General features: G+C 66.9%; 102 protein-coding genes and 1 other RNA gene (1 of these 103 running past the window's edge). 30 read left to right on the forward strand and 73 right to left on the reverse strand.

Annotation, left to right across the window (positions count from 1 at the left end; genetic code table 11):
* Positions 1-251 precede the first annotated feature (251 nt).
* The 11 genes from pdeM to XarbCFBP7408_RS03430 form a co-directional block, all read right to left on the reverse strand.
* Positions 252-896 carry a ligase-associated DNA damage response endonuclease PdeM gene (gene pdeM, locus XarbCFBP7408_RS03375; RefSeq protein ID WP_104561393.1) on the reverse strand — a complete coding sequence of 215 codons (645 nt, stop codon included), beginning with the start codon at positions 894-896 and terminating at the stop codon, positions 252-254.
* On the reverse strand, positions 886-3,387 hold the full coding sequence (locus tag XarbCFBP7408_RS03380; protein WP_104561395.1) for a ligase-associated DNA damage response DEXH box helicase: 2,502 nt from the start codon (positions 3,385-3,387) through the stop codon (positions 886-888). The genes pdeM and XarbCFBP7408_RS03380 overlap by 11 nt, the downstream gene beginning before the upstream one ends.
* A complete protein-coding gene (locus XarbCFBP7408_RS03385) occupies positions 3,384-4,988 on the reverse strand; it encodes an ATP-dependent DNA ligase (protein ID WP_104561397.1) in 1,605 nt (534 codons plus the stop codon). The genes XarbCFBP7408_RS03380 and XarbCFBP7408_RS03385 overlap by 4 nt, the downstream gene beginning before the upstream one ends.
* Positions 4,985-5,218: a hypothetical protein gene (locus XarbCFBP7408_RS03390; protein ID WP_104561399.1), complete on the reverse strand. Its 234-nt coding sequence runs from the start codon at positions 5,216-5,218 to the stop codon at positions 4,985-4,987. The genes XarbCFBP7408_RS03385 and XarbCFBP7408_RS03390 overlap by 4 nt, the downstream gene beginning before the upstream one ends.
* A complete protein-coding gene (locus XarbCFBP7408_RS03395) occupies positions 5,215-6,225 on the reverse strand; it encodes a ligase-associated DNA damage response exonuclease (RefSeq protein ID WP_104561401.1) in 1,011 nt (336 codons plus the stop codon). The genes XarbCFBP7408_RS03390 and XarbCFBP7408_RS03395 overlap by 4 nt, the downstream gene beginning before the upstream one ends.
* A gap of 319 nt (positions 6,226-6,544) precedes the next feature.
* Positions 6,545-6,910, reverse strand: a complete 366-nt coding sequence (locus XarbCFBP7408_RS03400; protein ID WP_104561403.1) for a hypothetical protein — start codon at positions 6,908-6,910, stop codon at positions 6,545-6,547.
* A complete protein-coding gene (locus XarbCFBP7408_RS03405; protein ID WP_104561405.1) occupies positions 6,907-7,437 on the reverse strand; it encodes a bactofilin family protein in 531 nt (176 codons plus the stop codon). The genes XarbCFBP7408_RS03400 and XarbCFBP7408_RS03405 overlap by 4 nt, the downstream gene beginning before the upstream one ends.
* 96 nt (positions 7,438-7,533) lie before the next feature.
* A complete protein-coding gene (locus XarbCFBP7408_RS03410) occupies positions 7,534-9,243 on the reverse strand; it encodes a diguanylate cyclase (RefSeq protein ID WP_104561407.1) in 1,710 nt (569 codons plus the stop codon).
* A gap of 118 nt (positions 9,244-9,361) precedes the next feature.
* Positions 9,362-9,688 carry a hypothetical protein gene (locus XarbCFBP7408_RS03415; RefSeq protein ID WP_104561409.1) on the reverse strand — a complete coding sequence of 109 codons (327 nt, stop codon included), beginning with the start codon at positions 9,686-9,688 and terminating at the stop codon, positions 9,362-9,364.
* Between the two features lie 239 nt (positions 9,689-9,927).
* Entirely contained in the window at positions 9,928-10,269 is a 342-nt protein-coding gene (locus tag XarbCFBP7408_RS03425; protein ID WP_016904096.1) for a hypothetical protein, read from the reverse strand.
* Between the two features lie 122 nt (positions 10,270-10,391).
* Positions 10,392-11,567 carry a thiolase family protein gene (locus tag XarbCFBP7408_RS03430; protein ID WP_104561413.1) on the reverse strand — a complete coding sequence of 392 codons (1,176 nt, stop codon included), beginning with the start codon at positions 11,565-11,567 and terminating at the stop codon, positions 10,392-10,394.
* Positions 11,568-11,752: 185 nt separating this feature from the next.
* On the opposite strand from XarbCFBP7408_RS03430, the gene XarbCFBP7408_RS03435 reads away from it, so the two are divergent.
* Complete coding sequence (locus XarbCFBP7408_RS03435; protein ID WP_104561415.1) at positions 11,753-14,602, forward strand: autotransporter serine protease; 2,850 nt, start codon at positions 11,753-11,755, stop codon at positions 14,600-14,602.
* A gap of 74 nt (positions 14,603-14,676) precedes the next feature.
* On the opposite strand, the gene XarbCFBP7408_RS03440 is transcribed toward XarbCFBP7408_RS03435, so the two are convergent.
* From XarbCFBP7408_RS03440 to XarbCFBP7408_RS03450, 3 genes are all read right to left on the reverse strand, one after another.
* Complete coding sequence (locus tag XarbCFBP7408_RS03440) at positions 14,677-15,777, reverse strand: Glu/Leu/Phe/Val dehydrogenase dimerization domain-containing protein (RefSeq protein ID WP_104561417.1); 1,101 nt, start codon at positions 15,775-15,777, stop codon at positions 14,677-14,679.
* A 155-nt stretch (positions 15,778-15,932) separates the two neighbouring features.
* On the reverse strand, positions 15,933-17,183 hold the full coding sequence (locus XarbCFBP7408_RS22660) for a 2OG-Fe(II) oxygenase (RefSeq protein ID WP_181106185.1): 1,251 nt from the start codon (positions 17,181-17,183) through the stop codon (positions 15,933-15,935).
* A gap of 182 nt (positions 17,184-17,365) precedes the next feature.
* Positions 17,366-17,893, reverse strand: a complete 528-nt coding sequence (locus tag XarbCFBP7408_RS03450) for a M48 family metallopeptidase (protein WP_046342123.1) — start codon at positions 17,891-17,893, stop codon at positions 17,366-17,368.
* Positions 17,894-18,068: 175 nt separating this feature from the next.
* Between XarbCFBP7408_RS03450 and XarbCFBP7408_RS03455 the strand changes: the two genes are divergently transcribed.
* A complete protein-coding gene (locus XarbCFBP7408_RS03455) occupies positions 18,069-18,242 on the forward strand; it encodes a DUF1328 domain-containing protein (protein ID WP_003489471.1) in 174 nt (57 codons plus the stop codon).
* A gap of 173 nt (positions 18,243-18,415) precedes the next feature.
* Here the strand turns inward: XarbCFBP7408_RS03455 and XarbCFBP7408_RS03460 are convergent, their stop codons facing one another.
* Complete coding sequence (locus tag XarbCFBP7408_RS03460) at positions 18,416-18,670, reverse strand: DUF2789 domain-containing protein (RefSeq protein WP_104561419.1); 255 nt, start codon at positions 18,668-18,670, stop codon at positions 18,416-18,418.
* Between the two features lie 130 nt (positions 18,671-18,800).
* Here XarbCFBP7408_RS03460 and XarbCFBP7408_RS03465 point away from each other — a divergent pair, with 130 nt between their 5' ends.
* A complete protein-coding gene (locus tag XarbCFBP7408_RS03465) occupies positions 18,801-19,067 on the forward strand; it encodes a DksA/TraR family C4-type zinc finger protein (protein WP_104561420.1) in 267 nt (88 codons plus the stop codon).
* A gap of 156 nt (positions 19,068-19,223) precedes the next feature.
* On the opposite strand, the gene XarbCFBP7408_RS03470 is transcribed toward XarbCFBP7408_RS03465, so the two are convergent.
* Positions 19,224-19,817 (reverse strand): mechanosensitive ion channel family protein, encoded by a 594-nt coding sequence (locus tag XarbCFBP7408_RS03470; protein WP_054591675.1) that lies wholly within the window; start codon positions 19,815-19,817, stop codon positions 19,224-19,226.
* Between the two features lie 440 nt (positions 19,818-20,257).
* On the opposite strand from XarbCFBP7408_RS03470, the gene XarbCFBP7408_RS03475 reads away from it, so the two are divergent.
* The 3 genes from XarbCFBP7408_RS03475 to XarbCFBP7408_RS03485 are packed head-to-tail and all read left to right on the forward strand — an operon-like array spanning position 20,258 to position 22,271.
* Positions 20,258-20,845: an RNA polymerase sigma factor gene (locus tag XarbCFBP7408_RS03475; RefSeq protein WP_104561422.1), complete on the forward strand. Its 588-nt coding sequence runs from the start codon at positions 20,258-20,260 to the stop codon at positions 20,843-20,845.
* Positions 20,842-21,375: a hypothetical protein gene (locus tag XarbCFBP7408_RS03480; RefSeq protein ID WP_104561424.1), complete on the forward strand. Its 534-nt coding sequence runs from the start codon at positions 20,842-20,844 to the stop codon at positions 21,373-21,375. The genes XarbCFBP7408_RS03475 and XarbCFBP7408_RS03480 overlap by 4 nt, the downstream gene beginning before the upstream one ends.
* A gap of 11 nt (positions 21,376-21,386) precedes the next feature.
* Positions 21,387-22,271: a DUF4097 family beta strand repeat-containing protein gene (locus tag XarbCFBP7408_RS03485; protein ID WP_104561426.1), complete on the forward strand. Its 885-nt coding sequence runs from the start codon at positions 21,387-21,389 to the stop codon at positions 22,269-22,271.
* Positions 22,272-22,354: 83 nt separating this feature from the next.
* Here the strand turns inward: XarbCFBP7408_RS03485 and XarbCFBP7408_RS03490 are convergent, their stop codons facing one another.
* The 4 genes from XarbCFBP7408_RS03490 to XarbCFBP7408_RS03505 form a co-directional block, all read right to left on the reverse strand.
* The gene (locus XarbCFBP7408_RS03490; protein ID WP_010366034.1) at positions 22,355-22,540 is read right to left on the reverse strand and encodes a hypothetical protein; all 186 of its coding nucleotides are present in this window, start codon (positions 22,538-22,540) and stop codon (positions 22,355-22,357) included.
* A 189-nt stretch (positions 22,541-22,729) separates the two neighbouring features.
* Positions 22,730-24,106 carry an Hsp70 family protein gene (locus tag XarbCFBP7408_RS03495; RefSeq protein WP_104561428.1) on the reverse strand — a complete coding sequence of 459 codons (1,377 nt, stop codon included), beginning with the start codon at positions 24,104-24,106 and terminating at the stop codon, positions 22,730-22,732.
* A 124-nt stretch (positions 24,107-24,230) separates the two neighbouring features.
* A complete protein-coding gene (locus XarbCFBP7408_RS03500; protein ID WP_104555771.1) occupies positions 24,231-24,704 on the reverse strand; it encodes an FKBP-type peptidyl-prolyl cis-trans isomerase in 474 nt (157 codons plus the stop codon).
* Positions 24,705-24,980: 276 nt separating this feature from the next.
* Entirely contained in the window at positions 24,981-26,033 is a 1,053-nt protein-coding gene (locus XarbCFBP7408_RS03505; RefSeq protein WP_181106187.1) for a cation diffusion facilitator family transporter, read from the reverse strand.
* Between the two features lie 97 nt (positions 26,034-26,130).
* On the opposite strand from XarbCFBP7408_RS03505, the gene XarbCFBP7408_RS03510 reads away from it, so the two are divergent.
* The gene (locus tag XarbCFBP7408_RS03510; RefSeq protein WP_039520205.1) at positions 26,131-26,466 is read left to right on the forward strand and encodes a zinc ribbon domain-containing protein YjdM; all 336 of its coding nucleotides are present in this window, start codon (positions 26,131-26,133) and stop codon (positions 26,464-26,466) included.
* A 115-nt stretch (positions 26,467-26,581) separates the two neighbouring features.
* Here the strand turns inward: XarbCFBP7408_RS03510 and XarbCFBP7408_RS03515 are convergent, their stop codons facing one another.
* From XarbCFBP7408_RS03515 to XarbCFBP7408_RS03530, 4 genes are all read right to left on the reverse strand, one after another.
* A complete protein-coding gene (locus XarbCFBP7408_RS03515) occupies positions 26,582-27,379 on the reverse strand; it encodes a hypothetical protein (protein WP_104561430.1) in 798 nt (265 codons plus the stop codon).
* 223 nt (positions 27,380-27,602) lie between these two features.
* Positions 27,603-28,658 carry a L,D-transpeptidase gene (locus tag XarbCFBP7408_RS03520; protein WP_104561432.1) on the reverse strand — a complete coding sequence of 352 codons (1,056 nt, stop codon included), beginning with the start codon at positions 28,656-28,658 and terminating at the stop codon, positions 27,603-27,605.
* 157 nt (positions 28,659-28,815) lie between these two features.
* A non-coding RNA gene (locus tag XarbCFBP7408_RS03525) (sX9 sRNA) lies at positions 28,816-28,891 on the reverse strand.
* Between the two features lie 61 nt (positions 28,892-28,952).
* Positions 28,953-30,047, reverse strand: coding sequence for an alkene reductase (locus XarbCFBP7408_RS03530; protein ID WP_104561654.1), 1,095 nt, complete (start codon positions 30,045-30,047; stop codon positions 28,953-28,955).
* A gap of 246 nt (positions 30,048-30,293) precedes the next feature.
* Here XarbCFBP7408_RS03530 and XarbCFBP7408_RS03535 point away from each other — a divergent pair, with 246 nt between their 5' ends.
* From XarbCFBP7408_RS03535 to XarbCFBP7408_RS03565, 7 genes are all read left to right on the forward strand, one after another.
* Positions 30,294-31,502, forward strand: a complete 1,209-nt coding sequence (locus XarbCFBP7408_RS03535) for an MFS transporter (protein ID WP_104561434.1) — start codon at positions 30,294-30,296, stop codon at positions 31,500-31,502.
* A gap of 171 nt (positions 31,503-31,673) precedes the next feature.
* On the forward strand, positions 31,674-31,850 hold the full coding sequence (locus XarbCFBP7408_RS03540) for a hypothetical protein (RefSeq protein WP_104561436.1): 177 nt from the start codon (positions 31,674-31,676) through the stop codon (positions 31,848-31,850).
* Positions 31,851-32,068: 218 nt separating this feature from the next.
* Positions 32,069-32,524: a PA2169 family four-helix-bundle protein gene (locus XarbCFBP7408_RS03545; RefSeq protein WP_104561438.1), complete on the forward strand. Its 456-nt coding sequence runs from the start codon at positions 32,069-32,071 to the stop codon at positions 32,522-32,524.
* A 255-nt stretch (positions 32,525-32,779) separates the two neighbouring features.
* Complete coding sequence (locus XarbCFBP7408_RS03550; protein WP_104561440.1) at positions 32,780-33,382, forward strand: 2'-5' RNA ligase family protein; 603 nt, start codon at positions 32,780-32,782, stop codon at positions 33,380-33,382.
* Between the two features lie 35 nt (positions 33,383-33,417).
* Positions 33,418-34,032 carry an HD domain-containing protein gene (locus XarbCFBP7408_RS03555; RefSeq protein WP_104561442.1) on the forward strand — a complete coding sequence of 205 codons (615 nt, stop codon included), beginning with the start codon at positions 33,418-33,420 and terminating at the stop codon, positions 34,030-34,032.
* Positions 34,033-34,094: 62 nt separating this feature from the next.
* Complete coding sequence (locus tag XarbCFBP7408_RS03560; protein WP_104561444.1) at positions 34,095-34,277, forward strand: oxidoreductase-like domain-containing protein; 183 nt, start codon at positions 34,095-34,097, stop codon at positions 34,275-34,277.
* Positions 34,278-34,346: 69 nt separating this feature from the next.
* A complete protein-coding gene (locus XarbCFBP7408_RS03565; protein WP_104561446.1) occupies positions 34,347-35,720 on the forward strand; it encodes a virulence factor in 1,374 nt (457 codons plus the stop codon).
* 291 nt (positions 35,721-36,011) lie between these two features.
* Here XarbCFBP7408_RS03565 and mprF read toward each other — a convergent pair whose 3' ends face one another.
* Positions 36,012-38,576 (reverse strand): bifunctional lysylphosphatidylglycerol flippase/synthetase MprF, encoded by a 2,565-nt coding sequence (gene mprF / locus XarbCFBP7408_RS03570; RefSeq protein WP_104561448.1) that lies wholly within the window; start codon positions 38,574-38,576, stop codon positions 36,012-36,014.
* Between the two features lie 261 nt (positions 38,577-38,837).
* On the opposite strand from mprF, the gene XarbCFBP7408_RS03575 reads away from it, so the two are divergent.
* Together XarbCFBP7408_RS03575 and XarbCFBP7408_RS03580 are read left to right on the forward strand one after the other, a co-directional pair.
* A complete protein-coding gene (locus XarbCFBP7408_RS03575; protein ID WP_104561450.1) occupies positions 38,838-39,545 on the forward strand; it encodes a DUF998 domain-containing protein in 708 nt (235 codons plus the stop codon).
* Positions 39,546-39,555: 10 nt separating this feature from the next.
* The gene (locus XarbCFBP7408_RS03580; RefSeq protein ID WP_104561452.1) at positions 39,556-39,903 is read left to right on the forward strand and encodes a RidA family protein; all 348 of its coding nucleotides are present in this window, start codon (positions 39,556-39,558) and stop codon (positions 39,901-39,903) included.
* 237 nt (positions 39,904-40,140) lie between these two features.
* Here the strand turns inward: XarbCFBP7408_RS03580 and XarbCFBP7408_RS03585 are convergent, their stop codons facing one another.
* From XarbCFBP7408_RS03585 to gloA2, 18 genes are all read right to left on the reverse strand, one after another.
* Positions 40,141-41,211 (reverse strand): SAM-dependent methyltransferase, encoded by a 1,071-nt coding sequence (locus XarbCFBP7408_RS03585; protein WP_104561454.1) that lies wholly within the window; start codon positions 41,209-41,211, stop codon positions 40,141-40,143.
* A 17-nt stretch (positions 41,212-41,228) separates the two neighbouring features.
* Positions 41,229-42,011, reverse strand: a complete 783-nt coding sequence (locus XarbCFBP7408_RS03590) for a DUF1295 domain-containing protein (protein WP_024940522.1) — start codon at positions 42,009-42,011, stop codon at positions 41,229-41,231.
* Positions 42,008-42,553, reverse strand: a complete 546-nt coding sequence (locus tag XarbCFBP7408_RS03595) for a DUF2878 domain-containing protein (RefSeq protein ID WP_104561456.1) — start codon at positions 42,551-42,553, stop codon at positions 42,008-42,010. Before XarbCFBP7408_RS03595 ends, XarbCFBP7408_RS03590 begins: the two co-directional genes overlap by 4 nt.
* Positions 42,550-43,845 (reverse strand): SAM-dependent methyltransferase, encoded by a 1,296-nt coding sequence (locus tag XarbCFBP7408_RS03600; protein WP_104561458.1) that lies wholly within the window; start codon positions 43,843-43,845, stop codon positions 42,550-42,552. The genes XarbCFBP7408_RS03595 and XarbCFBP7408_RS03600 overlap by 4 nt, the downstream gene beginning before the upstream one ends.
* Positions 43,842-44,747, reverse strand: coding sequence for a DUF1365 domain-containing protein (locus XarbCFBP7408_RS03605; RefSeq protein ID WP_104561656.1), 906 nt, complete (start codon positions 44,745-44,747; stop codon positions 43,842-43,844). The genes XarbCFBP7408_RS03600 and XarbCFBP7408_RS03605 overlap by 4 nt, the downstream gene beginning before the upstream one ends.
* Positions 44,747-45,997 carry an NAD(P)/FAD-dependent oxidoreductase gene (locus XarbCFBP7408_RS03610; protein WP_104561460.1) on the reverse strand — a complete coding sequence of 417 codons (1,251 nt, stop codon included), beginning with the start codon at positions 45,995-45,997 and terminating at the stop codon, positions 44,747-44,749. Before XarbCFBP7408_RS03610 ends, XarbCFBP7408_RS03605 begins: the two co-directional genes overlap by 1 nt.
* Positions 45,994-46,989 carry an acyl-CoA desaturase gene (locus tag XarbCFBP7408_RS03615; protein ID WP_104561462.1) on the reverse strand — a complete coding sequence of 332 codons (996 nt, stop codon included), beginning with the start codon at positions 46,987-46,989 and terminating at the stop codon, positions 45,994-45,996. The genes XarbCFBP7408_RS03610 and XarbCFBP7408_RS03615 overlap by 4 nt, the downstream gene beginning before the upstream one ends.
* A gap of 226 nt (positions 46,990-47,215) precedes the next feature.
* Positions 47,216-48,058: an anti-sigma factor gene (locus XarbCFBP7408_RS03620; RefSeq protein ID WP_181106189.1), complete on the reverse strand. Its 843-nt coding sequence runs from the start codon at positions 48,056-48,058 to the stop codon at positions 47,216-47,218.
* Positions 48,055-48,618: a sigma-70 family RNA polymerase sigma factor gene (locus XarbCFBP7408_RS03625; protein WP_024940529.1), complete on the reverse strand. Its 564-nt coding sequence runs from the start codon at positions 48,616-48,618 to the stop codon at positions 48,055-48,057. The genes XarbCFBP7408_RS03620 and XarbCFBP7408_RS03625 overlap by 4 nt, the downstream gene beginning before the upstream one ends.
* A 58-nt stretch (positions 48,619-48,676) precedes the next feature.
* On the reverse strand, positions 48,677-49,045 hold the full coding sequence (locus tag XarbCFBP7408_RS03630) for a DUF4345 domain-containing protein (RefSeq protein ID WP_104561466.1): 369 nt from the start codon (positions 49,043-49,045) through the stop codon (positions 48,677-48,679).
* Positions 49,046-49,130: 85 nt separating this feature from the next.
* Positions 49,131-49,919, reverse strand: coding sequence for a hypothetical protein (locus tag XarbCFBP7408_RS03635; RefSeq protein ID WP_104561468.1), 789 nt, complete (start codon positions 49,917-49,919; stop codon positions 49,131-49,133).
* Between the two features lie 386 nt (positions 49,920-50,305).
* Complete coding sequence (gene rnfB / locus XarbCFBP7408_RS03640; RefSeq protein WP_104561470.1) at positions 50,306-50,737, reverse strand: Rnf electron transport complex subunit RnfB; 432 nt, start codon at positions 50,735-50,737, stop codon at positions 50,306-50,308.
* A 1-nt stretch (position 50,738) separates the two neighbouring features.
* Positions 50,739-51,329 (reverse strand): HAD family hydrolase, encoded by a 591-nt coding sequence (locus XarbCFBP7408_RS03645; protein WP_104561472.1) that lies wholly within the window; start codon positions 51,327-51,329, stop codon positions 50,739-50,741.
* Between the two features lie 189 nt (positions 51,330-51,518).
* On the reverse strand, positions 51,519-53,603 hold the full coding sequence (metG, locus tag XarbCFBP7408_RS03650) for a methionine--tRNA ligase (RefSeq protein WP_104561474.1): 2,085 nt from the start codon (positions 53,601-53,603) through the stop codon (positions 51,519-51,521).
* A 239-nt stretch (positions 53,604-53,842) separates the two neighbouring features.
* Positions 53,843-54,292 carry a DUF2147 domain-containing protein gene (locus tag XarbCFBP7408_RS03655; protein ID WP_104561476.1) on the reverse strand — a complete coding sequence of 150 codons (450 nt, stop codon included), beginning with the start codon at positions 54,290-54,292 and terminating at the stop codon, positions 53,843-53,845.
* A gap of 226 nt (positions 54,293-54,518) precedes the next feature.
* Positions 54,519-58,115 carry an ABC transporter permease/M1 family aminopeptidase gene (locus tag XarbCFBP7408_RS03660; RefSeq protein ID WP_104561478.1) on the reverse strand — a complete coding sequence of 1,199 codons (3,597 nt, stop codon included), beginning with the start codon at positions 58,113-58,115 and terminating at the stop codon, positions 54,519-54,521.
* Positions 58,116-58,127: 12 nt separating this feature from the next.
* The gene (locus tag XarbCFBP7408_RS03665) at positions 58,128-59,021 is read right to left on the reverse strand and encodes an ABC transporter ATP-binding protein (protein ID WP_104561480.1); all 894 of its coding nucleotides are present in this window, start codon (positions 59,019-59,021) and stop codon (positions 58,128-58,130) included.
* A 158-nt stretch (positions 59,022-59,179) separates the two neighbouring features.
* Positions 59,180-59,569, reverse strand: coding sequence for an SMU1112c/YaeR family gloxylase I-like metalloprotein (gloA2, locus tag XarbCFBP7408_RS03670; RefSeq protein WP_104561482.1), 390 nt, complete (start codon positions 59,567-59,569; stop codon positions 59,180-59,182).
* Between the two features lie 305 nt (positions 59,570-59,874).
* On the opposite strand from gloA2, the gene mmuP reads away from it, so the two are divergent.
* Positions 59,875-61,272, forward strand: a complete 1,398-nt coding sequence (mmuP, locus tag XarbCFBP7408_RS03680; RefSeq protein ID WP_104561486.1) for an S-methylmethionine permease — start codon at positions 59,875-59,877, stop codon at positions 61,270-61,272.
* Positions 61,269-62,231 (forward strand): homocysteine S-methyltransferase, encoded by a 963-nt coding sequence (mmuM, locus tag XarbCFBP7408_RS03685; RefSeq protein WP_104561488.1) that lies wholly within the window; start codon positions 61,269-61,271, stop codon positions 62,229-62,231. The genes mmuP and mmuM overlap by 4 nt, the downstream gene beginning before the upstream one ends.
* A 6-nt stretch (positions 62,232-62,237) precedes the next feature.
* On the opposite strand, the gene XarbCFBP7408_RS03690 is transcribed toward mmuM, so the two are convergent.
* The 3 genes from XarbCFBP7408_RS03690 to XarbCFBP7408_RS03705 all read right to left on the reverse strand — a co-directional run bounded on the left by XarbCFBP7408_RS03690 (position 62,238) and on the right by XarbCFBP7408_RS03705 (position 66,271).
* Positions 62,238-64,178 (reverse strand): DUF885 domain-containing protein, encoded by a 1,941-nt coding sequence (locus XarbCFBP7408_RS03690; RefSeq protein WP_104561490.1) that lies wholly within the window; start codon positions 64,176-64,178, stop codon positions 62,238-62,240.
* 637 nt (positions 64,179-64,815) lie between these two features.
* On the reverse strand, positions 64,816-65,592 hold the full coding sequence (locus XarbCFBP7408_RS03700; protein WP_104561492.1) for a queuosine precursor transporter: 777 nt from the start codon (positions 65,590-65,592) through the stop codon (positions 64,816-64,818).
* Positions 65,593-65,596: 4 nt separating this feature from the next.
* Complete coding sequence (locus tag XarbCFBP7408_RS03705) at positions 65,597-66,271, reverse strand: DUF502 domain-containing protein (protein ID WP_104561494.1); 675 nt, start codon at positions 66,269-66,271, stop codon at positions 65,597-65,599.
* A gap of 154 nt (positions 66,272-66,425) precedes the next feature.
* Here XarbCFBP7408_RS03705 and XarbCFBP7408_RS03710 point away from each other — a divergent pair, with 154 nt between their 5' ends.
* Entirely contained in the window at positions 66,426-67,802 is a 1,377-nt protein-coding gene (locus tag XarbCFBP7408_RS03710; RefSeq protein ID WP_104561496.1) for a hypothetical protein, read from the forward strand.
* A gap of 249 nt (positions 67,803-68,051) precedes the next feature.
* Here the strand turns inward: XarbCFBP7408_RS03710 and XarbCFBP7408_RS03715 are convergent, their stop codons facing one another.
* Positions 68,052-69,611, reverse strand: coding sequence for an alginate export family protein (locus XarbCFBP7408_RS03715; RefSeq protein WP_181106191.1), 1,560 nt, complete (start codon positions 69,609-69,611; stop codon positions 68,052-68,054).
* Positions 69,612-69,947: 336 nt separating this feature from the next.
* On the opposite strand from XarbCFBP7408_RS03715, the gene XarbCFBP7408_RS03720 reads away from it, so the two are divergent.
* Both XarbCFBP7408_RS03720 and XarbCFBP7408_RS03725 read left to right on the forward strand, forming a co-directional pair.
* Positions 69,948-70,310: a PadR family transcriptional regulator gene (locus XarbCFBP7408_RS03720; RefSeq protein WP_104561500.1), complete on the forward strand. Its 363-nt coding sequence runs from the start codon at positions 69,948-69,950 to the stop codon at positions 70,308-70,310.
* Positions 70,307-71,218 carry a sensor domain-containing protein gene (locus tag XarbCFBP7408_RS03725; protein ID WP_104561502.1) on the forward strand — a complete coding sequence of 304 codons (912 nt, stop codon included), beginning with the start codon at positions 70,307-70,309 and terminating at the stop codon, positions 71,216-71,218. Before XarbCFBP7408_RS03720 ends, XarbCFBP7408_RS03725 begins: the two co-directional genes overlap by 4 nt.
* Before the next feature lie 869 nt (positions 71,219-72,087).
* Here the strand turns inward: XarbCFBP7408_RS03725 and XarbCFBP7408_RS03735 are convergent.
* Both XarbCFBP7408_RS03735 and XarbCFBP7408_RS03740 read right to left on the reverse strand, forming a co-directional pair.
* Complete coding sequence (locus XarbCFBP7408_RS03735; RefSeq protein ID WP_181106193.1) at positions 72,088-73,395, reverse strand: polyhydroxyalkanoate depolymerase; 1,308 nt, start codon at positions 73,393-73,395, stop codon at positions 72,088-72,090.
* A gap of 352 nt (positions 73,396-73,747) precedes the next feature.
* Entirely contained in the window at positions 73,748-74,350 is a 603-nt protein-coding gene (locus XarbCFBP7408_RS03740) for a class I SAM-dependent methyltransferase (protein ID WP_181106195.1), read from the reverse strand.
* A 74-nt stretch (positions 74,351-74,424) separates the two neighbouring features.
* Here XarbCFBP7408_RS03740 and XarbCFBP7408_RS03745 point away from each other — a divergent pair, with 74 nt between their 5' ends.
* Positions 74,425-74,871, forward strand: a complete 447-nt coding sequence (locus XarbCFBP7408_RS03745) for a CopD family protein (RefSeq protein WP_104561508.1) — start codon at positions 74,425-74,427, stop codon at positions 74,869-74,871.
* Between the two features lie 287 nt (positions 74,872-75,158).
* Here the strand turns inward: XarbCFBP7408_RS03745 and XarbCFBP7408_RS03750 are convergent, their stop codons facing one another.
* From XarbCFBP7408_RS03750 to lpxD, 8 genes are all read right to left on the reverse strand, one after another.
* Positions 75,159-75,914: a tetratricopeptide repeat protein gene (locus tag XarbCFBP7408_RS03750; RefSeq protein WP_104561510.1), complete on the reverse strand. Its 756-nt coding sequence runs from the start codon at positions 75,912-75,914 to the stop codon at positions 75,159-75,161.
* A gap of 85 nt (positions 75,915-75,999) precedes the next feature.
* Complete coding sequence (locus XarbCFBP7408_RS03755; RefSeq protein ID WP_016902405.1) at positions 76,000-76,959, reverse strand: acetyl-CoA carboxylase carboxyltransferase subunit alpha; 960 nt, start codon at positions 76,957-76,959, stop codon at positions 76,000-76,002.
* 156 nt (positions 76,960-77,115) lie between these two features.
* A complete protein-coding gene (gene dnaE / locus XarbCFBP7408_RS03760) occupies positions 77,116-80,703 on the reverse strand; it encodes a DNA polymerase III subunit alpha (protein WP_104561512.1) in 3,588 nt (1,195 codons plus the stop codon).
* Between the two features lie 286 nt (positions 80,704-80,989).
* On the reverse strand, positions 80,990-81,715 hold the full coding sequence (locus XarbCFBP7408_RS03765; protein ID WP_104561514.1) for a ribonuclease HII: 726 nt from the start codon (positions 81,713-81,715) through the stop codon (positions 80,990-80,992).
* Positions 81,712-83,031: a lipid-A-disaccharide synthase gene (gene lpxB, locus XarbCFBP7408_RS03770; RefSeq protein WP_258072000.1), complete on the reverse strand. Its 1,320-nt coding sequence runs from the start codon at positions 83,029-83,031 to the stop codon at positions 81,712-81,714. The genes XarbCFBP7408_RS03765 and lpxB overlap by 4 nt, the downstream gene beginning before the upstream one ends.
* The gene (lpxA, locus tag XarbCFBP7408_RS03775; protein ID WP_104561516.1) at positions 83,028-83,819 is read right to left on the reverse strand and encodes an acyl-ACP--UDP-N-acetylglucosamine O-acyltransferase; all 792 of its coding nucleotides are present in this window, start codon (positions 83,817-83,819) and stop codon (positions 83,028-83,030) included. Before lpxA ends, lpxB begins: the two co-directional genes overlap by 4 nt.
* Positions 83,820-83,844: 25 nt before the next feature.
* Complete coding sequence (fabZ, locus tag XarbCFBP7408_RS03780) at positions 83,845-84,303, reverse strand: 3-hydroxyacyl-ACP dehydratase FabZ (RefSeq protein ID WP_104561518.1); 459 nt, start codon at positions 84,301-84,303, stop codon at positions 83,845-83,847.
* Complete coding sequence (gene lpxD, locus XarbCFBP7408_RS03785) at positions 84,300-85,313, reverse strand: UDP-3-O-(3-hydroxymyristoyl)glucosamine N-acyltransferase (protein WP_104561520.1); 1,014 nt, start codon at positions 85,311-85,313, stop codon at positions 84,300-84,302. Before lpxD ends, fabZ begins: the two co-directional genes overlap by 4 nt.
* Positions 85,314-85,439: 126 nt before the next feature.
* On the opposite strand from lpxD, the gene XarbCFBP7408_RS03790 reads away from it, so the two are divergent.
* Positions 85,440-85,631, forward strand: coding sequence for a hypothetical protein (locus XarbCFBP7408_RS03790; protein WP_104561522.1), 192 nt, complete (start codon positions 85,440-85,442; stop codon positions 85,629-85,631).
* A gap of 77 nt (positions 85,632-85,708) precedes the next feature.
* On the opposite strand, the gene bamA is transcribed toward XarbCFBP7408_RS03790, so the two are convergent.
* The 16 genes from bamA to XarbCFBP7408_RS03870 all read right to left on the reverse strand — a co-directional run bounded on the left by bamA (position 85,709) and on the right by XarbCFBP7408_RS03870 (position 103,791).
* Entirely contained in the window at positions 85,709-88,075 is a 2,367-nt protein-coding gene (gene bamA, locus XarbCFBP7408_RS03795) for an outer membrane protein assembly factor BamA (protein WP_181106197.1), read from the reverse strand.
* Positions 88,076-88,158: 83 nt separating this feature from the next.
* Positions 88,159-89,505, reverse strand: coding sequence for an RIP metalloprotease RseP (gene rseP, locus XarbCFBP7408_RS03800; RefSeq protein ID WP_104561526.1), 1,347 nt, complete (start codon positions 89,503-89,505; stop codon positions 88,159-88,161).
* Between the two features lie 26 nt (positions 89,506-89,531).
* Positions 89,532-90,722, reverse strand: a complete 1,191-nt coding sequence (locus XarbCFBP7408_RS03805) for a 1-deoxy-D-xylulose-5-phosphate reductoisomerase (RefSeq protein ID WP_104561528.1) — start codon at positions 90,720-90,722, stop codon at positions 89,532-89,534.
* Between the two features lie 2 nt (positions 90,723-90,724).
* Positions 90,725-91,552: a phosphatidate cytidylyltransferase gene (locus XarbCFBP7408_RS03810; RefSeq protein ID WP_104561530.1), complete on the reverse strand. Its 828-nt coding sequence runs from the start codon at positions 91,550-91,552 to the stop codon at positions 90,725-90,727.
* Positions 91,549-92,310 carry a polyprenyl diphosphate synthase gene (gene uppS / locus XarbCFBP7408_RS03815; RefSeq protein WP_181106199.1) on the reverse strand — a complete coding sequence of 254 codons (762 nt, stop codon included), beginning with the start codon at positions 92,308-92,310 and terminating at the stop codon, positions 91,549-91,551. Before uppS ends, XarbCFBP7408_RS03810 begins: the two co-directional genes overlap by 4 nt.
* Positions 92,311-92,327: 17 nt before the next feature.
* The gene (gene frr / locus XarbCFBP7408_RS03820) at positions 92,328-92,885 is read right to left on the reverse strand and encodes a ribosome recycling factor (RefSeq protein ID WP_104561534.1); all 558 of its coding nucleotides are present in this window, start codon (positions 92,883-92,885) and stop codon (positions 92,328-92,330) included.
* Positions 92,886-93,090: 205 nt separating this feature from the next.
* Positions 93,091-93,813: a UMP kinase gene (gene pyrH / locus XarbCFBP7408_RS03825; protein ID WP_104561536.1), complete on the reverse strand. Its 723-nt coding sequence runs from the start codon at positions 93,811-93,813 to the stop codon at positions 93,091-93,093.
* 106 nt (positions 93,814-93,919) lie between these two features.
* Positions 93,920-95,443 (reverse strand): sensor domain-containing diguanylate cyclase, encoded by a 1,524-nt coding sequence (locus XarbCFBP7408_RS03830; protein WP_104561538.1) that lies wholly within the window; start codon positions 95,441-95,443, stop codon positions 93,920-93,922.
* Between the two features lie 282 nt (positions 95,444-95,725).
* Positions 95,726-96,604, reverse strand: a complete 879-nt coding sequence (gene tsf, locus XarbCFBP7408_RS03835; RefSeq protein ID WP_016902389.1) for a translation elongation factor Ts — start codon at positions 96,602-96,604, stop codon at positions 95,726-95,728.
* A 169-nt stretch (positions 96,605-96,773) separates the two neighbouring features.
* Positions 96,774-97,595: a 30S ribosomal protein S2 gene (gene rpsB, locus XarbCFBP7408_RS03840; RefSeq protein WP_104561540.1), complete on the reverse strand. Its 822-nt coding sequence runs from the start codon at positions 97,593-97,595 to the stop codon at positions 96,774-96,776.
* A 402-nt stretch (positions 97,596-97,997) separates the two neighbouring features.
* Positions 97,998-98,705 (reverse strand): fimbrial biogenesis chaperone, encoded by a 708-nt coding sequence (locus tag XarbCFBP7408_RS03845; protein WP_104561542.1) that lies wholly within the window; start codon positions 98,703-98,705, stop codon positions 97,998-98,000.
* Positions 98,706-98,707: 2 nt separating this feature from the next.
* Positions 98,708-99,040, reverse strand: coding sequence for a hypothetical protein (locus tag XarbCFBP7408_RS03850; protein ID WP_104561544.1), 333 nt, complete (start codon positions 99,038-99,040; stop codon positions 98,708-98,710).
* Positions 99,041-99,088: 48 nt separating this feature from the next.
* A complete protein-coding gene (locus XarbCFBP7408_RS03855) occupies positions 99,089-100,123 on the reverse strand; it encodes a Csu type fimbrial protein (protein ID WP_104561546.1) in 1,035 nt (344 codons plus the stop codon).
* Positions 100,120-102,471: a fimbria/pilus outer membrane usher protein gene (locus tag XarbCFBP7408_RS03860; RefSeq protein ID WP_104561548.1), complete on the reverse strand. Its 2,352-nt coding sequence runs from the start codon at positions 102,469-102,471 to the stop codon at positions 100,120-100,122. Before XarbCFBP7408_RS03860 ends, XarbCFBP7408_RS03855 begins: the two co-directional genes overlap by 4 nt.
* Positions 102,472-102,487: 16 nt before the next feature.
* On the reverse strand, positions 102,488-103,258 hold the full coding sequence (locus XarbCFBP7408_RS03865; RefSeq protein ID WP_104561550.1) for a fimbrial biogenesis chaperone: 771 nt from the start codon (positions 103,256-103,258) through the stop codon (positions 102,488-102,490).
* A gap of 8 nt (positions 103,259-103,266) precedes the next feature.
* Positions 103,267-103,791 carry a Csu type fimbrial protein gene (locus XarbCFBP7408_RS03870; protein ID WP_429001369.1) on the reverse strand — a complete coding sequence of 175 codons (525 nt, stop codon included), beginning with the start codon at positions 103,789-103,791 and terminating at the stop codon, positions 103,267-103,269.
* 330 nt (positions 103,792-104,121) lie between these two features.
* On the opposite strand from XarbCFBP7408_RS03870, the gene map reads away from it, so the two are divergent.
* The 7 genes from map to asnB all read left to right on the forward strand — a co-directional run.
* Positions 104,122-104,898, forward strand: coding sequence for a type I methionyl aminopeptidase (gene map, locus XarbCFBP7408_RS03875; RefSeq protein ID WP_104561554.1), 777 nt, complete (start codon positions 104,122-104,124; stop codon positions 104,896-104,898).
* A complete protein-coding gene (locus tag XarbCFBP7408_RS03880) occupies positions 104,895-107,507 on the forward strand; it encodes a [protein-PII] uridylyltransferase (RefSeq protein ID WP_104561556.1) in 2,613 nt (870 codons plus the stop codon). Before map ends, XarbCFBP7408_RS03880 begins: the two co-directional genes overlap by 4 nt.
* Before the next feature lie 17 nt (positions 107,508-107,524).
* Complete coding sequence (gene dapD / locus XarbCFBP7408_RS03885; protein WP_181106201.1) at positions 107,525-108,691, forward strand: 2,3,4,5-tetrahydropyridine-2,6-dicarboxylate N-succinyltransferase; 1,167 nt, start codon at positions 107,525-107,527, stop codon at positions 108,689-108,691.
* Positions 108,688-109,161, forward strand: a complete 474-nt coding sequence (locus XarbCFBP7408_RS03890) for a hypothetical protein (protein ID WP_104561558.1) — start codon at positions 108,688-108,690, stop codon at positions 109,159-109,161. The genes dapD and XarbCFBP7408_RS03890 overlap by 4 nt, the downstream gene beginning before the upstream one ends.
* Entirely contained in the window at positions 109,158-109,514 is a 357-nt protein-coding gene (locus tag XarbCFBP7408_RS03895) for an arsenate reductase (RefSeq protein ID WP_039528236.1), read from the forward strand. The genes XarbCFBP7408_RS03890 and XarbCFBP7408_RS03895 overlap by 4 nt, the downstream gene beginning before the upstream one ends.
* Before the next feature lie 109 nt (positions 109,515-109,623).
* Positions 109,624-110,757: a succinyl-diaminopimelate desuccinylase gene (dapE, locus tag XarbCFBP7408_RS03900; RefSeq protein WP_104561560.1), complete on the forward strand. Its 1,134-nt coding sequence runs from the start codon at positions 109,624-109,626 to the stop codon at positions 110,755-110,757.
* A gap of 294 nt (positions 110,758-111,051) precedes the next feature.
* A protein-coding gene (gene asnB / locus XarbCFBP7408_RS03905) for an asparagine synthase B (RefSeq protein ID WP_104561562.1) crosses the window boundary here: on the forward strand, positions 111,052-111,866 show its 5' portion. 880 nt of this gene lie beyond the right edge of the window; only the first 815 of its 1,695 coding nucleotides appear in the window; the start codon lies at positions 111,052-111,054; its stop codon lies beyond the right edge, outside the window.

Consider the following 111,866-nt stretch of genomic DNA (forward strand, 5'->3'; position numbering starts at 1 on the left):
CGTCGCATCGATCTCCACTTGGCGTTGCTTTCGCTCGCATCCTCCATCATCTGCTTACGCCTTCTTCCTGGGTTTTGTTAGCCGCTCTAAAACGAGGTGCAGCCGTTAGGCGGGCGCAGCCGGTGCCGGCTGCGGCATGCACCCCTCGGACAGTGCGGTTTTCAGCGCTCGGTTTGCACCTGCCCGACGGCTGCTTGCCACGCTTTTAGCCGTGTTAGGCGCGGCGTCGGCCGGCACGTTCGCGGCGCTGGCTAACGCACCGGCAATGCCATCGCATCGCCTTCCACGCAGGCGACCAGGCGCTCGCCTTCGCTCAGTGTCGGCACGATGCCTGCGGTGAACCGCGAGAACGCAGGCAGGATGGTGACGCGTTCGCGCAACCAGAACGCCGGCCAGCGCCGCGACAGCCCCGGCAGCTTGGCCAGTGGATGCAGGTGCCCGCACAGCACGTGGCCCGTTGGATGCGGCAACGGGTCGTGACGCAGCACGAAGGGGCCGTCTTCGACTTGTTCGCCGGCCGCTTCGATGTGCAGATCCGCGCCTGCGAGTGCGCGGTCGTGATTGCCGCGGATGGCGATCACGCGTAACGCGCAATGCTGCTCGCGCCATGCGCTCCAGCGCCGGTGCCAGGCCGCGCGCGGTGCCGGGCCGTGCAGCAGGTCGCCCAGGATCCAGAGCGCCTGGACATCGCGTCGGGCGAGCAACGCATCCAGCCGCTTCAGATCGTGCGCGGTGCCGCCAGCAGGCAGGCCGATGCCGGCGCGACGGAACACATCGGCCTTGCCCAGGTGCAGATCGGCGATCAACAGCGCACGTTGCGCCGGCCGATACAACGCGCGTTCGCCGAGCAATTCCACCGTTTCGCCGGCCAGCTGCAGCTGCACGCTATCGCCCATGTTTACGCTCCAGTTGTTCGGCAGCGCGCAATACGCGCGCCTTCCAGTCTTCGGTACTCAGTTGCCCGCGCACGCGTTCGGCCCATAACGGAAACGACAACGGGGTGAGGCTGCGCGGTTTGCACAGGCGCAACGCGCGGCGCGCGCAATCTTCCAGCGCATGCGCAAGCCGCGCCAGTTCGAGCTGGCCTTCGAACACTTCGCGCTCGGCTTGCGCAAGCAGCAGGTGATCGGGGTCGAAGCGCTGCAACACGTCGTACAGCAAGCCACTGGAGGCCTGCAGCTGGCGCAGGCTGCGCGGCGCCCGCCCAGGCAACGAGGGCGACAACAGTCCGGCCACACGCGCGATCTCGCGAAATTGCCGGCGCGCCAACTCGCCCAGGTTGAGGCTGTCGCGCAGATCCTCGAACAGGTTCACCGGCGACAACAAGGTCTGCAGCACATCGGCATCGATCTCGACGTCCTGCGCCGGCGACAGCACAAAGCCATAGTCGTTGGCAGCGAAGCTGAAGGTATTGCGTTGGCGTCGGCCCCAACGTGCCGCTAGCAGCGCCGCCAGGCCTTCGTTGACCTGCCGGCCGGCGAACGGATACACGAAGACATGCCGGCCATCGCGCGCCTTGATGCTTTCCACCAGCAGATGGTCCGGCCCCGGCAACGATGAGAGCGACGCCTGCAGCTGCAGCAACGGCGCCAGCGCCTGCATTTCCGGCGCATCGCCAGGGTCGGCGAACACCGCCTCCACCTCGCGGCCCAGGGCCGACGACAACGGCATGCGCCCGCCCATCCATTTCGGCACCACGCCGCTGCCACCCTTGGCCACGCGCACGTAGGCGGTCATGTCTTCCAGGCGCACCAGCTCCAGCAAGCGGCCGGCGAACTGGAAGCGATCTCCGCGGCGCAGGCGGCCGACGAATTGTTCTTCCACCGCGCCCAGCCGCCCGCCGCGCAGGAACTGCACGCGCACGCTGCCGTCGCTGGTGATCGTGCCGATGGACAGCCGATGCCGGAGCGCGACGCGCCGGTCGATCACGCGGTACATGCCGTCGTCGTCGCGAACCACCTTGTGGAAATCCGGGTAATGCGCCAGCGCGCTACCCCCTTGCACGATGAAATCCAGCACCGCGTTCCAGGTGGTTTTTTCCAGCGCAGCGAAGGCATCGGTGCCGCGCACTTCGTCGAACAACGCATCGGCGTGAAAGCCGCCGCCGAGGGCGAGCGTGACGCAGTGCTGCGCCAGCACGTCCAGCGATAGCCGCGGCGGAGGACGCGCTTCGATATGGCCATGCACCAGCGCGCGGCGTGCCGCAGCGTATTCCACCAGTTCCAGCGCATGCGAAGGCACGCACACCACGTGCCCGGATTCGCCGGGGCGGTGGCGCGCGCGCCCGGCGCGTTGCAGCAGCCGCGCGATGCCTTTCGGGCTGCCGACCTGCAACACCTGATCCACGGCCGGGAAATCCACGCCCAGATCCAGGCTGGAGGTGGCCACCACGCAGCGCAGGCTGCCGTCGGCCAGCCCGCGTTCGGCGGCCGCGCGTAACGCTGGATCCAGCGAGCCGTGATGCAGCGCCAGCGTGGCCAGATCCTCCGGCCACACCGCACTCAAGCCTTGATGCCACAACTCGGCCTGCGCACGCGTGTTGGTGAACACCAGGCTGGTGCGCTGCTGCATGATCTTCTGCAGCACGCGCGCCAGTTGCGCCAGGCCAAGATGGCCCGCCCACGGAAACCGCTCGCCACTTTGCGGCAGCAGGGTTTCCAGGGTCATCGTGCGCGGTTTGACGCCGGAGACCAGCGCCGCCTCGGGGCGATGCGGCAACAGCACATCGCGTGCCTGCGACAAATTGCCCAGCGTTGCCGACAGCCCCCAGATGCGCAGTTGCGGCGTCCATCCGCGCAGGCGCGCAAGACACAGCTGCAGCAGCACGCCACGCTTGTTGCCGAGCAACTCGTGCCACTCGTCGACGATCACGCAGCGCAGCGCCGACAGCTGCGGCGCGGTATCCGGATACGACAACAGCAACGCCAGCGATTCGGGCGTGGTGACCAGCACATCGAGCTTGCCGCTGCGTGCCAGGCGCTTGTCACGTGCGCTGGCATCGCCGGTACGCAAGCCCACCTGCCAATCCAGCCCCAGCGCATCCACCGGCTCGCGCAGTGCGCGCGCGGTGTCGGCGGCCAGTGCGCGCAATGGCGTGATCCACAGCACCTGCAGATTGCGTTGTTGCTGGCGGCGCGCAGGCGAAGCGGGCTTGCCCGGCTTGATCGGTGATTTGCGCCCGCGCGCGGCCAATGCGTCCAGCAACGGTCCGCCGAAGGCTGCCAGTGTCTTGCCGCTGCCAGTGGGGGTATGCAGCAAGCCGGACTCGCCCGCGAGATAGCGCTTCCACACATCGCGTTGAAACGGCAATGGCGCCCAGCCGCGCTGCGCGAACCAGGCACGCCATTGTTGCAAGGGCGTGCCGCGTGTCTGCGCCGCAGCACTCACCGTGCCAGCGCCTGCAGGCTGCTCAGGTGATCGGCCTCGCGCATCGGCTTGTCCTGCCGCCAGCGCAGGATGCGCGGGAAGCGCACCGCAATGCCGGACTTGTGCCGCGCGCTGCGGTTCACCGCTTCGAACCCCAGTTCGAACACATGCTGCGCGGTGACTGCACGCACCGGGCCGAAGCGTTCGGTGGTGTTGGCGCGGATCCAGCGATCCAGTTGCATGATCTCCTTGTCGTCCAGCCCCGAGTAGGCCTTGGCGACCGGCACCAGCTGGCCCTCGTGCCACAGCCCGAAGGTGTAGTCGGTGTACAGCGTGCTGCGGCGGCCATGGCCGGCCTGCGCGTACAGCAGCACCGCATCGATGGTGAGCGGGTCGATCTTCCATTTCCACCAGTCGCCGCGGCGGCGGCCGGATTGGTAGCTCGAACTGGCGCGCTTGAGCATCAGCCCTTCCACGCCGCGCTCGCGCGCATCCAGCCGCAGCTGCGCTGCCGTCTGCCAGCCGCCGACCTGCACCAGCGGCGAGGCGACGATGCGCGGATCGGCAAGCGTGCTCAGCACGCCTTCCAGCAGTGCGCGCCGTTTCTGCAACGGGCGCTCGCGCAAGTCTTCGCCCTCCAACTCGAGCAGATCGTAGGCGACCACGCGCGCCGGCGCCGCCGCCAATGTCTTGGGCCCGGGCTTGAGCCGCTGGATGCGCGTCTGCAAGGCGGTGAACGGCATCGGCAGGGGCTGTTCCGGTTGCCAGGCCAGCAATTCGCCATCGATGACCGTGCCGTCGGGCAACTGCAGCGCGGCCTGTTCGATCTCCGGGAAACGGCCATCCAGGCGCTCCTCGCCACGCGACCACAACGCCGCCTCGCCAGCGCGCCGGATCAGCTGCAGGCGAATGCCGTCCCATTTCCATTCCAGCAACCAGTCATCGACCGCGCCCAACGTCGCCACCTCGGCCTCGAGCGGCGATGCGAGAAAGAACGGGTAGGGCTGCTGGCGATCGCCGGGCAGTTCCTCGGCGGTCAGCAGGGTGGCCAGATAGCCCGGATGCGGCCGCCAGCTGCCGAGCATGCGCTGTGCAATGCGCGCGATCTCGATCCCGGACATCTCCGCCAGCGCCTGCTGCACCAGTCGCTGCGACACTCCCACGCGCAGGGCGCCGGTGAGCAGCTTGTTGAACACCAGGCGCTCGTCGAAGGCCAGGCTGCGCCACGCCTGCACGATGCAGGCCTTGCGCACTTCCACGTCCTGGTTGGCGATCGGCAGCAACCGCTGTTCGATCCACTCGGCCAACGGCAGATCGGTCGCTTCGGTGATCGGGTCGTCCAGCAACAAGGCCAGGGTCTCGGCCAGATCGCCGACATGGTCGTAGCTGTCGGCCACCAGCCAGTCGGCGATGCCGGCGGTGTCGGTGATCCATTCGCGCAGTTCGCCGCTGCTGGCGATGCGCATGCGCGTGCTGGCCACCTTGCCGCCGGCCAGCAGGTACAGCGCCCACGCCGCATCGAACGATGGCGCACTGCGGAAGTACGCGACCAAGGCCGCCCGCTTGTCGAGCGTGCCGGTGCTGCGATCCAGGGTGCGGTACAACGCTGCGAAACGCTTCACGGCAGCGCCTGCGGCATCGTGCGCCGGTCGGCTGCACGCAGCTCCAATGCGCATCGGGTAAACGCAGCGAACGCGCGTGTGCGCCGCTGCGGCTGCGGTGGCCCGATGATGGCTGCGGGCGCGTTGCGATGCACGCAAAACGCCAGCGCGTGCCGACGGAACACGAGTGCACCGCTCAAGCGAATGCGCGGACGTGCGCGAACATACCGACGTGCGGGCAGTGGATTCATTCCTCGGCTCCAAAATCGGTGCGGAAGGCTTCCGCTGCGACGCCGCGTTCCCGTAGGTGCTGGATCAATGCATCGGTGTTGCCATGCGTGGCGATCACACGCCGTGCGCCGGTGTCTTCGATGGTGCGCAGCAGGTCCGGCCAGTCGGCATGATCGGACACCACAAAACCGCGGTCGTAGTTGCGCCGGCGACGATTGCCGCGGATGCGCATCCAGCCCGACGCGAAGCCCTGTTGCGCATGCCGGAAGCGACGGATCCAGGCGCTGCCGGCCGCCGATGGCGGCGCCAGGACCAATTGCCCGGCATAGTCGGCGCCGCGCGCATGCTCGCTGACCGGTTGGGTCTCCAGCATCGGGATGCCGGCCTGGCGATACACCTCCACGCCTACCGCAACCGCGCCATGCAGCAGTGCCGGCTGGGTTTCCCAGGCGCGCAATTCGGCAAGCACGCGTTGCGCCTTGCCCAAGGCATAGCAATACAGAATGGCGGCCTCGCCGCGCTCGGCGCATTCGTGGCGCCAGGCGACGATATCGGCCGCGACATCGGCGGTATCCGGCCAGCGATACACCGGCAGGCCGAAGGTCGCCTCGGTGATGAAGGTGTCGCAGGGCACCACTTCGAACGGCTTGCAGGTGGGGTCGGGCTGGCGCTTGTAATCGCCGGAGGCGACCCAGACTTCGCCATCCACCTCGATGCGCACCTGCGCCGAGCCGAGCACATGCCCGGCCGGATGCAGCGACACCCGCGCGCGTCCCAGCTCGAAGGCTTCACCGTCGGCATGCGTGTGATAGACCTGCTCGCCCAGGCGCCACTGCAGGATCGGCAAGCTCTCGTGCGTGCAGTGGTATTCGCCCATGCCGCTGCGTGCGTGGTCGCCATGCCCATGCGTGATCACCGCACGTGGCACCGGTCGCCAGGGATCGATATGGAAGTCGCCCTGCGGGCAATACAGGCCTTCGGGGCCAAGCACCACCAGATCGCCAAGTTGTCCGTTGCCGTTGCGCATGCGGCAACTCTGGCCAAGCCGGTGTGCAGATCCTGAGAATGGGAATGGCACGCATCGACGCACCACTGCGGCAAGGCCTGCAGATCGCAATCGCCAATCGGGCCATGCGCGATCAAGGCAAGGCCGATGAATCGATCAAGCGCCTGGCGTGGCAGCGAGCTGGCCTTCAATGCAGCACGCATGCCACCAGCTCGCGCCATTGCTCACCGGAATAACCAGTCAGAACTCGGAAATCGAACACCCACGCAGGCGCTGGCCCGCATCATCCGCCGCGATTCCCGATTCCCGATTCCCGATTCCCGATTCCCCGCCCCAACCCCTAATGCCGCGCCCGCCGCCCAGGCGAACGCACCGCAGTCGCCTCCACCGCCAGCGTAAAGCCGCGCGCTTCGCCGCCCTGCATCGCGCCGACGTCCACGACCTGGCGCCGGATCTCCTCGCCCTTGCCGTTACGCACCACCACCACCACGGTGTATTCCCATGGATCGCCATCGGCGGGATGGCGAATGGTGCCGTCGACCTTGAGCGGCACGATCGGTGCCGGCTGTGCGTGCTGCAACGCCGCCGAGTCGAAGCGCAGGTGGTGCTTGCACGCAGGGCAGACGCTGGCGCTTTCCAGGATCGTCGCCTTGCAGTGCGGGCAGCTGCGCGTGGCACCGGGCGTGCCCGGGCGGGGCGCACTCATGTGGCGTCGCTGTCTCCGCTGACCACCGGCTTGGCCGCACCGGCCGGTTTGCCGGTGTCCTCGCCCCAGCCGAAATCGGCCTGGCCGCGCATGCGCGCACCCGAGGCCACGGTCAGGCTGCCGGCCTTGACGTCGCCAACCAGCACGCCGGAGGTCTGCAACTCCACCTGCGCGGCCGATTCGATATTGCCCTCCAGCTCCCCGGCGATGATCACCTTGTTGGCGCGTACGCCGCCATTGAGCTTGGCGCCGCGCTCGATGGTGAGATCGCCCTTGACGTTGACATCGCCCTTGAAGCGCCCGGCCAGGCGCACGTGACCGGCGCCCTCGATCTTGCCTTCGATGCTGATGTCGGCGGCGATCAGCGATTCCTTGGCCTCGCTCTGGCGCTGCGGTGTGGCCGCGGCGGGGACCGGCGGTGCCGGGCTGGCCTCGGCAGTGAACAGCCGCCCATCGGCAGCCGGGACCTCAGGGGCGGCGGGAACGCCGTCTTTCTTGTTGGGACCTTGATCGCGCCACATCGACATCGGACTGCCTCGCTCGGGGGTCAACACCGACTATCGCCGCGCCGACCGATCTTTTGTGTGACGAATTACGCAAACCAACATCGATGGCGCGCGTGCTCAGTCCACCGCGGGCGTGGTGGCGCCATGCCGCTCGACCCGGTTGCGGCCACCGTGCTTGGCGATATACAGGGCCGCATCGGCCTTGTGGATCAGGCTCGCTCCCAGCTCGCCATCGACCGGGAAGCTGGCCACGCCGATCGAGGCCGTCACCCGCGGCAACGAGCGCGGGCCGTCGCTCACCGCCAGGGCCGCGATATGGCCGCGGATGCCCTCGGCCACACGCAGCGCCTCGACGCCATCGGTCTCGGGAAGAATGACCGTGAACTCTTCGCCGCCGTAGCGGCAGGCGACGTCTTCGGCACGCAGCCGGGTCAGCAGCAACTCGCCCAGCGCCGCCAGCAACAGATCGCCGCCGGCGTGGCCCTGGCTGTTGTTGAATTGCTTGAAGTGGTCCACGTCCAGCATCAGCACCGACAAAGGCAGGCCGCGGCGTGCGCAGCGCGCCAATTCGTGGCTGAGCGATTCTTCCAGATAGCGGCGGTTGTACAGCCCGGTCAGCGGGTCGCGAATCGACTGCCGGCGCAGCGATTCGCGCAGGCGCAGATTGCTCAGCGCCAGTGACAGCTGTTCGGCGGCCGCCGCGGCGACTTCCAGGCGCGGCATCGGTCCCGGACCCGGCGAAGACAGGAACAGGAAGCCGAGCTGGGTGCCTTGCGCGGACATCGGCAGGCAGGCGGTGGTGACGGCGCTGCCGTGCTCGGGCGCGCCGATGTGCGCGCACGGCGCATCCCGGCCCAGGTCGTCGACGACGTGCGGTTGTCCACGACGCAGCGCCCAGCATTCTTCGGGCAGCAGATGCGGCGCGCTGTGCACCAGCGGCTCGCCCCAGTGGCTGATCGCCTCGGCGCGATCCTGCGAGGCACGCAACAGGTAGACGCTTCCGGCAACGCCCGGCAGCAGGCTGGCCAGGGTACGGCTGCTGACCACCAATGCTTCCTCAGCACTGATGCAGCTCTGCAGCAGGCCGGTATAACGGCCGAGCAGATTGAGATCGGCGGTACTGCGTTGCAGCGCAACGACGCTGTCGCCCAACTCGCGATTGGCCTGCGCTGCGCGTTTCTCGGCCTGCGAGCGATGCCGCAGTTCGCGCATCAGCAAGGCATAGACGGTGCCGACCACCGCCAGCCCGAACGGGATGCCGGCCAGTGCCAGCACAAGCAGCAAGGCCGCACTCTGCCGGCTGCTTTCGGCGCGTTGGGTCAACAGTTCCTGCTCGCGTTGCACCATGGTCAGCACCTGCTCGCGGATCGCGCTGGTGGTACGGAAGGCGGTCTGCCGGATGTCGGCGCGGGCCGGCTCCAGGCCGTCCTGCGCGTACACGTCGAGCACGTGCTGGATCTGCTGCAGACGCGTTTCCACCAGTCGCCGCAAGGTGTCCAGGTGCTGCAGCTGGGCAGGATTGTCGGCAATCAGGCGACGCAGGTTGCCGAGCAGGATCGGCAGGCGCTCGACGCTGGTCTGGTAGTCGAGCAGATAGGCATCGTTACCGGTCAGCAAAAAGCCGCGCTGCGCCGATTCGGCGTCCAGCACGCGCGCCTGGATCTCGTCGACCCGGCCGATCACCTCATGCGTGTGCGAGACCAGCGCCGCATCGGCCAGCGAGCGGCGCGCACCGACAAAGATGCCGATACCGATGGCGATGAAGATCAGCGCGGAGAACGCCAGCGCCAGCTGGTTGCGGTGGCGCGCAGTGAAGGAAGAGGGCATGGACGGATGCTAGCCTGCCAGCCTCGACAACACGAGGCCACCGTTGGCAGGAAACAGACGCGCCGGCGCAATCGGGCCGGCGCGTGGTCTGCAACTGCCGATGCAGTCACACGGTCGATCAGTGCTGTGGATGTTCGGCGTCGTGCCTGTCGGCGTTCTGCTCGGCCTTGTTGGCCATCTCGCGGGTCTTGTCGGCAGTGGCGTCTGCGGCATTGGCGGTCGCGCGGCTCGCATCGGCGGCCAGTTCGCGTGCTGCCACGCGGGCATCGGCGGTGGCCGCCTTGGCCTGCACGGCGGCGCGATCGGCAGCTTGTTCGGTCGCGGCCGCGGCGTGCTTGGCAGCGGAGGCGGCATCGCGTTGCGCCTGCTCGGCGTCTGGGCCCTGGCAAGCGGCGAGGGTGAGAGCGGCGATGGCGCTCAACGACAGCATGCGGATCGTCTTCATGTGTGGTCCTGTTCCTGTTCCGGTGTTGGAACGCGGAGCATATGCACGGGCCGATGCAGCCGGCGTCAATGTGCGGATGGCCATTCAGCCAGTGGGTGGCGTGCACCGCAGACGTCGCGACAGGGCACCGGTTGGATCCGGTGACGGCAATGCTGGCCAGGCGCCGCTAAATCGCAGGCAAAGAAAAAGCCGCTGGAAACCAGCGGCTTTCTCAGAACGCGCTTGGAGCTAAGAAGTGATTACTTCTTGGCTTCTTCGGCGGTGTCCTTGGCAGCTTCGGCGGTGTTTTCAGCCGTCTTGGCAGCGTCGGCAGCCTGCTCGGCAGCAGCATCGGTGGCGGCGCCGGAAGCAGCCTGGGCAGCGTCAGCAGCGGTGTCAGCCGAAGCAGCGGCGGTGTTGGCAGCAGCCTGAGCGGCGTCGGCCGACTGCGAGCCCGAGGCAGCAGCCTGGTCAGCAGCGGTCTGAGCGTCGGCAGCAGCTTCGTTAGCCGAAGCAGCAGCGTCCTGAGCCTGTTCCGGCTTCGAGCAAGCGGTCAGGGCCAGGCCCAGAGCCATTGCGATCAGCAGCTTGTTAATGGTCATTGTTTCAATCCTCGTCGTTAGATTAGGCAACGCGCTATTGCGCGCCCCCGACATGATGACGGTCCAAAGACCAGTGTCAAGCGTGCGCGCATTCAGTTTTGCAAAATCGCCGTTAAAAACAATTAAATCAATTCGATAGCGATGGCAGTCGCCTCGCCGCCGCCGATGCACAGGGTTGAGATTCCGCGCTTGCCACCGCGCGTGCGCAACGCATTCACCAATGTCACCACCAGGCGGGCACCGGAGGCGCCGATTGGATGCCCCAAAGCGCAGGCGCCGCCGTTGACGTTGACCTTGTCGTGCGAAATGCCCAGCTCGGCGATCGGCGTCATCGCCACCACCGCGAAGGCTTCGTTGATTTCGAACAGATCCACCTCGTCCAGTTGCCAGCCGATCTTGCCGATCAACTTCTGGATGGCAGCGACCGGCGCGGTGGTGAACCACTCAGGTTCCTGCGAGTGGGTGACATGCCCCACGATGCGCGCCAACGCTGCGATGCCGCGACGTTGCGCCTCGTCTGCGCGCATCAGCACGGTGATCGCCGCGCCATCGGAGATGCTCGACGAGCTGGCGGCGGTGACGCTGCCGTCCTTCTTGAAGGCCGGCTTCAGGGTCGGGATCCTGGCGATGTCGGATTTGCCCGGTTGCTCGTCGCTGTCGACGACCACCTCGCCCTTGCGCGTGGCCACGGTGACCGGAACGATTTCATCGGCGAACGCACCGCTGCGCTGGGCAGCCTGCGCGCGTTCGACCGAGGCGATCGCAAACGCATCCTGATCGGCGCGGCTGAAACCGAACTTTTCGGCGGTGGCCTCGCCGAACACGCCCATCGCCTGGCCGTCGTAGGGGTTGGTCAGACCATCCCAGGCCATGTGGTCGACCGCCTGGAAATTGCCGTAGCGGTTGCCGGTGCGCGAATTGGGCAGCAGATGCGGTGCATTGCTCATCGACTCCATGCCGCCGGCGACCACGATGCTGGCCGAGCCGGCCTTGATCAGATCGTGTCCGAACATGATCGCCTTCATGCCCGAGCCGCACACCTTGTTGATGGTGGTGGCGCCGGTGGCGGTGGGGATGCCTGCGGCAATCGCCGCCTGACGCGCGGGCGCCTGGCCCAGGTTGGCCGGCAGCACGCAGCCGACGATGACTTCTGAAATGTCGGCCGGCGCGAGGCCGGATTGCGCCAGCGCGCCGCGGATCGCAGTGGCGGCGAGCGTCGGCGCCGGCACACCGTTGAATTGACCAAGGAACGAGCCGATGGCAGTGCGTTTGGCAGCAACGATGACGATGTCGGACATGAAGGAGATACCGTTTAAAGTGAAACGATTATCTGCCTCATGCGCGGTTCGCGCCAGCACGCTCCCGGCGCTGCGACATTCGCTACGCAACCGGCTGCGACAGCCGTGTGAGGATGCAGTATAAAGATGGCGTTCGGGCCCGGGTTTGGGGCCTCTCCATGGAATGGGTTCGGGGAAACATCCAAATGAACAAGACAGACGTCGCCAGGACTGTCCTGGCCTCGGCGTTGGCCGTGGCATTGACCGCGTGTGGCGGCGGTGGTGGGGGCGGTGGTATTCGTCCGAGCACACCGACGGCACCGCCACCGACGTCGCCACCGCCACCACCGCCGCCGACTTCACCGCCGCCGCCTCCGCCGCCGGTGGTCGCACCGCCGACGACGCCGGAACCGGCATTCGACGCACATCTGGCACTGACCAACGCACGCGCTGCGCAGGCATTGGGATTCACCGGTGCGGGCTATCGCATCGGCGTGATCGATACCGGCATCAATCCCACTCATCCGGCCTTGCAGGGACGGGTCAGCGACAGCTTCATCTATGTGGATCCGCGCACCAACAATGTTGCTGTGGGCGACGTGGTGGGCCACGGCACGGTGGTCGCACAGCTGGCAGCCGGGCGCGCAGTGGGCCTGTGGCCGGGCGGCATCGCCAGCAGCGCCGGCCTGGTGTCGGCACGCATCATCAGCGACCAGGCGCCGGACGATGACGGCAGCGGTCAAGGCAACGAGGTCGACGGCCCGCTTGGCCTGGGTCCGGTGCATGCGGATCTGATCAGCGCAGGCGTGCGCATCATGAACAATTCCTGGGGCGGGCTGTATTGGAACGACCCGGCGGTGACCAACCAGATTGCGCAGGAATACCGGCCGTTCGTCATCGGCAACGATGGGCTGGTGGTGTTCGCGTCGGGTAACGAATCCCGATCGCAACCCTCCGATACCGCCGCGCTGCCCAGCCAGCCGGGCCCGAACGTCACGCTGCCGGCCGCCGATCTGGAGCGCGGCTGGCTGGTCGTCGCTGCGCTGGATACCGCCAATCCCACGCAGCTGGCCTCGTACTCCAATGCCTGTGGCGTGGCGATGCGCTATTGCCTGGTGGCGCCGGGCACCTCGATGTTCCTCGACCCCGATGCGACCGCCAGCAATATTCGCTACTTCTACGGCAGCGGCACCTCGTTTGCGGCGCCGTTGGTCTCCGGTGCGGCTGCGCTGGTGTGGCAGGCGTTTCCGTACTTCAGCAACGACCTGGTGCGGCAGACGCTATTGGGAACGGCCACCGATCTGGGCGCGACCGGCGTCGACCCGACCTTCGGCTACGGCCTGCTCAATGTCGGCAAGGCGGTGCTGGGGCCGGCGCGCTTCGATTGGGGCACGGTGAATGTCACCGTCGATGAGTTGCGCTCGACATGGGCAAACGACATCAGCGGTAGTGGCGGTTTGAGCAAGAGCGGTTCCGGGACGCTGATACTGAGCAGCACCAACAACACATTCACCGGCGATACCCAGGTGCTGGACGGCACCTTGCAGACGGCCAGTCTGCAGAGCGCGCGCGTCGACATCTTCAATGGTGCGACGTTGATCGGTGCGGGCAGGATCGGCGGACGCGTCGATAACGCCGGCACCCTGCAGGTCAACAGTGCGACGCTGTCGATCGCGGGCAATTACACGCAGGCCAGCAACGGTCGCCTCGCCTTGAACGTGGGCGACCGGGTGAACGTGACCGGGACCGCGACGATTGCAGGTGATCTGCAAGTGCTCGGCCGCCGCGATTACGTGGTCGACAACGCGACCTACACGCTGTTGCAAGCCAGCAGCGGGTTGCAGGGCACGTTCGACACGCTCAGCCGCGGCGCGGCCGTGACCTTCCTGGATGCCTCGCTGACGTACGACAGCAATACGGCTTACCTTGCCTTGCGCAGCTTGAATGCCACCGCCGTCGCCGCCACGCTGGGTATGACCGGCACGGCAGCGATGGATTCGGCAATCCGCGTCGAGCAGGCGTTCCAGCAGGTGGATGCGCAGCAACTGCAGGGCACTGCCGGCATCAGCAGCGGGTTTATCCGCGCCGCAGCGGCGTTGCAGCAGTCGCCGGATGCCAAGGCTGCCGCCGATTCGCTGCGCAGTCTGTCCGGGCGTGCGCATGCCGCGTCGGCAGCGATGACCTTCGACACCATCGATCTGGGCAGGCGTGCGTTGGCCGCGCATTTCGATGGGGTGTCGCAGCAGCCGCGCATGCTGGGCGTCTGGCAACGCGCGCTCGGTGGGCCGGGTGAGGGTGGCGTGACTACCGCAGGATTCGCCACCTCCGGCTGGATGATGGGCAACGACCTGCGCCTGGCGTCGGGCGCAGTCACCGGCTTTGCCTTCGGCGAAACGCGCTCCAACAGCCTGGGCGATCTGGACGGCGCACGCGGGCGCGATCGGCAGGTGCAGGGGCAGCTGTACTGGGGCACCACACTCGGCTCGGCGTACACGCTGAGCCAGTTGGGTTTCGGCAACGTCAACCGGCAGATCGAGCGCAGCCTGCAGTTGGGCGAAGACCGCAGCAGTGCCTTCAGCGACTACAGCGGCAGTTACCTCAGCGGCAACCTGGAAACCGGGTACCGCCTGGGTGGCTGGCGCGCCAGCCTGACGCCCTACATGGGACTGGATTACGTGCGTCTGCGCAGCGAGGGATTCCGCGAAAGCGGTGGCGACGGCTTCGGCTTCCGTGCCGATGCCAGCACCTCCTCGCGCACCCAGGTGCTGGCCGGCCTGCGTTCGGCCTATCGGTGGCGCGGCGTGCAGCTCGGCGGTTATGCCGAATGGCAGCAGGCATTGAGCAGCGAAGGCCTGACGCTGGATGCCAGCTTCGTCGGCGTGGATGCGTGGGCGCCGTTGCGCGGCATGCAGCCGGCGCGCTCGGGTGGTCTGTTCGGCATCACCGCGGCCGCGCCGTTGGGGCCGCAGAGCCAGTTGCGCTTCGGTTACGACCAGCGGGTGGGCGAGCGCGGCGACGATCGCGCGCTGAGCCTGCGCTACAGCGCCGATTTCTGATCGGCGTTGCAGGTCTGATCGGTCGCGTTTGATCGGTGCGTCGCCTGTCCAGGCAACGTGCCTGGACAGATGGGTCACTCGCCGCGCAGCTTGTGCAAAAAGCGCGGCGCGGTGCGGCCCAGCGGCAGTTTGAGCTTGCTGATGGCCTCGATGCGCGCCTCGGCAATCTGGTCGGCCGCCTGCTGCGGCGCCACGCCCAACCGGGAGGACAGGTCGAACACCTTTTCCAGGTTGTGATAGATGCTGCGGATCAGGCGCATCGCGCGTTCGCGGTTGTAGCCGTCGATCTCCAGCGACACGTTCATCACGCCGCCGGCATTGACCACGTAATCGGGCGCATACAGGATGCCGCGCCTGTGCAGCTCTTCGCCGATGGCGGCACTGGCGAGCTGGTTGTTGGCGGTGCCGCAGATGATCTTGGCCTTCAGCCGCGGCAGCGTGTCTTCGTTGATCGCCCCTTCCAGCGCGCAGGGTGCGAATACATCGGCCGGCACCTGGTAGATCTCCTCGATGCTGACCGCTTCGGCACCGTATTCGGCCACCGCTCGATCCACCAGCGCCGGGTTCAGATCGGCCACATAGAGTTTGGCGCCGCGTTCCTTGAGCAGCTTCACCAGCTCCATGCCGATATGGCCCAGGCCCTGGATCGCGATGCTGGTCTTGCCGACTTCCTCGTGGCCGAGCCTGCGATTGAGCGAGGCCATCAACGCCTGCAAGGCACCATAGGCGGTGAACGGGGCCGGATCGCCGGAGCCGCGATGCACCTGGTGCACGCCGGTGACGTACTCGCTCTCCAGGTAGATCTGTTCCATGTCGTTGACGTCGGTGCCGACGTCTTCGGAGGTGATGTAGCGCCCGCCCAGGGTATCGACAAAACGGCCGAAGGCGCGGAACAGCGCCTCGCTCTTGTCGCTCCTGGGGTCGCCGATGATCACCGCCTTGCCGCCGCCGACATTCAATCCCGCCAGCGCGTTCTTGTAGGTCATGGTGCGGCTGAGCCGCAGTGCATCGTCCAGCGCCGCCTCGCTATTGGAGTAGGGGCGCATGCGCACGCCACCCAGCGCAGGCCCGAGACGGGTGCTGTGCAACGCGATGATCGCCTTCAGGCCGGCGTCGCGGTTGTGACAGAAAATCACCTGCTCGTGGCCGGTGGTGTCGAGGGTTTCGAAAAGCATCGAAGGCTCCGCGGGGCTGCGTGATGTGCCTTCCCTGAGGCCGGGCCGGAACCCGTGCAATGGGAAACAAAAACGCGACGTCTGCAGACCCTGTCCGATCACGTCGCGCTGCAACATTTTAAACCACGTCGGCGGGGGCTAGTGTATGAATCTGTTCACCAATGCCGATAGCGCTGCTGCCGGAACCACAGCGTTCCCAGCCATTTGCTCCCTGCGCTGACCGGCAGGCCGGCGTGCAGCGAGTCGGGGTCGGGGCGGCCATCGGCATGCAGATTGTCGAAGCACACCACCGACCCGGCACGTGGGCGCACGCGTACGCCCACGACCGGGAAGTCGGTGTCGCCACCCGCGTCGACGTCGTTGAGGTAGACACAGGCGGTGCGCAGGCGATTGCCGGCAGTGGGGCGGTCGGCCGCGATCGTGCCGGGCGGCAGGTAGTCGCGATGCGCGCGGTACTGCTCACCCGGCGCGTAGCACAGCACCGATAGCGCTTCGGCATGGGTCAGCGGCAGCTGCGCACAGGCCGCCACGCGCGCCTGCGCCGCACGCGCGGCAAAGTCTTCGAGGATGGGGTCCAGGGTGGCGCCGCGGCTGGTGCGGATCGGCGCGCGGCGCGTGCTCGCATCGTCGGGGTCGACCACCTCGGAGGCGCGCAGGTGCGGCCGCGCCAGCAACATCAACAGGCGGCACTCGTCAGCAGACAGCACGCCGCAGACTTCTTCGATCATGGGCGCGTCGTGGCGGCGCGTTGCGACATGTCGGGCAGCGAAACGGATGCGGGGATCGTCGCCGAGCGGATCCGGCGGCGTGATCCGCACGGCAGGCGCCGCGGCGATACCCAGCGGCTGCAATTGCCGCGGCAGCTGCGCCGCAGCGTCGGGTTGCGGCGGGACGCCTTCGCCACGCAGCAGACGCTCGGCCAATAGCGCGGCAGCCAGTGCGTCACCGGCTGCGGCGGCGCGCTCCAGCAAGGCAACGCAGCTGCGTTGCTGCGCGGGGTGATCGATCCGGCCGTGCTGGATGGCCAGCGCGCGCAGCGCAGGCGGGTAGTTGGCTGCGGCCGCTGCATGCAAGCGGGATTGCGCCTGCGTGTCGAGCATCAACGGGGCGTCGGTGATGGCCACGGTCGCCAACAGGTAGCGCGCTGCCGCAACATCCTGGCGCTCGGCGTGTTGCCAGTGCTCCTGCGCACGGGCCAGGTCCACCTCGCAACCCACACCGTAGGCCAGCATGCGGCCGGCTTCGATTTGCGCGCCGGCATCGCCTGCGGCCGCACTGCGCGTGTACCACGCCAGCGCCTGCTCGGGCTGCCCGGTACGCACCAATGCATGTGCCAGCGCCGTCATTGCCGCGGGTTGGGCGGTCTGTGCGGCCTGGGTGAGCTGCTGGAGGGACGGTGCCTGCATGGAGGCATTCTAGGAGAGGCCGGCAACCCTGTCGTGCCTGATCCCAGGCGGGCGCCGCTGCGGTCCGCGTAGGCCGACGGCAGCCTCGCCGAGATCAATGCAGGTCGTGCGTCCCCGGCGACCACCGGTCGCCCTGGACCGGTGGTCGCAGCGATGGGCTGCCTCGTCTAGCCGGTGCGCGATCAAGCATCGGCGGACAGCGCAAGGTGGGTCAGATACAGGCGCAGGTCGAACTCCAGTTGGTGGTAGTCCGGGCTCATGTGGTTGCACAGCTGGTAGAAGGCCTTGTTGTGATCGGCCTCTTTCAGATGCGCCAGCTCGTGGGCGACGATCATCTGCAGGAACGGTTCGGGCGCATCGCGGAAGATCGAGGCGATGCGGATCTCGCGGCTGGCCTTGAGCCGGCTGCCGTGGACGCGCGAGATCGCCGTATGCGTACCCAGCGCATGCTTCACCACCTGCAGATGGTTGTCGTAGAGCGCCTTGTGCAGGGTGGGCGAGGAGCGCATGTAGCGCTCCTTCATGGCCTTGACGTAGTCGTACAACTGCCGGTCGGTGCGGATGCTGTGGCGATCCGGGTAGCGGCGTGCCAGCACCAGGGCAAGTTTGTCCTGCGCGATCAGCTCGCGCACCTGATCCAGGACGGCGGGCGGGTAACCGGCGAGATAGCGAAGAGTGTCCATGCCAATCGATTGCTGCGAGCTGCGCATGATCGCCGATGCAGGCGCTGCTGGCGAATCTGCACGCGCGAATGTGGCGTCATGTGTCAGGCGTATTCACGAATGCGGCACATCCGGGTGCGTAGCGTGCAGCGCATGTTTTGCGGCACGACCGCGCAAGCACACGGCTGAACACGGCATCGTGCCGGATGAGGAGACAACAAACATGATCAAGTGGGCCATTATTTTCGCCATCATCGGACTGATTGCCGGTGCGCTCGGGTTTGGCGGCATGGCGGGCGCTGCAATGGGGATTGCCAAGTTCCTGTTCTGGGCCGGCATCATCATCGCCATCGTGCTGTTCGTGCTCGGCATGACGATCGCCAAAAAGGTGACCTGACGCCCGAGGCGTACGTCGGTATGCGGTTCGCCTGCCGGCTACAGCGGCCGGAGTGCAAAGGAGCGGCCAGTGGCCGCTCCTTTTTTGTTCCTGCAAGCTGATCAACCGACGCAACGACAAGCAAGGCCGCAAGCGAGGTCTAGCGCAGGGCGACTGACGCGCTCCTGCGCGGCTCAGACGCCGGTGTCTTCGGCAGTGGTGTGCAGGGCGATATTGAGTTGATCGATGGTCACGATCCAGTCGGCATCGTCGAGGCGCTCTTCACGCAGCAGCTGGGCCTGCGCCGGCGTCCAGAATGGCGCTTCCTCCAGGCGCATGTCGCCCGGCAGCGAAGAATGTTCATCGATGAAGCTGCGGATGCTGGCCTCATCCGACGGCAGGCCCAACTGGGCGAATAATTCGGAGAACGGGTGGACGGGTTGTTCCATTGCGACTTCCTCGAAGAGTGCGAATGGGAGCATGCTAAAGCACCTGGTTTGAGCACGCCGTGCACGTGCGGCCTGGATTTGCCAAGCGCATTCCCATATTTCAGTTGCGAGCAGACAAGCCGAGGCGAACATGGCGACCGGATGGGCAGGTGATGGGGCGGTGCAGGACCAGATCGATGCGACTGTCGAGGATGCGATCAAGCGCGCGCGGAGCCAGCTGCATCGGGGCCCGAGCCTGACACGCTGCGAAGAGTGCGATGCGCCCATTCCCGAGGCGCGCCGCAAGGCCGTGCCGGGCGTGCACCTGTGCGTGAACTGTCAGCAGGCGCACGACCAGGAGCAGGCGGCGCAAGGGGGCTACAACCGTCGGGGCAGCAAGGACAGCCAGCTGCGTTGATTGCCACGCGGCTTCAGGCCAACCGGCAAACGACTGCGCTTGCCGCCAGGCGGCTGCGGGCATCGCTCGGGTCTACATGCGACATTCGCACGCCGTGTCCTTGCGACGCCCGACCGAGTCACCCGATAACGGCTCACTACGTTTTCTCAGACGCCCTCAGTTGGCGTTGAAGTGGCTGGTCTCGCGCCAACGGCGCGTGGTGCGCTGGAAGAACAGGCTGTTGGGAACCTGCAGCACGCTGCCGGCGTGGTCGCCGGTTTCTTCCAGGGTCGTGTAAATCACGTTGATGTCGATCACCCGGCCCTTCAGGCCGGGCTTGTCGCCGCCTTCCAGCAGTTCGATGTGGTCGTGCAGACGGAACGGGCGCGTGGTGATGATCAGGAAGGTGCAGAAGATATTGGACAGCACGCTCCACGCCGCGAAGAACGCCACCGCACCGACTGCCGCGAATCCGGTGAACGCGGTCCACAAGGTGCCGCTGGAGACGCCCAGCACGTTCAGCACCGTCAGCACCGCAGTGACAGAGATGACGAAGCTGCCCACGCGACGGATACCGATCATCATTTCCGCCGGCAGGCTGTAGCGCGTACACAGGCGGCGCAGCACTTGCCGCAGCAGTAACCGAACCAGCGCGGCAACGGCGAGGATCAGCACGATCTGGACCGTCAACACTGCCACGGTCAGCCACTGCGGATTCCAGTGCGGCAGCAGGCTACGGATCATGGTGGGCAAAGCGTCGGACGCGGACATCGGATCGTGCAGGTTCACAGTGACGCCCATTGTAACGGGGGCGTCATTGCGCGGCCGGTGCGCGGGGTGAACGCGCGCCCGGCGGCGGCAGCGAGATTGAGTCAAGGGTGCTGCGATGGATTGCGGCATTGCAGCTGTGCGTGGCCGGAGGCGCTCGCCGCTTTTCCACCCACATCGATGGAGGCCGACACAGCGATACGGCAGCGACCCAGTCCTGCGATGACGCTGCAACCGGTCAACGCGTTGAACTGCTGCCATGCGCGGACAACGCGACAACGCGCCGCCACAGCTGCCCGGCGCGGCGGACCGGCAACTTCCCAGCACCGGCGAGGCCCGTCGGGCGGCGGCGCAATAGGTTTGTCGGCCGCTCCTGAAACCCTGCTCGAAAAATACCTGGGTCCGGTTTAAACCTTTGCGCTGCCTGGCGCATCCAAGTGGATATGCTCGACACCTCCATGCCCATCGATGCCTCGGCTTGTGACGGTCCGGCCGGCCGCGACGACGCGGCGCTGGCGCGTGCCGCCGCCGGCGGCGATCGCACCGCCTACGAGGCCATCTACCGCCGGCATGCGCCGCGCCTGTATGCGGTGGTGTGGCGTCTGTGCGGCGGCAATGCGGCGCGTGCCGACGATGTGCTGCAGGAGACCTTCATTGCCGCGTGGAAGGCGTTGCCGCAATTCCGCTTCCAGAGCGCGCTGGGCACCTGGCTGCACCGGCTGGCCGTCAATACGGCCTTGATGGAGCTGCGGGCGCGCCCGGTTGCGGGCGATCAGATGGTGGACGATGCCGATGGCGAGATCCTCGCTGCCGTTCCAGGCGCCGCAGCCTGCCACGCCACCCGGATGGATCTGGAGCGCGCGCTGGAGACGCTGCCGCCGCGCGCACGCGCGGTGCTGGTGCTGCACGATATCGAAGGCTGGAAACACCAGGAAATTGCCGACCAACTGCAGATGGCGGTCGGCAGTTCCAAGGCGCAACTGCATCGCGCGCGCGGCCTGCTGCGCGTGCGGCTGGGAGATATTGCATGAACCACGATCCGCTCGATCCGTCCGCAACCGATGACGCTGCGTTGTCCGCGCGTCTGCGTGCGTTGCCGCAACAACGTCAGCCACCGGCGCAGCTCTGGGAGCGCATCGCGCCCGCACTGACGCCGCACACCAACGTGGTTGCGCTGCAGCCGCGCCGCCGGCGTGCCTGGGCCTGGCCCGCGTTCGGCGTGGCGCTTGCCGCCGCGCTGGTGGTGGTGGCGATCGTGCCAGGGCTCGATCGCTCGACCAAGACGCCAGCGCCAGCGTCGGCGCGCCCTGGCCTGGTGGCGCAGGCACAGGCAATGGCCGGGCAGTACCGGCAGGCCATCGATGCAGTGCCGGTGCAGCAGGTGCCGGCCGATCTGCGCCCGGCGCTGGCCGAGCTGGACCAGAGTACGCAGGCCATCCACGCCGCCATCGCGCAGAGTCCGCGCTCTGCATTCCTGTTGTCGCAGCTGCAACGCACCTATGCCAAGCGCCTGCAACTGACCCGTCTTGCCGCGCAGGGCGAGACGTCCCTTCCAAGCTGAGGAGCATGCCCATGCGTTACGCCCATCTATCCGTGTTGTTGCTGCTTGCGTTTTGCGCACTGCCGGCGGCAGCGCAGACCACCGTGAAGCAGAGCCATCCGCTGACGCGCGGCGGGCGCGTGGAACTGGACAACCTCGCCGGGCAGATCCGCGTGCGCGGCTGGGACCGCAACGACGTGGCGCTGACCGGCACCCTGGGCGAGGGGCAGCGCCTGGAGGTGGATGAGAGCCCGGACCGGCTGCAGTTCGAGGTGATCTACCCGCGTAACAACCGCAACAGCAGGGGTGCCCAACTGGAGCTGCGGGTTCCGCGCGCGGCGCTGCTGGAGGTGGAGGCGGTGAGTGCCTCGGTGGATGTCGATCAGGTCGATCTGGCGCGGTTGCAGCTCAAGTCGGTCAGCGGCAACGTGGTCGCAGCCGGACGCGCCAGGGAAGCGCACCTGGAAACCGTCAGCGGCGCGCTGCGCAGCACGGTGGCCAGCGCACGGCTGAGCCTGGGCACGGTCAGTGGGCAGATCGATGCGCCGGCCGGCGCCAGCGGCGTAGTGTCGGTCGAGTCCGTCTCCGGCCAGATCCGCATCGGCGCGGGACAAGTGTCGCAGCTGCGCGCCGAGAGCGTGTCCGGCGCAACGGCGCTGACGGTGGCCGGTCTGGCGCCGGGCGGCAGCATCGCTGCAGAGAGCGTCAGTGGCACGATCAGCCTGGGCGTGCCGCGCAACGTGTCGGCAGCGCTGCGGGTGGAGGTGTTCAGCGGCGACATCCGTTCGGTGGCCGGGCAGGTGGAGCGGCCGGAGTACGGCCCGGGCAAGCGCCTGAGAACCCGGCTGGGGGCCGGCAATGGCGACATCAAACTGGAATCGCATTCCGGCTCGGTGCGCATCGATTACGGCAACTGAGCGGCTGCGCCAACTGTGGCCGGAAACGAACGTGCCACCTTGCGGTGGCACGTCGGTACAACGCTGCGGCTTGCGGGTGACGCTTAGGCGATCTTGTCGCCGTCGTTACGCGCGGGGCCGAAGTTGGTGGTGAGCACTTCGATCCGGCCGCCGGTCTTGCGGAACGCGGCGATGTCGGCAGCGATGCGCTCACGACTGAGCGGCTGCGACTTGCCTTCGCTGCGAGCGATGCTGGGCTGGGATTTCTGCTTGGTCGCGGGACGTGCCATGTGGCCTCCTGTAGCGGGGAAGTGCGGTGACACCGCGTGCGGCTAGGGTGGCGCGCGCGGAAGCGGTGTCGAGAGGTGCGGTCGCGTTCGGTGCGCAATCGCGGCGGCACGGCAAGCGTGCCTTGCTGACAAGCCGGCTAAGCGGTATGCAGCAACCGCGCATTGTAAGGGATGCGGACGCGCGTTGCCTTAACCGTCCGACGGACGGGCCTGGCGTGCCGCCGCCCAGGCCAGGCCCTGCACCACGCCGAAGGACGGATCGCCCTGCACCAGGCGCGATTGCGGGAACGCGGCTGCCACCGTGTCGCGGATATAGCCGGCACGCGACATGCCGCCGGTCAGGAACAGCGTGGCCGGCGGCGCGTCCAGGTCGGCACGGACCTGCGCAAGCAAGCCTTCCAGTTCGCCCAGGTAGCTGGAAGCGGACGCAACCAGCGCGCTGGCCTGCACCTCCACCTCCAGCCCGCGTTCGATGAAGTCCAGCCCGGCCTGGTGCCGGTCGCGCTCGCTGAGCGCGATCTTGCAGGCTTCCACGCCGCGGTACAGGCGCGCAGTGTTGCCGGTGTCCTGCAGCGCCTGCAGGCGCTTGTCGAACGGGGCGGGGACGTCCTGGTATTTGTGCAGGCGGAATTCGCGCTGGCGGGTCATGTCCTGCACCATCGCCGCTTCCACGTAATGGTGGGAGGGCACGCGGGTGATGCCGCGGCCGAACAGCGGCATGTAGGCGGCCAGGCTTAGCGCCAGATCGATATCGGTACCGCCGCGCGCGATGCCCCAGGCGCGGTGCACCTGCGGCGCGGCGCTGCCGCCGACGCTGGCATGGGCGATGTCGGTGGTGCCGCCGCCGATGTCCACCACCACGGTGTCGTGACGGCTGTCGTGGCTGACGTGGTAATGCATTGCGGCCGCTGCCGGTTCTTCGAGGAAATCCACGCTGTCGAAGCCGGCCGCGATGGCGGCGGTCTGCAGAATCTCCAGCGCCTGGGCGTTGCCGGCCTCGCCGATGGAACTGCGGAACTGCACCGGGCGGCCCAGCGTGGCACTGCGGATATTGATGTCGAACTGGCGCGAGGCGGTGAGCCGGATGTGTTCCAGCACGTGCGTGGCGATGCCGGTGATGGTCTGGCGCGCACGCGGATGCAGGTTGTAGCCCAGCATCGACTTGGGGCTCTGCACCAGGCTGCCTTCGCCTTCCAGGAAATACGCATCCAGCGCGTCGTCGCCGTAGACCGCGTTCTGCAGCAGGGCGGCGGAGCTGCGCGGTTCGCGCACCTGCTCTTCCATCCACTGGCGGCGCACGATGCGGATCGCGTCGCGGCGCAGGCTGTCGGTGCTGGACGTGCGGCCGGCCGCGGCGGCGTCGCGACGGCCGGAGTCGATCAGCCGCTCGACCTCGTATTCCAGCGCCGGGGTCAGGCTGAAATCGTCCGGGTCGCGCATGGTCTCGGGGAAATACACCGTGGTGCGGAACTGCAGGGCCTCGCCGAAGCGCACCGGTACCACCTGGCCATCGACGATCGCCGCAGCGGCGGAGTTGCTGGTACCGAAGTCGATGCCGAGTTTCATGCAGGCGGGCCTGTGAGCGGGCCGCGCACTTTACACCTTCTGCCGCCGGCGACGGCCGTCGCGCTGGGTTCGGACGTCGCAGCGGCCGAACTGCCGCATGCCCGCAGGCACGCGGCACACCCGATCAGGCCGCGACGCTGGCGACCTGGCCTTCGTTCAGTTCTTCGGTGGTGGCTTCGCGCACCTCGATGACTTCGACCGCGAAATGCAGGGTCTGCCCGGCCAGCGGATGGTTGCCGTCGACAGTGACCTGCTCGGGACCGACCTCGGTGACGGTGACCAGCACCGGGCCCTGCTGGGTGCGCGCCTCGAACTGCACACCCGGCACGACCTCGACATCGGTCGGGAACGCCTCGCGCGGCACCTGCTGGATCAACTGCTCGTGGCGCGGGCCATAGCCCTGTTCGGGCACGACATCGGCAGTGAGTGTCTCGCCGACGCGCTTGCCGTCCAGTGCCTGTTCCAGGCCGGGCACGATGTTGCCGGCGCCGTGCAGGTAGCTCAATGGCGTGTCCGGCGTCGAACGGTCCAGGACCTGGCCGCTGTCGTCGGAAAGGGTGTAATGAATGGTCGCAACGCGACCCTGGCTGATTTCCATTGGAAACCTCCATGATGGTGATCGAGTGGGATGCGTCGGCTGACTCACGACGCCAAGAGGTGGTGCCCGCCTACCGTAGGCAATCGACGCGGATGATGCAACCGCAGCCGGGGCTGCGGTTAGGGCGAGGATCAGCTTGGTGGTGACGATGTCACCTTTGCGATGCAACTGCTTCCTGCGCGATGCCGTTGGTCCTCGAAGGTGAGCCGGTCGATGCGCGTTACGTTGCGGCGTCTGGCTGTATCGCGATGCACGCCTTGCACGGCCTGCCGTGCGCTAATCCTTCTCGGCCCCACGTTCGATCTGGGCGCGGCGCATGTGCCAGGTTTCCGGCGTCTGCGGCTTGATGAACAGCGCGGTGAGCTCGGGATGCTGACGCTTGGCGGCCGCTTCGATGCGCCCGACGCAGGCTTCGATCTGTGGTGTGGTACGGCTGTCTTCGAACTCGGCGCTCAGCGCGGCGACCACCTGGTTCGGACCCATCTGCATGGTCAATACACCGTTGGCGGCACGCACATCCGGATCGCTGGTGGCAATGCGCAGCAGCGATTCGGTGACGTGCGCATGCGCGGGTTCGCCGATCAGCAGGCCCTTGGTTTCGCGCGCCAACAGGAATGCGGTGAAGGCCAGCACGCAGGCGATGCCGATCGAGGCGATGCCATCGAGTTCGGGCATGTCCAGCAATTGCGCGCCGGCCAGGCCCAGCAGCGCCATGAACAAGCCAATGAGGGCGGCGCTGTCTTCCAGCAGCACGGTGAACGTGCTGGGGTCCTTGCTCTGCCGGAATGCCTGGAAATAGCCCATGCGGCCCTTCTTGGCGCGGAATTCGCGCAGCGCCACCACCCAGGAAATGCCTTCGAACACGATCGATACGCCGAGCACGATGTAGGCGAGCAGATGGCTCTTGGCCGGCTCGGGATTGCGCAGATGCACGATGCCCTCGTACAGCGACACGCCTGCGCCCATGGCGAACACCAGCAGCGCGACGATGAAACTCCAGAAGTACAGCTCACGCCCGTAGCCGAACGGATGGGTCGGCGAGGGGGCCTGCGCGGCGCGGCGCAGGCCGTACAGCAGCAGCACTTCGTTGACGGTGTCCACCAGCGAGTGCACGCCTTCGCTGAGCATCGCCGAACTGCCCGAAATCGCTGCGGCGATGAATTTTGCGATCGCGATGGCAAGATTGCCGGCCAGCGCGACGTAGACGACCAGATGCGAGCCGGTTTTCTGTGCCGCGCCCGGTTTGCCGGCCGTAGGCGCGGTGGATCCTGGCGCAGCGCCGGGGGCTTGGGGAACCGATGGGTTGGGCACGTGCGACCTGCAGGGCATTCGACAAGCGCTGCACTATCGCGCCGGCGCCGTGCCGGAGACGTGATCGCGCGGCCGGGGCGCTACAATCCACGCCCGTTTTGAAGCTAGGAATCGCATGTCTTCCGTTCCCGCCTGCCCGCAATGTGGCCTGGACAATACCTATGCCGATGGCGCGTTGCTGATTTGCGCAGACTGCGGCTTCGAATGGAGCGCGGGCGAGTCCGCCGCGACTGCGACGGTGGTGCGCGACAGCAACGGCAACCTGTTGCAGGCCGGCGACACGGTGACGGTGATCAAGGACCTGAAGGTCAAGGGCTCGTCGATTCCGCTCAAGCAGGGCACGCTGATCCGCAATATCCGCCTGGTCGAGGACGATGCCGAGCACATCGAAGGCAATTCGGAAAAGATCAAGGGCCTGGTGCTGAAGACCTGTTTCCTGCGCAAGGCCTGAGGCTGTTGCGGAGGCAGCAGCATAGCCTGCAGCGTGTGTAGGAGCGCGCTTGCGCGCGATGTAGCGTTATCGATACCGCCTCATCGCGCGCAAGCGCGCTCCTGCGTTGCAACGCTCAATCGCGCGGATACACCGCCGCCACCGTACAACTCTGGCGCATCCGCGCGGCCAGGCCGCCGCGCGTGGTGCTCAGGTCGCCCTGCTGGCCGGATCCGGCAGCCGCGCCGGCAAGCGCCATTTCGTCGAGCACATCGACCTTGTCGCCGGGATTGCCGCAGATCGCATTCAGGCCCATGCCGGAGACGAAACGGATCGGCGGCGCGCCGCTGAGTTCGCGGCAGCTGTCCATCAGTTCGACGCGGTAGTGGCGATGCGTGCCGGGGTGACGTGGCGAGACTTCCACCACCAGTCCCTGGCCGTCTTCCGACCACGAGCGCAGCATGCTGGGATTGAAGCAGTAGCTGGACGAGCCGGCGAAATTGCGCCGGCGCGCTTCGCGCACGCTGACCCCGTCCAGGGTCGGGATGCCGCTGTCGCGTTGCCGTGCCGCACTGGCGTATTCGCGCGCACTCAGCGTGGCGATCTGGCTGATCGCGCAGTGCTGCTGGCCCGAGCGCACGTAGGCCGGCGCACCGTTGCAGACCCAGCCGTGCGCCGCCAGCAGGCTCGCATCGGCTTGTGCGGCCAGTTGCGGGCAGTCCTGCGCCAGGCTGATGCGGAACAGCCGCCCGCCGTGTTCGGCCACTGCCAGCGTGCGCGGATCGGCTTGATGCAGCTCCGTCACCTTGCGCGCGTCCAGGCACTCGGCGTTCGGTGCGGCAGGGCGCAGCGGCTCGGCCGCTGCGGTGGAGGACGCGTAACCGAATAGCGTGCTGCCGAGCAGAACCGCCGTGAGTAAACGCATCATGCACATCCTTGGCGATGAGGGATGCGCGCATCGTCTGCCAGGCAGGTCGCGCTGACAATCGCAGCAACGCGTGTTACGTCACGCACTCACCCACACCGGGCGGGCCACCAGCGCTCGCCGCCGCCAGCGCATACGAGTGCATGCCGACGCCGGGCTGCAGGCATGTGCGCGCACAACCTCACCGCGCGCCTTTCACCTTGCTGCCGCGATAGCGCGGCGCAGTTCGTGCTCAGGGTGCTTCGGGCGGATCCGAATCCAGCACCTGCAGCTTGCCGCCGGTGGTTTCGGGAAGGATGCGTTGGTCGGTGGCCACCAGCACCACGCCAGGCGTCAGCAGCGGCAGCAGGCCGGCCAGGAATGCCGGCGGCACCTGCAGTCGCGCGATGGTGTCGGCATCCAGCGGCTGCCCTGCCGCCGCGCTGCTGCCGGGGATGCCGATGCGCATCCAGTTGGGCATGCGTTGACCGGGCAAGCCGGGCACTTCGCCAGGCAGGAAGCCCTGGCCGACGATGAAGGCCTGCGTGCCCAGCGGCGCGGCGCCGATCTGCGCGCGCAATGCCACTTGCGCGCGTCCGATCTCCACGCCGTTGCGATACACCACCAACTGCTGATCGCTGCTGCTGAACAGCATCGAGATCGGACCGGTCGGCGCCAGCTCCGGTTGCCATGCGAAGGCCTGGCCGTTGGGCAACGGCAGCAGTGCGCGCTCGGCGCCGGTGATGGGGTCGATCGGGCTGAGCGCGCGCGGGTGCACCACATCGTCTGCATTGACGCCGGCCTGCGCGACCACCACCACCATGCCCATATTGGAATTGTCGAACAGCAGCCGCGCGAATTCCGACGGCAGATGCACGCAGCCATGCGATTCCGGATAGCCGGGCAGGCCGCCTGCGTGCAGGGCCACGCCGTCCCAGGTCAGGCGTTGCTGATACGGCATGGGCGCGGCGTTGTAGAGGCTGGAGCGGTGGTCCTTGTCCTTCTGCAGGATGGTGAATACACCGGTGGGCGTCTCGTGCCCGGGCTTGCCGGAACTGATGGTGGAAACGCCGATCAGGATGCCGTTGCGATACGCATACGCGCGTTGCTCGGTCAGGCTGACGATCACCGCCATCGGCCCCCAGCCCTTGCTGACGCCGCCCCAGATCCATTCGCCCGGCTTGAGGTCGGCCGGCGCCGTTTCGGCAGGGCTGGACTGGCGCGCGCCCCAGAACGGCACCGCAAGCGCTGGCCCGCAGACCAGCAGCGTGCAGAAAACAACAGCAATGAGCAGGGTCCGCATCGGCATTCCAGAGAGCAGTGTCGGCACGATCCTAGCGGGGCCGGGTGCACGCGTCATGTGGTTGCTACCGGAATGGCTACGTTGCGAAGGTGCCGGCATTGCGAGCGGCGTGCTGTGTACGCGTTATGCCGAGCGCAGCCGCTGTGTCGGCCAGACCTGGTGCGGCTGACAAAACGGAGCGGGCAGGCGTCAGCTGGGTGCGGACGGTGCGCAGGAACCGGAATGTACGCGTGGTACATCCCGATTCCGGACATCGGCCGCGCTTGCCTGGCGGTGAGCGCAGGCGTTTTGCAGCCGCGCTCAGTTCGGCAGGGCGGGGTAGTCGGTGTAGCCCTTGGCACCGCCGCCGTACAGGGTGGCCTGGTCGAGCTCGGCCAACGGGGCGTTCTCGCGCAGGCGACGCACCAGATCCGGGTTGGCGATGAACGGCCGGCCGAAGGCGATCGCATCGGCGTAACCGCTGTGGATGGCGTGGTCGGACAGCGCCTTGTCGTAGCTGTTGTTGGCGATCCAGGCGCCATCGAACTTTGCGCGCAGCGCGGCATAGTCGAAGCCGACGTTGTCGCGCGCACCGCCGGTTGCGCCTTCGATCACGTGCACGAAGGCCAGCCCGCCGATCAGGTTCAGGCGCTCCACCGCGCGTTCGAACAGCGGCTGCGGATCGGAGTCGTGCATGCCGTACACCGGTGTGACCGGCGACAGCCGCACGCCGGTGCGCTCGGCGCCGATCTCGTCGGCGATCGCCTGCACCACCTCGGTCAGCAGGCGGGTGCGGTTTTCGATGTCGCCGCCGTACGCGTCGGTGCGCTGGTTGGAGCCATCCCGCAGGAACTGGTCGAGCAGGTAGCCGTTGGCCGCATGCACTTCCACGCCGTCGAAGCCGGCATCGATGGCGTTGCGCGCGGCGATGCGGTAGTCCTCGATCAGGGCGGGGATTTCGTCCAGCGCCAGCGCACGCGGCTCGGAGACATCCTGGAAGCCGTCCTGGGTGTAGGTCTTGCCTTCGGCGCGGATGGCGCTGGGCGCCACCGGCGATTCGCCCGGCGGCAGCACGCTGGTGTGCGAGACGCGGCCCACATGCCACAGCTGCAGCACGATCTTGCCGCCACGGCGATGCACTTCATCGGTGACCGCACGCCAGCCCTGGACCTGCTCGGCGGTGTGGATGCCGGGCGTATCCAGGTAGCCCTGACCCAGCGGGCTGATCTGCGTGCCTTCGGCCACGATCAGGCCGGCGCTGGCGCGTTGGCCGTAGTATTGGGCGGCGAGCGGCGAGGGCACCTGCCCGGCAGCGGCGCGATTGCGCGTCAGCGGCGCCATGATCACGCGGTTGGCAAGATCCAGTGCGCCCAGGCGCACGGGGGAGAACAACGGGGACTCGGTGGATTTGGGCATCAGCAACCAATTGGGTGTGGATCACGCGCCAGGCGCGACACCGCGCCGATCGCGAGTGCCCCCTAGCGATGGTGGCGGAGCAGCGCCGATTCGAGCGATAGCGATAGGACACAGCGTCTCCTGGCACATCCAAAGCCGCCAGACCGTGATATGCCGGGGCCTGGCGCTGAATCGCGGCAGGCGGCGCGCTTTCGTTGATTGCTGCGTTGCACAATAATAAGCCGCCCCGTCATCCTGGAGTCGGGCATGTCCGATACCGATCTTTCGACGCCGCGCGTATCACGGCGCGACTACGTGCTGATCCTGTTTGCGTTGGCGATGGGCGGCTTTGCGATCGGCATCAGCGAATTCTCCACCATGGGCCTGATGACCCAGATCGCGCAGGGCCTGCAGATCAGCGAGCCGCAGGTCGGCCACGTGATCAGCGCCTATGCGCTGGGTGTGGTGGTCGGTGCGCCGTTGCTGGCGATCATTGGCGCGCGCTGGCCGCGGCGCACCTTGTTGCTGCTGCTGATGGTGTTCTACGCGCTGGGCAATCTGGCCAGTGCACTGGCGCCGGGCTATCACACGATGTTGCTGTGCCGTTTCATTGCCGGCTTGCCGCATGGCGCGTACTTCGGCGTTGCTTCACTGGTGGCCGCGTCGATCAGCCCGCCCAACCAACGCGCCACTGCGGTGGGCCGGGTGTTGCTGGGCCTGAGCATCGCCTTGCTGGTCGGTAATCCGTTGGCGACCTGGCTGGGCCAGATCGTGAGCTGGCGTTGGGCCTACGCGGCGGTGTCGGTGCTTGCGCTGTGCACGGTTGGGGCAGTGGCGGCGCGCCTGCCGCCTGCGCCGGACGAGCCGCGGCAACAGCCGTTGCGTGAGCTGCGCGCGTTCAACCAGCCGCAGGTATGGCTGGCCCTGGCGATCGGCGCGGTGGGTTTTTCCGGCATGTTCTGCGTCTTCAGTTATCTGGCGCCCACCCTGACCGCGGTGACAGGCGTGGCGCCGGCGCAGATCCCGCTGGCGATGGCGGCATTCGGGGGCGGCGGCGTGCTCGGCAGCATCCTGGGCGGCTGGCTGTTCGACCGCATGCAGTTCCGCGCGGTGCCGGTGTTGCTGGTGTGGTCGGTGGCGGTGATGCTGACCTTTCCGTTGGCTGCGCAGTCGGGCCTGTGGGTATTCGTGTCCATCGTGGCGGTCGGCACCATGGGCGCACTGGCGCCCGCACTGCAGACGCGTCTGATGGATGTGGCCGCGGAGGCGCAGACCCTGGCAGCGGCGTCCAACCATGCCGCATTCAATACCGCCAATGCGTTGGGCCCGTGGCTGGGCGGTATGGCGATCACCGCCGGGTGGGGCTGGACCTCGACCGGCTACGTGGGCGCGGCCACTGCGCTGGGCGGCCTGCTGGTGTACGCGCTGGCGGTCTGGCAGGAGCGCCGCCAGCGCGCGTCGCTGGCGAGCTGCTGAGGCGCTGCCGGCCTGCACTGCCTGCTGCAGTTGGAGTGATGAGTGGCAGGGCTGGCAGATGGCGTGCTGGTTGCGACATTGGTCCATGCAGGACGCAAGGCCATATCCACGGCCAACTCACGAGCGCACGTCGAGACTGCATGCTCCACTGCAAGCGGACCTTACAGCGCCATGACCGAACACACGCCACCGCCTTGGAAGCGCGGCAAACCCAAGGGAAAATCCGCCTCCACGCCGCTGACCGCAAGCCAAAAGGCCGCTGCCAGGCAGCGCGCCGAGGAGGCCGGTCGTCCCTATCCCAACCTGGTCGACAATATGTGGGCGAGCCGGCAGCCGAAGCAGGTTTGACCTGCTCTTGGCATCGATGAATCGCCATTCATTGCCTGCATGATCGCGTGAGGACAATCACCCCATCACTCACATGTCGATTATGTGTGTCCCGCCAAGCTAAGGCCGTACACAACGCCAAGGCATGCAATCAGCACATCGATTGCCTCATCCCGAAAGCCAGCGCAAACGCATCCACAACTTGCGCAGCGCTGGCCCATTGCAACCAGGAGCGACACATGAGCATTCAGAGCAAGACCGAGCACAGCCTCAACGACCTCATCGCCATTTCCCGCGACGGCAAGGACTTCTACGAAGAAGCGGCGGCCAAGGTAGGTGATGCCGAACTTGCAACGTTGTTCCGCCGCATCGCCGGCGTGAAGTCCGACATCGTCAGCAATCTGAGCAGTGTGGTCGCGTCGGTCGGTGGCAAGCCTGAAACCAGTGGCACCATGGTCGGCAGCATGCAGCAGTTCTACGGCAAGGTGCGCGCCACGTTGGGCGATACCAAGTACGGCTACGTCGCCGAGCTGGAAGAGTCCGAAGACCGTCTGTTGAAGGCGTTCGACGAAACCATCGCCGACCAGGACATCCCGGCCGCCGCACGCGAGGCCGCACTGCGTCTGCTGCCGGAAGTACGCGCATGTCACGACGTGATGCGTAACCGCAAGCATGCGATGAAGAACGCCGCGTAAGCTGCGCGCGTGACCTGGGCGCATCCAGGTGATGCAGCTTGCGGAGTGAACCGATAAAGGCGGAAACGGGCAGCGCAAGCTGCCCGTTTCTCTTTGTGTCGCGCGTGGTCAGTGCTGCGCGATTGTTGTTCCACTCACTGTGCGCGTTCCACGTTTGCGCATCGATGTCGAATGCGTGTCACGCATGCATTTGGTCTGCTAGTATCCGCCGCCCTTCTTCCGGCAGATCCGCGTACGCGGTCGTGGAATCAGCCCATGCAACAGCAGTTCCTGTACCTGTCTTCGGCCGAGGCGCAGCTGTCGCTCGGCCTAGGTGAGGAAAAGACCACCGAGCGCCTGTTCTTTGCGGTCATGGCCGATGCAAGCACCGCCCAACGCGCTGCGGCGATCGCCGACGGGCTGCTGCACAGTGGTCATGTCGACGGCAAGCCGCTGGCGCGCGAGCGCCTGCATGTGACCCTGCATCATCTGGGCGATTACGCGGGCGGCTTGCCGCCGTCGCTGGTGAGCCGCGCCAGTCAGGCGGCCGAGCGCGTGGTGCTGGATGCGTTCGAGGTGGAGTTCGATCGGGTCGGCACCTTCGGTGGCCGGCGCTCGCAGCTGCCCTGCGTGCTGCGTGGCGAAGACAAGGTGCGCGGGCTGTACGAATTGCAGGGCGCGCTGGGCCGGCAGCTGGCGCATGCGGGCATTGCCGGCGATGCGCAGTACACGCCGCATATGACGCTGCTGTACTGCAACCAGTCGTTGCCGCAACGGCGCTGCGACGCACTGGCGTGGACGGTGCGCGAGTTCGCGCTGGGGCGCAGCTTCCTGGGCCAGTCGCGTTACCAGATCGAAGGGCAGTGGGCGCTGCGCTGATGTGCAGGCAGCTGCGTACGCGGTAGCCTGCGTACATGGACGCCACCGCCACCGCCACACCACTGCCCCTGCAGCCCGAGCACCTGGCCGCGCTCGAACAGGCCTATGCCACGCCGCCGCGCGCCTATCACCACTTCGGCCATGTGTGTGCGCTGCTGCAGCACTACGCCGAGGTCGCCGCCGGGCCGGGTTGGCAGCAGCCGGTCGAGGTCTGGCTGGCGCTGCTGTTTCACGATGCGGTGTATCAACCCGGACGCAGCGACAACGAGGCGGAATCCGCCAGCTGGGCGCTGGACTGCATCCCGCGCTGGTGGCCGCAGGCATCGGTGGATCTGCAGCGCGTGCAGCGCCTGATTCTGCTCACCGCACGCCATGGACAACTGCAGCCAGCGGACGTGGATGCGGAAGCGGCGTTGTTCCTGGATTGCGACATGGCGATCCTGGCCGCACCGGCAGCGGTGTTCGATGCCTATGACGAGGGCATTGCCGCCGAATACCGTGGGCATGTCCCCGGCTTGCTGTTCCGGCTCAACCGCAGGCGCTTTCTGGCCGGCCTGCTCGAGCGTCCGCGCATCTTCCTGAGCGACTACTTCCATGCGCGCTGCGACGCTGCGGCGCGGGCCAATCTGCGCCGGCGACTGGGGCGCTGACCTGGCACGCTGCGCGCCGTGGTTCATCCAGGCGCAGGCATGGCGCACGCTACAATGCGCGCATGCACGACCGCGCAGCTTCCGATCACGATCCACGCCCGCAACCGCCTGAGCCGCCTGCGCCCAACGCGTGCTGCGAAAGCGGGTGCCCGTTGTGCGTGCACGATCTGTACGCGGACGACCTGGCGCGCTACCGGCAGGCCTTGGCCGCCTGGGAAGCGCGTCAGCGAGCACATGCGCGATAAGCGAAGCGTCGCGCTTCGCGTAGCCGCCTGGAACGATTATCTTTGAACCACTTTTCCCGATGGTGCGACATGCGACGACTTGAGATGTGGAGCGCGCTCTGCGGCGCGGCGGTGTTGACGCTATCGGGCATGGCGGCTGCGCAGACCACGCAGCCAGTCAGCCACGGCCGCTTCGAGCAGGTACCGGTGCTGATGCCCAAGGGCGAGCCGCAGCGCGTGGTGATCTGGCTGACCGGCACCGGCAACGACGTCAAGCGCCAGACCCAGGCGGAAAGCCTGCGCGCCGACGGCGCGATGGTGGCGATGGTGGATACCGCGCATCTGTACGCGGTGCTGCGCAAGGCCGGCGGTACCTGTGCGTTCTCGGTCGGCGATGTGGAAAATTTCTCGCGCTACGTGCAGGCCTTCTACCACATCCCCACCTACCGCCTGCCGCTGCTGGTCGGCGACGGCGAGGGGGCTGCGCTGGCCTATGCGATCGCGGCGCAAGCCAAGCCGCACGTGCTGGCCGGCGTGCTGACCGACGGGCTCTGCCCGGCGACGGTGTCCGACCAGGCGATCTGCCAGCCGGGCGTGCGTCCGGGCAGCAACACGCTGCTGCCGGTGCCGCTGCAGATTCCCTGGGTGCTTGCCGGCAGCCAGGACAAGCGTTGCCCGGCCGCGGCCGAAGACGGCTTCCTCAAGCAGGTGCCGCAGGCGCGCACGTTCACGCGTTCGGCGCAGGGCGACATCCTGCCGGGCCTGCGCGCGGCGGCACGCTCGCTGGGCGAGCAGAAGGGCGTGGCCCTGCCGCCGCCACCGGGCGGGCTGGAAGACCTGCCGGTGGTGGAGCTGCCGGCCAAGCCCGATGGCGACAGCGACGACGACACCTTCGTGATCTTCGTCTCCGGCGACGGTGGCTGGGCGGGTCTGGACGAAGAGGTGGCCGATGCGCTGGCCGCGCAAGGCATTCCGGTGGTCGGCCTGGATTCGCTGCGTTACTTCTGGACCGAGCGCACACCGCAGGGCTTTGCCACCGATCTGGATCGCATCGCGCGGTTCTATGCGCAGCGCTGGCAACGCCAGCGGGTGGTGCTGATCGGCTTCTCGCAGGGCGCGGACGTGTTGCCGGCCGCGATCAACAAGCTGCCGGCGCAGACCAAGCAGAACCTGCGCATGACTGCGCTGTTGTCGGTGGGCAAGCTGGCCGATTACGAATTCCACGTCAGCAACTGGCTGGGCTCGGACGACGAAGGCCTGCCGATCGCGCCGGAAGTGCAGCGGCTGCCGGCCGGCACCACCGTGTGCATCTACGGCCAGGACGACCAGGACGCGCTCTGCCCGAGCCTGCCGGCGCAGGCCGCCAAGCGGGTCGCGCTGCCGGGTGACCACCACTTCAAGGGCGATTACGCGACCCTGGCCAAGGTGATCATGGAGCAGCTGCACGCGCTGTCGAAGCCGTAAGCGAGCGGAGCATGTTTGACCTGCGTCGGCCTGACCCAAGGCCGACGCAGGTCAATAACCCGGTTGTCATCGTTCGGTTCGGCCCCTGGAGCCAAGCAGGCCCCGGCATTTCTTTCCGCAACCGACGGCAACCGGTGGTGCTTGCGCGGGTGCCGGTGTGGGACCTTGAGCGGCATGGATGCCGCGCCCGAGCCTACATGGACGTACTTGCGGCGTGTCCCACGCCGGCACACGTGCAAGCGCACGCAGCAGAGCGAGGCATTCGCTTAAAACCGCAGGTATCGAGCGGCCTTACTCCTGCCGGCCCGGATCCACTGAGATCAATCGGGTGACATCCAGCAGCGCCGCCGGCAGATGCATGCCGCCGGGCGCGACCAGATAGCGCGGGCGCCAGGTCGGGGCGAACTTCGACTTGAAGCGACGCAGCCCGCTGAAGCCATAGAAGCGCTCGCCGTGACGTGAGACCAGGCTGGCGAAGCGATTCCAGCGGCCGGCCAGGCGATGCTCGGCCAGGCCCGACAGTGGCGCCATGCCCAGCGAGAAGCGCGTATAGCCGTTGGCTTGCCCCCACAGGAACAGCTCGATGAACAGGAAATCCATCGTGCCCTTGGGTGCCTGCGCGCTGTGCCGCATCAGGTCCACCGACAGCTCGCCGCCGGCCGGTGCCCGCCACACATTGGCGAAGGCCACGATCTGGCCTTCCGCCTCGGCCACCGCCACCGGTAAGCGGCGCAGGTAGTCCGCCTCGAAGCTGCCCAGCGAGAAGCCTTTTTCCTCGCCGGACTTTTCTTCCAGCCATTGCTCGGACACTTCGGACAGCCGCGGCAGTACCGCATCCACCTGTTCGGGCTGCAGCATGCGGAAGCTCAGGCCGCCGCGCTTGCCGCGGTTCCAGGCCTGGCGCAGATCGGCGCGGTCGCGGCCCTCGAGGGTGAAGCCTTCCAGCGGCACGATCGCCTCTTCGCCCAGTTTGACCAGGGTCAGGCCCATGTCGAGATAGGTCTGCCAGTATTTTTCGCCGACCTGGTAGAACACCGGGCGCAGGCCCATATGGTCGGCCTCTTCGCGGAAGCGCCAGATCAGTGCGCGCGCGACTTCCGGCGGGCCGACCGGGTCGCCCATCGAGATCAGCGAGCCGCCGTAACGCTGCAGCATCACGAACCCGCGGCGCTGCTCGTCTAGCAGGAAGGCCTTGTCGCCGGTCAGCGCCAGGCAGGCCTGGGTGTCGGTGCTGATGGCCAGGATCGGCGCCAGCGTCTGCAGGGTCTGCGCATCGGCGGCCGGCATCGGGCGGCGACCGCCACGCAGCAGGCGCGCCATGCCGAACACGATCACGCCCACGCACAGGATCAATGCCGCGCGCAGCGCACGTGGCGCGTTGGCCGAGGTGGCGAATTCCCACCACAGGTCGTTGCTGTATTCGACGTGGCTGTAGACGAAGAACAGCAGCCAGAACGTGGCCACCAGCACCAGGCCGAGATTGCTCAGCCAGCGCCACGACCAGGCTTCGTCCAGCAGCGCGCCCTGGCGGTAGAACTCGCGGCGTGCCGCCCACAGTGCCACTGCGGCCAGTGCCGCCGACAACGACACCGAGATATGGCTGCCGCGCAACAGCGACAGCGGCGGCAGCAGGATGCACACGCCCAGCGCCAGCACCCAGGCCGCATGGCTGCGGCGTTGCAGGCCCTGGCCGATCAGCAGCAGCACCATGCCGCCCAGGCTGACCAGCAGGTGCGAGGTCTCGATCAGCGGCAGCGGCGCCACTTCCTGGCGCGCGCGCGGCGTGGGCAGGGTGCCGTCGATGACCAGCGCCGCACCCACCGCAAACACCGCCAACGCCAGGATCTGCGGCAACCACGGACGCAAGGTCTTCCATACCGTGCGTGCGGTGCTGGCGCTGACGCGCACCGGTGCACCCAGGCCGGAGGCTGCCGCCATCGCCACCGAGATCAGCAGCGGCACGATGTAGTAGGTGACCCGGTAGGCCAGCGCGGCGGCCAGCACCGCGGCGGGGGTGACATGCGGCAGCAGCTTGAGCAGGCTCCACTCGAACACGCCCAGGCCGGCCGGCACGGTAGAGATCAGCCCGGCGACCACCGCCACCAGCCAGATGCCGATGAAGCCGAAGTAGCCGGTGCCCGGGTCCGGCGGCAGCAGCACGTAGAACGCGGCGGCCGCCAGGCCCAGCTCGACCACGCTCAGCGCGGTCACGCCCAGTACCGTGGTGCGGTCGGGCAGCCAGAAGCGATGACTGCGGATCCCGAATTCGCGGCCCTGTCTGCCGACCAGCCCCAGCATCGCGACGTAGCCGACCAGCAAGCCGATGCCGGCGATGCGGATGCCCTCGGCGGTGATCGGCAATGCGCGCGCCGCCGCCTCCGGTTCCAGCAGCAGTGCCAGGCCAAGCAGCACCCAGGCGCCGAAGACGAAGCCCAGCGTGCTCATCAGCACCACCTGGCCGATCTCGACCAGGGTCAGCCCGACGCTGCCATAGCCGCGCAGGCGGACCGCGCCGCCGGTGAGTGCGGCAAAGCCCAGCGTCTGCCCCACCGCATGCGCCATGAAGGCGGTGATGCCCACGCGCGCCGGATGCAGGCGCTTGCCGGTGCGCTTGAGCCCGACCCAGTCAAAGCCCACCAGGCAGGCGTAGCTGCTCAAGCCCAGCACCAGGGTAAGCGCGATCTGGCCGGCGTGCAGCGCACGGAAGGCCTGGCGAATCTGCCGGTAGCCGTGGTCGGTGAATTGCCCCGACAGCGCGTGCAGCGCCATTGCCAGGATTGCCAGGCTGATGATCACCGGCAAGGCGCGGCGCCACCCGCTGGCCGGCGCCTGGGAAGACACGGAGGTATCCGTCATGAGGGAAACGGGATCTGCTGGAGGAGGAGAAGGGCGCATGCACGGTGCGTGCCGCGCGGGCGGTTGCTCTGCATGGGCCGGTCGATGTCAAGGTACATGCAGGGTGATCGCGTGGATGCCGAATGAGGTGAACGCAGGGTTCGGTCGCGCCGACAGGTGTCGGCTCAGGACGGCTGCGCGCATCATAGGGCATCGCCGCGCCCAGGTGCCGCAGGAGACCGACATGGACACGATAACCGTTGCAACACAGACAGGCTGTTGATGGACGAGCGACATCACCGTGGCACTGCGGTGCCAGCTGGGTCGGCCTGCCCGCCACGCTGGGCCGGGCAGGCCGGCGCCGTCGCCGCCTGCATCGGCCTGGCCTTCATCGTGTTGATCCTGCTGCTGCAATGGCTGCGCGGCGATCTGGACTGGATCGATGCACAGCTGAGCGCGTATCTGCACGGTGCCTACGGCCTGCTGCTGCGCACGGCCTATTGCGTGCTGGCTGCCGCGATGGCGTGGATGGCGCTGGGTCTGCATGCGGCACTTGCACCGCCCGCGCGCAGCCGCACCGTGGTGGGGTTGTTCTGGGCGGCGGCGGTGGGCCTGTGCATGGTGTCGATCGGCGATAGCTGGATGCCGGAGCTGGCGCCCGACGCGGCCATGCCGGTGCACCTGCTCTCGGCCGACATGACCTTTCTGTGCGTGATCGCGGCGGTGTTGCTGCAGTCCTGGTACTTCCGCCGCGACCGCATGTGGCAAGGCCGCTTCGCCACCGCGTTCGGCCTGGGGCTGGGCGCATTTGCGGTGTTGCTGTTTCACGTCACGGTCACCGGCGCGCCGCTGGGCATCAGCCAGAAGAGCGCCATCGTGTTGATCGTGGCCTGGATGGTGCGGGTGGGGGCGTGGTTGGCGCAGCACGCGCGCGCCGGGGCTGCACGTTTGCCGCATTCGCGGGACAATGGCCGGGTCAATCAACCGTAGGAAGTCTGAAATGCTGCAGCGATTCGATGCGGGTCCGCGGATGTCGGAAATGACCGTCCATGGCGGCGTGTGCTACCTGGCCGGCCAGGTTGCCGACGACACCAGCGAAGACATCACCGGGCAGACCCGCCAGGTGCTGGGTGAAATCGACAAGCTGCTCGCGCAGGCGGCCAGCGACAAGACCAAGATCCTGCGTGCAGAAATCTTCCTGGCCGACATCGCCGATTTCGACGGGATGAACAAGGCCTGGGACGAATGGGTGCCGCACGGTTTCACCCCCGCGCGCGCCACGGTCGAAGCCAGACTGGCGCGGCCGGAATGGAAGGTGGAAATCGTGATCACCGCTGCGGCGAGCTGATCGCAGCGCGGCGCGCGGATCGCGGCTCGATCGCGCGCGCCGACGCCGTGTCATCTGCGCGCGAGCGCCTGGACGCGCATCGCGGCGTTGTCTGAAAGACGGTGGCAAAAGCTGATCGCAGGCCGGCTTGGCAGGGTCGCCAGCGCGCTTGTCGGCGCACCCCATGAGTGGAACGCCGACATGTCGCACTCCACTCGTGCGGGCCGCGGCGTCGTTTCGATGCGCGCACGTGCGCGATCAGCGTTTGACGAAGCGGTAATGCGCCACGCCCCATTCGCGGCCCTGGTCGTAACCGAACAGCTCGGCGCAGGCCAGCCAGAACATCCGCCAGCGCTGCCACCAGCGCTGCGCATCGTCGCCATAGGTCTGCCGCAGTAGCGGCATGATCTGCTCGCGGTGGCGGTCCTGGTTTTCCAGCCAGGCGTTGGCGGTTTTTTCGTAATGCTCGCCCGACAGCACCCAGCGCTGTTCGATGACCACGTCCTGCTGGAAATGCAGCAGGGTGTCGGCCGCCGGCATCAGCCCGCCGGTGAAGAAATGCCGTCCCATCCAGTTGTCTTCGCCGGCCACCTCGAACGGGTAGGCCAGGTCGCGGTGACAGAAGATATGCACAAACAGCTTGCCGCCCGGCGCCAGCCAGCTGCCGACGCGGGCCAGCAGCTCGCGGTAGTTGCGCATGTGCTCGAACATCTCCACCGACACCACGCGGTCGAAGTTGCCCGGCGGCAGCGCCAGCGCGTTGACGTCGGCGGTGATGACCTGCACGTTGCTCAATCCGCGCACCCGGCACTGCTCCAGGATGTGCGCGCGCTGCGGACGCGAGTTGGACACCGCGGTGATGGTGGCGCCGGGATAACGCTCGGCCATCCACAAGGTCAGCGAGCCCCAACCGCAGCCCAGCTCCAGAATGCGTTGGCCGTCGGCCAGTTCGGCGCGCTCACCGTACAGCGCCAGCATGCGTTCTTCGGCCGCATCCAGATCCGGCGTGGTGGCGTCCCAGTAGCAGCTGCTGTACTTGAGCCGGCGGCCCAGGCACAGGGTGAAGAACTGCGGCGGCAATTCGTAGTGCTGGCGATTGGCGGCATCGGTTTCGATCGCGATGGCGCTGGCACGCAGACTGTCGATGAAGGCGCGTTGGCGTTCGTCGCTGGCGTCGGCACCGCCGGTGCGCTCATCGCGCAGGCGCTGTGCGCACAGCCGGCGGATGCCGTAACGCAGTGCGGCGTCGGGGAGCACGCCGGATTCGGCCAGCCGGGTGGCAAAGGATTCTTCGGGCAGCGAGGAGGGCGGGACGGTGATGGTGGACATACGACTCTCCAGGCGACTCAGGACGAAGGGGGAAGTGGAAAAAACGCGCTGGTGCTGCGCTGGTATTGCGCGTAGTCCTCACCACGCGAGCGCAGCGCCTGCTGCTCGGTGTAGGGAATGCCGGTAAAGCGATACAGGAACACGAACATCACCACCGGCCCCAGCGCCGCCAGGGCAAGCGGCCACGGCCCGGCACCGACGGCCAGCGCCAGATAGGCGAACCAGTGCACGAACTCGAAGAAGTAGTTGGGATGGCGCGAATACCGCCACAATCCGCTGCGGCAGGTGACGCCGCGATTGGCCGGGTTGGCCTTGTGCGCAGACAGTTGCCGGTCGGCCAGGGCTTCGCCACCGACCGCGATCAACCACACCGCAATCGCCAGCGTGCTCCACACGCTCCAGGCCGGAGTCGGGTTGCTGGCAGCGGCCAGAAACGGCACACAAAACAGCACCACGACCACCGCCTGCGCCAGGAAGAAGCCCAGGAATTTGCGTTGGTCGCCGTTCCAGTGCTCGCGCAGGGCGCGATAACGGCCATCTTCGTGCGGGTCGCCGAACACGCGCACGCCCAGATGCAACGCCAGGCGCGCGCCCCAGACACCGCCGAGCACGCCGACCAGCACGCGCGGCAGCAGCGCGCCATCGGACATCCACGCGCAATACGGCGCCGCCACCGCCAGGCACGCGGCCCACAGCACGTCGACCGGGCCGGCATTGCCGCTGCGGCGTTGCCACAGCCAGCCGATCACCATCACCACGCTCGCAAACACGCCCACATGCAGCAGCGGCCAGGCATTCATTGCAGGTCTCCCCTCAGGTGTTCAGGCGATGGTCGCGCCAGGCGGCGTGCATACAGCGACAACACGCCGCAGGCCACGCCCCAACCGATGCCGACCGCGACCGCCGCATGCAGCTGCGGCGGCTGGAAGTGCACCGCCTGCCAGCTGCGTTGCGCCAACCAGTACGAAAACGGCCCGAAGATCGCGCCCAGCAGCACCGCCAGCCACGGCCGCTGCATCACCGACGCCAGCGAATGATTGAGCGTGAGCGCAAAGCCCAGCCACAACGCCAGGATCCAGGCCGGCGCCAGCAGGGTGCCCGGCCACGGTGCGGCATAACGCACCCAGCCTGCGGCGGCCAGCGTGGTGTCCAGCAGCAAGCCCAGCGACAGCGCGGCGACCAGCAATTGCAGATCGCCCGGCGCACGCCGCGACGGCCACAGCTGATACAGCGCGAACAGCGCCAGCACCAGCAAGGTGGGCCAGATACGCGCCTGCGCGGCCGCGCTGACGGCCACCAGCCACAGCACCTGCAGGCCCAGATAGTTGCCGAGCTGCTTCATGCGTCAACGGCAAGGCCGGGCACGAACTGCGGCGGGCGTGCGCCCGGCTTGCTCAGCCATAGATGCACATCGCCGATCGAGCGTTCCAGGAAACCGGCTTCGCAATAGGCCAGATAGAACTCCCACATGCGGATGAAGCGCTCGTCGTAGCCGAGCGCGCGCACCTGCGGCAGCTGCGCCATGAAGCGCTGCCGCCAGGCGCGCAGCGTCAACGCATAGCTCGGCCCGATGTCTTCCAGGTTGAACAGGCGCAGGTCGCTGGCGCGTGCGATCGCGCCGGTCATCGCCGCCACCGACGGAATGAAGCTGCCGGGGAAGATGTGCCGCTTGATGAAGTCCACCGAGCGCAGGGCCTGCGCGTAGCGATGGTCCTCGATGGTGATGGCCTGGATCAGCGCCTCGCCATCGTCGGCCAGCAGGCTGCCGACCTTGGCGAAATAGGTGTCCAGATACTGATGGCCGATCGCCTCGATCATCTCGATCGACACCACCCGGTCGTAGCGCCCGTCCAGATCGCGATAGTCGCGCAGCAACACGCTGACCCGGTCGCTCAGGCCGGCCGCGGCGATGCGCTGGGTGGCCAGTTCGAACTGCTCGCGCGAGATGGTGGTGGTGGTGACGCGGCAGCCATGTTCGCGTGCGGCGTGCAGCGCAAAGCCGCCCCAGCCGGTGCCGATTTCCACCACGTGGTGTCGCGGGCCGAGCCGCAGCTTCTGGCAGATGCGTTCGAGCTTGCGCGTGGCTGCGCGCTCCAGTGCGGCCTCGCCTTGGGCTTCTTCGCCCTCGACGAAGATCGCCGAGGAATACATCAGGTTCTCGTCGAGGAACAGGCGGAACAACGGGTTGCCCAGATCGTAGTGCGCGGCGATGTTGCGCCGGCTGCCGCTGCGGGTATTGCGCGCGAACGCATGCAGGCTGCGCATTGCCCAGCCGCCCAGCCGCGCGGTGCCGGTCTCCATCGCATCCAGGCGCTCGCGATTGCGCAGCAGCAGGCGCATCAATGCGACCAGATCGTCGCATTGCCATTGCCCGTCCATGTACGACTCGCCGGCACCGACGCTGCCATTGAGCGCGGCCTGGCGATAGAAGCCGGGGTCGATGACGCGCAACTGCATCTGCAGCGCATCCGCACCACTGGCGTTGCCGAGGGTGGTGACGCCATCGGCTTCGTGCAGCTGCAACTGTCCATCGCGCAGCTCGCCGAGCGTGGCCAGCAGGCGCTTGCGCAACAGGCGGTCCGTCCAGGAGGCCGCGCGCGGCGCAGCGGTGTCGGGCAGGGACGTTGCGTTCATCGGGGTTCTCGCACAGGCGGATGAGGGTGATCGTGGACCGGGTTGCCGCGCAGCCACAGGCGCAGGGCCTGCCAGTGGATGGCCAGCACCACCTGCACGGTCATCAGGGGGTAGGCCAGCAGCGTGCGTGCCAGGGTGCATGCGTTGAGCGGATGGCGTTGCAGGACCAGGGTGGCATCGAAGCGGCGCGTGCCGCGCGCGCTGCCTGCGCCATCGGCGTCAGGATGGGCGGCCGGCGTGTCGCCGCCGGGTGCATCCAGCACCTGCATGTGCACGCGCAATTGCGCATCCGGCACACTGAAACGCCAGTCGTACTGATGCTGCATGCCCATGAAGGGCGAGACATGGAAGCGCTTGTCGAAGCGCCAGGCATGCACGTCGCGATGCGTGCGCGCCTGTGCGACCGGCAGCACGTAGGTGTGACGCTGCTGCCAGGGCGTATTGGTGATTTCCGCAACGATCCAGCGCAGGCCACCGTGGCGATCGAAGCAGTAGTAGAAGCTGACCGGATTGAACACATGGCCGAAGTAGCGCAGATGCGTGAGCAGGCGGATCGCGCCATCGGGGCGCTCGCCGGTCTGGGTCTGCACGCAATCGCGCACGGCCTGGTCCAGCGGAAGCTGCGGGTCGCCGAGATAATCGCGGCGCCGGAACTGCGCCAGGTTGGCGCGCCCCACCGACCACAGCCAACGCCGCGCAAACACCGTATCGAGTTCGGACAGATCCAGGTACATCAGGAACAGCCGGTAGCGGAACGCCAGCGCCCTGGGCGCGAACCGACGGTGCCGCACCCAGCCGGTGTAGATCGCGCTGCGCAGTGTGCCGGCCACGCTGCCGGTACCGCTGTCCTCGCCCGGAGGCAGCGGTACCGCATCGGGGCTGGCTTCGCGCAGCAGCTGCATCACCACTCCACTCCCAGGCCACGGGCCACGTCCACGCCGCTGCGCAGGCCGTCCTCATGGAAGCCGAAGCCCCATGCCGCGCCGGCAAACCAGGTGTGCTGCAGGCCCTGGATTTCGGCCTTGCGCGTCTGCGCGGCGAGCGCGGCGGCGTTCTGCACCGGGTGGCGGTAGCGCATGCGCCGCAGCACCTTGTCCGGGGCGATGTCGTGGTCGCGGTTGAGGCTGACGATGAACGGCTGCGGCGCATCGATCGACTGCAGGGCATTCATCCAGTAACTCACCGTGCACGGCGCCTGCGGGTCGGCCGGCACATGCGCATTCCACGCCGCCCAGGCGCGGCGGTCGCGCGGCAGCACGCTGGCGTCGGTGTGCAGGACGGTGTCGTTGTCCTGGTAGGTGATGCCGCCCAGGACCTGCTGCTCGGCCGCTGTGGCGTCGCTGAGCAAGGCCAGCGCATCGTCGGCATGGCAGGCCAGCACCACGTTGTCGAAGTGCTCCTCGCCACGCAGGGAACTGAGCACCACACCGTTGGGCGCGCGCCGGATCGCATGCACCGGCGTGGACAGACGCTCGAGCACCTGCCAGCGCCGACGCAGCGCGCGCACGTAGTTGCTGGACCCGCCGCGCACCACCTGCCATTGCGGACGCCCGCTGAGCTGCAGCATGTGGTGATTGGCCATGAAGCCGATCAGCTGGCCCATCGGGAATTGGAGGATGCGTTGCGAGGGCGATGACCACAACGCCGAGGCCATCGGCACCAGATGCTGGTCGCGAAACGCGGCCGAATAGCCATGCCGCTGCAGATACGCGCCCAGCGTGCTGAAGCGCTCCTCGCTGTGCAGCACCGCCGGTGCCTGCCGGTAGAAACGGCGCAGGTCGGCCAGCATGCCCCAGAAGCGCGGGCTGAGCAGGTTGCTGCGCTGGCAGAACAGCCCACCCAGGCTGCCGGCGTTGTATTCCAGCCCGCTGCGCGCGTCGTGCACCGAGAAGCTCATCGTGGTCGGCTGCGCGGCCACGTCCAGCTCGGCGAACATGCGCGTGAGCAGCGGATAGTGCTGCGGGTTGAACACGATGAAGCCGCTGTCCACCGCATAGCGCTGGCCGTCCAGCTGGATGTCGTGCGTATGCGTATGCCCGCCCAGATAATCGGCGGCCTCGAACAAGGTGACCTCGTAGCGGCGCGACAACAGCCACGCTGCGCCCAGGCCGGCGATTCCACTGCCGACCACGGCAATCCTGCCCCCGCTCATCGGCTCACCCGCTCGGCACGTTGGGTGAGCGATTTCGGCATCGGCTTGAGGTCCCACACCAGGCCCACCCACGACATCGCGGTGAGCCCGTACCAGGTGACGTCGTACTCCCACCAGCGCAGGCCCTGGCGCGCGGAGCCGGGAAAGAAGTGGTGGTTGTTGTGCCAGCCTTCGCCGAAGGTGAGCAGTGCCAGCAGCCAGTTGTTGCGGCTGTCGTCGCGGGTGTCGAAGCGCCGGCTGCCGAAGCGGTGCGCCAGCGAATTGATGGTGAAGGTGGCATGGAACAAGGCCACGGTGGAGATCACAAAGCCCCACACCAGCAGCTGCGCACCGTTGGTCTTCAACGCGGGCGCGGCAACCGCCAGCCAGTCGCCGAGCAGGTACAGCCCGATCGCCAGCAGCACCGGCATCACGATGTCGAAGCGGTCCAGGAAGCGCAGCTCGGCAAAGCGACGCAGGTCGGGGATGACCTCCCAATCGGTACGGAAGTTGCGCGGGGTCAGGAACCAGCCGGTGTGGCTCCACCAGAAGCCGTGCTGCGCCGGCGAATGCGGATCGCGGCCGGTGTCGGTATGGCGGTGATGGTTGCGATGATGCGCGGCCCACCACAGCGGCCCGCGCTGCACGCAGGTGGCGCCGATGGCCGCGAACAGGAACTGCAGCACGCGCGAGGTCTTGAACGCGCGGTGCGAGAAGTAGCGGTGATAGAACCCGGTCAGCGCGAACATGCGTAGCGCGTACAAGGCCACCGCCATGCCGACCGCAAACCAGGATGCCCCGACCCAGAACACCGCCAGGCAGGCCAGGTGCAGCGCGATGAAGGGCAGCGCACGCAGCCAGTCGATGCGGTCTGCGCGTGCGTCGTCCAGCGGCTCGTCGGTTTGCGAATCCACCCAGCGACGCAGGCTGCCGGTGCGTGCCGCGAGCCAGCCGCGACGGCGGGTGTCGGCAGGCGGCGGCGCGGCATGTGGGTCAAAGCCAGTACTCGGCACGCGTGGTTCTCCGTGTGTAGTCGTGACACTTTACGGACGCAGCCGGCAAACAGATGCACCAGCGCGTTCGATCGTCGCATGCGTGCCTGCGCCTGGCGTGCCGGTGCGAACGAATCGCGCAATTGCGCACACATTCAGCGGCGCACGCCAGGGTCGAGGCGGATGAGGCTGTTGCCTGGAAGCCGCCGCCTGCGACGTGGTCGCAGGCGGCGTCAGGCGCGCCGGATCAGGGTGCCATTGCCAGTGTGCTGATGCCGCCCTTGGCCACCACGGTCCCGGTGGCAATGCCGCCCGGTGCACCGCCTGGTGGCTCCAGCGTGACGGCCAGAATGGCCTCGTTGCTGAGCATGGGCATCAGCTGATCGGGAATCTGCGCGCGGCGTGCACGCTGGTCGTCGAAGGTCCCCATCGAATGCGCCTTGCCGTCCGGGGTGATCAGCCACAGCTCGGGCACCTTGTCGGCGGTGGCGGTGCGATCCAGCGGCGTCACCGTGATGGTGTGCTTGTCGGCATCCATCAAGGCGACATAGCCCGGGCGGCCGTCTTCGGTGGCCAGCGTGGAGGTCATCGCGAGACCGGTCGCAGGCGCGGTGGTGGCCGCAGGCGGGGTGACCGGTGTCTGTACCACCGTGTCGGTGCCCGGTGGCGGCTGCACCGCTGCCGGCGGCGTGCGCAGGTTCAACAGCGCCAGCACGCACACAGCGGCAGTGGCCAGGCCTGCGGCGCTTGTCCAGCGCCAGAACCGCACGCTGTTCCACACCGCTGGCTTGGGCGTGCCTGACGGTGGCGTTGCCGATGGCGCGGAGGCCACCGCATGCAACGGCGTGTCGAAGCCCAGCGTCTGGCGGATGCGTGCCCAGACCTGCCCGGGCGGCGTCACCGCGGCGATCTCGTCCAGCAACGGCGCCAGATGGTCCTGCCACTGCGTCACCGCCTGGGCGAACTGGCCGTCGGTGGCGACGCGTTGTTCGGCAGCCAGGCGCTGGTCGGCACTGAGCAGGCCCAGCACGTATTCGCCGGCCAGCACGTCGCGCGGCGGTTCCTGGTCGATGGGAAGGGGCGTGCTCATCGTTCCAGACATGCCTTGAGTTTGGCCAGGCCGCGGCGGATCCAGCTTTTGACCGTGCCGATCGGTGTGTCGGTGCGCGCGGCGAGTTCTTCGTAGGTAATGCCATCGAAGAACGCGGTGCGGATCAATTCGCTGCGCGGCGGCTCCAGCTCGGCCAGGCAATGGTCGATGCGGCGACGCGTGCTGGCGCGCTCGGTGCGCTCCAGCGGCGAGGCATCGCCGGCGCGCAGTTCGCCGGCATCGTCCAGCGCCACGTTGCGGCGTTGCGGCGCATTGGCGCGCAGATGGTCGATGGCCTTGTTGCGCGCGATCATCGCCAGCCAGGTGAGCCCGCGCGCACGGGCGGGATCGAACTGCCCGGCCTTGTGCCAGATCAGCGTGAACACGTCCTGCAGCACCTCTTCGGCTTCGGCGCGTTGCGGGATCATGCGTAGGCAGACTCCGAACAGTTTCGGCGAGGTCTGCCGGTACAGCGCTTCGAAGGCATGCCGGTCGCCGCCCGCGGTTGCGGTCAGCAGTCGTCCGGTTTCATCGTCGTCGTGGCCAGGGATGGCACTCATGCGGTCGGGCGTTTTCTGAGGTGGGGGCGATGCTACCGGACTGTGCTGACGCTGTCCTTCACTTGCGCTGGAACCACAGCAGCACGGCCGCGAGCAGCAGCAGGATCTCGACGCCCGCCAATGCCACCGTGGGTGTGGAGACCGGCCACAGGCGCGCCAGCGAGACGCTGCGGAACAGCACGATCGGCACATAGAACGCGAGTGCCACCAGCAGGCCGGTACGCGGTTGACCGATCCAGGCGAAGTAGCCGAACAGGAACGCCATGCCCAGCTGCAGGCCGCCATAGATGACCAGGTATTCCGATTGCCCGGCCGGCGAGAGCTGGGTGTAACCCACGGCATTGGCGGTCTTGGCCGGCGAGAGCGTGCACCAGACCGCCAGGACGACGTAGAGCACTGCGTTGATCCAGAGATAGGCCTTGGCCATGGCGATGCTCCTGCAGGGGAAAGGGCTGACCGGGCCGTTGTACGCAGCCGCGTGTGGTCGAACGTGAAGATGGCAGGTGTCTGGTTCACGGGGCGCTGCAGCTCTTGGCCAGCGGCTGCTCGCGCGCCTGGCGCAGTTCATCGGCGCCGACCGCACGCGCAGCGGTGTCCGGAAAAACGATGCGTACGTGCGGATAGCGGCCGCGCGCGTCGCGCAGGTTGCCCACGCCACGGAACTGCAGCAGGCGCTTGTCGGCGATCGCATAACGCACTTCGAGCGAGGGCACAGCCGCGCCGTACCAGGCATCCAGGCTGAGGCGAAACCGGCGCTCGCCGCCGGTATCGCCGATGCGCTCGACACGGAACGCCAGCTGGCGCTGCAGGCTGGGCAGCACGAAATCCACGCGTTGCGGTGCGCTGGCGAGTGCCTCCCAGTTGCTGCGCAGGTAGGCATCGAAGCCGGCATCGATCACGCGCGGGCCGTCGTCGGCCGGCAATGGCGTGCGCTGCTCGGCCTTGCCGGGCTGTTGCTGGAACATCTCGCGCACGCCGTCGCGTTGCCGCACGCCCTGGCGATAGCCGTCGCGGCCGTCGATCAGGCTGAAGTTCGGCGAGCTGCCGCCGCCATCGATCGACTTGCGCGCAAACGGGCGCCCGTCCGGGCAGCGATACAGCACCACGCGTCCGCCATTGTCGAGCAGCCAGTGCGACTCGCGATAGCGCAACGCGCCGCTGTCGCCATCGAAGGCATCGCCATCCACGCGGGTGACCGCAGCGGCACCCAGTGGCAGGCTGCCCAGCACCAGCGGCAACAACGGTGAAATCGGCCGGCAGACGCTGGCGAGCGCGGCAAGGGCGGCGGCGAGTGGACGCATCGGCGGATTCCTCGATGGGAGTGCCTACCAATACGAGCGCATCCGCAGCACGGATGCGCCGGACGCGTCAGGACGTTCCTGACGGGACGTCGTAATTGGAGGCCAGCGCCGCTGGTTTGTGGGAGCTGGGCGCTGCCGAGGCCCAGAACGCGGGTGCGTGCGCGGCACCGCCGATGCCGCACCGGTCGCGAGCGAGCAGTCAGGGCGACGGCGCAGCCTGGTGCGCAAGCCCAGCGGCGTACACGAAACCTGCCGGCTCAGGGTGCCGGCCGCAGGCACGCAAGCGTCGTGAGGGCACGCTTGGCGTGCAGACATCGTGGTGCATGTGGCACCGCCAATTCCGGGCGTAGCGTGCCTGGAACTTGCGCCATCGTCGGGCCAGCCATTTAGCTGCCTGCGCGCAGCGCGATGCAGTCCACCGGGCAGGCCGGCAGGCACAGCTCGCAACCGGTGCACAGCGCGGCGATCACCGTATGCATGTGCTTGGCGCCGCCGACGATGGCATCCACCGGGCAGGCCTGGATGCATTTGGTGCAGCCGATGCAGTCGGCCTCCACGATCCAGGCCACCTGCGGCGGCGTGTGGCTGCCACGGCTGCGGTCGTACGGGCGTGCCGGACGCTGCAGCACGTGCGCCAACGCGCGTGCCCCGGCGTCGCCGCCGGGCGGGCAGTGATCGACATCGGCCTGGCCGTTGGCCATGGCTTGCGCATACGGGCGACAGCCGTCATAGCCGCACTGGCCGCACTGGGTCTGCGGCAGCAGGCGGTCGAGGCGTTCGACCAGATCGGGCGATGAGGCGGGCGTTGCGATGTGCATGTCAGTGCAGCAGGTTGCCGCGATACCAGCGCCGCTGCGCCAGCGCCAGCATCGGCTTGTCCTCGCGGCTGTCGCCGTAGGCGTGGACGCATGCGTAGTGCGACAGGTCGTAGCGCAGGCGGATCTGCGCGGCCTTGTGCGGGCCGCAATCGCCGCCTGCGTAGCGCCCGCTCAGCACGCCGGCGTGGTGTTCCAGCTTGTTGCAGATCAACGACAGGCCATGCTGGGCGCACCACGGCTGCAGATACAGGTCCAGCGATGCCGACACCAGCACGACTTCATGCCCCTGTGCCTGGTGCCAGTCGATGCGTCGCATCATCTCGGTGCGCAGCACGCCCGGCAGTGCGCTGCGTGCGTAGTCCGCGCCGTGCGCACTCATCTCCTGCAGCGCGCGGCCGCTAAACACCTTGCGCGTCACGCGCGCACGCAGCGCGGCGGCGGCCACCATGCCCAGCCGATAGCCCAGCACCCACGGACCGATCTGCCACTTCGCCGTCGCCAGCTGCGCGGGCGTGGCCACCTTGCGCAGGAAGCGCGCATAGCTGTCGCAGGTGGTGATGGTGTGGTCGAAGTCGAACAGGGCCAGGTGCATGGGGGCGGGGAGTCGGGAGTGGGGATTGGTTGGAAGCGTGGTGTCTGTTCCTTCTCCCCTCGGGAGAAGGTGCCCCGCAGGGGCGGATGAGGGGTCGGGCCAGGCACGCGTGTCAGGTCTCCCTCAACAATCAGCTCAGGCTTTTACGAATCCCGAATCCCGATTCTCCAATCCCGCCCCAATCCCGCCTCACCGCACCGGCATCCCCGGCTGCGCGCCACCATCGGCATCCAGCAGCGCCAGCGCACCGCCGTCGAAGCCGGCCGACAGGATCATGCCTTCGCTGATGCCGAAGCGCATCTTGCGCGGGGCCAGGTTGGCGATGAACACCACGCTGCGGCCGACCAGCGCTTCCGGTTCGCCGTAGCTGGCGCGGATACCCGAGAAGATCTGCCGCTTGCCCAGCTCGCCGGCATCCAGTTCGAAGCGCAGCAACTTGTCCGAGCCTTCCACGAACTCGCACACCAGCACCTTGCCGATGCGCAGGTCGAGCTTGGCAAAGTCGTCCATGCCGATGAGGGCGGGATTGGAGATTGGGGAGTCGGGATTCGCAGCTGCGGCAGGCCTTGCGTCAGCCTTGGCCGCTGCAGGTTTGGCGGTGGTAGCCGGTGCAGCCGGTGCAGCGAGGGTGTCTTTGGAAGCGTCGGTCATGGCGTCGATCAATTTGGGGTCGATACGGGTGAACAGGGCGGTGTAGGGCTGGATCGTGTGCGAGGTCAGCGGGCGGATCACGTCTTCCCAGCTGGTCATCGGTGCGGAGAGGAAGGCTTCGGCCTCGGCACAGGTGCGCGGCAGGATCGGCTTGAGCGCGGCCACCAGGATCCGGAACAGGTTCAGGCCCTGCGTGCAGACCGCTTGCAGCTGCGCATCGGCGCCGTCCTGCTTGGCGATCACCCATGGCTTGGTGTCGTCGATGTACTTGTTGGCCTCGTCGGCCAGCGCCATGGTCTGGCGGATCGCACTGGCCGCATCGTTGCGTTCGTAGGCCTCGCGGATCGGCGCCAGCGCGGCGACGAAGCGCTCGTACTGTGCCGGGTCGGGCAGCGCGTCGGCCAGCTTGCCATCGAACCGCTTGCCGATGAAGCCGGCGCAGCGGCTGGCCAGGTTGACGAACTTGCCGACCAGATCCGCATTCACCCGCGCGATGAAATCGCCCAGGTTGAGGTCAAGATCGTCCACGCCGCCGGAGGACTTGGCCGCGAAGTAATAGCGCAGCGCCTCCGGCTCCAGGCCCACGTCCAGGAAGGTCCGCGCCATCACGAAGGTGCCGCGCGACTTGGACATCTTGGCGCCGTCCACGGTGAGGTAGCCGTTGACGTGCAGGCGTGTCGGCGCGCGGTGGCCGGTGCCGTGCAGCACCGCCGGCCAGAACAGGCCGTGGAAATTGACGATGTCCTTGCCGATGAAGTGATGCAGTTCGGTCTGCGTGCCGGCAACCAGATGCGCTTGGAAATCCTCGCCCATCTGCGCGCACAGCGTCTTGAAGCTGCACAGGTAGCCGATCGGCGCATCCAGCCACACGTAGAAATACTTGCCCGGCTGGCCGGGAATCTGGAAACCGAAATACGGCGCATCGCGCGAGATGTCCCAGGCGCGCAGGCCGCCCTCGGTGTCCAGCCATTCCTTGAGCTTGGCCTTGACCCCGGGCAGCGCCACATCGCCAGCCAGCCACTCGCGCAGGAAGCCGTCGAAATGGCCCACTTCGAAGAAGAAATGCTCCGAATCGCGCAACTCCGGCGTAGCGCCGGAGATCACCGACTTGGGCTCCTTCAGCTCGGTCGGTGCGTAAGTGGCGCCACAGACTTCGCAGTTGTCGCCGTACTGGTCGGCACTGCCGCAGTTGGGACAGATGCCCTTGATGTAGCGGTCCGGCAGGAACATGCCCTTGGCCGGGTCGTAGAACTGCGCCACCGAACGGCGGCTGATGTGGCCGGCGGCCTCGAGCCTGGTGTAGAAGGCTTCGGTGAGCGCGCGATTGACCGGCGAATTGGTCGAATCGTAATGGTCGAAGGTCACCCCGAACGCGGCAAAATCGCGCTCATGGCTGGCCTGGATGCTGGCGATGAAGGCCTCCGGGGTCACCCCGGCCTTCTCGGCGGCGAGCATGATCGGCGTGCCGTGGGTGTCGTCGGCGCAGACGAACCAGGTCTTGTCGCCGCGCAGCCGGCGCGCGCGCACCCAGATATCGGCCTGGATATAGCCGACCAGATGGCCAAGATGCAGCGGGCCGTTGGCGTAGGGCAGGGCGGTGGTGACGAGTGCGGTGCGGGTCATGGCAGGCGTGATGCGGGGGACACGCGATTATCGCACTAGTCGGGAATGGGGAGTCGGGAATGGGGAATCGGTTGACGCGGCCGGTTGCAGTGCGGCCGGTGCGCTTCGGTGCCTTGCCGGCGTCTGCATGCACGACGTCTGCCAGCGTCACTGCGTCCCTCGCGCACCGGTATCTCTGTCTGACAAACATAAAAAAGGCGCCCCGAAGGACGCCCGCTCTTACGATTCCCGATTCCCGATTACTCACGCACCCAGGTCTGGGTACGGCCCAGCGCTTCGATACCGACATAGCCGCGCATCTGCAGCTTCTTGCCGCCGTCGGTGAGGGTGATCTTGGACTTGTAGGTCTTGCCCTTGGCCGGGTCGAGCACCGAGCCGCCGCTCCATACCGCGGTGCCGTCGGGCTTGAGGCCCCACAGGATGGTCATGCCCTTGATCGGCTTGCCCTTGAGCGCGCCATCGCATTTGTCGCAGACCGGGTTCGGCCCTTTGGCGGACTGCAGGATCTCGACCACCTTGCCGCTCAGCGTGCCGTTGGCCGCCTGCTCGATCTGCACCACCGACTTGGGCTTGCCGGTTTCGTCGTCGATGGTGGTCCAGCGGCCCACCGGCGAGTCGGCGGCCTGGGCCAGCAGCGAGGCGGCGGCCAGCGGCAGGGCCAGCATCAGGGTCTTGAAGGTCTTGCGCATGGTTCCCCTCCCAGGGATTGCCGTGGCCACCGTCGGCGGCCTGATCGCGAATGTATACCGTGGAGTATGGTGCGGGAAAGACGCGCTGCGGAATGCGTTCATGCGCCGCCGTCGGCAGGCCTTGCCATGGCCTTGGCCAGTGACTGGAGCAGACGCGTAGCGCGGCCACGGCGTGCTGGCCGCAGCCGCGCATGCCCGCCGCGACCAACCCATCCTGCCGTGGGCCTCAGTTGCCCAGCAGGCTGATCCGCTTGCGATTGTCGTCCGGCACCCGGTCGATCAGCTTGTTGTCGGGGTCGAAGCCGGCTTCGATGGGCAGGGCGTCGACGGTCAGGGTAACGCTGGGCGTGGCGCTGGTGACGTGCTGCCGCTGCAGCGCCAGCACCGGCGCCGCTGCGTTCTTGCTGGCGGGCGCGCCGTAGATCCCGACCTCGATCCAGTCGTCCATCGGCACCGCATGTTCCTTGCCGCGGCCATCGGCCTGCAACTTGGCTGCCTGCGCCTGCACGGTCACATCGAAGCGTCCATCCGGGCGCTTGCGGGCCTGCGCGCTCACCACGCGGTTGTCGTAGAAGGTAATCTTTTCGAACAGGTCGGTGATCATTCCCTGCTGATCCGGGCGTGCCTCGGCACGGATGGCCTGCAGCAGTTCGGCCGAGGTGGTGTAAGGCGGTTGCTGAAACGCCTTGGCCTGCAGGAAGCGTTGCAACCCGCGATTGAGCGCCTGCTCGCCGATCTCCTCGCGCAGGCGATAGAACACCAGCGACCCCTTGCGGTAGTGGATGTACTGCTGGTTTTCCACCCGATACAGCGGCTGTTCGTCGACGGTTTCACCGCCGCGCCCTTCCAGATAGCGGTCCAGTTCGTACTTGAGGAAGCGGCGCATGTGCGCGCGCCCGTATTCGCGCTCCATCACCATCAGCGCCGAGTACTGCGCCAGCGATTCGGACAGCATCGTGGCGCCCTGCACATTCGCACCGATCACCTGATGCGCCCACCACTGGTGCGCCACTTCGTGCGCGGTGACGTAGAACACGTAGTCGATGTCGTCCTTGTCGCGCAGGTCGGCGATGAAACCGATCGATTCGGAGTAGGGGATGGTATTGGCGAACGACTGCGCAAACCCCGCATAGCCCGGGAACTCGATGATGCGCACCTGATGATGCTGGTACGGAGTGAAATTGGCCTCGTCATAGGCCAGCGATTTCTGCACGCCTTCGATCATGCGTTGCACGTTGTACGGGTGCTTGGGGTCGTAATAGATCTCGATCGGAATTTTGTTGTAGTAGGCCTTGCGCACCTGCCAGCGTGCCGACAGGTACGCATAGAAGTTGAGCATCGGCCGATCCATCACGTAGCGGAAGCAACGCCTGCCAGCCTGCCGGAATTGCTTCTGCAGATAGCCCGGTGCCAGCGCAATCTGGTCCGGTGCGGTGCAGATGGTGCTGGCGAAGCTGAGCCAGTCGGCATCGTCGCTGACGTAGGTATTGGCGCGTGCGGCCTGGTCTTCCAGTTTGGGCATGCGCGTCGGCTCGCCCAGACCACGCTTGCGGCGATCGTTGCGGTCGGTGATCTCGGTTTGGGTGTTGTAGCCGAACCAGGGCAAGACCTGGCTGTTGAAGAAGCTGCCGTTGGCGACCAGATCGGTCTGCGCCTGCCCGGCGGTAATGCCGTGCGGGTGCTGGTCCACGCGGAAGCGGAACACGCGCTCTTGGCCAGGTTGCAGCGGGCGCTGCAGGCGATAGATGCGGTAGCCGGCCGGAATGTCGTGGGTGATCAGCGTCTGCCCGCCCAGATCCACCTTGACCAGACTACGGTCGCCAGTGCGCCCCTGCATGCCGATATGCACCTCGCTGATCGGCGCGCTGTGGGAATTGCGCACGGTCCAGGTGGCATCGATGACGGCCGACTGCGTTTCCGGATGCAGGTCGACATGGTTGTCCACGGCAATGATGCGCGGCTGTGGCAGGTCCTTGTACTTGCGGTAATCGCGCTCGTAGCGTGCCTGCAGGTCCAGCTGCTGCTCCGGCGACAGGAACCTGTTATAGACGTTGGTATTCCAGTACAGCCAGCCGCCAATCGTTGCAAAGCCAAGCAGGCTCACCGCCAATGCCGCGCCGGTGGGGCTGCGCAGGCGCTGCGATGCCAGGCGCAGCCGCTGACGCAGTCCATGGCCGACGCCACGCGGCCACAACGCCGAGGACAGCAGCAACAAGGCCAGCAGGAACACGCCCCAATAGCCCTGGAACCACAACTGCCCGGGCAGGAAGTGGCCGAAGCCATTCATGTCCGAATACGGCGCGTTGGGCCAGCCTCCGAAGTTGTACAGATTCTGCGTGTAGTCGAGCAGCGACAACGCCGATTGCCCGATCAATACCAGCATCAACAATGCATAGCCGACGAACTTGTTGTTGCTCAAGACCTGCAGCACCAGGGCCATGCCACCCATCAGCACATACAGCACCGAGCCAAGCGCCAGGGTCTTGAGATACAGCAGCGGCTCGATCGTGGTGTAGCCACGGCCAAGTTGCAGCGCGATCGAGGTCAACGCGCCGGCGAGCTGGAAGCTGGCGATCACCGCCAGCAAGGCGACGAACTTGCCGAGCAGCGGAACCCAGTCCGGCACCGGCATGGCATCGGTGATGCCGTCGATGCGGTTGCTGCGTTCCTTCCACACCAGTTCGCCGGCATAGAACAGCACCACGATGATCAGCAGAAAGCTGTAGCTGTTCTGCAGCGCTTGCAGCATCAACGAGGTGACCGGCAGCACGGCGGTGCCGTACATGCGCGCATTGAACAATGCGGTGGGGATGAAGTTGGCCAGGCCCAACGTCAGCAGCACCACGAACGGCGCGCTGCGTAGCACACCGAGCGTATCGAAACGGATCTGGCGCAGCAGTTGCCGGAAGGCGGTGCTGGCCGCGAAGGCGGGCGTCACGCTGAGGCGGGTGGTGTTGACGCGCACGCTGGCTGCCTGCGCGCTGGAGGATGCAACAGGCATCGCGCCGCGACGACGACGCGTGCCGCTGCGTTCGGTGCGGAACAGTGCAAAGGTCGCGGCGAACAATACACCGCTCATGCCCAGCCACAGGGCGCGATTGGCGAGCAGGTAGCCCGTCAATGCGGGAAGTTGCAGGTTGCGTTGTTCCGCCGACCAGTAGCGCAGCGTTTGCGACAGTGCGCGGATGCCGAGTGGATCGGACAGGGTTGCAACCCAGACGTTGTCCAGGTCCGATAGCAGCGCCCGGCTCACGCCATACAGCACGAAAAACACGATGACGCCGATGTAGACCCACAGGATGCTACGGGTGGTGACCGCCAGCACCGACAGCAGCGCGGTGGTGAACAGCAGGTTGGGCAGCACCAGCACCAGCAGCGACCATAGGTACGGCAGCAGCGCGACCGGCCCGAGCCGCGCCTGGTCGATCCATGGCATGAACTGCGCCACAAACATGCCCAGCGCGATCACCAGATACATCACCGTGCCGGCGATCAGCGCTGCAGCGATGCGGCCTGCCAGGTAATCGCGGCGGCGCACCGGTGTGGAAAACACCAGCTCCGCGGTGCCCAGCTCGAAATCGCGCAGCAACGCGTTGCTGACGAACAGTGCAGCCACCAGCAGGCCGAGCAGGCTGAAAATCGCCAGCACGCTGGCAATCACGGTTGGCGCGTTGCGCAGTACGTTGCCGATGCCACCACCGATCTGTACGGCATCGCTGGAGAGTGCAGCGAAGGCGAGCAACGCGTAGAGCGCGGCCAGCAGCCACAGGAAGGGCGAGCGCAGTTGTTCGCGCAGCTCAAAGCGCAGGAACGCCAGGATCATCGCCGCGCTCCGTCAGGCAGCCAACGCTTGCTTGCGCAGGCGCTGGAAATAGACATCCTCAAGATCTGGAGCGACCTGTTCGAAACCCGGTTCCGGGCAGTCCGCACTGAACACGTGGATCACCGGATGGCCGGCGATCAGGCGCGTGGACAGCACGGTGAAGCGCGTTTCGTAATCGGGCAAGCTGTTCTTGCTGACCTGTTTGCGCCAGACCTGCTGGTTGAGCATGTCGATCGCATCGGCCGGCCGCCCGGTCAGCAACACCTGCCCCTTGTTCATGATGGCCATCGTCGGGCACAGGTCGGTGACGTCTTCGACGATGTGGGTGGACAGGATCACCACCACGTTCTCGCCGATCTCGGCCAGCAGATTGAGGAAGCGGTTGCGCTCTTCCGGATCCAGCCCGGCGGTCGGCTCGTCGACGATGACCAGCTGCGGGTTGCCCAGCAGCGCCTGCGCGATACCGAAGCGCTGGCGCATGCCGCCGGAATAGGTGCCGAGCTTGCGCTTGCGCGCATCCCACAGATTGACCTGCTGCAGCAGGCGTTCGACCACTTGCTTGCGCTGTGCACGGTTGGTCAGTCCCTTGAGCACGGCGAAATGATCGAGCAGGTCCAGCGCGCTGACTTTCGGGTACACGCCGAAATCCTGCGGCAGATAGCCCAACCGGCGCCGCAGCAGGTCCTTGTCCTTGAGCACGTCGATGCTGCTGCCGTCGGCACCGGTCAGCGTCACGCTGCCCGAGTCCGGCTCCTGCAGTGTGGCGAGCGTGCGCATCAGCGAGGACTTGCCGGCGCCGTTGGGGCCGAGCAACCCGAACATGCCGCGGGGAATGTCGAGCGTGACGTCTTGCAGCGCATGCACGCCATTGGCGTAGGTCTTGGACAGCGCACGGATCTGCAGCATGGACGGTTCCTGTGTCCTGGGGTGGCTCGATCTTCACGGCGTTACCGCAGTGCCGCATCTGCCGAAAGTCACAAAGACGATCAGCCATGCCCCTACGACGAGCCCCAGTGGCAGATGTGACCGACCCTGCCGGGTCTGTCGTGCTCAACCGACCTCGCTCAACCGACCTCGTACAGCTCCAGCGGCAGGTCATCCGGGTCGGCGAAGAAGGTGAAGCGGCGGCCGGTGTACTCGTCGATGCGGATGTCTTCGGTGGCCACGCCGTGTGCAGTGAGATGCGCCACGGCCGCGTCCAGATCCTCGACGCGGAAGGCGAGATGGCGCAGGCCGCGTGCTTCCGGGCGGCTGGGGCGCAGCGGTGCGGCGGGGAACGAAAACAGCTCGATCTGGCCGCCATCGGGCAGTGCCAGGTCCAGCTTCCAGGAGTCGCGCGCCTGCCGGTAATGCTCGTCGAGCACGCGCAGGCCCAGGATGTCGCAGTAGAACCGTTTGGACACCGCGTAGTCGCCGGCGATGATCGCCACATGGTGGATGCCGGCGAGCTTCATGCGGCACCTCGCAAGCGCCGTGGCATCTGGTGCGACGTGTCGAAACTGTCGGCGAGCGCCGATGCATTGCGCGCAGCGGCGGTGCCACGCGGTGCGCGTGCGGGCAACACCGCGCTGGTCGAGCGAGACGTCTTTGCATGCATGGGTGGTTGCAGGACGTGCGGCATGGCGAGCTTCCAGGTGAGCAGTGCGCAAGCATACCCGCGGGCCCTGGCGCGCTGGTGCAGCGTCACAGCTTGCCATCGCATGGCTGTGCTCGCCTGGCTGCGCATGGCAGGATGCGTGGCCACCGATCAGATACGCCGATGCCCGAACCGTCGTCCACCGCCGCACCGCAATTCCAGCGCAGCATGCAGGTGCGCCACCTGGTGATGTTGTCGCTGGGTGGCGTGATCGGCACCGGCCTGTTCTTCAATACCGGCTACATCATCGCCAGCACCGGCGCGCTCGGCACGGTGATCGCCTATCTGCTCGGCGCGCTGGTGGTGTATCTGGTGATGCAGTGCCTGGGCGAGCTGGCGGTGGCGATGCCGCAGACCGGCGCCTTCCATGTGTATGCCGCGCGTTATCTCGGCCCGGCCACCGGCTACGTGGTGGCGTGGCTGTACTGGCTCACCTGGACGGTGGCGCTGGGATCGAGCCTGACTGCAGCGGCGTTCTGCATGCAGTACTGGTTCCCGCACACACCGGCATGGCCGTGGTGTCTGCTGTTCTGCGCGCTGATCTTCGGCCTGAACACGGTGTCGGCGCGCTGGTTTGCCGAAGGCGAATTCTGGTTCTCGCTGATCAAGGTGATCACGATCGTGCTGTTCATCGCGCTTGGCGGCGCGGCGGTGATCGGCGTGCTGCCGTTGGCCGATGGGTCGCCGGCACCCGGATTGCGCCACCTGCGCGCCGACGGCTGGTTTGCGCAAGGCACGCTGCCGATCCTGATGACGATGGTGGCGGTGAACTTCGCCTTTTCCGGCACCGAGTTGATCGGCGTGGCCGCTGGCGAAACCGCGCAGCCGGCGCGTGCGATTCCGCTGGCGATCCGCACCGCGCTGGTGCGGCTGGTGGTGTTGTTCGTCGGCACCGTGCTGGTGCTGGCCGCGCTGCTGCCGGCCGGGCAGGCGGCCGTGGACACCAGCCCGTTCGTGCGCGCGTTCGCGTTGCTGGGCATCCCGTATGCGGCCGATGTGTTGAACGCGGTGATCCTCACCGCGATCCTGTCGGCGGCCAATTCCGGCCTGTATGCCGCTGCGCGCATGCTGTGGTCGCTGGCCAACGAGGGCACGCTGCCGGCGCGGCTGGCAGGCCTGACCCGGCGCGGCATCCCGTTGCCGGCCCTGATACTGAGCATGCTGGGCGGCCTGTTGGCGCTGCTCACCGGCGTCTACGCGGCCGACACCGTGTTCGTGGCGATTTCGGCGGTGTCCGGCTTTGCGGTGGTGGTGGTGTGGCTGAGCATCTGCGCCTCGCACTACCGTTTCCGTCGCCAGTTGCTGCGCGACGGCATCGCGCCGGAGAGCCTGGCCTATCGCGCACCGTGGTATCCGTGGACACCGGTCTTAGGATTTTCGCTGTGTCTGCTGGCCTGCATCGGGCTGGCATTCGATCCGCAGCAGCGCATTGCGCTGTGGTGCGGCATCCCGTTTGTGGCGCTGTGCTACGGCGCCTACGCATTCACCCAATGGCTTGCGAGCAGGAGGCAACCCGCATGACGATTCTTCCGCGCCAGCCGCGCGCCGGTGCGCCGTTCAGCCAGGCGCTGCAGCAGGACGGCTACGTGCTGCTGGATGGCGCGCTCGCCACCGAACTGGAGCAGCGCGGCTGCGATCTCAACGATGCGCTGTGGTCGGCGCGCGTGCTGATGGAGCAGCCGGAGCTGATCTATCAGGTGCACCGCGACTATTTCGCTGCCGGCGCGCAATGCGCCATCACCGCCAGCTACCAGGCCACGCCGCTGGGCTTTGCCGCGCGCGGGCTGGACCTGGCGCAATCGCAGGCGCTGATCGCACGCAGCGTGGCCCTGGCCGCGCAGGCGCGTGCCGATCATCTGCAGGCGCAACCGCAGCACGCGCCGTTATGGGTGGCCGGGTCGGTCGGGCCGTACGGCGCCTACCTGGCCGACGGCTCGGAATACCGCGGCGACTACGCCCTGCCGCTGGTGCAACTGATGGACTTCCATCGCCCGCGCATCGCCGCGTTGGCCGAGGCGGGGGTGGATGTGCTGGCTTGCGAGACGCTGCCGTCGGCCAACGAGATCGTCGCGCTGCGCCTGCTGCTGGAGGAGTTCCCGCAGCTGCATGCGTGGTTCTCGTTCACCCTGCGCGATGCGGCACATTTGAGCGATGGCACCGCGCTGGCGCAGGTCGTGCCCGCGCTGGATGCCTGCGCGCAGGTGATCGCGGTGGGCATCAACTGCATCGCGCTGGAGCAGGTCACCGCCGCGTTGCAGACATTGTCCGCGCTGACGGCGCTGCCGCTGGTGGTGTACCCCAATTCCGGCGAGCACTACGATGCCGGCGCAAAACAGTGGCATGCCGGCAGCACGACCGCCTGCACCCTGGCCGACCGGCATGCGCAGTGGCTGGCGGCCGGTGCGCGGCTGATCGGCGGTTGCTGCCGCACCACACCGCGCGACATCGCCGCGCTGGCGCGTGCGCGGGTGGCGGGCTGAGCTGCCTCAGCCCTTCTGCGTGGCGATCCAGCGCTGGATCTTGTCCTGCAGGATATCCAGCGGCACCGAGCCGTCCTTGAGCACTTCGGTGTGGAAGGCGCGCACATCGAAGCGTGGGCCCAGCTCGCGTTGCGCCTGCTCGCGCAACTGCGCGATCTTCATCTCGCCGACCTTGTACGCCAACGCCTGGCCGGGGATGGCCATGTAGCGGTCCACCTCGGCCTCGGCATCGGTGCGGGTCATGGCCGAGTTGTTGAGCATGTAGTCGATCGCCTGGGTGCGGGTCCAGCCCTTGCTGTGCAGGCCGGTGTCGGTGACCAGGCGAATCGCGCGCCACAACGCATTCTGCAGATAGCCGTAGTAGTTGTACGGGTCCTGGTACAGGCCCAGTTCGCGGCCCAGCGATTCGGCATACAACCCCCAGCCCTCGATATAGGCGGTCTCGCCGCCCAGGCGGCGGAACTTGGGCAGGTCGGTCAGCTGCTGCTGCAGCCCGAGCTGGAAATGGTGGCCGGGGATGGCCTCGTGCAGATACAGGCTCTCGGTCTCCCAGGTCCGGCGCGTGTCCAGGTCGGAGGTATTGACGTAGAACACGCCCGGGGTGCTGCCGTCGCCGCTGGGACGCATGTACGAGCCGCTGGCGGCCGACTGCGCACGCTGCGGTTCCACCACGCGCACTTCCAGCGCCGGCATGCCCTGCACATTGAACAGGCGCGGCACCGCCATCTGCACGCGTCCCTGCAGGCCACGGTAGTAGCCCAGCAGTTCGGTCTCGTTGCGGAACGCGAAGCGCCTGTCGGTCTGCATGAACTTGTAGAACCTGGGCAGGTTGCCGCGGAACCTGACCTGCTTGGCCAGCGCGGCGATCTCTGCCTGCAGGCGCGCGACCTCGTCCAGCCCGATCTGATGGATCTGCTCCGGGGTCAGCTCGGAGGTGGTGCTCTGGCGCACGTCGTAGGCGTACCAGGCCGCGCCATTGGGCAGCGCGGTCAGGCCGTCGGTGTCGCGGCAGGCCGGCAGGTACTCGGTGGCGATGAAGCCGCGCAGGGCGCGGTACGCCGGCATGATCCGCACTTCGATCAGCCGCTTGTACTCGGCGGTGATGCGCTGCTTGTCGGCCTCGGGCATGTCTGCCGGCAGGTTGCGTACCGGGCCCCAGAACAGGCTGTCTTCGGCATTGCGCGCGATGATCGCGTCCAGCTGCGGCAGCACCTTCTGCATCAGCACCTTCGGCTGCACCACACCGGCCTGCATGCCGGCGCGCATGTTGGTGATGGCCTGGTCGAACAGGTCCGGGATGCCGACCGCACGCCGCGACCAGTTGTCGTAGTCCTTGACCGTCTTGAACGGCTGCGCGCCGGTGCCCGAGCCCAGCACCACCGCGATGCTGGCGATGTTGTAGAACTGGTTGATCGGCAGCATCCAGCTGGGGAACTGCTCGGCCGCCAGTGCGCTGCGCGCATCGCGCACGAAGATCTGGTAGCTCAGCAGGTCCTGCCCGCTCAGGCCGTCCGGTCCCAGCGCCTCGGCCTTGCCCAGCCACAGCACGGTGAAGTCGTGCGACTGCTGGCGGAACGCCGGCGACAGGAAGTTCGGTAGCTGGTCGTTGTAGCGGCTCTCGCCCTGGAAGGTGGCCTGCAGCGGGTTGAGCTTGAGCGAGGCATCCCAGTACTGGTCGTAGAGCAGGTTGAGCTGCTGCGCCTTGGTCAGCACCACCGGTGCGGCCACGGCACGCGGCCTGGGCTTGGCGGCTTTGCCACCCTTGGCGGCCTTGGTGGTCTTGGCCGCCGGCTTGGCGGTCTTCTTGCCCTTGCTCGCCTTGGCGCGGGTTTGCGTGGTCTGTGCCTTGCCGGTCTTCTTCTTGGCCGCATCGGCGTGCGCTGCCACCGACAGGCTCAGCACGGCGGCCAGGGCCAGGGACAGCAGGCGGGAAAAGCTGAGGGGCATTACCGGCTCCGGGAACAAGCGAGCGGGGAGCTTGCCCGATCCGCACCGTTCCGGCCACCCATCCGGCACACGTGGGGCGCCTGGAATTCATGAAGCCCGCTGCGCACGCCTGCAGCACGCAGGCATGTTGCAGTGCGATAGGCTTGCGCAGATGTCACGGGACGAATCGACATAGACCCTGTAGAGCAGAGACGCCACCCCGGCCAGATGCAATGCACGGCCGAGCAGCGGCCGGCGCAGCAGCACCTGCTGCAGTCCCATGCCCACCCACAACGGCAGCGCGACGAGCCGACGGTGGCGCCGATCACATGGCCGTGCCCGGCACGCGCGCCGGTGCCCAGCGCGACCAGGTTGACCGGCCCGGGCAAAATCGAGCACACCAGCGCGAAGCTGGCCATTGCGACAAGATGGTCCATGGCGCGGAGTCCGTCGCGGGGCGCAACAGCATGGCCAGCGACCGCGGCGACGGATTGAACAAAATTTCGATGGGCGGTCGCTGCGGGCGTTGCGTGATCGGCAGACACAGCGAGCGGTCGTCAGGCAGGCGACACGCATGACCGATGAGGCCGAGTGCAAGCCACCGCCACGGGCGCCGGCCCTCGCCTGGCAACGCCGCGGCCGGCAGGTTTTCGCGTTGTCAGCCGGCGGCGGCTTCTTCGCGCAGCTGCTCGGCGCGCTCGGCGCCCAGGTATGCGCCGATGCCGCGGCGCGCCAGATACAGTAGCGGGATCAGTGCGATCGCAAAGCCCATCTTGTAGACATAGTTGAGCGTGCTCACTGCCAGGAACTGGTCGATGGACCAATGCTGCGGGCCGAGCACGAAGGCGATGTAGATCACCACGAAGCTGTCCACCAGCTGCGATACCGCCGTGGAGCCGGTGGCGCGCAGCCACACGTGCTTTTCGCCGGTGGCGCGGCGGATGCGATGGAATACCGACACATCGATCAACTGGCCGAACAGGAAGGCCACCAGCGAGCCGCCGATCGTCCACAGCCCCTGGCCGAACACCGCTGCAAAGGCGGCCTGGTAGTCGGGCACGCCCTGGCTCTGCGCCGCGGTGACCCACCAACCCGCCGGCGCCAGTGCGATGGCGGCGAACGCGAACACGAAGCCGTAGCCGATCAGCGCCACCGCCACCCACGAGATGAAACGTACCCCGCGGCTGCCGAAGAACTCGTTGATGGTGTCGGTCATGATGAACACCACCGGCCACAGCAAGGTGCCGGCGGTGAAGCTGAGCGAGCCGGTCTGGCCGAACAGGTTCCAGTTCAACGGCGCGATGCCGAGGGTGTCTTCCAGCGCGAAGATCTTGACCCCGATGAACTCGGCCAATGCCGCGTTGACGCAGAAGAACGCAGCTAGCGCAATGAACAGGCGAACCGCACGATCGTCGAGGGTGCGCAGCTGTGTCATGGCTTCAGCGGTCCGCGGTACGGGTAAAGGGCACCGATTCGGGCGCCACTGCGCCGCCGGAGATGATGAAGCTCATCGCCTGGTCCACGCTCCAGTCGGTGGGCGTGAGCAGCTCCACCGGCACGATCTCCAGATAGCCGGAGGTCGGGTTGGGCGTGGTCGGCACGTACACCGCCGCCAGCTCGCGGCCGGTGCCCTGTTCCTTGATCACCCGCGTGACCAGGCCGACCGACTTCATGTCCCGATGCGGGAAGTCGATCAGCACCACGCGCTGGGTGCTGCCGGGCTGGGTCTGCAGGATGTCGAGCAATTTGCGCGCGCTGTCGTACACCACGCTGGCCAGCGGGATGCGCCGCATGATCGCCTCGAACCAGCGCAGCAGGCGCTGGCCGATCACCCGCCGGCTCAGGATGCCGACGAACAGGATCGCGCCCACGGTGGCGATCAGCGCGATGGTGTTCTGCACCCACAGCGCCTTGATCCAGCCCAGATAGTCGGGAAACGAGGCGGCGATGCGCTCGGACAACGGCACCACCCACGGGCTGCTGATGCCCGACAACAGCGAGAACACGAACTTCACCACCACCCAGGTCAACCAGACCGGCAGCAGGGTGAGCAAACCGGTCAGAAAGACGCGTTGCAGGGAAGGGCGGGCGTGCGGAGTGGGGGATTCGGACATGCGCGCATTGTAGGCATTCGGCCGCGCTCGGTGCAGGCGCGCGGCGCGCCTTGTTCGCCGGGGAGACGGCAAGTGCGCATTGGCGCCATGCCACTCGCGGCTCTGTCCGGGCCGCTCTAAGATGGCGCAACTCATCCACGGACGGTTGCCCCGCATGCTCGCCAAATTCCTCAAGTCGGCCCTGCTGGGGCTATGCATCCTGATCGCCCTGCTGGTGGCCCTGTACGCGATCTCCGCGCGCTGGCCGATTCCCGACGCGCAGCGCCAGGCCTTGGCGCAGCTGCGTCAACCGCAGCCGCCGCTGCGTGGGCCCAATATGTTCGCCGCGCTATGGTCGTTGGCGTATGCGGTACCCGATGCGCAGCGGGATGCGCTGGTTGCGCAGGATGTGCAGCGGTTCGCGCGCTTGCCGGCAGGCATGCAACTGCAGAGTGCGGCCACGCGCTATCCGCGCCACCCGGATTGGCCGGCCACAGCCCCGGCGCCGTGCACGGGCCATGCCGGGTGCCTGGACCGCGTACGTCAGCAGCCGCAAGCCTATGCCGATGCGCTGGCCACCCAGATACCGTTGTTGTTCAAACTGCGCGATCTGGCCGGTTACGCCGATTACCGCAGCCCGTTCCCGCCTTCTGCCACTGCGCCGTTGCCGCCACTGCCGCCGTTCAAGGTGTCGATGACCAGCAACGCGCTGGACTTTGTGCAAGGGCGCACCACACAGGCGCTGGCGGGTGTCTGCACCGATGCGCAGCTTGCACGCGTACTGCTGCGCAGCGGCGACAATCTGCTCATGCCGATGCTCGGCGCGGCGATGCTGCGCACCAACGCGCACCTGCTTGCCGACATGCTGGCCGCGCTGCCGGCGCAGCATCCGTTGCCTGCGCACTGCCTGGCCGCGTTTGCGCCGCTTGCGGTCGATGAGATCTCGCTATGCGACGCATTGCACGGCGAATCAAGGATGGCGCTTTCGATATTTCAGGAAGCCAGCCACAACGGCCAGGCAAGCGATCTGTCCTGGGACGATCGATTGTCGCTGCATCTACTCGACCAGGAACGCACCCATGCGCTGATGGCTCCGACCTATACCTGGGCATGCAGCGCGCCGGTACGGGCCGTGCTGGCGCAGGATCAAGCGGTGCCGCAGGCACTGATTCCAGTGCCGGACACCGTCTCGATGGGCTGCGTTGCCAATGCAGTGGGGTGTCTGTTGGCGGGTCTGGCACGCCCTGACTATGCGAATTACCAGCACAAGCGGCAGGACACTGCCGCTGCACTGCGCGCGTTATCGGCCGTGCTGTGGTTACGCGATCACCCTGGTGATGCGCAGACACTCGAGCAGCGCCTTGCCGGCTTGCCGCCATCGCTGCGCGGGCAAGCGCGACCGCTGCAGCCCGCTGCGGACGGTCTGAGCATGCAGCTGCGTCAATACGCCAGGCCTGAAGACGGTGTCGTGGAAGATCTGTGGCCGCTCGCGGGCAGCCGGATGGCGCATCCGTCCGGGGCGGCAGTGGCCCCGAAGAACCAGGCGCCCTAACCATTGAAGGCCAGCGGACGGGTGGGGCGGATGCACGAATTCCACCTCAGCCCCGCATTGGGCTGCCGCTGCATCCGCTGGCGGCGCATCGTCTTGCGTGCTGCGTAGGAAGGCTAATACGCCACGTTGGCAGTGCCGCCATCTGTGATAGCGAAGGCGTGCAGCGTTGTCATCAATATCAACTTTCTTCCGCGTACTTGCATGGACGCGCAAGAGCGCGCAACGCAACGCGCCGCTCCTACCGCAGGCTTAGAACCGGAAATTCAACCAGCCCATCACGAAGGTCGAATCGCCGTAACCGGCCTTCTCCAATGCCGGACCTGCCATCAGGTGTTCGGCGCGGAAGGTCACCGACCAGTTCGGGTCGATGTTCCAGGTGGCGTTGATGCGCGGCATGGTGCCGATGCGGCGCTCGCCGGTGCTCTGCGTGCGGGCGTAGGCGCGTGCCTGGTTGTTGTAGATCGCATCGCTGGTGGTCTGCCGCCACAGGGTTTCCCATTCCAGGTTCACGGTGATCTTGGAGGTGGGCGAGAAGGTGAACGTGGGTGCGGCGGTGACCAGGTTGACCGGGCCGAAGAACGTCGCCCAGCTGAAGTAGATCGTATTGCCGTACAGGAAGTTGTTGTTGCGCAGCGTGCCGGTGCCGGAAGTGCCACCGCCGCCGGAAGCGATTTCGCTATGGAAGCCCAGGCGCGGTTTCCAGCCCGATTCGCTCAGCGACCAGGCGTTGGAGGTGCTGGCCATGTAGGCGCGCAGATCGCGTCCGCCATAGCTGCCGCGCTGCACGGTCACGAACGAATCGGTACGCAGCTTGCCCACATTGCCCCACAGGCGCAGGCCGTAATAGTTGCGGTTTTCTTCGGCGGTCTGCCGTCCCCAGACCTGGTTGTCGTTGCGGAACTGGTAGAAGAACGGCTCCAGATACATCGGCTTGGCGGTCGGCAGGCGATAGCCGCCGACCACGCCGCGGAAGTGCCGCGAGCGGTCGATGCGATCGTCGCCCAGGCCTTCGGTGCCATCCAGGTTGAAGTTGAAATCGAACAGGTCCACGCGGGTCTTTTCGCCGATCGCCCAGGCGCGCACGCCGTTGAAGGTCACGAAGATATCGGTGTTGTCGCGCAATGCCATCAGCGTGGTCGGGCCATCGACAAACACCTGGCGACCGACGCGCAGGCCGAGGTCGGCATCTTTGATGCGTCCTTTCACATCGAAGAACACCTGTTGCAGGATCGCGTTGTTTTCCTGCGTGCCGGTCTTGGCACCTTCATTGCGTCCGTCCAGGCTGCCGTGCGCCAGTTCCGTATACAGACGGAAATGCTCGCCGACATGGAAATCGGCGCCGAAGAACGCGCGCAACAGGTACTGCTGCTGCGAATGGCTGCCGGGAATCAAGCCGGGATTGGTGATGGTGTTGCTGCGCACGCGCAATTCATTGCTGAGCGAGACATACACATCGCCCGATTCATTGAACGGAATGTACTTGAGCGGATCGAACGGACTCTTGCGCTTGGACGGATCCTTCAGATACGACCAGTCTTCGGCCCAACGCACCTGCCACATGTTGCCGCCCTGCTTGGCGCCCCAACCCTGCGCTTCCAGCGGATAACCCTTCGCGGCAGCGGGCGCTGCCGGAGCGGCGGGTGCAGCCTTCACCGGTTCCGGCTGGGCCTGCTCGGCATTGACCGGCGCGGTCTGCGCCTGCGCAAACCCCAGTCCCGGCAGTGACAACCCGATCGCCAGGCACAGGCGCCGGGTGGCACCAAAGGAAGTGTCGGCCATGGCCGGCTGTGCCAAGCGTGCAAGTCGCATCGTGTCGCCCTATCGAAAAAAGTGAGTCGTCTGAGCGAGTGGTATCGGCCCAGTGGGCACTGACTGTAGTGGAGCGCTGCCGCAAAGGGAGTAACCCAATGGTTCTAAGCACATGAGCGGGGATTGGGGAGTCGTGATTGGGGATTTGCAAAAGCAGGCATGCAAGCGACGCCCTAGTTCTTCTTCAGTCCGCTTGAGTCAACGCAAGGAAATTCTCGGCCGGAATGCTCTGCGAATCCCCAATCCCCAATCCCCAATCCCCGCCTCATGACTACCGGCACATCCACTATACCCAACTTCGCAATAGCATTGCCTTCGACCTAGCGGAGATGGCCGATGAGCGAACCCGATGCCTACCTGCGGAAATTCCAGAAGGAGCTGAGTGCCGGCACGGTGTCGCTGGCCTTGCTGGCGGTGCTGGCGCAGGCCGAGGAGCCGCTGTACGGCTACCTGATCGCCAAGCGGCTGGAGCGTCTGGACGGCGTGCTGAGCGGCAAGCAGAGCGCGTTGTATCCGGTGCTGCGCAATCTGGAGGGGGCAGGGTTGCTGCAAAGCCATGTCGAGCCGTCGGCGTCCGGCCCACCGCGGCGCTATTACCGCATCACCCAAACCGGGCGTGATTGCCTGCGCGACTGGACCGCCGCCTGGCGCGCCACCCGCGATTCCGTTGACTCAGTGCTGGAGGGGACCCACTCATGACGACCATTGCGCAGGCACGCCCGTTGCCGACCACCATTCCCGATTACCTGGCGCAATTGCGCCAGGCCCTGGCCGGCGCGGACCCGGCGATGATCCAGGACGCGCTCTACGACGCCGAAGAGTACTTACGCGCCGAACTGGCAGAGCAGGCCGGCAAGAGCGAAGCGGAGGTGATCGCCGGCGTGGCAGGCAGCTACGGTGCGCCGGATGAAGTGGCCGAGATCTATCGCGAAACCGAAGTGACAGTGACACGTGCACTGCGCTCGCCGCTGCCGCGCAGACGCAGCACATGGTTCGGCAGGTTCTTCGGCGTGGCTGCCGATCCACGCAGCTACGGCGCGCTGTTCTACATGTTGTTGTCGTTGGTCACCGGCGTGTTCTATTTCACCTGGGTGATCACCGGCGCGAGTCTGTCGGCCGGCTTGATGATCCTGATCATCGGCGTGCCGTTGCTGGTGCTGTTCTTCGGATCGGTGCGGGTGCTGTCGCTGGTGGAAGGCCGCGTGGTGGAGACGCTGCTGGGCGTGCGCATGCCGCGTCGTCCCGCCCATCCGGGGGCGCAAGGCGGCTGGCTGCAACGCATCGGCGCGATGTTCACCGATGCGCGCACCTGGAGCACGATGCTGTACTTCCTGCTGATGCTGCCGCTGGGCATCGTCTACTTCAGCGTGTTCACCACCTTGTTGTCGTTGGCGCTGGGCCTGGCCGCATCTCCGCTGGTGCTGCTGTTCGACAACACGGCGGTGCTGAGCTGGGATGGCGTGGATGTCAGCAGTCCCTGGCTGACGCTGCCGTTGTTCGTCGTGGGCGTGCTGCTGCTGTTCGTCACGCTGCACCTGGCACGCGCCTTCGGCAAGCTGCACGGCATGTTCGCCAAGCACCTGCTGGTCAAGAGCGGTGAAGGCTGAGTGCAGCGTGTGGTTGCGGGTTGTATGGCACGCGGCTGCGATCGCTGCAGTGTCACGTGGTCTGTAGTGAGAGGTCTGAAAGACGCAACGACTTGAAGTCCCGTAGTCGTGTAGGTGGTTGGACAGTGCGGATGGAGCGGTCGCAGGGCGGCTGCTCTGTGGCTTGGCAGCAGGGCCCTTGCCCGCCCACCCTCGCAGGACACGCCGCAAGTACGTCCTTGTAGGCTCTTACGCGGCATCCATGCCGCGTAAGGTCCCGTGACGGTGAGCGGGCAAGGACCAATCGAGATGGTCGTTGTGCATGGTTTTAAACAACGCAATCGACCAGCTCTCTGGTGCGGTGTGCTCGCCGGTTGCGGGACCCTTAGCGGCATGGATGCCGCTGAGGAGCCTCCAGGGACGGATTCACGGCGTGTCCCGCGAGCGGCGAGGGCACCGCGCGCTCGAATCACAAGCTTTTGAGTTAAGCATCCGATTGTGGCTAAACGACGCCACTGTTTTAAGTCTCGATTGTTCTAGACGTTGCGTCATGAGGAGTCTGGATAGCGCGCATGGATCAGTTGTGGAGCGGCGGATCTGCGGCGTGGCTGCAGGGCCCTTGCCCGCCCACCATCGCAGGACACGCCGCAAGTACGTCCGTGTAGGCTCTTACGCGGCATCCGTGCCGCGTAAGGTCCCGCGACAGTGAGCAGGCAAGGACCATCGAAGATGGTCGGTGTGCATGGTTTTAAACAAAGCAACCAACCAACTCTTTGGTGCGGGCGCCACGCACGTTGCCACGCAGTGCGCTGTCTTTACGCGAACCAAAAATCTGCGCGTAAAAAACGCCCCTTGATCGGTCTCGATCACGGGGCGTTTTTGTCGGCCGATCAGGCGCGTTTGCCGCGCTTGCGGATCGGGGTGACGGTGGCGGGGTCGCGGCTGCCGACCGGGTCGGCATCGTAGCGAGCGATGAATTCGCGCACCTGCGGGTACACCACCTCGCGCCAGCGACGGCCGCTGAAGATGCCGTAGTGACCGGCACCTTCCACCACCAGATGACGACGATGCGCCGCGTCGATCCCGGTGCATAGATCGTGCACCGCTTCGGTCTGGCCAAGGCCGGCGATATCGTCCAGTTCGCCTTCGATGCTGAGCAGTGCGGTATTGCGGATCGCCGACGGCTTGACCAGCTGGCCATCCACGTTCCACTTGCCCTGCGGCAGCAGGAAGTCCTGGAACACCACGCGAATGGTGTCCAGGTAATACTCGGCCGGCATGTCGAGCACGGCGTTGTATTCGTCGTAGAACTGCCTGTGCGCCTGCGCGTCCTGCAGGTCGCCCTTGACCAGATCGGTGTAGAAATCCCAGTGCGACATCACGTGCCGGTTGGGGTTCATCGACAGGAAGCCGGCATGCTGCAGGAAGCCCGGATACACCTGGCGGCCGTGGCCCGGATACGGGAACGGCACGGTGTGGATCAGGTTGTTCTGGAACCACTCGATGCCGTTCTCGGTGGCCAGGTTGTTGACCTGGGTCGGGCTGCGGCGCGCATCGATCGGCCCGCCCATCATCACCAGCGAGCGCGGCGTGGGCTCATCGTTGCTGGCCATCAACGACACCGCCGCAAGCACCGGCACAGTGGGTTGACACACGCTCACCACATGCAGGCGCTCGGCGCCGATGTGACGGATGAACTCCTGGATGTAGCTGATGTAGTCCTCGAGCCGGAACGCACCGGCTTCCAGCGGCACCATGCGCGCGTCGACCCAGTCGGTGACATAGACCTTGTGGTTGCGCAGCAGGGTGCGCACGGTGTCGCGCAGCAGGGTGGCGTGGTGGCCGGACAACGGCGCTACCACCAGCACCGCCGGCTGCTGCTTCATCGTGCCGATCAGCTCGACATGGTCGCTGAAACGCTTGAAGCGCAGCAGACGGCAGAACGGCCTGCTCAGCACTTCGCGTTCGATGATCGGCAGCGAATGGCCATCGACCTCGACATCGTCGAGCGCCCAGGCCGGCTTCTCGTACTCCTTGCCCAGGCGATGGAACAGCTCGTTGCTGGCCGCCATGCGCTCGGCGCCCGGGAGCGAGGCCCACAGACTGTCGGGGTCGGAGAACATCTTGGCGTTCGCCTGGGCCTGGTGCACCCAAGGGGCTAGCAGATTGCGGGTCAGCTCGTGCAGTTGATAAAGCATTCCACCCATCCGTGCGGCTCTTTGCTGCCGCGCAGCATACCCCCTTTGGCGCATTTGCACCTTAATGGGGCTGCGGACGGTAGAGGCTGTCATACGCCCCAAGGCAGGCGTTTGCTGGACGAGTGCTTACCTGCGGGAGGGGATGAATGAGGTAGGAGCGCAGCCCCGGTGCACCCAGTCGTCGCTGTACTGAATGTCCAACAGGCTTCGCGCGCACCCTCATCCGCCCCTGCGGGGCACCTTCTCCCGGCGGGAGAAGGGAGTGAAGCCGCTCAGCCTGCGCGAGAGGGGTTGGGTGAGGGGACGCGGCGAAGCCACTCGCCATGCGTGCCTCAACCGGCCAGCGTCCTGCTCAGCCGCGCTCCAGCGCAGACGCCTCATCGGCCAACTGCGGCGACAACCAGCAGTGCGAGCCGAGTGCGGCAAACCCCACGCTGGCGAAGCGGCGCCGATACCAGCGCGCCGGCCGCGCCTGAAAACCATCGTGGTCGCCTTCGAAGGCGTCCTCTTCGGCGAAGGTTTCCAGAAACGCCACGCCCGCGCACATTTCGGCCAACCCCGGCAGGCCCTGGTTGAACTCGCGCGTGGACACGTAATGCAGCACGTCCGAGCAGATCAGCAGATCCACCGGCGCGCAGGGGCGCAGCCAGGCGAAATCGCCGAAGCGGGCAGGGTGGATCTGCCGGCTGCGTCCGTAACGCTGCACCGCATAGGCGCTGCTGTCGAAGCCCAGATAGCTCAGCCTGGGGCGTAACGCCAGCAAGGGCGCGCGCCAGGCCGCCTCGCCGCAACCGATATCCAGCACGCTGCGGATCGGGCGCTCCAGGTAGTACTCGGCCTGGCTCACCGCCAGTGCGACCTTGCGTCGCAGGCGCGCAGGGTCGGCCAGCCCGGCATCCCGGTACCAGCGGCGGAAATAGTGGGCGTCGTACTGCTTGTCGTCGGGTTCGGACATGGACGTCGGGTGCTTTCGCGCGAGCGGATGGGTGAAAATGCGGGCCATCCTACGCCAGCCAGCGAAGCCAGCACATGACCCTGTACCTGTGGATCAAGACCTTCCATCTGTTGTTCGTCACTGCGTGGATGGCGGCGGTGTTCTACCTGCCGCGCATCCTGGTCAATATCGCCGAAGCCGGTGCCGAGCCTGCGGTGCGCACGCGCCTGGTGCTGATGGGGCGCCGCCTCTATAAATTCGGCCACAGCATGCTGGGGCTGGCGCTGCTGCTGGGCGCGGTGCTGTGGCAGGGCTATCGGGTGATTGCGGATTTCCCGACGATGGTGGCCGGTGGCTGGCTGCACGCAAAACTGTTTGCGGTGGCCTTGATCCTGGCGCATTACATCGTGGCCGGGCGCTGGTTGAAGGGCGTGGATCAGGGCCGCAGCCTGCCCAGCGGCCGCGCATTGCGGCTGTTCAATGAAGTGCCGGTGGTGGTGTTGGTCGGGGTGATCTGGCTGGTGCTGGCCAAGCCGTTCTGACACAACACCCGGGCAGTGCATGCGCTCGCCGGATGCATCGGTCGTCGCTGGCGTGTTTGCGCAGCACTGCGGTGATGTGGCGCGGATGGTCGATGGATTCCGCCAAGGCGCCATTGCAAAACGATTGTGCCGACAACTGCAGCAAGTGATCGACCCGGGCCTTCAGGCTTGCCGATATCGCCATCCTTCCTGGGCATGGCTGTGCTCTCGGTCGCCGACCAGGTTTTGTGGGAACACGGTGCGCGCGCCATCCGTGATCGCCGCTTGAGTATCGCTTCAGGCGGCGATCACGCCTGGGTGCCGAGCTCGCTCAGTCCCTTGCGCGCCAAGTCGATCCAGGCGCGTTGCTCGCGCTGGTAATGCCTGGGCGAGGCGGCTGCGTGGCGCAGCACCTGCTCGAAGACGGCCCTGGCCTCTTGCGGGCGCGCGGCGCGCAACAACAGCTGCGCATAACGCACGCGTGCTTCTTCGCCCGGATAGCCTTGCGCAAGCGTTTCGTACTCGTGCAGCGCCGCGTCGATGCTGCCGCTGTCTTCGACTGCGCGCGCGTACAGCAGGTGCCCGTCGTGCGAACGGAATGTCGGATTGGCCGCGATCAACGCGTCCAGCGTCTTGCGTGTGTCTGCGGCCTGGCCCAGCCCGTACTGGGCTTTGGCCAGGCCCAGCATCAGGTCCGGATCGTCCTGGTAGATGCCGCGCAGCGCGCCCTGATACAGCTCGGCGGCACGCGCGTAGTCGCCCTGTTCCAGCAGCGTCTGCGCGAGGCGGCGGCGATTCTCGGGGGTGTCGGCCACATCCAGCTGGCGCGATGCATCGCGCTGTTCGCGTTGCGGGTCGATGCGCTGACGCATCTTGCGCAGTCCACGGCGCGCGGTCGGGTCGTTGCGCAGGTCCGGGATCACCGCCACGCACACGTAGACCAGGACCGCCAGCAACGAAAACGCCAGCAGGATGAAGATCCAGTACAGCGGGCGGCCGCTGCGCACCACATGCACGCAGCAGGCGGCCTGCAACACCAGCGACAGCAGAAGTAGCGGGCTCATATCCGAACAGGTCCTTCCATGGTGGGCAATCGTCTTGCTGGCTGGCGATGCCGCGTGCAGCAGCATCGCCCCGGCAGACCGCCGATCAGTTGCCTTCGTAGGCGCCGTAGCTGCGCAGGCGCTCGTAACGGCGCTGCAGCAGGCCCTCGACCGGCAGCTTTTCCAGCGCTTCCAGCTCGTTGAGCAGCACCGCCTTGAGGCGCTTGCCCATCTGCTCGGGATTGCGATGCGCGCCGCCGGTGGGTTCGCGGATCACCTTGTCGACCAGGCCCAGGCCTTTCAGGCGCTTGGCGGTCAAGCCGAGCTGCTCGGCCGCGTCCTTGGCCTTGGCCGCGTCCTTCCACAGGATCGAGGCGCAGCCTTCGGGCGAAATCACCGAATAGGTGCCGTATTCCAGCATCAAGGTGCGGTCGCCCACGCCGATCGCCAGCGCGCCGCCGGAGCCGCCTTCGCCGATCACGGTGCAGATCACCGGGATCTTCAGCTCGGCCATCTCCAGCAGGTTGCGCGCGATCGCTTCGGACTGGCCGCGCTCTTCGGCGCCGATGCCCGGATAGGCGCCCGGGGTGTCGATGAAGGTCAGCAGCGGCAGGCGGAAACGCTCGGCCAGCTTCATCAGGCGCAGCGCCTTGCGGTAGCCCTCCGGACGCGGCATGCCGAAATTGCGGGCGACCTTGCTCTTGGTGTCGCGGCCCTTCTGGTGGCCGATGATCACCACCGCGCGGCCATCGATGCGGCCCAGGCCACCGACGATCGCCTTGTCGTCGGCATAGGCGCGGTCGCCGGCCAGTTCCTGGAATTCGTCGCAGATGGTGTTGATGTAGTCCAGCGTGTACGGACGCTGCGGATGCCGCGCCAGCTGCGAGACCTGCCAGGCCGACAGGTCGCGGAAGATCTGTGCGGTACGCACGCGCAGCTTGTCGCGCAGCGCGCGCACCTCGGTGTCCACGTTGACTGCAGGACCGGTGCTGGCCTTGCGCAGTTCCTGGATCTTTGCTTCCAGATCGGCGATGGGTTGCTCGAAGTCGAGGTAGTTGGGATTCATGCAGTGGTGTCGTCGACGTAAGGCGGGGAGTGTAGCCGAATGCGTCCGATGAACCCGTACGGTGGGGTTAGGAGAATCGGGAATCGGGAATGGGGAATCAAAGCAGGGCGGATGGCGGCCTCGCTTTTGCGATTCCCCATTCCCGACTCCCCATTCTCAAGCCCACGGAGGGCTGTACTTGATCTTCAAGGTCCGCACCGCGGGGTCGGCGCGCAGGTTGTCCATCAGCTGCTGGTCGATCCGCACCGAGTGGCTGCCGTTGAGGTCGAGCATGCCGGCCACGCCGCCGGTCGAGGCGCGCAGCAGCAGGTCCAGGCGCAGGGGCGTCTTGCCGGGGCGGTGCTTGGCCAGCAGCGCGTCGATGCGCTTCCAGGCCTGTTTCTCGCGCAGGTCCAGGCGCAGCGACAGGCGTTGTGCGTGGTCGGCGCAGATCTGCTCGTAGTCCCAGCATTGGCGGATGCGCAGGCTGTAGCCGCCGTTGAATTCGTCCTCGCGCAAGCCGCCCTTGACGATCAGGATGCGGTCGCGGGTGAGCAGATGCCCGAACTCGGCCATCGCATCGGAGAACGCGCTGCATTCGACCCGGCCACGGCCGTCTTCGAGCTGCACGAACACCTGGCTGTCGCCCTTGCGCCGCACGCCGATCACCTGGCCGGCCAGGATCGCGCTGACTTCCGGGCGCCAGGCGCGCTTTTCGCCATCGCCACCGCCGCCACCGCCGCGTTGTTGCGAGGCGAGGATCTTCTCCAGCGCGCCCAGGTCGCAGCCGACCAGCTCGCGCACTTCGTCGCGGTGCGGGTCGAACGGGTGACCGCTGAGATAGAAGCCCAGCGTTTCGCGCTCGCCGGTGAGCAACTGGCCCAGCGGCCATTCCTTGCTTTCGGGCAGGTCCAGACGCAGCGCCGGCGCGCTCGGGTCCGGCCCGCCGAACAGCGAGTTCTGGCCCGAGGCGCGTTCGCGCGCCAGCTGCTCGGTGGCCTTGACCACTTCCGGCAGCTGCAGCATCAGCGAGGCGCGGTTCTTGCCCAGCCCGTCCATGGCGCCGGCGTTGATCATCGCTTCCAGCGTGCGCCGGTTGAGCTTGGCGGTGCCCACGCGCGTGCAGAAATCCAGCAAGGTGGTGTAGGGGCCGCCGCGCTGGCGTTCTTCGACGATCGCCTCGCAGGCGCCCTGGCCGACACCCTTGATCGCGCCCAGGCCGTACTGGATGGTGTCCGGGCTGGCCGCCTCGAACATGTAGGCCGACTCGTTGACGCGCGGCGGCTTGACGGTCAGGCCAAGATTGCGTACCTCGTCGAGAAAGCCGACCACCTTGTCGGTGTTGTCCATGTCCGAGGACAGCGTCGCGGCCATGAATTCGGCCGGGTAATGCCGTTTCAGCCATGCGGTCTGGTAGCTGACCAGCGCGTAGGCGGCGGCGTGCGACTTGTTGAAGCCGTAGCCGGCGAACTTCTCCATCAGGTCGAAGATTTCGTCGGCCTTGGCCGCGCTCACTCCGCCCTTGGCCGCGCCTTCGCGGAAGATCTCGCGGTGCTTGGCCATTTCGGCCGGCACCTTCTTGCCCATCGCGCGGCGCAGCAGGTCGGCGCCGCCCAGCGAATAATCGCCGACGATCTGCGCCATCTGCATCACCTGCTCCTGGTACACCATGATGCCGTAGGTGTCCTTGAGGATGACTTCGGTACGCGGATCCGGGTAGATGATCTCCTGCTGGCCGTGCTTGCGCGCGTTGAAATCCGGGATCAGGTCCATCGGGCCGGGGCGGTACAGCGACACCAGCGCGATCAGGTCTTCGAAACGGTCCGGGCGCGCGTCCTTGAGCAGGCGGCGCATGCCCGAGGATTCGAACTGGAACACCGCGCCGGTATTGCCCGAGGCGAACACGCCCTTGTAGGTGGGGGCATCGTCGAGCGGAATGGCGCTGATGTCGACCGGGTCGATGCCGGCGCGTGCGTGGCGCACGTTGATCGCCTTGACCGCCCAATCGATGATGGTCAGCGTGCGCAGGCCGAGGAAGTCGAACTTGACCAGGCCGACCGCTTCGACGTCGTCCTTGTCGAACTGGGTGACCTGGTTCTTGCCGCGTCCGTCCTGGTCGTGTTCGGCGAACAGCGGGCAGAACTCGGAGAGCGGCTCGGGCGCGATCACCACGCCGCCGGCGTGCTTGCCGGCGTTGCGGGTGAGGTCCTCGAGCTGGCGCGCCAGATCCATCAGGTCGCGCACATCGTCCTCGACCTGGTAGCGCTGGATCAGGTCCGGCGAGGCCATCTCCGAATCCTTGCCTTCGCCCATCGCATCCTTGAGCGTGATGCCCAGGATGTTGGGGATCAGCTTGGCGACGCTGTCGACCAGGCCGTAGCTGAAGCCGAGCACGCGCCCGGCGTCGCGCACCACCGCCTTGGCCGCCATGGTGCCGTAGGTGATGATCTGGCTGACCCGGTCGCGGCCGTACTTGCGCGCCACGTAGTCGATCACCTCGTCGCGGCGGTCCATGCAGAAGTCGATGTCGAAGTCGGGCATCGACACGCGTTCCGGGTTGAGGAAGCGCTCGAACAGCAGGTTGTACGGCAGCGGATCCAGATCGGTGATCTGCAGCGCCCACGCCACCAGCGAACCGGCACCGGAGCCGCGGCCCGGGCCGATCGGAATGCCCTGGTTCTTGCCCCACTGGATGAAGTCGGCCACGATCAGGAAGTAGCCGGGGAAGCCCATCTTGATGATGGTGTCCAGCTCGAATTCCAGCCGGTCGACATAGTCCTGGCGGGTCTTGCCGGGCGCGATCGGGTTCTTTTCCAGGCGTGCGGCCAGGCCTGCGCGCGACTGGCTGCGGATCCAGCTGTCCAGCGTCTCGTCTTCCGGCACCGGATAGGCGGGCAGGAAGTAGGTGCCCAGGCGCATCTCGATGTTGCAACGCTGCGCCAGCGCGTGGGTGTTGTCGATCGCGTCTGGGATGTCGGCGAACAGCGCCGCCATCTCCTCGCTGGATTTCAGGTACTGCTGGTCGCTGTACTCGCGCGGACGTTTGGGATCGTCGAGCACGCGGCCGGAGGAAATACACACCCGCGCCTCGTGGGCATTGAAGTCGCTGGCGTACAGGAAGCGCACATCGTTGCTGGCCACCACCGGCAGGCCGCGCACGCCGGCCGCATGCAGCGCGAACTGGTTGAAACGTTCTTCGCCCTCGCGCCCGGTGCGGGTGAGTTCCAGGTGCAGGCCGTCGCCGAACACGCGCTGCCAGTCGGCCAGCTGCTGCTCGGCCAGGTCGGCGCGGCCTTCGCCGAACAGGCGCCCGGCCAGGCTGTCGCGCCCGGCCAGGGCGAACAGGTTGGCGTGGCCGTTCTGCAGCCATTCCGGGTGGATCGCCACGCCGCCTTCGGGGCGGTGGCCTTCCATCCAGGCGCGCGTGAGCAGCCGCGACAGGCTCAGGTAGCCTTCGCGGTCGCGGCACAGCAGGGTCATGCGCCAGGGCGTCATGTCCGGGGTGGCGATCATCACGTCGGCGCCGGCGATCGGCTTGATGCCAACCCCCTCGGCGGCCTTGTAGAACTTGACCAACGCGAACAGGTTGTTGAGGTCGGTGACCGCCAGCGCGGGCATGTCGAGTTCGACCGCGCGGCTCAGCAGGTTGGCCTGCTTGGCCTTTTTCGGGTCAGCCTGATCCGGTTTCTCGGGCACACGGATGGTGGAATCCGCCAGCGAGAACTCGGTGTGGACGTGCAGATGGACGAAGCGGGAAGTGGACATGCGAGACCGGAATAATGCGTGGTCAGGGTAGCGAGCGTGCTCGGGTCGAACAAGGCTTGACAGCACCGGCGCAGGGCCGCGGCCAGCTGCCACGGGGCCGGGCGGTGCGGCCGATTCAGGCTTCGGCTAGCTGCGCGCAGCGCGACGGTGGCGATTGCGCGGATCGGGGGCGTGCGCGGCTGCGCATGCGGGGCCCGACGCCGCAGGCCGCAGCCGCAACGGCCGCATGCGCGCGAACGACGGGAGGGCGGCAGTCTGGGGCCGGGTTCGCCTGCGGGGCGGTCGGTCAATCGGCCAGCAGCAGGTCATCGGCCGGGGCCGCGCAGGGCACGTCCCACGGCGACTGCGACGCCTCGATACCCAATGCACGCCGCACCGGGGCGAAGCTGCGGCGGTGCTGCGGGCACGGTCCGTGGCTGCGTAGCGCGGCCAGATGCACCGGCGTGGCATAGCCCTTGTGCTGGTCGAAGCGGTATTCCGGGTGCTGGGCGTGCAGGGCGTGCATCAGGCGGTCGCGGGTGACCTTGGCCACGATCGAGGCCGCCATGATGGCGCGATCGAGTGCGTCGCCGCCGATCAAGGCCTCGGCCGGGCAGGGCAGGCCCTTGGGCACCCGGTTGCCGTCGATGCGCGCAAACCCGGCCACATGCGCCACGCCTTCCACCGCCCGCCGCATGCCCAGCATGGTCGCCTGGTAGATGTTGATGCGGTCGATCTGCTCGCTGTCGATCAGCACCACCGACCACGCCAGCGCCCGCTCGACGATGCGCGCATACAACTGCTCGCGCCGCTGCGCGCTCAGCTGCTTGGAATCGTCCAGCCCGTTGATGCGCGGCTTGCCGGGATCGAACACCACCGCCGCCACCGCCACCGGCCCGGCAAGCGGGCCGCGGCCCGCTTCGTCGACACCGGCAATCAAACGCGAATCGGGAATCGGGACTGGGGAATCGTGAAAAAGCGCGTCCTGCGCCGTCGGAACGAGAACGGCACCGTGGGAAGTTAAGCGCTTCACGACCCGGCTCCTGCCGATTCCCGATTCCCGATTCCCGATTCCTGCTGCTCCAGCAGCCCAGCCACCGCATCGGCCGCGCGTGCCGACGCGTCGCGGCGCAGTTGCGCGTGCAGGGCGAGATAGCGCGGTTGCAGGGCGGCGACCTTTTCCGGGTGCTTGAACCAGTCCAGCAGGGCCACGCATAGCCGTTCCGGGGTGCAGTCGTCCTGCATCAGCTCGGGGGCGAGATCGTCGTTGGCCAGGATGTTGGGCAGCGCGTAGCGGTTGACCTTGAGCAGGCCCAGCGTCCTGACGATGCGGTAGGTGAGCGGGGCGACCTTGTAGCCGACCACCATCGGGCGCTTGACCAGCATCGCCTCCAGCGTGGCGGTGCCCGACGCCAGCAGCACCACGTCGGCGGCCAGCATCGCGGTGCGCGCCTGGCCATCGAGCAGGTGCGAACGCAGCACCGGCAGCGACGACCGCGACAATTGTTCGGCCAGCAGCTGCCTGCAGCCGGGGTTGGCCGCGGGAACCAGCACGTGCAGGTTGGGCAGGTGCTCGGACACCAGCCAGGCGGCCTGGAAGAAGGTATCGCCGAGCTTGCTGATTTCGCCATGCCGGCTGCCCGGCAACACCGCCAGCACCGTGCTGGATGCGGACAGGCCCAGCTTGGCGCGCGCCGCTGCGCGATCGGCCTGGTAGGCGATATCGTCGGCCATCGGATGGCCGACAAAGCGCGCATCGATGCCGTGCCTGGCATAGATCGGCGGCTCCATCGGGAACAGGCACAGCACCAGGTCGGCGCTGGCGCCGATCTTTTCCGCACGCTTTTCGCGCCAGGCCCAGACCGACGGGCTGACGTAATGCACGGTGCGCACGCCGCGCTGCTTGAGCCAGCGCTCGACCGGCAAGTTGAAATCCGGTGCGTCGATGCCGATGAACACGTCCGGCTTCCACGCCAGCACGCGCTCGCGGAAGGCGCGGCGCAGCTTCAACAGCCGCGGCAGATGCTGCAGCACTTCGGTCAGCCCCATCACCGCCAGTTCGCTGGCATCGAACCAGGTCTGGCAGCCGGCACCACGCATCGCATCGCCACCGATGCCGACGAATTCAGCATCCGGATAGCGGCGCCGCAGCTGGTCGATCAAACCCGCACCCAGGATGTCGCCGGAGGCTTCGCCGGCGATCAGCGCGATGCGCGGGGCGCGCGTTTGCGCGCTGGGAATCGGGAGTGGGGAATGGGGAATCGGAAGTGCTGGCGATGGGCCGGCGGCAGGCGCGTCTGTATGCGCGCCTGCATCGATTCCCGATTCCCGATTCCCGATTCCCGTCATCGCAACAACGGCCTTTCCGCCGCCTCGATGAACTCGAGCAGCCCGCGCACGTCTTCGCTGCTCCTGGCCTGTTCGGCCAGCTGCAGTTTGGCTTCGGCCAGCGGCAGGCCGGCGACATACAGCGTGCGGTAGGCGCGCTTGATCGCAGTGATGCGCTCGGCATCGAAGCCGCGCCGCTTGAGGCCTTCGCTGTTGATGCCGCGCGGGCGGCCCAGCGACTCGCTGCCGACCATGGTGAACGGCGGGACGTCGCCGTAGGTCAGTGCGCCCATGCCCAGGAAGGCGTGCGCGCCGATGCGGCAGAACTGATGCGCGCCGGCAAAGCCGCTGATGATCACGTAGTCGCCCACGGTGACATGCCCGGCCAGCGTGGTGTTGTTGGAGAACACGCAGTGGTTGCCGACATGGCAGTCGTGCGCCACATGGGTGTAGGCCAGCATCCAGTTGTCGTCGCCGACCACGGTGATGCCGCCACCGCCGCCGGTGCCGCGATTGATGGTGACGAATTCGCGGATCACGTTGCCGTCGCCGATCACCAGTTCGGTGCGCTCGCCGGCGTATTTCTTGTCCTGCGGCTCGCCGCCGATCGCGGCGTGGCCGATGAAGCGGTTGTTGCGGCCGATCCGGGTGGGGCCGTGGATCGAGCAGTGTGGCCCCACCTCGGTACCCGCACCGATCTGCACATCGGCGCCGATCAACGAGAACGCGCCCACGCGCACATCGCTGGCCAGCGTCGCCGATGGATCGATGACGGCGGTGGGATGGATCAAAGCGGTTGAATCACGCATCGTGTGTCACTCCGGAAGCGGGTTGTTACCTGGCGCCGGCGCACATCACCTCGGCACTGGCCACCACTTCGCCATCGACCTTGGCCTCGCCGTAGAAGCATCCCACGTTACGGATCAGGCGCTTCATCTGCACCTCCATGATCAGTACATCGCCCGGGATCACCTGCTTGTTGAAGCGGGCCTTGTCGACCTTGACCATGTAGAACAGCTGGGACAATGCGTCGCGTCCCAAGCCCAGTTGGGTCATCACGCCGCCCACCTGCGCCAGCGCCTCGATGATCAGCACGCCCGGCATCACCGGACGGGTCGGGAAGTGGCCCTGAAAGAACGGCTCGTTGATGCTGACGTTCTTCTGCCCGACGATGCGCTTGGCTTCCAGGTCCAGCTCGATGACCCGGTCGATCAACAGGAAGGGGTAGCGGTGCGGGATCAGCGTCTGGATCTGATTGACGTCGATCGGCAGCTCGTAAACGGGATGACTCATTGGTTCTCCTTGCCCACGGCCAGGATGCGCCTTGCCAGCACATCCAGCTGTTTGAAGCGCGCGGCATTCTTGCGCCACGTGCGATTGTCGGTGAGGGGGGTGCCGGACGAATACTCGCCTGGCTCATGAATGGAATTGCGCACCACCGACTTGCCGGTGATGACGACCTTGTCGCAGATCTCCAGGTGCCCGACCACGCCGACATGCCCGCCGAGCAGGCAATAACGGCCGATCTTGGCGCTGCCGGCAATGCCGGTACAGCCGGCGATGGCGCTGTGCGCGCCGATGCGGCAGTTGTGCGCGATCTGCACCAGGTTGTCCACGCGCACGTCTTCTTCCAGCACGGTGTCTTCCAGTGCGCCGCGATCGATGCAGGTGTTGGCGCCGATTTCGCAATCGTCGCCGATCACCACGCCGCCCAGCTGCGGCACCTTGATCCAGTGGCCGGCATCCATCGCCAGGCCGAAGCCGTCGTCGCCGATCACCGCGCCGGGGTGGATGCGCACGCGCTTGCCCAGCCGCACCCGGGTGACCAGGGTGACGCGGGCGAGCAACTCGCTGCCGTCGTCGATCACGCAGTCCTCGCCGATGATGCTGCCGGTGCCGATCACGCAGCCCTCGCTCACGCGGCTACGCGCACCGATGCTGACGAACGGGCCGACGTGCGCGGTGGGCGAAACCTGTGCCGTGGGGTCGATCACCGCAGACGCATGGATGCCCGGCGCGCGCACCGGTGCCACCTCGAACAAGGCCGCGATCTTGGCGAAGGCGGTATAGGGATCCTTGGCGACCAGCGCGGTGCCGCGTGCATCCGCCGCATCGTCGGCGCGCAGGACCACCACGGCTGCCTGGCTCTGACCCAATTGCGGCCGATAACGCGGATTGGACAGGAAGCTCAGCTGCCCCGCGCCGGCATGCGCCAGGGTGGCGACGCCGCTGACTTCGACGGCGCCATCGCCGATGAGGGTCAGACCAAATTGTTCGGCAATCGCACTGGCGGTCAAGCGCATCAGGGTGAACCTCGCATAAACGGTAAGTTACTGATTTTACGGAAAAAACGTCGCCAAAAGTTGGCTAAACAGTCGGGCGTAGTTCTTGCCGGGCCGCGACGATGCGGCGAACCCAGGAAGAAGCATATGAAAACTGTCCTCTCCATTTTCGGTAGCGTGATCCTGCTGGGCGCAGTCACCAGTGCATCGGCCGATGATTTCGCGCAGCAACGCGCCGACGCGCAGAGCTTCTGGGACCAGCAGGTGCAATGCATGGACGCGTCCGACTGGGGCGCCACCGCAACCTGCCTTGGCAACGTCTGGAACAACTATTTTTAAGTCTGTTTCACACCAGGGTGTTCAAACAAACAATGGCGGCCCGAGTATCCGGGCCGCCATTGTTTTGCGTGCCGATCTTAGAACTGGCCGCCGAAGGTGAACTGCAGACGTTCGATCTCGTCGTTGTCTTCCTTCTTCAGCGGGAACGCGTAGCTGATCGAGATGGGGCCGACCGGTGCGCGCCACAACAGCGCCACGCCGGTGGACGCACGCAGCTCGTTGGCCTTGAAGTTGTCCACGCCGTCGTAGACGTTACCGAAGTCGAAGAACGCCGACACGCGTGCCGACGGGCTGTCGAACAGCTTGGGGAAATACATTTCCACCGAACCGACGGTCTTGAACGAGCCACCCAGCGGCTGGCCGCGCGAATAGTTCACCGTCCGTTCCGAACGCGGACCCAGCGTATTGTCTTCGAAGCCGCGTACCGAATTGGTACCGCCGGCGTAGAAGTTCTCGTAGAACGGCAGGCCGGTGGCGGTGATGGTGCGCGACACGCCATTGGCGTCGGTCACCACGCGCGTGCTGTCATTGCCGTAGCTGTCGCCATAGCCCAGCTCGAAGCGGGTGTTCAACACGATCGCCGGGATGATCGGCCAGTAGTTGGAGATCTGGTAGTTGAGCTTGTAGTACTCGACCGTGGAGCCGGGCAGGGTGGTCTCCAGGCCGACGCGCTGGTACATGCCGCGGGTCGGCATGAAGAAGTCGTTGCGGGTGTCGCGTGCCCAGCCCAGCTCGGTGCGCCAGGCATGGAAGGTGCGCGTGCCGACCGCGTCGATGTAGTCGATGATCGCCTGCGGGGTCTGGCCCTGGAACGTGTTGATCTGGTTGCTGTCGATGCCGACCATCGCCGAGACGGTGTCGTTCTCGGTGATCGGCACGCCGAACACCACCTGCGCCGAACCATTCTTGCTGTTGTACTGCGCGGTGTTGAAGTCCGAGTAGTCCAGCGAGCGCCACGACAGGTTGTAGCCCAGCGACACGCCGTCGTCGGTAAAGAACGGGTTGGTGTAGGAGAACGCATAGCGCTGCTGGAAGGTGCTGCGCGACGCTTCCACCGCCACGCGGTTACCGCCGCCCAGGAAGTTGTTCTGCGACAACTGCACCGAGGTGGTCACACCGAAGCTCTGCGAATAACCCAGGCCGAACACGAAGCTGCCGGAGGTGGTTTCCTTGACGTTGTAGACCACGTCGACCTGGTCGTTGCTGCCCGGCACGGCCGGCGTTTCCACGTCCACGCTCTCGAAGTAGCCCAGGCGCTGCAGACGGATCTTGGAACGGTCGATCGCCGCCTGCGAGTACCAGGTGTTTTCGAACTGGCGCATTTCACGCCGCAGGACTTCGTCGGACGTGCGGCTGTTGCCCTTGTAGAGGATGCGGCGCACGGTCACGCGCGGGCCGGGCACCACCTGCAGGTTCACTGCCACGGTGCGGTCTTCGCGGTTCGGGGTCGGGATCGGGTTGACCTTGGCGAACGCGTAGCCGACGTTGCTCAGCGTGTTGGTGATCGCATCGGAGGTGTACTCCAGCAGCGCACGCGAGAAGATGTCGCCGGCCTTGGGGATCACCAGGCGCTCGATGTCGGCCTGCGGCAGCACGGTGTCGCCGGTGACCTTGATCTCGGAAATCTTGTACTGCTCGCCCTCGGTGACGCCGGCGCTGACGAACATGTCGCGCTTGTCCGGGCTGATCGACACTTGGGTGGAGTCGATGCTGAAGTCCACGTAGCCGCGGTCCAGGTACCAGGAGTTGAGCTTCTCCAGATCGCCGGACATCTTTTCCTTGGAGTACTGGTCGTCGCGGCGGTACCACGAGGCCCAGTTGTGCTCCTTGGATTCCCAGTTCTCCAGGATGTCCTCGTTGGCGAACTTCTCGGTGCCGATCAGGTTGACGTGGCGGATCTTGGCCGCCTTGCCTTCCTTGATCGCAATGGCCACATCGACGCGGTTGCGGTCCAGCGGGCTGACCGTCGGGGTGATCTCGACGTTGTACTTGCCGCGGTTGTTGTACTGGCGGGTCAGCTCCTGGGTCACGCGGTCCAGGCTCAGGCGGTCGAAGGTGCCGCCCTCGGTCAGGCCGATGTCGCCCAGGCCCTTGAGCAGCTCCTCGGACTTGATGTCCTTGTTGCCGGTCACGGTGAGCTTGTTGATCGCCGGACGCTCCTTGACCGTAATCACCAGGATGTTGCCCTGGCGATCCAGTTGCACGTCCTCGAAGAAGCCGGTGCGGTACAGCGCACGGATCGAGTCGGCCACCTTGGCATCGTCCACGGTGTCGCCGCGGTTCACCGGCAGATAGGTGAACACGGTGCCGGAGGCGATGCGCTGCAGGCCGTCGACGCGGATGTCGCTGGCAACGAACGGCTCGGCGGCCAGGGCAACGACTGGCAGGCTGAGGCCCGCGGCAAGAGCGAGGGCAAGCAGGCGGCGAGTGGGAAGACGCGTCATGTCACATCCGGTTGGAGTCGATTTCGGGTGTTGCTGGATGCCGACGTATGACGACGACAACAGGCGGAAAGAATGGAGCAGCTTCATCGTGGAACCAGGCCGAGGATGTCGTTGTAGAACGCCAGTCCCATCAGCCCGGCCAGGAGCGCCAGGCCGACATACTGCCCGGCAATCATGGCCCGTTCGCTGATCGGGCTGCCCTTGACCAACTCGATAAGGTAATACAGCAGATGCCCACCGTCCAAGATCGGGATCGGCATCAGGTTGATGATCGCCAGGCTGAGCGACAGCAATCCGAGGAAATACAGGAACCAGTCGAGCCCGCGTTCGGCCGAGGCGTTGGCCGCGCGCGCGATCGTGACCGGCCCGGAGATGTTCTTGACCGAGGCCTGGCCGGTCAGCATGCGCTTCATCATGCCCAGCGAGTCGGCGGCCATCTTGCCGGTTTCACGGATCGCCGCCGGCACCGCGGCGAACACGCCGTACTGCTGGCGGCTGTCGTAGGCCGGTGCCTGCGCCGGCGCAAACCCCACGCCCAGCAGCCACTGGCCCTGCGGCGATCGGCGCGGGGCGATTTCCAGCGCCAGCCGGTCTTCGCCGCGCGCGACCTCGATCATGCCGGTACCGCCTTGCGCGCCCAGTGCCTGCAGCTGGGCGGGAATCTCGTCGGCCGCACGGATCGGCTGGCCGTCGATGGCGACAATGCGGTCGCCCGGCTGCAGCAGCCCCTGCGCCGCGGAGCCGGCGACCACCTGGCCCACCACCGGCGGCTGCAGCATGAACTGCCAGCCGATGCCGGCCAGCGCCGCCACGCGGCGCTCGTCGAAGCCGGCCGGCAGCTGCGACAGCCGCAGCGTGTGCTCGCGGTTGCCGGCCCCGTCGATGGCGGTCAGCACGCGGATATCGCGCTTGTCCATGGCGGCGGTGGTGAGCTGCATGCTGGCATCGCTCCAGCTGCCGACTTCGCGCCCATCGATGCGCACGATGCGCTCGCCCGGGGTCAGGCCGGCTGCGGCGGCCAGGCCATCGGCGCGGCCGACGGTGGCCGAGTAGTCCTGTTTGCCGACCACGAACATCGCCCACAGCATCGCCATGCACAGCAGCAGGTTGGCGATCGGGCCGGCGGCCACGATGGCGATGCGCTGCCACACCGTCTTGCGGTTGAAGGCCTGGTCCTGCTCGGCCGGATGCACGTCGCCCTCGCGCTCGTCGAGCATCCTGACGTAGCCGCCCAGCGGGATGGCCGCCACCACGAACTCGGTGCCGTGCCGGTCGCGGCGCATCCACAACGGTTTGCCGAAGCCCACCGAAAAGCGCAGCACCTTGACCCCGCAGCGACGCGCAACCCAGAAGTGGCCGAATTCGTGGAAGGTCACCAACACGCCCAGGCTGACGATCATCCACCAGACCGAACCGATGAAATCACCCATGGATGCAACTCGTCTGCGTAAATCGATCAGGCATGAAGGCGGTGATGGGCGAGGGCGCGTTCGGTGATCTGCCGCGCTTGCGCATCGGCAGAGAGCAGGGTGTCGAGGGAGTCGGCATTGTGCCGTGGGAGCGTTGTCAGTGTGTGTTCGACCAACGCGGGAACCGCTAGGAAACCCACCTGGCCCTGAAGAAACGCTGAAACAGCCACTTCGTTGGCCGCGTTCAGGATCGCAGGCGCGGTTCCACCGGCCTCCAGCGCCTCCCAGGCCAGCCGCAGGCACGGAAATGCGGCGGTGTCCGGCGCCTCGAAATCCAGCCGCCCCTGGGTCAGCAGGTCCAGCCCGGCGACACCGGACTCGACCCGCTCCGGCCACGCCAGGCCGACCGCCAGCGTGGTGCGCATGTCCGGCAGGCCGAGCTGGGCCAGGGTGGAGCCGTCGACGAATTCCACCAGCGAGTGCACCAGGCTTTGCGGGTGCACCAGCACATCGATCTGCGCGCCGGGCAGGCCGAACAGGTGATGCGCTTCGATCACTTCCAGGCCCTTGTTCATCAGCGTCGCCGAGTCCACCGAGATCTTCGGTCCCATCGACCATTTGGGATGGGCGACCGCCTGCGCGGGCGTGACGGCGCCCAGCGCGGCGCGGTCCCAGCCGCGGAACGGCCCGCCGGACGCGGTCAGGATCACCCGGCGCACGCCGCGACTGGCGTCGCAGGAACGCAGGCACTGGAAGATGGCGCTGTGTTCGCTGTCGATCGGGATGATCTCGGCGCCGGCGGCCGCTGCGGTGCGGGTCAGCAGTTCGCCGGCCAACACCAGCGATTCCTTGTTGGCCAGCAGCAGGCGCTTGCCGGCGCGGGCCGCGGCCAGCGTGGACGGCAGGCCGGCCGCTCCCACGATCGCCGCGACCACGGTGTCGCAGGCCTCGCTGGCGGCCAGTGCGTCCAGGGCGTCGGAGCCGGCGTGCGCCTGGGTGGCCAATCCGGCCGCGCGCAGACCGTCGCGCAGTGCCGGATACAGGGATGGCTCGGCGATCACCGCATGCGCAGGGCGATGGGTGACGCACAGCGCCAGCAGCTCGTCGACCTTGCTGCCGGCCGACAGCACGCTGGCGCGCAGCCGCTGCGGATGCCGGGCGATCACATCCAGCGCCGACGCGCCGATCGAGCCGGTGGCGCCGAACACGGCGACCTGACGGAGAGGGGAGCCAGCCATGCCTAGAATCCGAGAATTTCCTTGCCGAGTGCGAACACCGGCAGGGCGGCGAGCACGCCGTCGATACGATCCAGCACGCCGCCATGGCCCGGAATCACCGCGCCGGAGTCCTTGGCGCCGGCGTGGCGCTTGAGCAGGCTCTCGAACAGGTCGCCCAGCACCGAGGCCAGCACCGCCACCGCCGAGACCAGCACCAGCTGCGGCACATGCGCCAGGGTCAGCCCGGCCAGCCAGCCGAATGCGCAGGCGACCACGATGCCGGCGAGCATGCCGCCGAGCAGGCCTTCGATGGTCTTGTTGGGGCTGACCCGCGGCGCCAGCTTGTGCTTGCCGAACGCGCGGCCGGCGAAATACGCCCCCGAGTCGGCCGCCCACACCGTGGTCAGTGCGGTCAGCAGCCACAGCTTGCCCTTGTCCGGGTTGGCATGCAGCAGCACCAGCGCGGCCCAGGCCGGCAGGACCGCCAGGGTACCGGCGGCGAGCTTGAGCGCGCGCGCCTGGCCATTGCCGTGATCGGCACCGAAGGTGAAAAAGCGCAGCCACAGCAGCGCCAGCAGCCACCAGGCCACCCCCACCAGGGCGGCGATCTGGAACAGCACCATGGAGCCGGCCGAGGCCCACACCATCAGCACCATCAGCAGCAGGTTGAGCATCAGCAGCACGGTGCGCGGCAGGCTGTCGTCGATGCCGGAGAGCTTGAGCCACTCCCACAGGCCGGTCAGGAACAGGATCGCCGCCAGCGCCGCCAGCCATTGCGTGGGCAGCAGCACGATCGCGCAGATGGCGAGCGGCGCCATGATCAGCGCGGCAATCACGCGGGTCTTGGTCATGCGGAGGAGCTCTCCGTCGCCTTGTCGGCGATCTGGGCGCTGGTCAGGCCGAAGCGGCGTTCGCGCCCGGCATAGTCGTCCAGTGCCTGCTGCAGCACGCCGGCATCGAACTCCGGCCACAGGGTTTCGGTGAACCACAGTTCGGTATACGCCAGCTGCCACAGCAGGAAATTGCTGATGCGGGTGTCGCCGCCGGTGCGGATGAACAGGTCCGGCGCCGGCAGATCGGCCAGCGCGACGCGGCTGGCCAGCAGCGCTTCGTCGATCTGCTGCGGCTGCAGGCGGCCGGCCGCCACGTCTTCGGCCAATGCCCGCGCGGCCAGCGCAATGTCCTGGCGGCCGCCATAGCTGGCGGCGATGCTCAGCACCAGCCGCGCATTGGCGGCGGTGACGCGCTCGGCGGCGGCCATGCGTTCGCGCAGCGGCGCCGCGAAACGGCTGCGATCGCCGATGAAGCGCACCTGCACGCCGCGCCGCTGCAGTTCGTCGACCTCACGATCGAGCGCGTGCAGGAACAGCTTCATCAGCGCATCGACTTCCTCCTGCGGACGGCCCCAGTTTTCACTGGAAAACGCGAACAGGGTGAGCGCCGAGACGCCTTTTTCCAGGCAGAAATCGATGGTGCGATTGACCGCACGCGCGCCGGCGCGATGACCGATCATGCGCGGACGCCGCCGACGCTGCGCCCAACGCCCGTTGCCATCCATGATGATGGCAATGTGGCGCGGCACGGCGGCAGCGGAAGGTGCTGGATGCATGGCAGGCGATGCCACGATCAGACCGTCATCAGTTCCTGTTCCTTGGCCTTGACGACCTCATCCACATCCTTGATGGCCTTGTCGGTGAGCTTCTGGATGTCGTCTTCGGCACCGCGCGCCTCGTCTTCGGTGACCGCCTTGTCCTTGAGCAGGTCCTTGACCTGCTGGTTGGCGTCGCGACGGATGTTGCGGATGGCCACCTTGCTGTCTTCGCCCTCGCCATGCACGGCCTTGCTGAGCTCCTTGCGGCGCTCCTCGGTCAGCGGCGGCAGGTTCAGCCGGATCACGGTGCCGACCACGGTCGGGGTCAGACCCAGATCCGAGGCGTAGATCGCCTTTTCCACGTCCTTGATCATGCCCTTGTCGAACAGGCTGATGACCAGCGAGCGGCCTTCGGAGACGCTGATGCTGGCGACCTGGTTGAGGGGGGTGTCGGTGCCGTAGGCCTTGACCTTGATGCCGTCCAGCAGCGCCGGAGAGGCGCGGCCGGTGCGCACGGTGGTCAGGGAATGGCGCAGAGCATCGATGCTCTTGGTCATGCGCGTCTGCGCGTCTTGTTTGATCTGGTTGAGCATCGCCGGAATCCGTGTGGAGCTGAATCCGGAGATTATAGCCGGGACTGGGGTTTCACGACTCGCGGGTCGTCAGGACCCGCGCAGCCGGTTCACTTGCCGGCGCCGCTTGCCGCTGGAGGCGCTCGACGGTCAGGCGTCAACGCAGGCGTCAGCACTGCGCTTTGACGATTCCCGATTCCCCAATCCCGATTCCCGATTCCCGCCCTCAGCCCCGGCCCTGCACCAACGTGCCGATCTGCTCGCCATGCAGGATGCGCAGCAGCACGCCGGGCTCGCTCATGCCGAAGATGCGCAGCGGCAGGTCGCTGTCGCGCGCCAGCGCGAAGGCGGCGGTGTCCATCACTTCCAGGCCCTGCAGGATGACCTGGTCGTAGCTCAGGCTGTCGTAGCGCACTGCGTCAGAATGCTTCTTCGGGTCCTTGTCGTAGACGCCGTCGACCTTGGTCGCCTTCAGCAGCAGGTCGGCGCCGATCTCGATCGCGCGCAGCGCCGCGCCCGAGTCGGTGGTGAAGAACGGATTGCCGGTGCCGGCGGCGAAGATCGCGATGCGGCCCTTTTCCAGATGGCGGATCGCGCGCCGGCGGATGAAGTCCTCGCAGACATCGTTGATCTTGATCGCGCTCATCACGCGCACCTTGGCGCCGAGCTTCTCCAGCGCGTCCTGCATCGCCAGCGCGTTGATCACCGTGGCCAGCATGCCCATGTGGTCGCCGGTGACGCGGTCCATGCCGCTGGCGGCCAGGCCGGCGCCGCGGAAGATGTTGCCGCCGCCGATCACCAGGGCGACCTGCGCGCCGGCCTGCTGGGCTTCGATCACTTCATGGGCGAGGCGGTTGATGACCTTGGGATCGATGCCGTAATCCCCGTCCCCCATCAGCGCCTCCCCGGAAAGTTTGAGAAGAATGCGGCGATAGGCAAGTTCAGACATGGGGAGACCTCGGTGTTGGGGGATCGGCAAACGCCGGCAAGTCTAGCGGAAGCCTGTCACCGGGCGTGGTAAAAATTCGGTAGTTGGCGATGCCGTGATGCGTTGCTCAGTGCGCGCGCGGAGGCTGCGGCGTCGGCACGTCGGTCGCATCGTAGGCGGTGACGCGGTTGCGGCCGCGATGTTTGGAGCGATACAGCGTGCTGTCGGCGGCCTGCAGCAGATGCTCGATGCTCTCGAACTGCCGGTCGCCACCGCCGTGGGTGGCCAGTCCCGCCGAGAAGGTGATATGCAGCGGGCCGCCCTGCAGTTGCGCCATCGGCGTGCGTGCGGTCTCGGCCAGGATGCGCTCGACCACCATCAACGCCGCCTCGGCTGCGGTGTTGGGCAGGATCACCAGGAATTCCTCGCCGCCGTAGCGGGCGACCAGGTCGCTGGTGCGCACCATGCGCTGCAGCGTCTGCGCGAAGTTGCGCAGCACCTCGTCGCCGATCAGATGGCCATGCGCATCGTTGACGCGCTTGAAATCGTCCAGGTCGATGAAGGCGATCGACAGCGGCCAGTTCTGCCGCGATGCCAGTTCGAACTCGTGCGTGAGCGCGGTGCCGAGCTGGTGGCGATTGAACACGCCGGTCAAGGCATCGCGGCTGGCCTGTTCGGCCAGATGGCGCATGCGGTTTTCCGATTCGTCGGCATGCCGGCGCGCTTCGGCCACGTCCTGCAACTCGCGCAGGCTGCGCAGCATCGCCAGCTCGCGGGCCTGCTCGAAGATCATCTGGATGTGCTCGGGCTGCGGCACGCGGATGTCGAACAGGGCTTCCAGTTCGGGCAGCGATTCGGCGATGCGTTCGATCACCTTTTCGAAGCGTTCGGCATCCAGTTCCAGCACGTCCTGCGCCTGGCGCTGCGCGTGTTCGGTGGCCGCCGCCGCACTGGCCGACAGCCAGATGTCCGCCAGGCGTCCGGACAGCGCGACACAGGCCATGAACGGCTCCAGGCTGGCGGGCTCCTGCTCGCTTTGGGCGATGGCGTTCTGCAGGTACGGCGGCAACTGCCACTGATGCGCGAGCCATGCGCCGACTTCGGCATGGGTGGCGCCCAGGTGCGCGCGCTCGGCCTCGATCAGCGCGGCGTCGTCGGGCGCCTGCGCCAGCAGCGGCGCATACAGCTCGGGCGCGCCCTGCAGCAGGGCGAGCTTGCCGATGTCCTGCAACAGGCCGGCCAGCATGAGTTCTTCGGGTTTGCGGATGCCGTAGGCCTGGCCGAGGATGCGACTGGCCAGCGCGCACAGGCCGGCACGGCGCCAGATGCGCTCATGCAGCGGATGCGCGGTGAAGGTGCTGCGCACGCCGTGCACCATCGAAAACCCCAGCGCCAGGCTCAGGGTCGCGTTGAGCCCGAGCATGGTCAGTGCCTGGCCGAGGTTGTCGATGCGGCGGCGGCTGGCGTACAGCGGCGAATTGGCCACCCGCAGCATGCGCGCGCTCAGGGCCATGTCCATGCCGATGACGTTGGCCGTGGTGGTCATGTCCACGTCGGGGTCCTGCGCCAGCTCGATGACGCGCAGCGCAACGCCCGGGGGCGAGGGCAGGTTGCGGCAGTAGTGCAGGGCGGCCTGTAGATCTGGTTGCATGGGTCATCGCCGACGGTGGGCGCAAGCATACCGCTGCGCTCGTTAATGGGGCACGCCATGCTCTGCCGTCGCCGCGCGGCAACGCGTGCGCGATGGGGGCGGAAAAGCCTGGTCGGCATCCAGTTCTAGCGGCAACCGCCACTACATCTGTAGAGTTGAGGCCGGTCGCGGGCCCGGCGGATGCGTTCGCTTCAGCTTCGCGCTTTCATGGGCCTGCGCGACAGTGTCGGGCCCAAAAAAAAGCCGCGGCAGGCCGCGGCTTTCTCTATGCAGTGGCGAGGATCAGGCCAGGCCGGCCTGCTTCATCACTTCGGCGGCGTAGTCTTCCACCACCTTCTCGATGCCCTCGCCAACGGCCAGGCGCTGGAAGCCGACCACCTCGGCACCGGCAGCCTTGACGGCCTGCTCGACGGTCTGGTCGGTGTTCAGCACGTACGGCTGGCCGTACAGCGTCACTTCGTTGACGATCTTGCTGATCTTGCCGCTGATGATCTTTTCCAGGATCTCGGCCGGCTTGGCCTTGTCCTTCTCGGACATCTTGGCCAGTTCGATTTCCTTTTCCTTGGCCACGAACTCGGCCGGGACATCGGAGGCCTTGACGTGCGGCGGGTTCATCGCGGCGATGTGCATGGCGATGCCGCGTGCCAGCTCGATGTCGCCACCCTTCAGCTCGACCAGTACGCCGATGCGGCCGCCGTGCACGTAGGCTGCGACGTTGTTGGCGCTGTCGATGCGGACCAGGCGACGTACCTGCAGGTTCTCGCCGACCTTGGCGATGACCGCGGCGCGACGCTCTTCGATGGTCTCGCCGCTGTCGAGCTTGACGCTCTTGAGCGCTTCGGCATCGGCGGCATCCGAGTTCAGCGCGGCGGTGGCCACGGTCTCGGTGAAGGCCAGGAAGTTCTCGTCCTTGGCGACGAAGTCGGTTTCGGAGTTGACTTCGACCAGCACGGCCTTGCCGCCGGCCTGTGCGGTGGCGATGCGGCCTTCGGCGGCAACGCGGTCAGCCTTCTTGTCGGCCTTGGCCAGCCCCGACTTGCGCAGCCATTCGGCAGCGGCGTCGATGTCGCCTGCGTTTTCGACGAGTGCCTTCTTGCACTCCATCATGCCGGCGCCGGTGCGCTCGCGCAGTTCCTTGACCAGGGAAGCAGTGATTTCCATGGAATTACCTCATATGGACGAATGCGTGCGGCGGAGTGTTCCGCCGGTAGGAGACGGCGCAGCCATGCCGGCCGCCCCCGTAGAAATGTTCAGTGGCCTCAGCGACGGGCCGAGAGGGCGCCGTCGGGGCTGCGGCCGCACAGCATGGTGCGGCCGCATTGCAGGCCGATTACTCGGCAGCCGGAGCGGCCGCGTCGGCCGCCGCGTCAGCCTTCTTGTCGCCCTTCTTGGCCGGAGCGCGACGGCCCTTGCCTTCGTCGGCGGACTCGGCCGAGAACTCTTCTTCGCGGACCGAAGCGGAGTTCGGCGCAGCAGCCTTGCCTTCCAGCACGGCGTCGGCAGCGGCGCGTGCATACAGCTGCACGGCACGGATGGCGTCGTCGTTGCCCGGGATGGCGTAGTCGACCAGGGCCGGGTCGTAGTTGGTGTCGACCACCGCGATCACCGGAATGCCGAGCTTCTTGGCTTCCTTGATGGCGATGTCTTCATGGCCGATGTCGATCACGAAGATCGCGTCGGGCAGACGGTTCATTTCCTTGATGCCGCCCAGCGAGGCGTCCAGCTTCTCGCGCTCGCGACGCAGGCCCAACACTTCGTGCTTGATCAGCTTGTCGAAGGTGCCGTCGGTCTCGGCCGACTCCAGTTCCTTCAAGCGCGCAACCGACTGCTTGACGGTACGGAAGTTGGTCAGCGTGCCGCCCAGCCAGCGCTGGGTCATGAACGGCATGCCGCAACGCTCGGCTTCTTCCTTGATGGACTCGCGCGCGCTGCGCTTGGTGCCCAGGAACAGCACGGTGCCACGCTTCTGCGCGATCGAGGAGAGGAAGTTCATCGCGTCATTGAAGAGCGGAACGGTCTTCTCGAGGTTGATGATGTGGATCTTGCCGCGCGCGCCGAAGATGTACGGCGCCATCTTGGGGTTCCAGTAGCGAGTCTGGTGGCCGAAATGGACGCCGGCTTCCAGCATCTGACGCATGGTGACTTGGGGCATTGAGGTAACTCCTGATAGCGGAATCTACGTGCGCGGATTGGACTTTGAAGAGTCCGCACATGGATGTGCGGGCCCTTGCGAAAGGATGCGCACAAACGATTCCGGGGTTGGGCTTCCCTGTCGCCTCCGTGACGAACCCCTGGTGGGGGCACCCCGGCACGGATGGCGGCGGCAGGTGTGAATTCGTCGATGACGTCCGACGTGAACGACGTAATGCGCGAGCGGCGCAAGACGGCCGGCCGAGTATAGCCGGTGGAGCGGGCGCACGCAATTGGCGAATCGGGAATCGGGAATCGGGAATCGGGCAAGCTTAGCTCCGTGCGCGTCCACAAGCCCACGAAGGATCAGCTACCGCGATGCGCTGTACCAAATCCCCAATCCCGAATTCCCAATCCCCAGAGCTCACGGCTCCAACGCTAACGTCGTCTCGATATCGCTGTTGATGCGCGCCACGAAGCGGCCATTGCCGGCCGGCAGGTTGGCGGGCAGTGGCCATTGGCGGGTCTGGCCAGGCAGTACGTAGCCGGCGAGATCATCGCAGATGCTGCGGCGGGTGCCGCTGTCATCGATGTAGGCCAGGTCGGCCAGCCTGGCATGGCCGAGCCCGGCGTTGTGGACCTTCAGCGCGCGGCCGCTGCCCTGGCCCGACAGGCTGGCCTGCAGCAGCGGGCGCGGGTCGCCGGGCTGGCTGGGCAGGGCGAACACCGGCGTGGAATAGCGCAGCAGTTCGATGTCGCTACCGGTGGCGTGCTGGGTCACCACCAGCCGGTAGCTGTCTTCGCTCTGCACCGGGCTGGGACCCAGGCGGATCACCCGCAGCAGTTGCCGGCCTTGCGGAGCAATTTCGAAATGCGCCGGGCTGACGGTGGCGGCGGTGGCCGGTTCGAGCAGCTCGCGGTCGCCGTCCTGGCGCCAGCGGTAGAGCTTGGCTTCGGCGCGCCACGGCAGTGTCGCCTGGTTGTAGAGCCAGACGGTGGCCTGGTCGCTGTCGGCGGGAATGCGTGCGGTGGTCGGGGCGATGGCGATCTCGGCGCCGACGGCGCTGCCACCGATGGCCAGGCCGGCCAACGCCAGCGCCAGCAGACCGCAACAGGAGCGAGCCGCGGCCATGGTCAGAACGCGATCGTGGTGATGCGCGCGCTGCCGGCGGGCGCTGGCCCGGCAAGCGCGCTGGCATCCTGCCCGGTGCTGGTGGCGGCGGGGGCGTCGGCGCTACTGGCTGGCGGGGCGATCGCCATCGGCGTGCCCCGGGAACAGCTGGCGCGCGGCGGCGCAGTGCGCAGTTCGCAGCCGCTGAGCAGGCGCAGGCCGATGTGCAGGGTGAAGTTTTCCGGGCCGCGAGCGGTGGCCGCGTTGGCTGCGGGAGCGCTCGCGCTGCAGACGAGGGCGACCAGCGTCAGGCGCTTCAACAGAGTGACCAGCGTCATGAAAGCAGTCGTTTGCATTGGAGACGCAACAAATAGCGACGCCCCCGATGCGAACTTTATTAACTGTCAGTAAGTGATGGAGACGGTCACCGTGTCGTTGTAGGCGCCGGCAATGGGCTGCTGCGGTGCCGGCGCGCGGCCGTAGACGGTCACCGTCTGCGCGACGCCGTTGCCGGTGCCGCTGAGCGTATCGACGCCGATACTGGTGCCCCAGCGGTTGCCGCGGCCGGCGTCGCGATACAGCTCGTAGGCGATGTAGTTGGCACTGCTGGCGTGGCGCATGCGCCGGACGCTGCCGGTGGCATTGATGCCATCGCCCAGCCCGATATTCCAGGCAGTGCGGTTGGTGCACGACAGGCTGATGGTGGAGGTGCGGTCGATGGCGGTATCGATGGTGCCGGCAATACTGCCGAAATCCAGGTCGGTGGTGACGTAGGTAGTGCAGCGTGCCGGCACGTTGGCCGAGGCCGTGAACGGGAAGGCGTTGCTGGCGGTCTTGGCGCCGCTGCCGCCGGCCGTGCAGCTGCTCGGCGTCGGCGGGACACCGATGACGCTCTCGTTGTAGGAATAGCGCAGCACGGTGTCGGCACCGCCGAAACTGCTGGTGTGGGTTCCCACCGACAGCATCTGGTTGGCCGGAATGCGCCCGTACAGGGGAATGCTGGCCGTCTGCGAGCCGCCGGTGACCACCGGAACGGCGTAGGACAGTGTGACCAGGCGCGGCGAGGGCGTCGTCGATCCGGTGGCGCCCCAGACCTGGGTCCGCGTGGCCTCGCTGTAGATCTGGAAGTCCAGGCTGTCGCTGGTGGGGTTGAGCATGCGGCGCGGCGCGTACAGCCCGTTGCTGGCGCTGCCCGGCCCGAGGTCCAGGCACAGACTCACCTGGGCATAGCCCAGCACGCTGAGCGCGGCGGTCGCGCAGGAGACGTTGAGTGTTGCCACCGCATCGGTGGTGCCGTTGGCCGCCACGTTGCCGAACGCCAGCGGGGTACCGAGGGTGACGCTGCAGGTGGTGTCCGCGTGCGCGCCCTGGCAGGGGGCAAGCCACAACGTTGCGATCGCCAGCGCAACGACCAGGCGCCACGGTGCGGGCAGGCTCATGGGGTTTGCTGCTCGAGGACGCAGGGCAGCGGGCCGACCCGCGGAATGCCGCCGGGGTTGGCCGGGTAGGTAAAGCGGGCGCTGCAGCGGCCGGTCGGCAGCTCGACCAGGATGCGGTTGTCGCTCTGCAGGTTGTCCAGATAGGTCTCGCCGTCATAGCCGACCACCACGCGTTCGGCATCGCCCTCGCGCTGCACCACGCTGCCGACCGGCAACGGCACGCCCTGGGCGTCGTGCAGCACGATCATGGCCGCGCGCACCCGGGTGATGCCGAAGCGCACCGCCACCCCGGACTGCTGGCGCGGTGTCACCGCGGTATCGACGCGGTCCACGCGCAGGTCCGCCGGCAGGTTCAGGGTGTCGATGGACAGCTGGTTACGCTGCCACGACTGCAGCGGGGTGACCAGCAGCATCCCGCGCGCATCGGTGACGCCGATCGGGCGATTCTCCAGCCGCACCGGAATGCCGGGCTGGCCGTCGGTGGAGACCACCGCAAAGGCATCCTGGATGTCGCGCGCAGCGAAACCGCGGCCGTTCATCCACACCAGGCTGCCGCTGGCGCTGGCATAACCGAAGTTGGCGCCATCCTGGTTGGCGACGCCGAGGTTGTAGCGGCCGATGCGGTTCAACCACCCCAGTTCGGCCAGGCCGCCGTTGGCATCGTCGCCGGCACGCCCCTGCAGGCGCCAGCCGATCCCGCCCAGGTCGCCGTCGCCGGGCAGCGGCTGGCTGAGATCGGCCACCAGCCCGGTACGGTTGCCGTTGCGTTGCATCGAGGCGCTGGCCTGGCGCAGCTCGCCGAAGGTGGTCGACAGCGACAGGTACAGGCTGCGGTCGCTGCGCACATCCAGGTTCTGGTTGCCGGACAGATTGGCCGCCCAGTTACGCCCGAAACTGCGCGACCAGAACAGGCTCGCATACCGCGAAGTGTCGCCTTGCGGGTAGCTCAGCCGCACATAGCTGGTGCCCAGCGAGCCGACCGGATTGACGTTGACGCCGAACACCGCGCGGTCGCTGATGCGCGCCGGCAACGCGCCCTGCAGCGCGCCCAGGTCGCGATAGTCGCCGTGGGTGCGCTGGGTGCCGACAGCGAAGTTGAAGCGACGGTTGTTCCAGGCATATCCCAGCACGGACTGGCCGCCGCGCCGCGCATCCATCCGGCTATGCGCGTAGGCCGCATTGACCACGCCGCCCACGCCGAGCAACCACACGCCACCGGCACCGGCATTGACCACGCCGCCGCCGGCCTCGGCATGCGCTTCGATGGTGAAATCCTCGCGCAGGCCCTTGCGCAGCGTGGCGCTGGCGACCGTGCGCGACTCGTAGGAAAACGAGCGCAGGCCGTAGTCCTGGCGCAGATGGCCGATGCCGGCCGACCACTCGGAAATGCCGCGCGCCAGCAGCTGCGGCGTGCCATAGAAGGCGAAGTCCAACCGGCGCACCTGGCCGAACGCATCGGTCACCACGATCTGCGCCTGCCCGGTGCCGCTGATGCCGGGTTGCGCGGCCAGCTGGAACGGGCCGGCCGGTACCTGGCCGCTGTACTGGCGCAGGCCATCGACGTAGAGCTCCACCGTCGACGGCACCGCCGCCTCGCCCAGGAAGCTTGGCGTGGGGGTCAGCACGCGGTACGGCTGCAAGGCGTAATTGCGGCCGATCTGTATCCCGCCCAGGCGGATCGAGCGGCTCCAGTCGACAAAGCCGCTATAGAAATCGCCGACCGTCAGGCTGGTGGCGCTGTCGGGGAAATCCATCTGCCAGGCGCTGTCCAGGCGCACCGCTTCGCTGCGCCAGCGCTGGTCCTGCGGGCGGTCGTAGGCCAGGAACACCGCGGTGGTATCGACCATGCCGCGGCCGATGCCGAAGCCGCGCAGTTCGGTCGCCAGCGACACGCTGCTGGTCCCGGCATTGCGCGTTGCATAGACGTCGTAATTGAGCAGCATGCCGGGCGAGGCTGTGGCGCTGGGCGGCGCAACCTGTTCGGCCTTGAGTAACGTGGTGGAGAGCGACAGCTGTGCCAGCGGCACCTGCAACGCAAGCCGTTGCAGCGCAGCGTCGTAGCGCACCTCCACGTCGGGCAGGCGATCCAGGTCGACCAGCTCGCTGGCGGCGCGGTCGGCCAGCACGAAGCCCAGCTTGCGCAGCGTGTCCACCGAACCGCGCAGGTGGCCGTCCACCAGTTCGAACGGTGCCAGGCCGCGGTCGGCCTGGTTGAGGGTGACATCCAGATATAGCGTCTGCGGCAGGGTCGCGACGTTTTGTGGCGCCTGATCGGGCAATGGCGCCGTATCGACCAGATCGCCGGAGGCCGCATGTGCCAGACAGGTGGCGGTCGCAAGCAGCGTCATCGCCAGCCGGCCCGCGTCACGGCGCTGCCGGCGCGGCCAACAGGGTGCGTTCGTCCGCCTCACCATTGATCCTTGCGATGATGGTGCCGCGGCCGAACTGGGCAAGCGGCGCTCCCAGCGACCAGCGCATGGTCTGCCCGGGCAGGACATAGCCCACCAGCCCGTTCAATGCGGTCCTGGTCGTGCCATCGACCCGATGCTGCAGGTCGGCGACCTGGGCGTGCCCCTTGCCGGTGTTGCTGATCTGCACCTGCGCATTGCCATCGCTGCCGGCAATCACCTGCGTGCTCAGGCTGGGCGTGGATTCGGTCTTGCCCGGCGGCAGCAGGAAGATCGGCACCGAGTAGCGCAGCACGAACTGCATGCCCTTGCGATCCGCATCGGCGTTGGGCAATTCGTCGACGATGATGCGGTAGCAGGCCTCCTCGCTGGTCGGCGCAGGCCCGGCGCGAATCACCCGAATCAGCTGGCGCTCGCCGGCGGCCAGCGTGCGCATCGGCGGGCTGACCAGCAGTTCCTGGGTCGGGTCGAGCTGGTCCTTGCCGTCACGCTGGGTCCAGCGATAGGCGCGGGTCTGCACCTGCACCGGTGCGCTGCCGCTGTTGCTCAGCCAGAGCCCGTCGGCGGACTGCTGTGCGCTCAGCGTCAGCGAAGTCGGTGCCAGTTGCAGGCTGGCCGCACGGGCCGGCTGCAGCGGCATGCCGCTGCCAAGCGCCAGTGTCAGGCTCAGTCCGGCCGTGACCAGCCAGTCCGGCATCCGGTAGGACAGGCGGTGGGGCAATGGCATGCGCGCGCTCAGTAGACGATCGTGGCGGTGATGGTGTCCTGGTAGGTACCGGTCGCGGGATTGTTGGCCGACGGGTTGGTCACGCGGCCGTAGACCGGGTAGACCTGGTTGATGCCGGTGGCGGTGCGGCTCAGCGTATTGGTGCCGGTGGTGCTGCCCCACACCGTGCTGCGGCCCAGATCCTGGTACAGCTGGTAGGCGATGAAGTTGTTGGTGGTGACCAGCGCATCGGTGTTCTTCATGCGGCGGGTGGTGACGTCGTTGGCGGTGCCGGCATTGCTGCCCGCGCTCAATGCGATGTTGTAAGGGGTCAGCGCGGTGCACTGCGCGGTCACGCTGCCGTTGGCGTCGGCATTGGCCGTGGAGGTGGACAACACCGAGCCGAAGTCGACGTCCGTGGCGGAGGCGGCGGTGATGGTGCAGGCCTTGGTGACGGCGATCTTGACATTGAATGTGGTGGTATCTGCTGCACTGGCAGCGCCAATGGTCGCGAGCAGGCCGAGGGATAGCAGGACAGGGCGGACAGTACGCATGGACATTTCCTTGACCGGTGTGGTCATTGGTGGCGCGACGACTTGTCGCCCTGCCTCCAATGCATCAGCTGTGCCAAAGATTACCCCGAATAATTGGGCTATCCCGCTGTTTATCATGAGAGTTTGTGCAAAATTGCGATGTCTTTCGGATGACTCCGCTGACGGACTTTTTGACGCGAGCGGTAGCGCGTCACACATGAATGCGCGGCGCCGCCAGATTCCTGCCGCCCCGTCCGTCTGGGTGGCTGACTAGCTGGTTGATCGCAGCCGGATCAAAAACAGCATGCGCAGGTCGTTCAGATTCAGCCCGAATCGGCGATAATCGCGGCCATGAGCGTCAATCTGAAAACCAAAGAAGAAATCGAACTGATGCGCGTCGCCGGCCGTCTGGCCGCCGAAGTGCTTGATGTCGTGGCGCCGTACGTGCAGGCGGGCGTGACCACGGCCGAGCTGGACCGCATCTGCCACGACCACATCGTCAACGTGCAGGGCACCATTCCCGCCAACGTCGGCTACCGCGGCTTTCCCAAGAGCGTGTGCACCTCGGTCAACAACGTGATCTGTCACGGCATCCCGAGTGCGTCCAAGGTCCTGAAGGACGGCGACATCGTCAATATCGATGTCACCGTCATCAAGGACGGCTGGCATGGCGACACCAGCCGCATGTATTACGTCGGCACGCCGTCGGTGATGGCCAAACGGCTGGTGGAAACCACCTACGAGGCGATGTGGCGCGGCATCCGTGCGGTCAAGCCGGGCGCAACGCTGGGCGATGTCGGCCACGCGATCCAGAAATTTGCCGAAGCCGAGCGTTTCAGCGTGGTGCGCGACTATTGCGGCCACGGCATCGGCAAGGTCTACCACGACGAGCCGCAGGTGATGCATTACGGCCGTCCCGGCGAAGGCCTGGTGCTCAAGCCCGGCATGACCTTCACCATCGAGCCGATGATCAACGAAGGCACCTACCACCATAAGACCCTGCCGGATGGCTGGACCGTGGTCACCAAGGACCGCAAGTTGTCCGCGCAGTGGGAACACATGGTCGCGGTGACCGAAGACGGCGTGGATGTGCTGACGCTGTCGCCGAACGCTCCCGCTCCGGTATGACGGCCACGCCGGCGGAACGACCCGACCCGGGTGTCGCCGGCGATGCCGAGTGGGCCGCGCAAGCGCGTCCGCTGCTGGTGCATGCCGACATGCGGCTGTGCAAGCGCTTCGACCAGGGCGAGCCGATCGAACGCCTAGTGGCCTTGCGCGCCCGCGCGGTCGATCAATTGATGCGCAATGCGTGGACGCGCTGCATCCCGGCCGATGCCGGGCTGTCGTTGCATGCGGTGGGTGGCTATGGGCGCGGCGAACTGTTCCCGCGCTCGGACGTGGATGTGCTGGTGCTGGGCGAGAGCGGCGTGCAGCAACAGCACGAGCAGGCCCTGGCGCGGCTGTTCGCCCTGCTGTGGGATGTGGGACTGCCGATCAGCCACGCGGTGCGCTCGCCGGCGCAGTGCACCGCTGCGGCCGCCGATCAGACAGTGCTGACCGCCTTGATCGAATCGCGCCCGCTGGTGGCCGACAGCCCGGCGCGTGCCGCGCTGGCGGCAGCGATTTCGCCGCAACAGGTGTGGCCGGCGCGCGAGTTCTTCCAGGCCAAGCGCGAAGAGCTGCTGGCGCGGCACCAGCGCTTCGGCGATACCGCCGACAATCTGGAGCCGGACATCAAGGACGGCCCCGGCGGTCTGCGCGATCTGCAGACCCTGGGCTGGATGGCGCTGCGCGCGTTCGGGGTCAAGGATCTGGAGGCGCTGGTCGGGCTCGGCCATGTCGGCTTCGACGAGGCCGCAGCGCTGCGGCGCGAACGCGAGGAGCTGGCGCGCTTGCGGTTCGGCCTGCATCTGGTCGCCAACCGGCCGGAAGAGCGGCTGGGGTTCGATTACCAGAAGACGCTGGCCGAGCGACTGGGCTTTGCCGACGACCCGGAAAGCCTGGGCGTGGAAAAGATGATGCAGCGCTTCTATCGCAGCGCTGCGTTGATCCGCCGCATCAGCGACCGCTTGCTGCAGCGCTTCGAAGAACAGTTCGACGGCGAGGCGGTGCCGGAGCCGCTCGGCGAGGGCTTCAGTCTGCGCCGCGGCTATCTGGCTGCGGATGCAGAGGAGTGGCCGGCCGGCGATGTGCTGCAGGTCTTTGCGCTGTTTGCGCAGTGGGCGGCGCATCGCGAGGTACGCGGGCTGCATTCGCTGACCGCGCGCGCGCTGGCCGAGGTGCTGCGCGAGTTGCCCGCCTACGACGTCGCCGATGCGACCGCGCGCGAGCGCTTCATGGCGCTGCTGCGCGGCCCGCGTGCGGTGGAATCGCTCAACCGCATGGCGCGCCTGGGTGTGCTGGGCCAATGGATTCCGGCATTCGCCAGCGTGTCCGGGCGCATGCAGTTCGACCTGTTCCATGTCTACACGGTGGACCAGCACACCTTGATGGTGCTGCGGAACATCTCGCTGTTCGCCGCCGGTCGCGCCGATGAGCGTTTTTCGATCACCCACGAAGTCTGGCCGCGCCTGCGCAAGCCGGAATTGCTGTTGCTGGCCGGCCTGTTTCACGACATCGCCAAGGGCCGCGGCGGCGATCATTCCGAGCTGGGCGCGGTGGATGCGCGCGCGTTCTGCCAAGCGCATCGGCTCAGCGAAGGCGATACCGCGCTGGTGGCCTGGCTGGTCGAACAGCATCTGCGCATGTCGGTGACCGCGCAGAAGCAGGACATCTCCGACCCGGAGGTGATCCACCGGTTCGCTACCCTGGTCGGCACGCGCGAGCGCCTGGATTACCTGTATCTGCTGACCTGCGCCGATATTGCCGGCACCAGTCCCAAGTTGTGGAACGCATGGAAGGACCGCCTGCTGGCCGACCTGTATTTTGCTGCGCGGCGCGCATTGCGCGAGGGCCTGGAACATCCGCCGCCGCGCGAAGAGCGCCTGCGCGAAGCGCGCGAGTCCGCCCGTGCGCTGATGCAGGCGCAAGGCCACGAGGATGCCACCATCGACCGCCAGTTCGCCGGCATGCCGGATGAAAACTTCCTGCGCTTCCGTCCCGAGCAACTGGCCTGGCAGGCGGTGTCGCTGATCGAAGTGCAGATCGGCCAGACCATGGTCAAGGCGCGGCGCGCGGTGCCGGACAACGACGCGCTGGAAGTGTTCGTGTATTCGCCCGATCGCGATGGTTTGTTCTCCGCGATCGTCGCCACGCTGGATCGCAAGGGGTATGGCATCCATCGTGCCCGCGTGCTGGATGCGCCGCACGATGCGATCTTCGACGTGTTCGAGGTGCTGCCGCAGGACAGTTCCGCCGATGGCGACCCGCAGCGCCTGGCCGCGGCCCTGCGCCAGGTGCTGGCCGGCGACCTGCACCAGGTGCGGCCCTCGCGGCGTGCGGTGCCGCGCCAGCTGCGCCACTTCCGCTTTGCGCCGCGCGTGGAATTCAGCGAAAGCGCCGGTGGCCGCCGCACCCGCATCAGTCTGGTCGCGCCCGATCGCCCCGGCTTGCTGGCCGATGTGGCCCACGTGCTGCGCCTGCAGCACCTGCGTGTGCACGATGCGCGCATCGCCACCTTCGGCGAGCGTGCCGAAGACCAGTTCCAGATCACCGACGAGCACGACCGCCCATTGCCCGAATCCGCCCGGCAGGCGCTGCGCGATGCGCTGTGCGCCTGCCTCGATCCCACCAAATAGTCCGTCCGGAGACCCCCATGGCCACCAGCAAGAAGACCGCGCGCACGCAGGGCGCGACCCCCACCAGCGCAGCGCCCAAGCGCGCGACGCGCAAGAGCGGCAAGGCGCCCCAGGCGCCGGCCGTCGACAAGCGCAAGGCCACCGCGGCGGCTGCTAAGCCCGTGGCCGCCAGCAAAAGCGTTACCAAGCCGGTGACCAAAAAAAGCGCGACCAAGCCGGCGACCAGTGCGGGCCCGCGCGTGGCCAAGCAGCCGGCCAGCGTGGTGTCCGCACCGGCGGCCAAGAAGGCTGCAACTGCGAAGAAACTGCCGATCGCCGAAAAGGCCGTACGCGGCGCTGCAACGCCGCTGGGCAATGACGAACTCAAGTTCGGCATCGAAAGCGCATTCGAGCGCCGCGCCAGCCTGACAGTCGACGAGATCGACGGCTCCACCCGCGCCATCGTCACCCGCGTCATCGACGGCCTGGAAAGCGGCGAGTTCCGCGTCGCCGAGCCGGACGGGCAGGGCGGCTGGACCGTCAACGAATGGTTGAAGAAGGCGGTACTGCTGTATTTCCGCGTCAACGAGATGGCCGTGATCGACGCGCAGCCGGCACCGTTCTGGGACAAGGTGGAGTCGCGTTTTGCCGGCTTCGGCGAAGCCGAGTTCCGCAAGGCCGGCGTGCGCGTGGTGCCGGGCGCTGTGGCGCGGCGCGGCAGCTATTTCGGCAAGGACGTGGTGCTGATGCCGAGCTTTACCAATATCGGCGCGTACGTGGGCGAAGGCACCATGGTCGATACCTGGGCCACGGTGGGGTCGTGTGCGCAGATCGGCGCGCATTGCCATCTGTCCGGCGGCGCCGGCATCGGCGGCGTGCTCGAACCGCTGCAGGCCAGCCCGACCATCATCGAGGATCATTGCTTCATCGGTGCGCGGTCGGAAGTGGTCGAGGGCGTGGTGATCGGTCACCACAGCGTGATCGGCATGGGCGTGTTCATCGGCCAGAGCACGCGCATCTACAATCGCGCCACCGGCGAGATCTCCTACGGTTACGTGCCGCCTTACAGCGTGGTGGTGTCCGGCCAGCTGCCGTCGAAAGATGGCTCGCACTCGCTGTATTGCGCGGTGATCGTCAAGCAGGTGGATGCCAAGACGCGCAGCAAGACCAGCGTCAACGAATTGCTGCGCGGCCTGGCCGATTGAGTACCGCGCAGCCTGCGCGCGGCACCATGCTGTCGCGGCCGCTCAGTGGCTGGGTCGGTTGGGGCATCCCGGCCCTGTGGTTGGGATGGGTGGCGCTCTACGTGGCCGGCTCGCTGCTGCGCGATGGCGTGCCGCAGCGGCTGGACGCCCTGCGTTGGCTGGCGCCTGCGCTGGTAATGCTGATGACCCTGCGTCTGGCATGGGCGTCCAGCCGCTGGGCGCAGGTCCGCGATGCGGGCGATGCGCTGGAGATCGTGCAACAAGGACGGTCGCAGCGCGTGGACCTGGCCGAGTTGCGTTCGGTCGATGCGGCATGGCTGATTCCGCCACGGCGGATGGCGCTGAAATTCCACGGCACACGCGCCGATGTGCTGTTCCTGCCCGCACCCGGGCAGGAACACGATCAACTGGCAACCACCCTGTTGGCGCGTGCAAGCGCGCGCCGCGGAGTCGAAAAGGCGACGACATGACCACGCTCTATGGATTGAAGAACTGCGACACCTGCAAGAAGGCGACCAAGTGGCTGGACCGCTTCGGCGTGGCCTACAGCTTCGTCGATTACCGCGAGCACACGCCCGCGCCGGAGACGTTGCTGGATTGGGCCGGCAAGGCCGGCGGATTCGAGGCCTTGATCAACAAGTCCTCGACCACCTGGCGCCAGCTGCCCGACAACAAGAAGACGCCCGGTTCGGACGCCGAATGGAAGCTGCTGCTGCGCGAATACCCGCAATTGATCCGCCGCCCGGTGGTGGTGAGCGACGATGGCGCGCTCAGCCAGGGCTTCTCCGACAACGGGTTCAAGGCACGCTTCAACATCGCCTGATGGCGCCACCGCGTCATCGGCTCGCACAGGCCTGTGCGGGGCGGCGCGTGGAAGGCAGGCGACCCGCCGATGCCGGCGGCCCAGGTGCATCTTTACCGGAAGGACGAACATGACCAGCGACGTACTGCAACTGACCTGCGAGCTGATCGCACGCGCCTCGGTGACACCGGACGATGCCGGCTGCCAGGCGCTGCTTGCGCAGCGCCTGGAGGCCGCCGGATTCGCTTGCGAGCACCTGCGCCTGGGCCAGGTCGACAATCTGTGGGCCACCCATGGCAGCGGTGCGCCGGTGCTGGTGCTGCTCGGCCACACCGATGTGGTGCCGCCGGGACCGCGCGAGGCCTGGACCAGCGATCCATTCGATCCGCAGATCCGCGATGGTGTGCTGTACGGACGCGGCACGGCCGACATGAAGGGCAGCGTGGCCGCCTTCGTGATCGCTGCCGAACAGTTCGTCGCCGCCCATCGGCAGCATGCCGGCACGCTGGCGGTGTTGCTGACCTCCGATGAAGAAGGCGATGCCATCGATGGCGTGCGGCGCGTGGCCGAGCTGTTCCGTGCGCGCGGGCAGGCGATCGACTGGTGCATCACCGGCGAGCCGTCGTCCACCGAACGGCTGGGCGACCTGCTGCGCGTGGGCCGCCGCGGCAGCCTGTCCGGCACGCTGACGGTGAAAGGCGTGCAGGGGCATGTGGCGTATCCGCACAAGGCGCGCAATCCGATCCATCTGGCAGCGCCGGCACTGGCCGAGCTGGTGGCGCGGCAGTGGGACGAGGGTTTCGAGAGTTTTCCGCCGACCAGCCTGCAGGTGTCGAACATCCATGCCGGCACCGGCGCCAATAACGTGATTCCGGGCGAGCTGCAGGTGGCCTTCAATCTGCGCTACACCCCGCTGTGGGATGCGCCGCGGCTGGAAGCGGAAATCGCCGCAGTGCTGGATCGCCACGGGCTGGACCATGCGCTGCGCTGGCATCGCAGCGGCGAGCCGTTCTACACCCCGGAAGGGCGCCTGCGCAGCGTCGCACGCGAGGTACTGGGCCAGTTCGCCGGCGCGCCGCCTGAGGAAAGCACCGGCGGCGGCACCTCCGATGCGCGCTTCATCGCGCCGCTGGGTGCGCAATGCATCGAAGTTGGCCCGGTCAACGCCAGCATCCATCAGGTCGACGAGCATGTGCGCGTGGCCGATCTGGAAGCGCTGCCGGCGTTGTATCGCACGCTGATCGAGCGGCTGCTGGTCGATTGACGGAGCAGTTGCCGCCGTCGTTGCCGCTGAAACAGTTGCGCCATCGAAAACGAACGGTTAGCGTCGGTCACATGGTCTTCCAGCTCGCCAACCTCAATAACGCCAACCGCAACACTCTGCGCGCGAACAATCGTGCGCGGCCGATGCGGGTCTGCGACTAGGCGAAGTAAAACCAAACGCCCAGGAATCAGAAAACCCGCATCGGCCGATGCGGGTTTTTTTATGGGTGTCATTCTCGTGCAGCACGCTTGCCACCGGCCGCCAACCCCCGCAGTTTCATCCAGGAGTGTTTCCATGTGTTCCATCTTCGGTATTTTCGGTCTGCAACCCGGTGACGATCTGCAGGCATTGCGCCGGCAGGCGCTGGAATGTTCGCAGCGGCAACGTCACCGTGGCCCGGACTGGAGCGGCGTGTATGTCGACGCCGGTGCGATCCTGGTGCACGAGCGCCTGGCCATCGTCGACCCGGCCGGCGGCTCGCAGCCCTTGTTGTCAGAAGATGGCGCGCTTGCGCTCGCGGTGAATGGCGAGATCTACAACCATCGCGAGCTCAAGCAGGAGCTGGTGCAGGCATACGCCTTCCAGACCGGCTCCGATTGCGAGGTGATCAATGCGCTGTACCGCGAGGATGCGCCGGCCTCCTACCTCAACCGCCTCAACGGCATCTTTGCGTTCGCGTTATGGGACAAGGCCGCTGGGCGGGTGATCATCGCGCGCGACCCGATCGGCGTGGTGCCGCTGTACTGGGGCCACGATCGCGAAGGCCGGCTGCGGGTGGCTTCGGAACTGAAGTCGCTGGTGGACGATTGCGCCGATGCGGCGCAGTTCCCGCCCGGCCACTGGTACGACAGCGCCACCGGTGCACTGAGTCGTTACTACGAGCGCTCCTGGCGCGAATACGCCGAGGTGGAAGGCGTGCAGGTGCAGTTGCAGGAATTGCGCGAGGCGTTCGAGCGTGCGGTGCATCGCCAGTTGATGACCGACGTGCCGTACGGCGTATTGCTGTCTGGCGGTCTGGATTCGTCGCTGGTCGCCGCCGTTGCCGCGCGCTACGCACGCCATCGCATCGAGGAGAACGACACCACCGAAGCCTGGTGGCCGCGCCTGCA

The organism is Xanthomonas arboricola pv. guizotiae, from assembly GCF_002940205.1.
GTDB lineage: Bacteria > Pseudomonadota > Gammaproteobacteria > Xanthomonadales > Xanthomonadaceae > Xanthomonas > Xanthomonas arboricola_C.

Excerpts from the sequence above, each read along its gene's own strand:
- XarbCFBP7408_RS03740 (WP_181106195.1), bottom strand. The coding sequence starts at position 74,350 with ATGTCCGAACCCGACGACAAGCAGTACGACGCCCACTATTTCCGCCGC.
- dapE (WP_104561560.1), top strand. The coding sequence starts at position 109,624 with ATGACCAGCGACGTACTGCAACTGACCTGCGAGCTGATCGCACGCGCC.
- XarbCFBP7408_RS03705 (WP_104561494.1), bottom strand. The coding sequence starts at position 66,271 with ATGTCCGAATCCCCCACTCCGCACGCCCGCCCTTCCCTGCAACGCGTC.
- rseP (WP_104561526.1), bottom strand. The coding sequence starts at position 89,505 with ATGGGTGATTTCATCGGTTCGGTCTGGTGGATGATCGTCAGCCTGGGC.
- lpxB (WP_258072000.1), bottom strand. The coding sequence starts at position 83,031 with ATGACGGGAATCGGGAATCGGGAATCGGGAATCGATGCAGGCGCGCAT.
- XarbCFBP7408_RS03585 (WP_104561454.1), bottom strand. The coding sequence starts at position 41,211 with ATGTCCACCATCACCGTCCCGCCCTCCTCGCTGCCCGAAGAATCCTTT.
- pyrH (WP_104561536.1), bottom strand. The coding sequence starts at position 93,813 with ATGTCTGAACTTGCCTATCGCCGCATTCTTCTCAAACTTTCCGGGGAG.
- XarbCFBP7408_RS03460 (WP_104561419.1), bottom strand. The coding sequence starts at position 18,670 with ATGGAACAACCCGTCCACCCGTTCTCCGAATTATTCGCCCAGTTGGGC.
- map (WP_104561554.1), top strand. The coding sequence starts at position 104,122 with ATGAGCGTCAATCTGAAAACCAAAGAAGAAATCGAACTGATGCGCGTC.
- XarbCFBP7408_RS03430 (WP_104561413.1), bottom strand. The coding sequence starts at position 11,567 with ATGTCCGACATCGTCATCGTTGCTGCCAAACGCACTGCCATCGGCTCG.
- XarbCFBP7408_RS03580 (WP_104561452.1), top strand. The coding sequence starts at position 39,556 with ATGCTGCAGCGATTCGATGCGGGTCCGCGGATGTCGGAAATGACCGTC.
- XarbCFBP7408_RS03810 (WP_104561530.1), bottom strand. The coding sequence starts at position 91,552 with ATGACCAAGACCCGCGTGATTGCCGCGCTGATCATGGCGCCGCTCGCC.
- XarbCFBP7408_RS03455 (WP_003489471.1), top strand. The coding sequence starts at position 18,069 with ATGATCAAGTGGGCCATTATTTTCGCCATCATCGGACTGATTGCCGGT.
- tsf (WP_016902389.1), bottom strand. The coding sequence starts at position 96,604 with ATGGAAATCACTGCTTCCCTGGTCAAGGAACTGCGCGAGCGCACCGGC.
- lpxA (WP_104561516.1), bottom strand. The coding sequence starts at position 83,819 with ATGCGTGATTCAACCGCTTTGATCCATCCCACCGCCGTCATCGATCCA.
- XarbCFBP7408_RS03535 (WP_104561434.1), top strand. The coding sequence starts at position 30,294 with ATGTCCGATACCGATCTTTCGACGCCGCGCGTATCACGGCGCGACTAC.
- lpxD (WP_104561520.1), bottom strand. The coding sequence starts at position 85,313 with ATGCGCTTGACCGCCAGTGCGATTGCCGAACAATTTGGTCTGACCCTC.
- XarbCFBP7408_RS03870 (WP_429001369.1), bottom strand. The coding sequence starts at position 103,791 with ATGCGTACTGTCCGCCCTGTCCTGCTATCCCTCGGCCTGCTCGCGACC.
- XarbCFBP7408_RS03510 (WP_039520205.1), top strand. The coding sequence starts at position 26,131 with ATGTCTTCCGTTCCCGCCTGCCCGCAATGTGGCCTGGACAATACCTAT.
- XarbCFBP7408_RS03895 (WP_039528236.1), top strand. The coding sequence starts at position 109,158 with ATGACCACGCTCTATGGATTGAAGAACTGCGACACCTGCAAGAAGGCG.
- XarbCFBP7408_RS03480 (WP_104561424.1), top strand. The coding sequence starts at position 20,842 with ATGAACCACGATCCGCTCGATCCGTCCGCAACCGATGACGCTGCGTTG.
- XarbCFBP7408_RS03710 (WP_104561496.1), top strand. The coding sequence starts at position 66,426 with ATGCTCGCCAAATTCCTCAAGTCGGCCCTGCTGGGGCTATGCATCCTG.
- XarbCFBP7408_RS03865 (WP_104561550.1), bottom strand. The coding sequence starts at position 103,258 with ATGCCATTGCCCCACCGCCTGTCCTACCGGATGCCGGACTGGCTGGTC.
- XarbCFBP7408_RS03745 (WP_104561508.1), top strand. The coding sequence starts at position 74,425 with ATGACCCTGTACCTGTGGATCAAGACCTTCCATCTGTTGTTCGTCACT.
- mmuP (WP_104561486.1), top strand. The coding sequence starts at position 59,875 with ATGCCCGAACCGTCGTCCACCGCCGCACCGCAATTCCAGCGCAGCATG.
- XarbCFBP7408_RS03700 (WP_104561492.1), bottom strand. The coding sequence starts at position 65,592 with ATGACACAGCTGCGCACCCTCGACGATCGTGCGGTTCGCCTGTTCATT.
- XarbCFBP7408_RS03490 (WP_010366034.1), bottom strand. The coding sequence starts at position 22,540 with ATGGCACGTCCCGCGACCAAGCAGAAATCCCAGCCCAGCATCGCTCGC.
- XarbCFBP7408_RS03625 (WP_024940529.1), bottom strand. The coding sequence starts at position 48,618 with ATGAGTGCCATCCCTGGCCACGACGACGATGAAACCGGACGACTGCTG.
- rpsB (WP_104561540.1), bottom strand. The coding sequence starts at position 97,595 with ATGCCCCAAGTCACCATGCGTCAGATGCTGGAAGCCGGCGTCCATTTC.
- XarbCFBP7408_RS03400 (WP_104561403.1), bottom strand. The coding sequence starts at position 6,910 with ATGAGTGCGCCCCGCCCGGGCACGCCCGGTGCCACGCGCAGCTGCCCG.
- pdeM (WP_104561393.1), bottom strand. The coding sequence starts at position 896 with ATGGGCGATAGCGTGCAGCTGCAGCTGGCCGGCGAAACGGTGGAATTG.
- XarbCFBP7408_RS03720 (WP_104561500.1), top strand. The coding sequence starts at position 69,948 with ATGAGCGAACCCGATGCCTACCTGCGGAAATTCCAGAAGGAGCTGAGT.
- dnaE (WP_104561512.1), bottom strand. The coding sequence starts at position 80,703 with ATGTCCACTTCCCGCTTCGTCCATCTGCACGTCCACACCGAGTTCTCG.
- XarbCFBP7408_RS03425 (WP_016904096.1), bottom strand. The coding sequence starts at position 10,269 with ATGACCATTAACAAGCTGCTGATCGCAATGGCTCTGGGCCTGGCCCTG.
- XarbCFBP7408_RS03830 (WP_104561538.1), bottom strand. The coding sequence starts at position 95,443 with ATGCAACCAGATCTACAGGCCGCCCTGCACTACTGCCGCAACCTGCCC.
- mprF (WP_104561448.1), bottom strand. The coding sequence starts at position 38,576 with ATGACGGATACCTCCGTGTCTTCCCAGGCGCCGGCCAGCGGGTGGCGC.
- XarbCFBP7408_RS03550 (WP_104561440.1), top strand. The coding sequence starts at position 32,780 with ATGCAACAGCAGTTCCTGTACCTGTCTTCGGCCGAGGCGCAGCTGTCG.
- XarbCFBP7408_RS03635 (WP_104561468.1), bottom strand. The coding sequence starts at position 49,919 with ATGCGTCCACTCGCCGCCGCCCTTGCCGCGCTCGCCAGCGTCTGCCGG.
- XarbCFBP7408_RS03395 (WP_104561401.1), bottom strand. The coding sequence starts at position 6,225 with ATGCGCAACGGCAACGGACAACTTGGCGATCTGGTGGTGCTTGGCCCC.
- XarbCFBP7408_RS03660 (WP_104561478.1), bottom strand. The coding sequence starts at position 58,115 with ATGATCCTGGCGTTCCTGCGCTTTGAGCTGCGCGAACAACTGCGCTCG.
- XarbCFBP7408_RS03690 (WP_104561490.1), bottom strand. The coding sequence starts at position 64,178 with ATGCCCCTCAGCTTTTCCCGCCTGCTGTCCCTGGCCCTGGCCGCCGTG.
- mmuM (WP_104561488.1), top strand. The coding sequence starts at position 61,269 with ATGACGATTCTTCCGCGCCAGCCGCGCGCCGGTGCGCCGTTCAGCCAG.
- bamA (WP_181106197.1), bottom strand. The coding sequence starts at position 88,075 with ATGACGCGTCTTCCCACTCGCCGCCTGCTTGCCCTCGCTCTTGCCGCG.
- XarbCFBP7408_RS03390 (WP_104561399.1), bottom strand. The coding sequence starts at position 5,218 with ATGAATCCACTGCCCGCACGTCGGTATGTTCGCGCACGTCCGCGCATT.
- XarbCFBP7408_RS03555 (WP_104561442.1), top strand. The coding sequence starts at position 33,418 with ATGGACGCCACCGCCACCGCCACACCACTGCCCCTGCAGCCCGAGCAC.
- XarbCFBP7408_RS03665 (WP_104561480.1), bottom strand. The coding sequence starts at position 59,021 with ATGCTGCAGATCCGTGCGCTGTCCAAGACCTACGCCAATGGCGTGCAT.
- XarbCFBP7408_RS03575 (WP_104561450.1), top strand. The coding sequence starts at position 38,838 with ATGGACGAGCGACATCACCGTGGCACTGCGGTGCCAGCTGGGTCGGCC.
- XarbCFBP7408_RS03845 (WP_104561542.1), bottom strand. The coding sequence starts at position 98,705 with ATGGCCGCGGCTCGCTCCTGTTGCGGTCTGCTGGCGCTGGCGTTGGCC.
- XarbCFBP7408_RS03725 (WP_104561502.1), top strand. The coding sequence starts at position 70,307 with ATGACGACCATTGCGCAGGCACGCCCGTTGCCGACCACCATTCCCGAT.
- XarbCFBP7408_RS03605 (WP_104561656.1), bottom strand. The coding sequence starts at position 44,747 with ATGCAGCTGCTGCGCGAAGCCAGCCCCGATGCGGTACCGCTGCCTCCG.
- XarbCFBP7408_RS03505 (WP_181106187.1), bottom strand. The coding sequence starts at position 26,033 with ATGCCCTGCAGGTCGCACGTGCCCAACCCATCGGTTCCCCAAGCCCCC.
- XarbCFBP7408_RS03405 (WP_104561405.1), bottom strand. The coding sequence starts at position 7,437 with ATGTCGATGTGGCGCGATCAAGGTCCCAACAAGAAAGACGGCGTTCCC.
- XarbCFBP7408_RS03595 (WP_104561456.1), bottom strand. The coding sequence starts at position 42,553 with ATGAAGCAGCTCGGCAACTATCTGGGCCTGCAGGTGCTGTGGCTGGTG.
- XarbCFBP7408_RS03850 (WP_104561544.1), bottom strand. The coding sequence starts at position 99,040 with ATGCAAACGACTGCTTTCATGACGCTGGTCACTCTGTTGAAGCGCCTG.
- XarbCFBP7408_RS03545 (WP_104561438.1), top strand. The coding sequence starts at position 32,069 with ATGAGCATTCAGAGCAAGACCGAGCACAGCCTCAACGACCTCATCGCC.
- XarbCFBP7408_RS03790 (WP_104561522.1), top strand. The coding sequence starts at position 85,440 with ATGAAAACTGTCCTCTCCATTTTCGGTAGCGTGATCCTGCTGGGCGCA.
- dapD (WP_181106201.1), top strand. The coding sequence starts at position 107,525 with ATGGCCACCAGCAAGAAGACCGCGCGCACGCAGGGCGCGACCCCCACC.
- XarbCFBP7408_RS03410 (WP_104561407.1), bottom strand. The coding sequence starts at position 9,243 with ATGCCCTCTTCCTTCACTGCGCGCCACCGCAACCAGCTGGCGCTGGCG.
- rnfB (WP_104561470.1), bottom strand. The coding sequence starts at position 50,737 with ATGCACATCGCAACGCCCGCCTCATCGCCCGATCTGGTCGAACGCCTC.
- XarbCFBP7408_RS03880 (WP_104561556.1), top strand. The coding sequence starts at position 104,895 with ATGACGGCCACGCCGGCGGAACGACCCGACCCGGGTGTCGCCGGCGAT.
- XarbCFBP7408_RS03540 (WP_104561436.1), top strand. The coding sequence starts at position 31,674 with ATGACCGAACACACGCCACCGCCTTGGAAGCGCGGCAAACCCAAGGGA.
- XarbCFBP7408_RS03750 (WP_104561510.1), bottom strand. The coding sequence starts at position 75,914 with ATGAGCCCGCTACTTCTGCTGTCGCTGGTGTTGCAGGCCGCCTGCTGC.
- XarbCFBP7408_RS03590 (WP_024940522.1), bottom strand. The coding sequence starts at position 42,011 with ATGAATGCCTGGCCGCTGCTGCATGTGGGCGTGTTTGCGAGCGTGGTG.
- XarbCFBP7408_RS03475 (WP_104561422.1), top strand. The coding sequence starts at position 20,258 with ATGCTCGACACCTCCATGCCCATCGATGCCTCGGCTTGTGACGGTCCG.
- XarbCFBP7408_RS03465 (WP_104561420.1), top strand. The coding sequence starts at position 18,801 with ATGGCGACCGGATGGGCAGGTGATGGGGCGGTGCAGGACCAGATCGAT.
- XarbCFBP7408_RS03655 (WP_104561476.1), bottom strand. The coding sequence starts at position 54,292 with ATGCGCAAGACCTTCAAGACCCTGATGCTGGCCCTGCCGCTGGCCGCC.
- XarbCFBP7408_RS03735 (WP_181106193.1), bottom strand. The coding sequence starts at position 73,395 with ATGCTTTATCAACTGCACGAGCTGACCCGCAATCTGCTAGCCCCTTGG.
- XarbCFBP7408_RS03630 (WP_104561466.1), bottom strand. The coding sequence starts at position 49,045 with ATGGCCAAGGCCTATCTCTGGATCAACGCAGTGCTCTACGTCGTCCTG.
- XarbCFBP7408_RS03520 (WP_104561432.1), bottom strand. The coding sequence starts at position 28,658 with ATGCCGATGCGGACCCTGCTCATTGCTGTTGTTTTCTGCACGCTGCTG.
- XarbCFBP7408_RS03485 (WP_104561426.1), top strand. The coding sequence starts at position 21,387 with ATGCGTTACGCCCATCTATCCGTGTTGTTGCTGCTTGCGTTTTGCGCA.
- uppS (WP_181106199.1), bottom strand. The coding sequence starts at position 92,310 with ATGCATCCAGCACCTTCCGCTGCCGCCGTGCCGCGCCACATTGCCATC.
- fabZ (WP_104561518.1), bottom strand. The coding sequence starts at position 84,303 with ATGAGTCATCCCGTTTACGAGCTGCCGATCGACGTCAATCAGATCCAG.
- XarbCFBP7408_RS03600 (WP_104561458.1), bottom strand. The coding sequence starts at position 43,845 with ATGAACGCAACGTCCCTGCCCGACACCGCTGCGCCGCGCGCGGCCTCC.
- XarbCFBP7408_RS03560 (WP_104561444.1), top strand. The coding sequence starts at position 34,095 with ATGCACGACCGCGCAGCTTCCGATCACGATCCACGCCCGCAACCGCCT.
- XarbCFBP7408_RS03530 (WP_104561654.1), bottom strand. The coding sequence starts at position 30,047 with ATGCCCAAATCCACCGAGTCCCCGTTGTTCTCCCCCGTGCGCCTGGGC.
- XarbCFBP7408_RS22660 (WP_181106185.1), bottom strand. The coding sequence starts at position 17,183 with ATGCAGGCACCGTCCCTCCAGCAGCTCACCCAGGCCGCACAGACCGCC.
- gloA2 (WP_104561482.1), bottom strand. The coding sequence starts at position 59,569 with ATGAAGCTCGCCGGCATCCACCATGTGGCGATCATCGCCGGCGACTAC.
- XarbCFBP7408_RS03470 (WP_054591675.1), bottom strand. The coding sequence starts at position 19,817 with ATGTCCGCGTCCGACGCTTTGCCCACCATGATCCGTAGCCTGCTGCCG.
- XarbCFBP7408_RS03805 (WP_104561528.1), bottom strand. The coding sequence starts at position 90,722 with ATGGCTGGCTCCCCTCTCCGTCAGGTCGCCGTGTTCGGCGCCACCGGC.
- XarbCFBP7408_RS03495 (WP_104561428.1), bottom strand. The coding sequence starts at position 24,106 with ATGAAACTCGGCATCGACTTCGGTACCAGCAACTCCGCCGCTGCGGCG.
- metG (WP_104561474.1), bottom strand. The coding sequence starts at position 53,603 with ATGACCCGCACCGCACTCGTCACCACCGCCCTGCCCTACGCCAACGGC.
- XarbCFBP7408_RS03610 (WP_104561460.1), bottom strand. The coding sequence starts at position 45,997 with ATGAGCGGGGGCAGGATTGCCGTGGTCGGCAGTGGAATCGCCGGCCTG.
- XarbCFBP7408_RS03755 (WP_016902405.1), bottom strand. The coding sequence starts at position 76,959 with ATGAATCCCAACTACCTCGACTTCGAGCAACCCATCGCCGATCTGGAA.
- frr (WP_104561534.1), bottom strand. The coding sequence starts at position 92,885 with ATGCTCAACCAGATCAAACAAGACGCGCAGACGCGCATGACCAAGAGC.
- XarbCFBP7408_RS03500 (WP_104555771.1), bottom strand. The coding sequence starts at position 24,704 with ATGGAAATCAGCCAGGGTCGCGTTGCGACCATTCATTACACCCTTTCC.
- XarbCFBP7408_RS03440 (WP_104561417.1), bottom strand. The coding sequence starts at position 15,777 with ATGCTTTTCGAAACCCTCGACACCACCGGCCACGAGCAGGTGATTTTC.
- XarbCFBP7408_RS03450 (WP_046342123.1), bottom strand. The coding sequence starts at position 17,893 with ATGCGCAGCTCGCAGCAATCGATTGGCATGGACACTCTTCGCTATCTC.
- XarbCFBP7408_RS03435 (WP_104561415.1), top strand. The coding sequence starts at position 11,753 with ATGAACAAGACAGACGTCGCCAGGACTGTCCTGGCCTCGGCGTTGGCC.
- XarbCFBP7408_RS03860 (WP_104561548.1), bottom strand. The coding sequence starts at position 102,471 with ATGACGCTGCTTGCGACCGCCACCTGTCTGGCACATGCGGCCTCCGGC.
- XarbCFBP7408_RS03515 (WP_104561430.1), bottom strand. The coding sequence starts at position 27,379 with ATGTGCATGATGCGTTTACTCACGGCGGTTCTGCTCGGCAGCACGCTA.
- XarbCFBP7408_RS03645 (WP_104561472.1), bottom strand. The coding sequence starts at position 51,329 with ATGCACCTGGCCCTGTTCGACTTCGACCACACCATCACCACCTGCGAC.
- XarbCFBP7408_RS03620 (WP_181106189.1), bottom strand. The coding sequence starts at position 48,058 with ATGAGCACGCCCCTTCCCATCGACCAGGAACCGCCGCGCGACGTGCTG.
- XarbCFBP7408_RS03415 (WP_104561409.1), bottom strand. The coding sequence starts at position 9,688 with ATGAAGACGATCCGCATGCTGTCGTTGAGCGCCATCGCCGCTCTCACC.
- XarbCFBP7408_RS03855 (WP_104561546.1), bottom strand. The coding sequence starts at position 100,123 with ATGAGCCTGCCCGCACCGTGGCGCCTGGTCGTTGCGCTGGCGATCGCA.
- XarbCFBP7408_RS03715 (WP_181106191.1), bottom strand. The coding sequence starts at position 69,611 with ATGCGACTTGCACGCTTGGCACAGCCGGCCATGGCCGACACTTCCTTT.
- XarbCFBP7408_RS03565 (WP_104561446.1), top strand. The coding sequence starts at position 34,347 with ATGCGACGACTTGAGATGTGGAGCGCGCTCTGCGGCGCGGCGGTGTTG.